Origin of the sequence: Microcoleus sp. ARI1-B5 (genome assembly GCF_036705795.1) — a bacterium.
Taxonomy (GTDB): domain Bacteria; phylum Cyanobacteriota; class Cyanobacteriia; order Cyanobacteriales; family Microcoleaceae; genus Microcoleus.
The window spans coordinates 72,488-187,830 of sequence record NZ_JAUBVK010000003.1; the positions used below are offsets into that span (position 1 = coordinate 72,488).

100 protein-coding genes, 3 tRNA genes and 2 pseudogenes (2 of these 105 running past the window's edge) are annotated in these 115,343 nt (G+C 46.3%); 55 read left to right on the forward strand and 50 right to left on the reverse strand.

Features of this window, described 5'->3' with window-relative positions; all coding sequences use genetic code 11:
• A protein-coding gene (locus QUB63_RS05555) for a class I SAM-dependent methyltransferase (RefSeq protein ID WP_332943812.1) crosses the window boundary here: on the reverse strand, positions 1-596 show its 5' portion. Its footprint begins 76 nt before the window's first position; only the first 596 of its 672 coding nucleotides appear in the window; the start codon lies at positions 594-596; the stop codon falls past the left edge of the window.
• A gap of 49 nt (positions 597-645) precedes the next feature.
• On the opposite strand from QUB63_RS05555, the gene rfbC reads away from it, so the two are divergent.
• The 4 genes from rfbC (at position 646) to QUB63_RS05575 (ending at position 5,091) form a co-directional block, all read left to right on the forward strand.
• Positions 646-1,191, forward strand: coding sequence for a dTDP-4-dehydrorhamnose 3,5-epimerase (gene rfbC, locus QUB63_RS05560; RefSeq protein WP_332943813.1), 546 nt, complete (start codon positions 646-648; stop codon positions 1,189-1,191).
• Between the two features lie 2 nt (positions 1,192-1,193).
• A complete protein-coding gene (gene rfbD, locus QUB63_RS05565; RefSeq protein WP_332943814.1) occupies positions 1,194-2,066 on the forward strand; it encodes a dTDP-4-dehydrorhamnose reductase in 873 nt (290 codons plus the stop codon).
• A 245-nt stretch (positions 2,067-2,311) separates the two neighbouring features.
• The gene (locus QUB63_RS05570) at positions 2,312-4,099 is read left to right on the forward strand and encodes a hypothetical protein (protein WP_332943815.1); all 1,788 of its coding nucleotides are present in this window, start codon (positions 2,312-2,314) and stop codon (positions 4,097-4,099) included.
• A gap of 17 nt (positions 4,100-4,116) precedes the next feature.
• A complete protein-coding gene (locus QUB63_RS05575) occupies positions 4,117-5,091 on the forward strand; it encodes a glycosyltransferase family 2 protein (RefSeq protein ID WP_332943816.1) in 975 nt (324 codons plus the stop codon).
• Between the two features lie 103 nt (positions 5,092-5,194).
• Here QUB63_RS05575 and QUB63_RS05580 read toward each other — a convergent pair whose 3' ends face one another.
• The 5 genes from QUB63_RS05580 to smc all read right to left on the reverse strand — a co-directional run bounded on the left by QUB63_RS05580 (position 5,195) and on the right by smc (position 13,203).
• On the reverse strand, positions 5,195-7,054 hold the full coding sequence (locus QUB63_RS05580) for a DUF6798 domain-containing protein (RefSeq protein ID WP_332943817.1): 1,860 nt from the start codon (positions 7,052-7,054) through the stop codon (positions 5,195-5,197).
• Between the two features lie 237 nt (positions 7,055-7,291).
• Positions 7,292-7,639: a DUF5615 family PIN-like protein gene (locus QUB63_RS05585; RefSeq protein ID WP_332943818.1), complete on the reverse strand. Its 348-nt coding sequence runs from the start codon at positions 7,637-7,639 to the stop codon at positions 7,292-7,294.
• Complete coding sequence (locus tag QUB63_RS05590) at positions 7,636-7,953, reverse strand: DUF433 domain-containing protein (RefSeq protein ID WP_332943819.1); 318 nt, start codon at positions 7,951-7,953, stop codon at positions 7,636-7,638. Before QUB63_RS05590 ends, QUB63_RS05585 begins: the two co-directional genes overlap by 4 nt.
• Positions 7,954-8,173: 220 nt before the next feature.
• Positions 8,174-9,187, reverse strand: a complete 1,014-nt coding sequence (locus QUB63_RS05595) for a PRC-barrel domain-containing protein (RefSeq protein WP_332943820.1) — start codon at positions 9,185-9,187, stop codon at positions 8,174-8,176.
• Positions 9,188-9,393: 206 nt separating this feature from the next.
• A complete protein-coding gene (smc, locus tag QUB63_RS05600) occupies positions 9,394-13,203 on the reverse strand; it encodes a chromosome segregation protein SMC (RefSeq protein ID WP_332943821.1) in 3,810 nt (1,269 codons plus the stop codon).
• Between the two features lie 216 nt (positions 13,204-13,419).
• Between smc and QUB63_RS05605 the strand changes: the two genes are divergently transcribed.
• The 10 genes from QUB63_RS05605 to QUB63_RS05650 all read left to right on the forward strand — a co-directional run bounded on the left by QUB63_RS05605 (position 13,420) and on the right by QUB63_RS05650 (position 22,506).
• Positions 13,420-13,548, forward strand: a complete 129-nt coding sequence (locus QUB63_RS05605; protein ID WP_332943822.1) for a hypothetical protein — start codon at positions 13,420-13,422, stop codon at positions 13,546-13,548.
• Positions 13,549-13,591: 43 nt separating this feature from the next.
• Complete coding sequence (murA, locus tag QUB63_RS05610) at positions 13,592-14,983, forward strand: UDP-N-acetylglucosamine 1-carboxyvinyltransferase (RefSeq protein WP_332943823.1); 1,392 nt, start codon at positions 13,592-13,594, stop codon at positions 14,981-14,983.
• 231 nt (positions 14,984-15,214) lie between these two features.
• Positions 15,215-16,084, forward strand: a complete 870-nt coding sequence (locus tag QUB63_RS05615; RefSeq protein ID WP_332943824.1) for a M48 family metallopeptidase — start codon at positions 15,215-15,217, stop codon at positions 16,082-16,084.
• Positions 16,063-16,144: transfer RNA gene (locus QUB63_RS05620), tRNA-Leu, on the forward strand. Before QUB63_RS05615 ends, QUB63_RS05620 begins: the two co-directional genes overlap by 22 nt.
• 205 nt (positions 16,145-16,349) lie before the next feature.
• The gene (locus QUB63_RS05625) at positions 16,350-16,568 is read left to right on the forward strand and encodes a hypothetical protein (protein WP_332943825.1); all 219 of its coding nucleotides are present in this window, start codon (positions 16,350-16,352) and stop codon (positions 16,566-16,568) included.
• A 274-nt stretch (positions 16,569-16,842) separates the two neighbouring features.
• Positions 16,843-17,025, forward strand: a complete 183-nt coding sequence (locus QUB63_RS05630) for a hypothetical protein (protein WP_332943826.1) — start codon at positions 16,843-16,845, stop codon at positions 17,023-17,025.
• A gap of 17 nt (positions 17,026-17,042) precedes the next feature.
• Positions 17,043-17,124, forward strand: a tRNA-Leu gene (locus QUB63_RS05635).
• A 205-nt stretch (positions 17,125-17,329) separates the two neighbouring features.
• Entirely contained in the window at positions 17,330-20,710 is a 3,381-nt protein-coding gene (locus tag QUB63_RS05640; protein ID WP_332943827.1) for a hypothetical protein, read from the forward strand.
• Between the two features lie 592 nt (positions 20,711-21,302).
• Positions 21,303-22,178 carry a DMT family transporter gene (locus QUB63_RS05645; RefSeq protein ID WP_442922059.1) on the forward strand — a complete coding sequence of 292 codons (876 nt, stop codon included), beginning with the start codon at positions 21,303-21,305 and terminating at the stop codon, positions 22,176-22,178.
• 139 nt (positions 22,179-22,317) lie between these two features.
• Positions 22,318-22,506, forward strand: coding sequence for a hypothetical protein (locus QUB63_RS05650; protein ID WP_332943829.1), 189 nt, complete (start codon positions 22,318-22,320; stop codon positions 22,504-22,506).
• Between the two features lie 34 nt (positions 22,507-22,540).
• Here the strand turns inward: QUB63_RS05650 and QUB63_RS05655 are convergent, their stop codons facing one another.
• The 5 genes from QUB63_RS05655 to QUB63_RS05675 form a co-directional block, all read right to left on the reverse strand.
• Positions 22,541-22,969: a heavy metal-responsive transcriptional regulator gene (locus tag QUB63_RS05655; protein ID WP_332943830.1), complete on the reverse strand. Its 429-nt coding sequence runs from the start codon at positions 22,967-22,969 to the stop codon at positions 22,541-22,543.
• 114 nt (positions 22,970-23,083) lie between these two features.
• Positions 23,084-23,380, reverse strand: a complete 297-nt coding sequence (locus QUB63_RS05660; RefSeq protein ID WP_332943831.1) for a hypothetical protein — start codon at positions 23,378-23,380, stop codon at positions 23,084-23,086.
• Between the two features lie 40 nt (positions 23,381-23,420).
• A complete protein-coding gene (locus QUB63_RS05665) occupies positions 23,421-24,647 on the reverse strand; it encodes an RNA-guided endonuclease InsQ/TnpB family protein (RefSeq protein WP_332943832.1) in 1,227 nt (408 codons plus the stop codon).
• Positions 24,648-24,848: 201 nt separating this feature from the next.
• On the reverse strand, positions 24,849-24,974 hold the full coding sequence (locus QUB63_RS05670; protein WP_332943833.1) for a hypothetical protein: 126 nt from the start codon (positions 24,972-24,974) through the stop codon (positions 24,849-24,851).
• Positions 24,975-25,305: 331 nt separating this feature from the next.
• A complete protein-coding gene (locus tag QUB63_RS05675; RefSeq protein WP_194065476.1) occupies positions 25,306-25,476 on the reverse strand; it encodes a hypothetical protein in 171 nt (56 codons plus the stop codon).
• A 167-nt stretch (positions 25,477-25,643) separates the two neighbouring features.
• On the opposite strand from QUB63_RS05675, the gene QUB63_RS05680 reads away from it, so the two are divergent.
• The 3 genes from QUB63_RS05680 (at position 25,644) to speA (ending at position 30,015) form a co-directional block, all read left to right on the forward strand.
• The gene (locus QUB63_RS05680; RefSeq protein ID WP_332943834.1) at positions 25,644-26,237 is read left to right on the forward strand and encodes a DUF3611 family protein; all 594 of its coding nucleotides are present in this window, start codon (positions 25,644-25,646) and stop codon (positions 26,235-26,237) included.
• A gap of 211 nt (positions 26,238-26,448) precedes the next feature.
• Positions 26,449-27,594: a helix-turn-helix domain-containing protein gene (locus QUB63_RS05685; RefSeq protein ID WP_332943835.1), complete on the forward strand. Its 1,146-nt coding sequence runs from the start codon at positions 26,449-26,451 to the stop codon at positions 27,592-27,594.
• Between the two features lie 411 nt (positions 27,595-28,005).
• The gene (gene speA, locus QUB63_RS05690; protein WP_332943836.1) at positions 28,006-30,015 is read left to right on the forward strand and encodes a biosynthetic arginine decarboxylase; all 2,010 of its coding nucleotides are present in this window, start codon (positions 28,006-28,008) and stop codon (positions 30,013-30,015) included.
• 208 nt (positions 30,016-30,223) lie between these two features.
• Here the strand turns inward: speA and QUB63_RS05695 are convergent, their stop codons facing one another.
• From QUB63_RS05695 to QUB63_RS05715, 5 genes are all read right to left on the reverse strand, one after another.
• On the reverse strand, positions 30,224-31,390 hold the full coding sequence (locus tag QUB63_RS05695) for an NDP-sugar synthase (RefSeq protein WP_332943837.1): 1,167 nt from the start codon (positions 31,388-31,390) through the stop codon (positions 30,224-30,226).
• A gap of 463 nt (positions 31,391-31,853) precedes the next feature.
• Positions 31,854-32,663 carry a segregation/condensation protein A gene (locus QUB63_RS05700; RefSeq protein WP_332943838.1) on the reverse strand — a complete coding sequence of 270 codons (810 nt, stop codon included), beginning with the start codon at positions 32,661-32,663 and terminating at the stop codon, positions 31,854-31,856.
• Positions 32,664-32,856: 193 nt separating this feature from the next.
• A complete protein-coding gene (locus QUB63_RS05705; RefSeq protein WP_332943839.1) occupies positions 32,857-33,246 on the reverse strand; it encodes a LapA family protein in 390 nt (129 codons plus the stop codon).
• Between the two features lie 194 nt (positions 33,247-33,440).
• A complete protein-coding gene (locus QUB63_RS05710; protein WP_332943840.1) occupies positions 33,441-34,268 on the reverse strand; it encodes a DUF3153 domain-containing protein in 828 nt (275 codons plus the stop codon).
• A 305-nt stretch (positions 34,269-34,573) separates the two neighbouring features.
• Positions 34,574-35,878, reverse strand: a complete 1,305-nt coding sequence (locus QUB63_RS05715; protein WP_332943841.1) for a TldD/PmbA family protein — start codon at positions 35,876-35,878, stop codon at positions 34,574-34,576.
• 52 nt (positions 35,879-35,930) lie between these two features.
• Here QUB63_RS05715 and QUB63_RS05720 point away from each other — a divergent pair, with 52 nt between their 5' ends.
• Entirely contained in the window at positions 35,931-37,004 is a 1,074-nt protein-coding gene (locus QUB63_RS05720; protein WP_332943842.1) for a glycosyltransferase, read from the forward strand.
• A gap of 184 nt (positions 37,005-37,188) precedes the next feature.
• Here the strand turns inward: QUB63_RS05720 and QUB63_RS05725 are convergent, their stop codons facing one another.
• The 3 genes from QUB63_RS05725 to QUB63_RS05735 form a co-directional block, all read right to left on the reverse strand.
• Positions 37,189-39,021, reverse strand: a complete 1,833-nt coding sequence (locus QUB63_RS05725; protein WP_332943843.1) for a tail fiber protein — start codon at positions 39,019-39,021, stop codon at positions 37,189-37,191.
• Positions 39,022-39,422: 401 nt separating this feature from the next.
• Positions 39,423-39,944 carry a tetratricopeptide repeat protein gene (locus tag QUB63_RS05730; protein WP_332943844.1) on the reverse strand — a complete coding sequence of 174 codons (522 nt, stop codon included), beginning with the start codon at positions 39,942-39,944 and terminating at the stop codon, positions 39,423-39,425.
• A 47-nt stretch (positions 39,945-39,991) separates the two neighbouring features.
• Positions 39,992-40,351: a single-stranded DNA-binding protein gene (locus tag QUB63_RS05735; RefSeq protein ID WP_332943845.1), complete on the reverse strand. Its 360-nt coding sequence runs from the start codon at positions 40,349-40,351 to the stop codon at positions 39,992-39,994.
• A gap of 331 nt (positions 40,352-40,682) precedes the next feature.
• Between QUB63_RS05735 and QUB63_RS05740 the strand changes: the two genes are divergently transcribed.
• From QUB63_RS05740 to mreD, 3 genes are all read left to right on the forward strand, one after another.
• Positions 40,683-41,690, forward strand: a complete 1,008-nt coding sequence (locus QUB63_RS05740) for a rod shape-determining protein (protein WP_332944219.1) — start codon at positions 40,683-40,685, stop codon at positions 41,688-41,690.
• 87 nt (positions 41,691-41,777) lie between these two features.
• Entirely contained in the window at positions 41,778-42,584 is an 807-nt protein-coding gene (gene mreC / locus QUB63_RS05745) for a rod shape-determining protein MreC (protein WP_332943846.1), read from the forward strand.
• Positions 42,581-43,147, forward strand: a complete 567-nt coding sequence (mreD, locus tag QUB63_RS05750; protein WP_332943847.1) for a rod shape-determining protein MreD — start codon at positions 42,581-42,583, stop codon at positions 43,145-43,147. The genes mreC and mreD overlap by 4 nt, the downstream gene beginning before the upstream one ends.
• A gap of 208 nt (positions 43,148-43,355) precedes the next feature.
• Here mreD and QUB63_RS05755 read toward each other — a convergent pair whose 3' ends face one another.
• On the reverse strand, positions 43,356-44,147 hold the full coding sequence (locus QUB63_RS05755) for an HAD family hydrolase (protein WP_332943848.1): 792 nt from the start codon (positions 44,145-44,147) through the stop codon (positions 43,356-43,358).
• 247 nt (positions 44,148-44,394) lie between these two features.
• Between QUB63_RS05755 and argB the strand changes: the two genes are divergently transcribed.
• The 3 genes from argB to QUB63_RS05770 all read left to right on the forward strand — a co-directional run bounded on the left by argB (position 44,395) and on the right by QUB63_RS05770 (position 46,285).
• Entirely contained in the window at positions 44,395-45,306 is a 912-nt protein-coding gene (gene argB, locus QUB63_RS05760; RefSeq protein ID WP_332943849.1) for an acetylglutamate kinase, read from the forward strand.
• Between the two features lie 344 nt (positions 45,307-45,650).
• Complete coding sequence (locus QUB63_RS05765) at positions 45,651-45,944, forward strand: DUF433 domain-containing protein (protein WP_332943850.1); 294 nt, start codon at positions 45,651-45,653, stop codon at positions 45,942-45,944.
• A complete protein-coding gene (locus QUB63_RS05770; RefSeq protein ID WP_332943851.1) occupies positions 45,941-46,285 on the forward strand; it encodes a DUF5615 family PIN-like protein in 345 nt (114 codons plus the stop codon). The genes QUB63_RS05765 and QUB63_RS05770 overlap by 4 nt, the downstream gene beginning before the upstream one ends.
• Positions 46,286-46,392: 107 nt before the next feature.
• On the opposite strand, the gene QUB63_RS05775 is transcribed toward QUB63_RS05770, so the two are convergent.
• From QUB63_RS05775 to QUB63_RS05790, 4 genes are all read right to left on the reverse strand, one after another.
• Positions 46,393-46,761 carry a DUF5615 family PIN-like protein gene (locus QUB63_RS05775; RefSeq protein ID WP_332943852.1) on the reverse strand — a complete coding sequence of 123 codons (369 nt, stop codon included), beginning with the start codon at positions 46,759-46,761 and terminating at the stop codon, positions 46,393-46,395.
• Complete coding sequence (locus QUB63_RS05780; protein ID WP_332943853.1) at positions 46,761-46,985, reverse strand: DUF433 domain-containing protein; 225 nt, start codon at positions 46,983-46,985, stop codon at positions 46,761-46,763. Before QUB63_RS05780 ends, QUB63_RS05775 begins: the two co-directional genes overlap by 1 nt.
• Before the next feature lie 126 nt (positions 46,986-47,111).
• Entirely contained in the window at positions 47,112-49,466 is a 2,355-nt protein-coding gene (locus QUB63_RS05785; RefSeq protein WP_332943854.1) for a dynamin family protein, read from the reverse strand.
• A gap of 294 nt (positions 49,467-49,760) precedes the next feature.
• On the reverse strand, positions 49,761-49,976 hold the full coding sequence (locus QUB63_RS05790) for a hypothetical protein (protein ID WP_332943855.1): 216 nt from the start codon (positions 49,974-49,976) through the stop codon (positions 49,761-49,763).
• A 227-nt stretch (positions 49,977-50,203) separates the two neighbouring features.
• On the opposite strand from QUB63_RS05790, the gene QUB63_RS05795 reads away from it, so the two are divergent.
• The gene (locus QUB63_RS05795; RefSeq protein ID WP_332943856.1) at positions 50,204-50,707 is read left to right on the forward strand and encodes a helix-turn-helix transcriptional regulator; all 504 of its coding nucleotides are present in this window, start codon (positions 50,204-50,206) and stop codon (positions 50,705-50,707) included.
• Positions 50,708-50,907: 200 nt separating this feature from the next.
• Positions 50,908-52,695 carry a cellulose-binding protein gene (locus QUB63_RS05800; protein ID WP_332943857.1) on the forward strand — a complete coding sequence of 596 codons (1,788 nt, stop codon included), beginning with the start codon at positions 50,908-50,910 and terminating at the stop codon, positions 52,693-52,695.
• Positions 52,696-52,960: 265 nt separating this feature from the next.
• Here the strand turns inward: QUB63_RS05800 and QUB63_RS05805 are convergent, their stop codons facing one another.
• The 4 genes from QUB63_RS05805 to msrA all read right to left on the reverse strand — a co-directional run bounded on the left by QUB63_RS05805 (position 52,961) and on the right by msrA (position 55,063).
• Positions 52,961-53,542, reverse strand: a complete 582-nt coding sequence (locus tag QUB63_RS05805) for a DUF948 domain-containing protein (protein ID WP_332943858.1) — start codon at positions 53,540-53,542, stop codon at positions 52,961-52,963.
• 37 nt (positions 53,543-53,579) lie between these two features.
• Positions 53,580-53,921, reverse strand: coding sequence for a YtxH domain-containing protein (locus tag QUB63_RS05810; protein ID WP_332943859.1), 342 nt, complete (start codon positions 53,919-53,921; stop codon positions 53,580-53,582).
• 35 nt (positions 53,922-53,956) lie between these two features.
• Entirely contained in the window at positions 53,957-54,262 is a 306-nt protein-coding gene (locus QUB63_RS05815) for a hypothetical protein (RefSeq protein ID WP_332943860.1), read from the reverse strand.
• 147 nt (positions 54,263-54,409) lie between these two features.
• Positions 54,410-55,063 (reverse strand): peptide-methionine (S)-S-oxide reductase MsrA, encoded by a 654-nt coding sequence (msrA, locus tag QUB63_RS05820; RefSeq protein WP_332943861.1) that lies wholly within the window; start codon positions 55,061-55,063, stop codon positions 54,410-54,412.
• Positions 55,064-55,381: 318 nt separating this feature from the next.
• Here msrA and QUB63_RS05825 point away from each other — a divergent pair, with 318 nt between their 5' ends.
• Complete coding sequence (locus QUB63_RS05825; protein WP_332943862.1) at positions 55,382-55,555, forward strand: hypothetical protein; 174 nt, start codon at positions 55,382-55,384, stop codon at positions 55,553-55,555.
• A 337-nt stretch (positions 55,556-55,892) separates the two neighbouring features.
• Here QUB63_RS05825 and QUB63_RS05830 read toward each other — a convergent pair whose 3' ends face one another.
• On the reverse strand, positions 55,893-56,822 hold the full coding sequence (locus tag QUB63_RS05830) for a DUF6999 family protein (protein ID WP_332943863.1): 930 nt from the start codon (positions 56,820-56,822) through the stop codon (positions 55,893-55,895).
• Positions 56,822-58,690 carry a 3-oxoacyl-[acyl-carrier-protein] synthase III C-terminal domain-containing protein gene (locus QUB63_RS05835; protein WP_332943864.1) on the reverse strand — a complete coding sequence of 623 codons (1,869 nt, stop codon included), beginning with the start codon at positions 58,688-58,690 and terminating at the stop codon, positions 56,822-56,824. Before QUB63_RS05835 ends, QUB63_RS05830 begins: the two co-directional genes overlap by 1 nt.
• 371 nt (positions 58,691-59,061) lie before the next feature.
• Between QUB63_RS05835 and QUB63_RS05840 the strand changes: the two genes are divergently transcribed.
• The gene (locus QUB63_RS05840) at positions 59,062-60,081 is read left to right on the forward strand and encodes a hypothetical protein (RefSeq protein WP_332943865.1); all 1,020 of its coding nucleotides are present in this window, start codon (positions 59,062-59,064) and stop codon (positions 60,079-60,081) included.
• Between the two features lie 175 nt (positions 60,082-60,256).
• On the opposite strand, the gene serS is transcribed toward QUB63_RS05840, so the two are convergent.
• Positions 60,257-61,537, reverse strand: coding sequence for a serine--tRNA ligase (gene serS, locus QUB63_RS05845; protein ID WP_332943866.1), 1,281 nt, complete (start codon positions 61,535-61,537; stop codon positions 60,257-60,259).
• 602 nt (positions 61,538-62,139) lie between these two features.
• Positions 62,140-67,290 (reverse strand): fibronectin type III domain-containing protein, encoded by a 5,151-nt coding sequence (locus QUB63_RS05850; RefSeq protein WP_332943867.1) that lies wholly within the window; start codon positions 67,288-67,290, stop codon positions 62,140-62,142.
• Positions 67,291-68,034: 744 nt separating this feature from the next.
• Between QUB63_RS05850 and QUB63_RS05855 the strand changes: the two genes are divergently transcribed.
• Together QUB63_RS05855 and QUB63_RS05860 are read left to right on the forward strand one after the other, a co-directional pair.
• Entirely contained in the window at positions 68,035-69,189 is a 1,155-nt protein-coding gene (locus QUB63_RS05855) for a glycosyltransferase family 4 protein (protein WP_332943868.1), read from the forward strand.
• A gap of 118 nt (positions 69,190-69,307) precedes the next feature.
• Entirely contained in the window at positions 69,308-69,688 is a 381-nt protein-coding gene (locus tag QUB63_RS05860) for a DUF2614 family zinc ribbon-containing protein (protein ID WP_332943869.1), read from the forward strand.
• Positions 69,689-69,899: 211 nt separating this feature from the next.
• Here QUB63_RS05860 and QUB63_RS05865 read toward each other — a convergent pair whose 3' ends face one another.
• The gene (locus QUB63_RS05865; RefSeq protein ID WP_332943870.1) at positions 69,900-70,148 is read right to left on the reverse strand and encodes a chlororespiratory reduction protein 7; all 249 of its coding nucleotides are present in this window, start codon (positions 70,146-70,148) and stop codon (positions 69,900-69,902) included.
• Between the two features lie 287 nt (positions 70,149-70,435).
• On the opposite strand from QUB63_RS05865, the gene sir reads away from it, so the two are divergent.
• From sir to QUB63_RS05895, 6 genes are all read left to right on the forward strand, one after another.
• Positions 70,436-72,427, forward strand: coding sequence for a sulfite reductase, ferredoxin dependent (gene sir, locus QUB63_RS05870; RefSeq protein ID WP_332943871.1), 1,992 nt, complete (start codon positions 70,436-70,438; stop codon positions 72,425-72,427).
• Positions 72,428-72,754: 327 nt separating this feature from the next.
• Positions 72,755-73,663: an RsmE family RNA methyltransferase gene (locus tag QUB63_RS05875; RefSeq protein WP_332943872.1), complete on the forward strand. Its 909-nt coding sequence runs from the start codon at positions 72,755-72,757 to the stop codon at positions 73,661-73,663.
• A gap of 81 nt (positions 73,664-73,744) precedes the next feature.
• Complete coding sequence (locus tag QUB63_RS05880; protein WP_332943873.1) at positions 73,745-73,975, forward strand: hypothetical protein; 231 nt, start codon at positions 73,745-73,747, stop codon at positions 73,973-73,975.
• Positions 73,965-74,315 (forward strand): type II toxin-antitoxin system PemK/MazF family toxin, encoded by a 351-nt coding sequence (locus QUB63_RS05885; protein WP_332943874.1) that lies wholly within the window; start codon positions 73,965-73,967, stop codon positions 74,313-74,315. The genes QUB63_RS05880 and QUB63_RS05885 overlap by 11 nt, the downstream gene beginning before the upstream one ends.
• Before the next feature lie 101 nt (positions 74,316-74,416).
• Positions 74,417-74,821, forward strand: a complete 405-nt coding sequence (locus QUB63_RS05890) for a lysozyme inhibitor LprI family protein (RefSeq protein WP_332943875.1) — start codon at positions 74,417-74,419, stop codon at positions 74,819-74,821.
• A gap of 236 nt (positions 74,822-75,057) precedes the next feature.
• A complete protein-coding gene (locus QUB63_RS05895) occupies positions 75,058-75,486 on the forward strand; it encodes a lysozyme inhibitor LprI family protein (protein ID WP_332943876.1) in 429 nt (142 codons plus the stop codon).
• 850 nt (positions 75,487-76,336) lie between these two features.
• On the opposite strand, the gene QUB63_RS05900 is transcribed toward QUB63_RS05895, so the two are convergent.
• Both QUB63_RS05900 and QUB63_RS05905 read right to left on the reverse strand, forming a co-directional pair.
• Entirely contained in the window at positions 76,337-76,579 is a 243-nt protein-coding gene (locus QUB63_RS05900) for a putative toxin-antitoxin system toxin component, PIN family (protein WP_332943877.1), read from the reverse strand.
• An 8-nt stretch (positions 76,580-76,587) separates the two neighbouring features.
• Entirely contained in the window at positions 76,588-76,842 is a 255-nt protein-coding gene (locus QUB63_RS05905) for a hypothetical protein (protein WP_332943878.1), read from the reverse strand.
• Positions 76,843-77,171: 329 nt separating this feature from the next.
• Between QUB63_RS05905 and xth the strand changes: the two genes are divergently transcribed.
• Together xth and QUB63_RS05915 are read left to right on the forward strand one after the other, a co-directional pair.
• A complete protein-coding gene (xth, locus tag QUB63_RS05910) occupies positions 77,172-77,957 on the forward strand; it encodes an exodeoxyribonuclease III (protein ID WP_332943879.1) in 786 nt (261 codons plus the stop codon).
• A 282-nt stretch (positions 77,958-78,239) separates the two neighbouring features.
• Positions 78,240-79,115: an SDR family oxidoreductase gene (locus tag QUB63_RS05915; RefSeq protein WP_332943880.1), complete on the forward strand. Its 876-nt coding sequence runs from the start codon at positions 78,240-78,242 to the stop codon at positions 79,113-79,115.
• 195 nt (positions 79,116-79,310) lie between these two features.
• Here QUB63_RS05915 and QUB63_RS05920 read toward each other — a convergent pair whose 3' ends face one another.
• A complete protein-coding gene (locus QUB63_RS05920) occupies positions 79,311-80,435 on the reverse strand; it encodes an EAL domain-containing protein (RefSeq protein ID WP_332943881.1) in 1,125 nt (374 codons plus the stop codon).
• Between the two features lie 352 nt (positions 80,436-80,787).
• Here QUB63_RS05920 and QUB63_RS05925 point away from each other — a divergent pair, with 352 nt between their 5' ends.
• Complete coding sequence (locus tag QUB63_RS05925) at positions 80,788-80,910, forward strand: hypothetical protein (protein WP_332943882.1); 123 nt, start codon at positions 80,788-80,790, stop codon at positions 80,908-80,910.
• A gap of 3 nt (positions 80,911-80,913) precedes the next feature.
• Here QUB63_RS05925 and QUB63_RS05930 read toward each other — a convergent pair.
• Positions 80,914-80,987 (reverse strand) — tRNA-Pro (locus tag QUB63_RS05930).
• A 75-nt stretch (positions 80,988-81,062) separates the two neighbouring features.
• Here QUB63_RS05930 and lipA point away from each other — a divergent pair.
• The 3 genes from lipA to QUB63_RS05945 all read left to right on the forward strand — a co-directional run bounded on the left by lipA (position 81,063) and on the right by QUB63_RS05945 (position 84,801).
• The gene (gene lipA / locus QUB63_RS05935) at positions 81,063-81,953 is read left to right on the forward strand and encodes a lipoyl synthase (protein WP_332944221.1); all 891 of its coding nucleotides are present in this window, start codon (positions 81,063-81,065) and stop codon (positions 81,951-81,953) included.
• A gap of 781 nt (positions 81,954-82,734) precedes the next feature.
• Complete coding sequence (gene sigC / locus QUB63_RS05940) at positions 82,735-84,003, forward strand: RNA polymerase sigma factor SigC (RefSeq protein WP_332943883.1); 1,269 nt, start codon at positions 82,735-82,737, stop codon at positions 84,001-84,003.
• A 270-nt stretch (positions 84,004-84,273) separates the two neighbouring features.
• Positions 84,274-84,801 (forward strand): transcriptional repressor, encoded by a 528-nt coding sequence (locus QUB63_RS05945; RefSeq protein ID WP_332943884.1) that lies wholly within the window; start codon positions 84,274-84,276, stop codon positions 84,799-84,801.
• Positions 84,802-84,979: 178 nt separating this feature from the next.
• Here the strand turns inward: QUB63_RS05945 and QUB63_RS05950 are convergent, their stop codons facing one another.
• Both QUB63_RS05950 and QUB63_RS05955 read right to left on the reverse strand, forming a co-directional pair.
• Positions 84,980-86,554: a peptidoglycan-binding domain-containing protein gene (locus tag QUB63_RS05950; RefSeq protein WP_332943885.1), complete on the reverse strand. Its 1,575-nt coding sequence runs from the start codon at positions 86,552-86,554 to the stop codon at positions 84,980-84,982.
• Between the two features lie 382 nt (positions 86,555-86,936).
• Positions 86,937-87,113: a hypothetical protein gene (locus tag QUB63_RS05955; protein ID WP_265236614.1), complete on the reverse strand. Its 177-nt coding sequence runs from the start codon at positions 87,111-87,113 to the stop codon at positions 86,937-86,939.
• 620 nt (positions 87,114-87,733) lie between these two features.
• Here QUB63_RS05955 and QUB63_RS05960 point away from each other — a divergent pair.
• Together QUB63_RS05960 and QUB63_RS05965 are read left to right on the forward strand one after the other, a co-directional pair.
• The gene (locus tag QUB63_RS05960) at positions 87,734-87,949 is read left to right on the forward strand and encodes a hypothetical protein (RefSeq protein ID WP_332943886.1); all 216 of its coding nucleotides are present in this window, start codon (positions 87,734-87,736) and stop codon (positions 87,947-87,949) included.
• Between the two features lie 33 nt (positions 87,950-87,982).
• Positions 87,983-88,366 (forward strand): annotated as a pseudogene (locus QUB63_RS05965) (SGNH/GDSL hydrolase family protein); the annotation flags it as partial.
• A gap of 203 nt (positions 88,367-88,569) precedes the next feature.
• Here QUB63_RS05965 and QUB63_RS05970 read toward each other — a convergent pair.
• The 9 genes from QUB63_RS05970 to rpmH all read right to left on the reverse strand — a co-directional run bounded on the left by QUB63_RS05970 (position 88,570) and on the right by rpmH (position 99,590).
• Entirely contained in the window at positions 88,570-92,895 is a 4,326-nt protein-coding gene (locus QUB63_RS05970) for an amino acid adenylation domain-containing protein (protein WP_332943887.1), read from the reverse strand.
• Positions 92,896-93,504: 609 nt separating this feature from the next.
• Positions 93,505-93,981 carry an SH3 domain-containing protein gene (locus tag QUB63_RS05975; RefSeq protein ID WP_332943888.1) on the reverse strand — a complete coding sequence of 159 codons (477 nt, stop codon included), beginning with the start codon at positions 93,979-93,981 and terminating at the stop codon, positions 93,505-93,507.
• A gap of 170 nt (positions 93,982-94,151) precedes the next feature.
• Complete coding sequence (locus QUB63_RS05980) at positions 94,152-95,660, reverse strand: AAA family ATPase (protein ID WP_332943889.1); 1,509 nt, start codon at positions 95,658-95,660, stop codon at positions 94,152-94,154.
• Between the two features lie 233 nt (positions 95,661-95,893).
• Entirely contained in the window at positions 95,894-96,409 is a 516-nt protein-coding gene (locus QUB63_RS05985; protein ID WP_332943890.1) for a YceD family protein, read from the reverse strand.
• A gap of 259 nt (positions 96,410-96,668) precedes the next feature.
• Positions 96,669-97,142, reverse strand: coding sequence for a Jag family protein (locus tag QUB63_RS05990; RefSeq protein WP_332943891.1), 474 nt, complete (start codon positions 97,140-97,142; stop codon positions 96,669-96,671).
• A gap of 8 nt (positions 97,143-97,150) precedes the next feature.
• Positions 97,151-98,299 (reverse strand): membrane protein insertase YidC, encoded by a 1,149-nt coding sequence (yidC, locus tag QUB63_RS05995; RefSeq protein WP_332943892.1) that lies wholly within the window; start codon positions 98,297-98,299, stop codon positions 97,151-97,153.
• Between the two features lie 342 nt (positions 98,300-98,641).
• Positions 98,642-99,034, reverse strand: coding sequence for a PH domain-containing protein (locus QUB63_RS06000; RefSeq protein ID WP_332943893.1), 393 nt, complete (start codon positions 99,032-99,034; stop codon positions 98,642-98,644).
• Entirely contained in the window at positions 99,006-99,410 is a 405-nt protein-coding gene (rnpA, locus tag QUB63_RS06005; protein ID WP_332943894.1) for a ribonuclease P protein component, read from the reverse strand. The genes QUB63_RS06000 and rnpA overlap by 29 nt, the downstream gene beginning before the upstream one ends.
• Before the next feature lie 42 nt (positions 99,411-99,452).
• Positions 99,453-99,590 (reverse strand): 50S ribosomal protein L34, encoded by a 138-nt coding sequence (gene rpmH / locus QUB63_RS06010; RefSeq protein ID WP_332943895.1) that lies wholly within the window; start codon positions 99,588-99,590, stop codon positions 99,453-99,455.
• A gap of 642 nt (positions 99,591-100,232) precedes the next feature.
• Here rpmH and QUB63_RS06015 point away from each other — a divergent pair.
• From QUB63_RS06015 to QUB63_RS06035, 5 genes are all read left to right on the forward strand, one after another.
• Positions 100,233-101,333 (forward strand): saccharopine dehydrogenase family protein, encoded by a 1,101-nt coding sequence (locus QUB63_RS06015; RefSeq protein ID WP_332943896.1) that lies wholly within the window; start codon positions 100,233-100,235, stop codon positions 101,331-101,333.
• Positions 101,334-101,571: 238 nt separating this feature from the next.
• Complete coding sequence (locus tag QUB63_RS06020) at positions 101,572-102,075, forward strand: hypothetical protein (protein WP_332943897.1); 504 nt, start codon at positions 101,572-101,574, stop codon at positions 102,073-102,075.
• A 270-nt stretch (positions 102,076-102,345) separates the two neighbouring features.
• The gene (locus QUB63_RS06025) at positions 102,346-102,867 is read left to right on the forward strand and encodes a hypothetical protein (RefSeq protein WP_332943898.1); all 522 of its coding nucleotides are present in this window, start codon (positions 102,346-102,348) and stop codon (positions 102,865-102,867) included.
• A gap of 605 nt (positions 102,868-103,472) precedes the next feature.
• On the forward strand, positions 103,473-104,798 hold the full coding sequence (locus QUB63_RS06030) for a hypothetical protein (RefSeq protein WP_332944223.1): 1,326 nt from the start codon (positions 103,473-103,475) through the stop codon (positions 104,796-104,798).
• A gap of 399 nt (positions 104,799-105,197) precedes the next feature.
• Complete coding sequence (locus QUB63_RS06035) at positions 105,198-107,474, forward strand: PAS domain-containing protein (RefSeq protein WP_332943899.1); 2,277 nt, start codon at positions 105,198-105,200, stop codon at positions 107,472-107,474.
• A gap of 207 nt (positions 107,475-107,681) precedes the next feature.
• On the opposite strand, the gene QUB63_RS06040 is transcribed toward QUB63_RS06035, so the two are convergent.
• A complete protein-coding gene (locus tag QUB63_RS06040; RefSeq protein ID WP_332943900.1) occupies positions 107,682-108,002 on the reverse strand; it encodes a hypothetical protein in 321 nt (106 codons plus the stop codon).
• 112 nt (positions 108,003-108,114) lie between these two features.
• Here QUB63_RS06040 and QUB63_RS06045 point away from each other — a divergent pair, with 112 nt between their 5' ends.
• The 6 genes and pseudogenes from QUB63_RS06045 to QUB63_RS06070 all read left to right on the forward strand — a co-directional run bounded on the left by QUB63_RS06045 (position 108,115) and on the right by QUB63_RS06070 (position 114,873).
• Positions 108,115-109,008, forward strand: coding sequence for an ion channel (locus QUB63_RS06045; RefSeq protein ID WP_332943901.1), 894 nt, complete (start codon positions 108,115-108,117; stop codon positions 109,006-109,008).
• Positions 109,009-109,289: 281 nt separating this feature from the next.
• Entirely contained in the window at positions 109,290-109,616 is a 327-nt protein-coding gene (locus QUB63_RS06050) for a DUF433 domain-containing protein (protein WP_332944224.1), read from the forward strand.
• A gap of 3 nt (positions 109,617-109,619) precedes the next feature.
• Positions 109,620-109,961, forward strand: coding sequence for a DUF5615 family PIN-like protein (locus QUB63_RS06055; RefSeq protein WP_332943902.1), 342 nt, complete (start codon positions 109,620-109,622; stop codon positions 109,959-109,961).
• A gap of 27 nt (positions 109,962-109,988) precedes the next feature.
• Positions 109,989-110,213 (forward strand): annotated as a pseudogene (locus QUB63_RS06060) (DUF433 domain-containing protein); the annotation flags it as partial.
• A gap of 65 nt (positions 110,214-110,278) precedes the next feature.
• Positions 110,279-111,454 carry a metallophosphoesterase family protein gene (locus tag QUB63_RS06065; protein WP_332943903.1) on the forward strand — a complete coding sequence of 392 codons (1,176 nt, stop codon included), beginning with the start codon at positions 110,279-110,281 and terminating at the stop codon, positions 111,452-111,454.
• Positions 111,455-111,831: 377 nt separating this feature from the next.
• Positions 111,832-114,873, forward strand: coding sequence for an SMC family ATPase (locus QUB63_RS06070; protein ID WP_332943904.1), 3,042 nt, complete (start codon positions 111,832-111,834; stop codon positions 114,871-114,873).
• Positions 114,874-114,905: 32 nt separating this feature from the next.
• Here the strand turns inward: QUB63_RS06070 and QUB63_RS06075 are convergent, their stop codons facing one another.
• Positions 114,906-115,343 carry the 3' portion of a Uma2 family endonuclease gene (locus QUB63_RS06075; RefSeq protein WP_332943905.1) on the reverse strand. It continues 138 nt past the right edge of the window, so the window shows 438 of its 576 coding nt (coding positions 139-576); its start codon lies off the right edge, out of view; the stop codon is at positions 114,906-114,908.

Genomic DNA, 115,343 nt, shown 5'->3' on the forward strand with positions numbered 1-115,343 from the left:
TTTAACAGCAACGGCGAGGCCGGTCGGCCTTTCGTCGAAAACGGTAAAAATCTCGGGATCGTTACGTCAAGTTCAAACCCGACAGTTTGTAAAAGCTCTTGCAGCGATAAATGTGTAATCGGTAATTGATGGTCGATAAAATCGTAGTATTCCTTGTAAGAGTATTTAAAATTAGGCTGAATAACCAAAAGTGAGCCGCTAGGCTTGAGGGCATCAAAGCAAAACGAGATAATTTCTACAAGTTCTTCTTTATTGCGGAGGTGTTCAAAAAAATTAGAGATAAAAATGCGATCGAACTGTTCGGTGAAAGATGTGTGACTCCCCAAATTAAGCACATCAATATTCAGCACCTTGACATCAGCATTAGCAAATAACTTTGAATCGGGATTCAGGTCAATCAAACATTTTTCTTCGGCCCTAATTTGATTGATAAACTCGCAGTAGCCGCCGCCAATATCTAAAACCGCTGATTCGGGAGGAACATAATCTTGTAAAAATTCGTCAATTAAAACTTTCCAGAGAGCAACCTTGGCTTGCATTTGTCGGGAATCAAATCGATTGGCGTACAATTTTTTGAGATATGTGTCAGTTTTCATAGTAAAATAGCCTAGACTGAGTATGAGTCTATCACTGTCACAGCAAACTATGAACGTTATATCTACCGAAATACCGGAAGTTTTGATAATTGAGCCGAAAATTTTCGGAGACGATCGCGGTTTCTTTTTTGAGAGTTTCAATCACCAAGCTTTTGTCGAAAAAACAGGCGTGACGGCAGATTTTGTTCAAGACAATCATTCCAAGTCGTCTCAAAATGTGTTGCGCGGTTTGCACTACCAAATGCAGCAGCCTCAAGGCAAATTGCTGCGGGTAGTTGCTGGCGAAATATTTGACGTAGCGGTGGATATTCGACAAAGTTCGCCGACTTTTGGGCAGTGGGTGGGATGTTTGCTGAGTGCAGAAAATAAGCGGCAATTTTGGGTGCCGGCGGGATTTGCTCACGGTTTTTTAGTAGTATCAGAGATTGCTGAAGTTTTGTACAAAACTACAGACTACTATGCACCGGCACACGAGCGGTGTATCCTGTGGAATGACCCCGATTTGGCGATCGACTGGCCGCTGGATGGTGCCCAACCAATCTTATCAGCTAAAGACCAAGCCGGACAAACGTTGAAAACAGCTCAACTTTTTTGATAATGAAAATTTTACTCGCAGGCGGCAGCGGACAGCTAGCTCAAGAATTGCAGCCGATTTTATTATCTTCGGGAGAGGTTATTGCGGTCGATCGCACTCGCGTCGATTTATCCCAACCCGAAAGCATCCGTCAAGCAATGGCTGAAATTCAACCGGATTTAGTCGTGAATGCCGCTGCTTACACTGCGGTAGACAAAGCAGAAAGCGAACCGGAATTAGCAAACGCAGTCAACGGCATTGCACCCGGAATCCTTGCAGAAGAATGCGAAAAACAGGGAGCAAGTTTAATTCACTTTTCCACTGATTATGTATTTGACGGCAGCAGCGGTTCTGCTTATCTGGAAACAGATGCTACGAACCCGCTGGGAACTTACGGAAAGTCAAAATTAGCAGGCGAAGAAGCAATTCGGAAAGCGGGAAATCGGCACATTATTATTAGAACCGCGTGGGTTTACGGCAACGGCGGCAAAGGTAATTTTGTGAAAACTATGCTGAGGTTGGGAAAGGAAAGGGAAGAAATTCGGGTAGTAGCAGATCAGATCGGAAGTCCTACTTGGACGGGCGATTTAGGTGCCGCAATTTCGCAGATAATTCCTCAACTTCAACCGGAAAATTTCGGGACTTACCAGTATACTAACAGCGGTGTGTGTAGTTGGTACGATTTTGCGATCGCCATTTTTGAGGAAGCAGAAAAACTCGGCTTTCCCCTAAAAATTAAGCGTGTAATTCCCATCACCACCGCCGAATATCCAACACCCGCAAAACGTCCCGCTTTTTCTGTCCTCTCAACCACAAAAATATCAGCACTTCTGGGAACCTATCCTCCCCACTGGCGGCAAGGGCTCAGACAAATGCTGGCAAAAGAAATGAAGTGAAAACTTGAGTAAACCTCAAAACGCGAGGGCGGGTTTTGTTTGGGAATTATCTGTTATAAGCTATACAGCATTTAGTTTGTACCTTTGGGGCGCTGTTTATCCCCCGGAGATCCCCCTCGCATCCCCCTGATTGTTGGGGGGCTTTGAAAGCTTTCTTGTTCCCCCTTTAAGAAGGGGGGTTAGGGGGATCGAGCTTAACTGAACTGTATTGGGCTAAACCCGCCCGATTAATTCAAAATATCCCCATGTCTGAATCAATGAAAGTCAAGCAACAATATATTTTAATTGCCGCATCAGTTATCGGCATTCTCATACCAGCCTCATATATTTTGTACTTGATATCGCAAGCCGGAGACTTGTCTAATTTTGATTATTGGTGGATGACTTGGAATTTTTATTCAGTAGACGGTTTCTCTACAAATCCTTTTAATTGGATCTTTCGGGCGAACGAGCATTTTGTCTTCATTCCCGCAATCATCTATGCCTTAAACATCGTTGTCACCCAAGGCTCAAATATTGGTTTGTGCTTAGTGGCTTGGTTTTTGGCTTGGATTCAGTGTCACGTATTAATTGCTTTGCTGCCGTTAAATTTAAGAGGTTTTCCGCTACAATTTATCTCAGTCATCCTGTGTATTTCTCTTTTTAATTTTACTCCAGCAGCGGCGCATAACTGGATGCGGGGATTCAGCGGCGTTCACTGGATTATTGCTAATTTGTTTGTAATTTGTTCGATATTTTGTTTGCAATCTTATGTGACTGTGTTGTTAGATAAGAGGGAGGCGGAGCCTCGGGATATTCATTCCCAGGCAGAGCCGGGGAACGAGGGATGGACACACAATAAGTGGGTTATTGGTAGTATTGTTTTTGGCATTTTAGGCTGTATTAGTTACAGCACTCCTTTGGCTTTGTGGCCGATATTGTGTGCGGCGGCGGTTGTGCTGCGGTTTCCTCGGCGTATAACTTATTTGTATTTGGCTGCTTCGATTGCGGTGATTGGGATTTATTTTTTAACTTATAAAACTCCGTCCAATCATCCTTCTTTAACTAAAATCAATCCGCTGAAAACTCTCGAATATATTCCCATTTATCTCGGTGGAATATTTAGCGAAAATGTGATTGTTGCTTCAATATTTGGGATAATTGGTTTGATAGCTGTAACGGGTTTTGTGGGTTATTGGCTATTTGTAAAAAAGGTCGATCGCCCAAATTGGCTGCCTTGGCTGTCTATCCAATTGTACACGCTGCAAACGGCTTTAATGGCCGCAGTTAGCCGATCGGGATTTGGAGTCGAACAGGCCACCGCTTCCCGCTACGCCACACTCCCAGCCTTGTTTTGGATGAGTACAATCGTCCTCACAGTGCTTGCTGTGCGCGAGTTGCAGCCCACACCGAGAATCCAAGGACGATGGCTGACACCGGTGTTTGCAGTCGTGACAGCGGCCGTGATTTTAATGTACGGGGTGGGTGGCGAAACTGCAATGGCGATCGCCCGCAGAGCAACCTATCAACCGCTAGTAGCACTCTCACTGCAATTAGGAATCACCGACATCACCCTAATTAAAGACAGAGTAGGCAATAAACCTGCCGCATTTGTCGGGTTAATCGATGCCTTAAAAACTAACAACTTAGTGCCCTTCAATCGAGACATCAAAAAACACAATTTCTGTGCAACATTAGACACAAAAATAGAGCCAAATTTACTCTCAGCACCCAAAGACGGAGTACCCGGATACTTTGATACAGTAACTAAACTCGCACCCAAAGCAGCCAGAGTAATTGGCTGGGTAGGAGACCCCGAAAATAATGTAAAATGTATTGCCATTCTCAACCAAGAAAATGTAGTGCGAGGTTTCGCTATGTCAGGATTTCCCCGCCCCGACTTAGTTAACTTGTTTGGGCCCGCCTACGAATCCGCAGCTTGGAGAGGATACATTCAAACACCGCCAACAGATAAATTATTGACAGCCTATGCCTCATTTACAAACCGCGAAGGTTGGGTAGCTTTGCGAAACTCCCAAGCAATCAATCAATAAAAATTAAAAAATTAGCTATGCCAAAAGACCTCAGTTTCGTAATTCCCGTTCACAACGAAGAAGCAACGCTCAAAATGCTGTTTGAAAAAATCAAAATTGTCATGTCCCAAACAGGAATAGACAATTACGAAGTCATTTTCATAGACGACGGCAGCCGCGATACTTCTTGGCGAGAAATTGCAGATTTAGCCAGCCAATATCCCAAACTAATTAAAGCCCTTAAAATGCGCCGCAACTTTGGCAAATCCGCCGCACTTTCAGCAGGATTTCGCAATGCAGCAGGGAAAATTATCTTTACTCTCGATGCCGATTTGCAGGATGACCCCGCCGAAATTCCCAAATTCTTACATCATTTAGAATCTGGATTTGATTTAGTTTCCGGTTGGCGAAAAAAGCGCAACGACCCGCTTTCTAAAACTTTACCTTCCCGGCTGTTTAATGCCGTTGCGTGTTTGCTGACAGGGGTGGAAATGCACGATATGAATTGCGGTTTTAAAGCTTATCGCCGGGAAGTTTTAGAGTCAATTAAATTGTACGGGGAATTGCACCGCTACATTCCAGCTTTAGCCAATAATTTAGGTTTTAAAATTGGCGAAGTAGTTGTCGAACACCATCCGCGAAAGCACGGCAAATCGAATTATGGCTGGGAACGCTACGCGCGGGGTTTTATTGATTTGTTGACGGTGTTAGCCACGACGCAGTATTTGCACAAACCGGGTCATTTGTTTGGAGGATTGGGGTTGTGTTTTGGCTTGGTTGGGACTGTTTCGCTGAGTTATTTGATTGTGATTTGGTTTCTGAATTTGGCGGGGATGAATTTTGGGCCTATCGGGAATCGACCTTTGTTATTTTTTGGGATTTTGTGTACAATTCTGTCGGTACAGTTGATTTCTTTGGGAATTTTAGCTGAGTTGATTGCGCGGAATGTGGCTGCTGATTATGTGGACAAGCAGATTTGCGAAATTATTGATGATTCGGGTTTTGATATTTAACTTTTGATATATAATCGATGCTTGTAGTGAGGACTTTAGTCCTCTGATTTTGAAGAAGGACTTCAGTCCTCACTACGAACCTGAAGAAGGACTGAAGTCCTTACTACGAACCTGTTTTATTTGTGATTTTAAAGATTATCCATTTGCCTTCTTTATCTACTATTTCTCCGTCAATCTTTGGATGCCAATCGCTGCGAGTCAGGATATAATCGGCATGATATTTTCTGGCTACTTTGACTAAATCTGCACTGCTGCGGCGGCTGAATAAGTCGTTCCCTCCCCAAATCATTTGCGGGTTTAAGGGAATTCCCAAAACAGCTTCCATGCGATTTTGCCACTCTTTGATTCCTTTTTCTGTCAAGGGAAAGTTCTTGAAATTAACTACTATAGATCTCTGAGATAAAAACTGGAAGCTGGTAACTGAAGGTGGAATTAATACCAGTGCATCTTGACCGCTAATTTGCGAAAAGCGTAAAGCTAATCTGTTTAACTCGTCGCTGGGAACTACATTAATATTAACTCTTCTTTGAAATATTTCTAACATTGGTTGGGGTAAAATTTCGGCCACCCCACAAACTAAGATGACGCTAGATGCTAAAGCTAAACAAAGGGTGGCAATGTGTTTGATTGGTGCAGCAATAGATGTTTTTTCTAAAATGAAAGGCAAGGCAAGAATTGAGAATAGGATAGGTATGCTCATTATGCGATCGCCCATTATTTCCCATGAATTAGTCAGCGGATAGATTAAGCTGAAAGTTAGTGTTGTTACTGTTAAAATCCACGGCAAAATATTGTACCGTCTGGGAAGTGTATATTTTGTAGTTTTCCCAATTAATAAAAGTACGGATAATCCTAAAAATGCTATACCTCGCTCAGGTAAAGTTAGGATAATTAGCAGCAGCAAACTAACAGCTATTTGTTGTTGTTTGTAAAGTCGCTCGACTAGCAAACTGACAGCAATAAATATAATTATTTGAGCAAATGGTACGGTTCTAGCCAACTGTAATTTGGCAATCAAAGCCATCGGGTAAACTTCGACAAATATGTAATTTAGCAGCAGCGCAAAAATTGAGGTGCTAATAATTACATAAAATTTAATTTGGTCTTCTTGACGCAGTGAATCGGTATTTTGGATGCACAGTAAGCCACCAATGATGAAACATATAAAGTTGAACCAACTCCAAATATTCCAATTTGACGGGAGGATGTGATGAGGATTGCGTATTTGTGCGTGAATGTATACAAACTCGGCATTGTCAATAGTTTGAGTGCCGGTAGTACCTGTCAGTAACATTGGCAAATAAACGATACTTGCCATTGCTGCTAAAAGTGCGATCGCCAAAATTAATGTTTTGAACTTCCGCTGTCTTACTGATTCCATCGCTAAAACCGGAACCATCATCAATCCCGGCAACAAACCGACTAAAAATTGCAGCAAACAAGCCAGTCCAAAAAAGAAATATCCTGTCAGCCATTTCTGACGCAAACTAAAGTAAATTCCCCAGATGGCGACACCCATTGCGAAGGTACTCGGTACTGATTTTGTAGAAAATATCAGCGTGTTGCCCACATCTGTAAATGAAGCAGCTAAACACAAGAAAGTCATTGCTGCTACTGGCAGTTGTGAATTAGTATATATTCTGATAATTTCCCGACAAGCTAGGATAACTGAACCAAATGCTAGGAATTGATAAATAAAATGTACTAAGGGGATGCTTAACCCTAAGTTTGCTAACAAATAAATGATATGATAATAATAGTATCTTGGATTGAATTTAACCATTTCCTGAACGTGATAGTCATTTTTGTATAGTTCAGGATTGAGCAGGGATTGGATTTGTGGCAATTCGGGAAAGTTGCCTCCAATCGGGAACTTATAGCCTACTGCTATGAATGAACCGATGATGATAACAGTATAGAGAGATAGGTTAAAATACCTGTTGGATTTTTCAGTTTTCTGCATTGACGGTTCAATTTTTTAGAGCTGATATTAAATATATTTGTGAAGGGGCTTTTTTATGAACCGCAGAGGCGCAGAGGGCTCAGAGGAGGAAAAAAGAGCGAAAGCAGGAGCGAATTTATATCTATAATTTTTGTAAGACGGCTTAACGAGTTAATAAGTCTGCCTCGTCTACCATATTGCAAATCAAATCACTGGATATGATATCACGGACTGGGGATATCGCTATTTCTGGTGTTGCTACAAAGGCAGGTACTGAACGCAGTTAGCTAAATCTTCAGGTTCGTTAACCTTAGCAATGATTTCCAAGTCACGAATGCAATCACCAACAGTTACACTTTTTTGCTGAGCGTAGATGACGCCAGCAAAATTTATTCCTTCTTGCTGGCGGCGGTTTGCTATGGCTAAAAAATCCTCATCTTGGGTAAAAACAACGCGCTGAAGCTCGGCAGCGCGATCGAGTATAATAGGGTCGGGCATACCTGTTCTACCGTCGTCTTGAACCGTCAGAACATCTACATCCCGAAACTGCAACCCCACCGTAATTGCCAAGTGGATATGTTCGTCCATATATAGCGCTATGCTCATTTAATTAGTCCTTGGGCACGCAGTTTCTTAGCCAAAGCAGATTCGCCAGCCTCTAAGCGCAACTTTTCGGCATACTCAAACCTGCGCTGCATATCTGCGTCAAGCTCTTGTTTGTGATCCCAATAATAAGCAAAGGCAGAATGAATTTGGCTCATTGTCAAATACCGGTGATTTAGGTGCAACTCGGCTGGACTCCACCCGTAAGCGATATGAGCTTGTACTAATTCAATTACTTTCATTGTGGTTCCGGCGATGATAGGAACATTCTTGTCATCTAATTCCACATATTTGTATTCGGTTGCTGTTAGCGGCATAATTTACCTCGTTAATGAATGCAATTTAATTATACTCAAATGACTTTAGTCCTTTGAGATGAGGACTAAAATCCGAACGATCAAACACGCGCTCGTGAAGAGGCATCAAGTGCACATCACATAATATCAAAACAAAACCCGCTTTTGCGGGTTCTCTAACAGTCCCTCTCAGCTCGGACTTCCTCTGTGAAGCCACCGGTTTCAACCAGTGGATTAATTTCTAATAACCAGGCTCTTCCTCGTATTCAGGAGTCTTAGTCTTCTCTGGGATATTCACGCGAGGAGCCTGGTAAGGCTTCGGCGCCTCATCGTCAGCCCAAGCATCCGCCTCCACATCATCCTCGTACTCGTACTCCACCACGACAGGCTCCTTAGGGCGAGCAACCTGAGGGCTGTACTGCTTCTCTTCGTACTCCTCCTCGTAATCGTCCTCGCCGCCCCAATTATCCTCTTCGTAATCATCATAATCGTCGATCGGCTCCGGCTGCGGCACCGCGCGCATCTGCTGCTGTCGCACCGGCGACCTGTTCCACTGCGAATCCTCATCCCAAGGAACTTCCTCAACCACAGGCGCCGCTACCTTGCTGCGCATTTCCGGTGCAGGTATCCGCACGCCCGGGCCCAATTGATATTCCGTAGCCACCGGTTTCGGATAATAGCCTTGCTCGTCCTCTTCCCGTTCCCAAGGTGCTTGGCCCAAACCGACGCGCTCGAGCAAACCCACGCTAAGCTGCCTCAGCCTTTCTTCGGAACCTTCAAACACAATCAAGCGGTTCGGGCCGCTGCTGACAACTTCCTCAATCCCCAACTCGTAAGTGCTCAGAACTTGGTCGGGGATTTGGGGGATTCCCAGGGAAGCGATGATGATAGAAACTAACTTACCGTCTTCGGGGTCGAACCTAAAGCCCCGCACCCTTCCCAAAAGTTCGCCGGTTTCGGTAATCACTTCGCTGTTAATCAAAATGCTGTAGACTTCAACATCAACATCATCTTCGAGCGCACTTTCATCTTCCACCAACAGCACGTCGCCGATTTCGCTGACATTGCTGAGGAACATAAACTTCGGCATTCCAGCGACCGCGAATATATTATCGCGCAGACCGATCGCCACAACCTCCCGCCGATCGATATCCACCCACAATTGACTGACTACGCCCAAGCGTTTACCTCTGTCGCGGGTGATGACCTGAGTGCCTAGAATGTCGGAGCGTTGGCAAATTTGTTCGGATGTCATTCTAACTTTAATCCTGATTTATTAAGTACATATATCACTCAACACCGTCAGTCGATTTTAGATTTTAGATTGAAGAATTTTAGATTTACTCGCAGCGCCGTGAATCTGGGAGCTTGAGCTAGGGTCTAAAATTTCGATCTTTCGACGACTTAAGTACGTGGGACGGTATCCGTTTTTGGCTGGGGTCATCAACAGAGACTCCGGGACTACAACTTAAGTCCTATGACCTGAGTATAAGCTCCCCGCGCTTGAGTAACGCCAATTGTACGCTGAGCCGATTGAATCATAGGTCGCCGCAAACTCACAACAATAAACTGGGCTTGTTCAGACTGTCGTTTTATCATTCTAGCTAATCGCTCCACATTTGCCCCATCCAAAAACATATCCACTTCATCAAAAGCATAAAACGTAGACGGGCGGTAGCGTTGCAGCGCAAAAATAAAACTCAGCGCCGTCAGCGACTTTTCGCCTCCCGACATAGAAGCCAGCCGCTGAACGGGTTTCCCCTTCGGGTGAGCGACCAAATTCAAGCCGCTGCTGAAGGGGTCTTCCTGGTCATCTAGCTGGAGATAGCCGTCGCCTTCCGAAAGTTCCGCAAAGATAGTCTGGAAGTTCTCGTTAACCGCGTCAAAAGCTTCTTTAAAAGCGCGCCGCCTGAGCGTGGTAAAATTTTCAATTCTCAACAGCAGTTCAGTGCGTTCTCCTGCCAATGTCGTCAACTTTTGACTCAATTCTTGCAGGCGTTCTTGAGTGCGGTTGTACTCGGACAAGGCTAGCATATTCACCGGTTCTAAAGCTTGAATGCGTTTGGCGATCGCCTTTACTTCCTGCTGCAACTCCGTCAAATTGGCTTTCTCGACATTTTCGGGAATCGACGGCACCGGATCGGGCATTTCCGCCCGCTGCGTTTCCATGAGAGTGCGGACGGCGGCTAATTGTTCCCGGCGTTCTTGCTGAGTTTCGTGCAGTTTTTGCAACTGCCACTGTAACTGCTGTTTGGCCAAATGCTGCTCTCGCAGTTGAGATTCCGCGCGATCGCGCGAGCCCTTTTCCACGCCCAACTTTTCCTCAATTTGGGCCAAAGCAGCCGCTTCTGCTGCAATTTGCCGGTCGAGTTCCAACTGCTGCGAAACAATGCGGTTAACAGCATCAATCCCGGCATTTTGCTGAACTTGCCATTCCTGCAATTTCTCGCCACCTTCCTTAATTTTCTCCTCCAAACGCCCGAATTGATTTTGCAAGTCTCCTTGGCGCTGCTGGACGTTTCTCAGGGCCAATTCGCGCTCTTGCAGTTGCGCTTCCAGAGCGCGCAAACCCGACTGCATTTGCTGCCATTCGCTGTGACTGTTCGACTCTTCCAACTGCGCCAAAGTTTGGCGGTACTGCTGCAATTGAGTTTCTTGTGCGGGCAATTCTCTCTCCAGCAACTGCAATCTCGATCGCGAATCAGTCAATTCCTGAGTATTTTTCCTAATTTGCGATCGCACCTGTTCCTGCTGCGCCTGCAAATTCTTAATTTCCGACTCCAACTGTTCCAAGCGCAACTGATGTTCGCGCAAATTCTGCTTCGCCTCCATCAATTCTTGACTGCGAGTTTTGACAGCAACAGAAGCGCGAGCGATCGCAATTTTGCACCGTTCCAAAATCCGCTCAATTTCCTCAAGGCGTTCTTGCAGAGAAGCAATTGTCCGCGCTTCATCCGCAGCATCCACAGCATCAACCGTGCCAAAATGCAAGGTCGATCTGTTAGCAGAACTTCCCCCAGTCATCGCGCCGCTAGTTTCCAAAATTTCCCCATCCAAAGTAACAATCCGGTACTGTCCCAAATAGCGGCGGGCGTCAGTGAGGTTGCTAAACACAACCGTACTGCCAAAAACGTAAGCAAAAATCTCCTGATAGCGCGAATCGCAGTCAATCAAATTAACAGCCGCATCCACAAACCCAGCCGCGCGCCGCAAATTTTCATTCACCGAAAACCTGCCGCCTCTAATCTTATTCAAAGGCAAAAACGTCATCCTTCCCGCCCGTTTTTGCTTCAACAATTCGATCGCAGCAGCCCCCACACTGTCATTTTCCACTACCATATTACCCATGCGGCCGCCCGCCGCAATTTCCAGCGCCAACTGATAGCGCGGTTCCACCCGGCCCAGTTGAGCCACCAAGCCGCAAACTCCGCCAATTCCGCTTTGCGCAATAATTTTTGCCGTAAACGTGCCGCTGGCTTCTTGCTGGGCTTGAAACTGCACTTCTAGCTTATCTAACTTGCGCTGTCTTTCCCGCTGTTCTTCCAGCAAACGAGTTTGAGTTTCCTGTTGCAGTTGCAATTCTTGTTCGGCTTCGACTAAAATCTGATTCAGCGATTCTACTTGCAAAGCAGCAATTCCTTTGGTTTCCACAAGGCTTGATTGCTGAATTTTTTTCGCTGCTATTTCCTGTTCCAATACTTGCAGCGATTGGTTTTGTTCTTGAATTTGACTTTGCAGGCGATCGGCTCTTTCGCCAATAGTAGCTTGTTCTGTGCGCTGCGGCTCCAAAGTTTGCTGAATTGTTTCGATTTGGCGGTGGAGTTCCGTTTGCTGCTGCACCCAAGCTTCTGCTGTCGAGGCGATCGCATTTGCAACTTCCCGACTCTTATCTAAATTTTCCCGCGCTTCATCTCGCTGTTCCTGAAAAGTATCTATTTGAGACTTAACATAAGATATTTCAATCTCAATTTGCTCCAAACTTTGCCGGAATTGCCGAACTTCTTGCTCGGTTTGTGCTATGTTCGCCGCCATTTTTCCAGCAGTGGTTTCCAAATCCTGTTTGCGGTTTTGCAGTTGCCGCCGTTCCGCTTCCTGAGTGGCAATACTTGCTTGCAAAGCCAACAATTCCGACTCGCCCAAAGCTTTAACGCGAGCATTCAGCGCGTCTAATTCGGCGGTTGCTGCTTGAATTTGGGTGCTGATTGTTTGCAGTTGTTCGGTGAGAGATGCCGAAGTGCGATCGCCCGTTTCGATTTGTTCGCGCAGTTTCCATTCTTGCTTTTGCAACTGGCGGAACTTCAGGACAATTTCCCACTGCGATTTTTCTTGGAATTCCGCCCGCAATTTTTGATATTTTTCCGCTTTTGTGCGATCGTTCGCAAGTCTATCGCGCTGAGAAATCAGCTCTTTTTCGACAATGCTGCTGCGTTCTTCCACTTCCTTAACTTCATCCAGCTTTTGCCTTGCGAGAGCGATTTTGCGATCGAATTGAGCCACTCCTGCCAATTCATCAATAATTTCGCGGCGTTCCTTAGCATTCATCGAAATAATGCTAGTAACGTCTCCTTGCAAAACAACGTTATAACCTTCGGGATAAATTCGCAAGCGGTTGAGTTGTTCGTGCAGTTGAGTCAGAGTGCAAGGTGCGCCGTTAATGTAATAATTTGACGTGTAAGTTCCTTGACGAGTTACTCGCAGTTTGCGCGTCACGCTCCACTCGTCCGATTTGGGATTTGGGATTTGAGATTTTCGATTGTTAGCGAGTAGTTGTCCGTTGTTATTTTGAGTTGTGGCGATTTCTATTTCTTCGACTTCTTCAACAGATAAGTCTTCCGATTTTGGATTTGGGATTTGAGATTTTTGATTGGATGATTGTCCGTTGTTGTCTTCAGTTTCTGTAATTTCGATTGCTTCTACGTCTTCTGCTTCAACAGACAAATCATCCGCGGCCTTTTCTTCCTCATCCTCATCCTCATCTTCATCCTGGGCGAACCATTCATCGCCCACATCTTCCAGCGCAAAGGTAGCCGTGACGCTAGCTTCGATCGTACCGCGCTTGTTTTGGGCGCTGTTCACCAAGTCCGGCAAACGTTCAGCCCGCATTCCCTTAGAAGTCGAAAGTCCGAGACAAAACAGCAAAGCGTCGAGGATGTTGGACTTCCCAGAACCGTTGGGCCCGGAAACCACAGTAAAACCGGGCAGCACCGGAATGGACGTTGTGCCGCCAAAAGATTTAAAGTTAGTTAGTTCGATCCGCTTAATGTGAACCATTTGCTACGACTAACTTTGGCTCTAGGGTGTTGTCACAGGGTAGCACAGGCATTGGGGCGATCGACAACGTGTTAACTTTTCGGCATTGTCGATCGAACAGATATATTACACCTTTGTCAAGAGTAAAGTCGGCCTACACTTAAAAAGCTTGTTGACAATCGCGCAGCATCTGGGCCCCGACCGGCAGCCCGAAACAAACAGTAAAATTTGATACAGATGATTAAGTTAGACTACATTGGCATTATTTATGCGATCGTAGCTGAAATCCTCACCCTGAAACAATTTGGCAAAAACCAGGCCAAAAATATTAACATTCCCCCTAGACATATAAAAACTTTCCGGTAAAATCGAAACCAAAATTAATAATGTATAAAGTAACGAAGCGAATATGGAGGCCAAACCGATTACACCAACTCAGAACTCATCTAACCTGTCAGCTTCACCCGAAAGCGAGCCACAAGTATTGCAAATTTGGGGTCGCCAGCCCCTTCAAGGACAGGTCAAAATCAGCGGCGCCAAAAACTCGGCCTTAGTCGTCATGGCAGGATCTCTATTATGCCGAGACGATTGCCACATCCGCAACGTTCCCGCTCTAGTCGATGTCGCCCGCATGGGGCAAATTCTCTCGGCTGTAGGAGTCAAAATACAGCAGAACGGCGACGTTTTAGATATGAACGCCCGCAACCTCACAGACGCTCAAGCCCCCTACGAATTAGTCAGCCAACTGCGGGCGAGCTTCTTCATCATCGGGCCGCTGCTAGCGCGTTTGGGATTTGCCAAAGTGCCATTACCCGGTGGGTGCGCCATCGGTGCCCGGCCCGTTGAACTCCACGTTCGCGGCCTGCAAGCCCTCGGCGCCGAAGTCCACATCGACCACGGTACAGTTCACGCTTACGTCAAAGGGCCGAACCGCCGCCTGCAAGGAGCCAAAATTTATTTGGACTACCCCAGCGTCGGCGCCACTGAAACTTTGATGATGGCGGCGACTCTGGCCGAAGGAGAAACCGTAATTGAAAATGCCGCTCAAGAGCCGGAAGTCGTCGATTTGGCGAATTTCTGCCGCGCTATGGGAGCGAAAATTCAAGGTGCAGGCACGAATACGATCGTCATTACGGGCGTTTCCCAACTGCACGCGGTAGACTATGCAATTATTCCCGATCGCATCGAAGCCGGAACATTTTTATTAGCAGGAGCCATCACTCACTCAGAAATCACTTTGTCGTCGGTAATTCCCGACCACCTGACCGCAGTTATTGCCAAATTGCAGACAATGGGGGCGAAAATTATCGTAGAATCCGACATTGTGCGGATAGTTCCCGGCAAAATTCACTCCGCCACAGACATCGAAACTCTGCCTTACCCCGGTTTCTCCACAGATATGCAAGCTCCGTTTATGGCTTTGCTGACGCTGAGCGAGGGAGACAGCATGATCAAAGAAACCGTATTTGAGAACCGCTTGCGCCACGTAGCAGAGCTCAACCGCATGGGCGCCGACATTCGGGTTAAAGGCAATGTCGCCGTGGTGCGCGGAGTGCCGATGCTGTCGGGCGCGCCCGTGGTAGCAACAGATTTGCGGGCTTCGGCGGCTTTGGTAATCGCGGGACTTGCAGCCGATGGTGTCACCACAATCAGCAGCTTGCAGCATTTAGACCGCGGCTACGAGCAGTTGGAGGTGAAACTCCAAAAATTGGGAGCTAAGTTGCGGCGCGTCAAAGAGGGCACAGACCCCGCTAATGCTGAGTTTCCTGTCAATCCCGCGCGATCGAGCTTAAACTGTTAAGTAGTCAGTAGTCATTAGTCATTAGTCATTAGTCATTAGTCAGCAGTCATTGATCAGTAGTCATTAGTCAGCAGTCATTGGTCAGTAGGAAGAAGAAAAAAATCAATCTTTTTTAATGACCTGTTTGACCTGTTTGACCTGTTTGACCTGTTTGACCAATCACCAATGACCAATGACCAATGCCCAATGCCCAATGCCCAATGACCAACTCCCAACTGACTAATAACTAAAATGTTGAACATACCGCTCCGAGGTTTAAAAGCAGACCAGTTTCGCCACCCGCTAGACTTGGAAGCCACCAACGCGCTCAAACAACTGCCCGGCCTGGATTTGATGGTGCGGCAGTTACTGGGACAACTTGGCGAACAGTTTTTCATGCTCGAAAATCTGGCTTCCAGCGTCCAAGTCGGCGAAAATCAACTGCCCCACCTGCATCAATTGCTGTTGGATGCCTGCAAAACTCTGGACTTAGAGGTGCCGCAGCTTTATGTCCGCCAGCATCCGATGCCGAATGCTTATACCTTTGCGATGCGCGGAAAACAGCCTTTTGTGGTGATGCACACTTCGCTGATTGATTTGCTCACAGACGAGGAAGTTAAAGCCGTAATCGCTCACGAGTTGGGTCATTTGAAGTGCGAGCACGGAGTTTACCTGACTCTGGCTAATTTAATTGTGTTGGCCGCCGGTCAAATTTCGCCTTTGGGAACCGTACTCGCCCAGGGTTTGCAGGCGCAAATGTTGGAATGGTTGCGGTGTGCCGAATTTACGTGCGATCGCGCCGCCTTGCTCGCCACCCAAGACCCAAGAGTGGTAGCATCGGTGTTGATGAAACTGGCCGGAGGTTCGCCGACTTTAGCACCGAAACTGAATGTCGATGCGTTTTTGGCCCAGGCCCGGGCCTACGACGACCTCAGCAGCACTCAACTCGGAGAAATGCTCAAACAAGCTCAGACTTCGCAGTTGTCCCATCCTGTACCAGTATTGCGGGCCCGAGAGATCGATCGCTGGGCAAGTTCAAAAGATTATGAATCTTTGCTTGCCAGAAATCGATCGGTGTGTTATGATGGTGAAACCCAAAAGGGCGGGTGGCGAAATTGGTAGACGCATCAGACTCAAAATCTGACACCGAAAGGTATGAGAGTTCGATTCTCTCCCCGCCCACTGCTAAAAAAGCTAGTGATGTCTTAATAAAGAACTGTGTGCTAGGTAGCCCAGTAGCTCCAAGTGCATATCTCATCACTTGATCTAGCCCTCTCTGGTGGCTGTGGTTGGTAGCCGAGTATTTTCCGAACTTCAGTTGAAATAACTCATGACCAACCGCACTATTACTTTCATCTGCTTTTTTATGTAATAAAAACAGAAAAAGATGAGTAATCAGGCAAGCAATATACCTTCTTTGGATTTAGCTATGGTTCCAGGCACAGTTTATGTCCAAGATTGTGTCTCAAATCAGTTAAGTAAACTGTATACTCTTGATTTAGCCACAGGTAAAGCAACATTCATCGGTGAGATCATTACAGAAGTGTATGATATTGCCTTTGTTGATTCACAACTCTATGGCATCGATCGAGAACGGGCTCGATAAAATGCTCGTTGCTGCTGACTTCGCACCACTGAAAGAAGAGAAAGATGTTACGTTTTATTACGATAATAAAAATTATCTACCCTTCTAGATAGATTAATAGTCATCCCCGGATCTGTCAAACTGGCGACCAATTCTAGCAGATGCTGAGTTATCAGCACTAACGGAAATACCGTCATCAGCAACCTCGAGTATGATTTCTTAACAGTTTTGCCAAACAAGTCTAATAGCATATATCACATTAAGTGATTACCAAAAACTGAATGTAGATGCGTTTTTGGCGCAGGCGCGAGCCTACGACGACCTCAGCACCACTCAACTCGGAGATATGCTCAAACAAGCTCAGACGGCTCAGTTGTCCCATCCTGTACCAGTATTGCGCGCCCGAGAGATCGATCGCTGGGCAAGTTCAAAAAATTATGAATCTTTGCTTGCAAGAAATCGATCGGTGTGTTATTAGGGTGAAACCAACACAAAGGGCGGGTGGCGAAATTGGTAGACGCATCAGACTCAAAATCTGACACCGAAAGGTATGAGAGTTCGATTCTCTCCCCGCCCACTGCGAGGAAAGCTAGTGATGTCTTAATAAAGCGCTCTGTGCTAAATAGCCAAGCAGCTCCAAGTGCATCTCTCATCACTTTATCTCGCACTCGCTGGTGGCTGTCGTTGCTAGCCGAGTATTTTCCCAAAATCAGTTGAAATAACTGATGACCAACCGCACTGTTACTTTCATCTGCTTTTTTATGTAATAAAAACAGAAAAAGATGAGTAATCAGGCAAGCAATATACCTTCTTTGGATTTAGCTATGGTTCCAGGCACAGTTTATATCCAAGATTGTGTCTCAAATCAGTTAAGTAAACTGTATACTCTTGATTTAGCCACAGGTAAAGCAACATTCATCGGTGAGATCATTACAGAAGTGTATGATATTGCCTTTGTTGATTCACAACTCTATGGCATCGATCGAGAAGGCGGCACAACGCAGCTCGTAAAAATTGACATCAAAACGGGCGATACGATTGTCATTGGGGATACGGGCTTTGCTACAGCCGGCTTGGCTTATAATGCCCAACGTCAAACCCTTTATGCCAGCACAGCTAAACAACTGATTGCCCTCGATCTGAAAACAGGAAAAGGTACACCAGTAGCTACCGTAGCTAATAAAGACTACAACTGTGGTGAAGTTGCCTTTGATAGCAATGGCATAGCATATATCACATTAATTGGCTACCAAAAGAAGAAATTACTTGCTAGATGCAATCTCGATACTAGCGAAGTTAAAACTCTTGGTGATACCGGATTTCCTGGTATTGGCAGTATGGACTTTGTTGGCAATGTCCTTTATGGCGTTACCGGCAGATTTTTTAACTTGGGAAAAGACGGTCAATTAATCCGCATTAATACCCAGACAGGTAAAGGCACATTAGTGGCTCAAACCAAGCCTAGCGGTCGTTGGGCAGGAATTGCGGTTTATCAACCAGCAGCAGAAGCGATCGCAACCATCACTCCAAAAGTTAACACTGAAGCTACACAAGCGGCACAAACAACTACTACAACTAGGGAGGCAACTATGAAACTGTTAACAATTGATGCCAAAGCAAACTGTTACGTTATCAATACCGATCAGATGAATAACTTGCAACAAAATGTTGCTAAGTCTCTGACATTAGACAAAGGAACTTTTGACATCCAAATTACCAGTGGTAGCTACAGTTATAGTGCCGACACTACCGTCGGTGAGCCTTTTGTTTTTCTCTGGATTTATGGACTTGATGGCAGTACCTTTATCAACACGAATACAGGTGCCCAGACAGGTGCAACTTGGGCAACTTTAAACGGCTATAACGACAAATTGCAGTTAGATATCAAAGAAAAAGCTGTAGTCTGTGCTTTATTCTTTGATATCTATAGTGGTGATAATCAAGGACAAGTCACTGTTTCAATCACTGGCAATCAACAGAATCCCCAAACTTTAACCGTTGATAGCAAGGCAAACTGCTATCCGCTTGATAGCAATTCTCTCTCAAATCTTAAAAAAGCCAATGCTAATTCAATCGAGTTAGCCCCTGGGAACTATCGCGTCAAGATTCGGGAAAGCAATGCCACTTATGGAGCAGAAGCAAAAAATTTCCAATTAGAACCTTGGGCGTTACTCTTGATTCAAGGGGGAAAATTTATCTCCAAGTTGACAGGAAATGAAGTTAGCGAAAGTTGGTGTTCCTTAAATGGCTTCAAAGATGACGTTATTTTTGAAGTCAAACAAAAAACAACCATCTCCGGCTTCTTTTTTGATACATACATAGAGGATAACCAAGGGCAAGTTGTTTTAGAAATCAACAACATCAGTGATGAAGAAGTAGACCAAGAAAAGGCACAGTCATCATTACAACCTGGTACGGGCAGCAGCGAAAGCAGTGTTAGTGTAGTGGGTGGTGGTAGCACAACTAGCTCTGGTCGTATACCAGTTACCTCTGGTAGCACAACTAGCTCTAGTAGTACAGGAGTTACCTCTGGTAGCACAACTAGCTCTAGTAGTACAGGAGTTACCTCTGGTGGTGGTACAACTAGCTCTGGTGGTATATCAGTTACCACTGGTGGTACAACTAGCTCGGGGACTGAAAATATCAATATTGGCAGTGGATTTAACTTCAGTTTTGACCAAGCTCAGATGGAACAAATGTGGCAGCAAATGGCCTCCCAAATCAATACTTCCATCACAGTAACAGACGACCCGAACGAGAAAAAAGAAGCTTATTGGGATAATTTGGAAAAATGGCTGCTTAAAGGCTATCAAACTCAAGCTAAAGACTTAGGCATGAGGGTAGCACGGCTGGACTTTATGTTTAAGACTCTTACCCAACAAATGGAAGTTAGTTTTAATCAGAATTTCCACAATTGGTCGGCGTACTTCAACAAAACTCTCAACGACTTATTTATTTCCCGAGTTCCCCGCCTTGTTAGTGAGCAGGTGAATTTAAGAATCTCTGAACAAACCCAAGAGATTAAAAACTTAGTGCTGCAACAAATGCAAACCGAACTCAATGAGCGTATTGAGTCCGTCGTTAATCTCAAAGTTTCTAATCAGACTCAAGAAGTTAAGAACCTCGTAGTTCAGCAAATGCAAACTGAACTCGAGCAACGGATTGAGAATGTAGTTAACATCAAAATTGCCAATCAGTCTACAGAGATTAATACCCAGGTAATTAATCAAATGTCGGCTGATATTGATGAGCGCATTAGTAACTCCGTTAATGTCCAAATCGCCAATCAATCTCAAGAGATCACTAATCAGGTAATTCAGCAACTCCAACATAATATTGATCAGCGTGTTGAGAATGTGGTGAGCATCAAGATTTCCGATCAAACCCAGAATGTGAAGAATCTGGTGATTCAGCAGATGCAAACTTACATCGATCAACGCATCGATAATGTCGTGAACCTGAAAGTGTCTAATCTATCTCAAGATATTAACACTCAAATTGTTCAGCAAATTCAACACGACATCGATCAGCGGATTAATGCGGTAGTTAATCTCAAAATTGCTGACCAAAGCCAAAACATTAAAAATCTGGTCATTCAGCAGATTGAATCTAACATTGATGCTCGCATCAATACGGCTGTTAATCAATCTAGCACTAGCAACGTGCAGTTAGTGACTAATAATATTGTCAACGATCTTGACAATCGCATTAATGTTAGCTTGGATAACAAGATTCTCAACTTCCGTAATGATGTCTCTACTATCGTCAAAACTGAGCTGAACCAAAACTTCACGCAGAACCTCAAAAATACGATTTTTTCTGAATTGAGACAGCAACAATTCTACCTGGATATCAACTTGATCAAGTCAGAAGTTGAGAACTTCTACTCTAATCTTGCACAGTTTGAGAATCAGTTCTATTTACGCATTGAACAAGGGGACACTCAACTGTATAACTGGACGCTGGAACAACTTATTGCTCTCCAAGGTTGCTTAACAGATCGTCAGGCTTTAGGGGATATCTTTGAATCTTTTGCCAAGAGACTCAAAGACGAATTAGAGAATGCTGAATGCGTTCGTCCCGATCGTTTTGGTTCTTGGGTAAGAACAGATATGCGGTCACAATTTCAACCTACGCAATCTCCGGAATTACCACAAGGTTAATCAGTAGGTAGACATATATATTGGGTGTCCGAAGAAAGGAACGAAGCAATCCCAAACCGCAAGCGAATTGCTTCGTTCCTCTATTCGGACATGATGGTATTGATTTATGTTCACCTACTTAGCAAAGTGGTAGTTTTTTAGAATTAGGGTCGTGCATTAAAGAACTGTGGGGTAGGTAACCAAGTCGTTGCAAGTCTATCTCTCATCAGTTGATCTCGCCCTCGCTCGCCGGTGTCGTTCCTAGCCGACTATTTTCCCAAATCCAGTTGAAATAATTGATAACCAACCGCACTGTTACTTTCGTCTGCTCCCAAAGCTTAAGTAGGTAGGAGGGATTAAACAGAACTATGTAACAGTATGTAAACAGGGCTGACGAATGCTGCTTTCTTGGCACTTGGATAGTTTACATCGGTGAAATCGCCGCTTTAGGCATAGAGGTTATGCGTCTAGGAGGGTTAGCGCCCAAATTCGACTTAAAAGTCCCAAAACAATCCCAAATCCCCAATCGAAAATCCCCAATCGAAAATCGAAAATCGCACCCAAATCCCCAATCGAAAGTCTAAAATCGAAAATCGAAAATCGCATGACTTTTATCGGTGAACTCGCCGCTTTAGGCGCTGCATTTGTCTGGGCCCTATCTTCCACAATCTGGCAGCGAGTGGGACAGCAAATCCCCGCAGTGGTGCTAAACTTGCTCAAAGGCGCGATCGCCCTTTTCATGCTCCTTGGCACTGTACTAATTTTAGGCAGATCTTTACCATCCGTCAATCCCCATATTTTAGCAATGCTGCTCATCAGCGGCGCCCTAGGAATTGGCATCGGAGACACCGCTTTCTTTATCGTATTAAAATATTTAGGCGCGAGGCGAACGCTGCTTTTAGAAACCCTATCTCCCCCTTTAACAGCTTTATTTGGCTTAATATTTTTGCAAGAAAACTTATCGCCCATTGCTTGTACAGGCATTCTTTTAACAATCTGTGGGGTAGCTTGGGTAATTGCAGAACGAACAGCCGAAACAACCTTACCATCAAAACATCTTTGGCAAGGATTAGCCATTAGTTTATTAGGACAAACAAGCCACGCCGCCGGAGCAGTTTTATCCCGCGCCGCCTTCACTCAAATAGATATTGATCCGCTGTGGACAGCAGCCTTGCGTTTGAGCGGTGGCATCGCAGTCATGCTATGCTTCTTGAACCCAACAAACCTTGACACTTTCCAACAATTAAAAGCGCCTAAAATATTAGGTGCAATAATTCTAGCAGCTTTTTTAGGAACCTATCTCGGAATTTTCCTGCAACAGACTTCGCTGAAATATGCACCCGCAGGAATAGCTCAAGCACTCAGTTCTACCAGTCCCCTATTTATACTGCCTTTAGCGGTGCTGGCGGGCGAAAAAGTGAGCCTTCGGGCTGTTGTGGGCGTAGTGGCTGCGATCGCTGGCATCGCGCTATTATTGGGTTTGAGGTGATGCGATTTGAGACTTCATATCATATCTGAAAAAAACGATCGAACCGTCAATAATTCATACTCAAAAACATCTGCCTAAAAAATACTTGACATTCAAATTGTGGCCGTGTACTATAGAAGTAGTGCACATAAGTAAAAACATGAGACTAAAAAGTTGGGAGTCTCCCCGCAGCGAGGGCAGAAACTCCAAAGGCAAAGGCGGCTCGGCCAGAGCTCGACAGCTCAAAAAGCAACAGCAAACTCTCCGGAAACAGTTAAAAGCTCAGCACGATCGACTTTCGCGATCGACCAAACCACCAGCCAAACCATCAAGGGAAGGAAACCGATAATTCCTTCCCTTTTTTTGTATCTTTCTGTCGCTGCTCAATCCCGCTGAATATTCGGACAAATCGTGCCAGTAATGCGCTCGGGCTCCGGTTGCTCTTGCCAGCGGCTGAGAATGCCTTCCAACTCCTCCTTCAAAGTTTCTAACGCTGCAATTTGCCCGGAAATTGCTTCTACCTTCAAAGTTAGATGCTGCTTCGCTTCAGAGCAAGGCAACTCTCCCCGATCGCGAACTTGTAAAATATCCTTAATCTCCTGAAGGCTCAAACCGAGAGCCTGAGATCGTTTAATAAACGCCAGTCGGTTGAATACCGCGAACCCAAACAACCGATAACCAGCGGGCGAGCGCTCCACCGCAGGAGACAGCAAGCCCATCTCGTCATAGTAGCGAACAGTTTTCACCGACAAACCGCTACAAGCAGCTACGGAGCCAATTTTGTACAGTTTCTCGGCAACAGAAATATTCATAAACCAAGCCTCAAAAATCGAGGATCGAAAGACTTTTCTGGCCCTATTTTTTATTGCCTCAGATGCGGAAAGAGCGCGATCGCCACATCCCCAGAGTGCCATTGTCCGATAAAGTTAATAAGGAGGATTTTTCTTAGACACGTTGTTGAGCACCGGCAACTGAGGGCGAGAAGACACAGGAGGAAGATAATATTCGGGAGCAGGAGCGGGTTGTTCGGCTCCAGAGCGGTAAATTTGCCACCAGCGGAGGGCCAGCGCCACCCCAGCAGTACCCAGCCCAAACGCCAATAAAGAGCCGCTCGCACCGATGCTGCCGATCGCTGCATCGACAACGCCCACTGTCAAAACAAAGCTGGTAACTGGCTCTTTACGGTAAGCTGACTTCAAAAGTCGCGTCCACGAAGCATTCATGTGGTTTTACTCTGTTCTATATTTATCTACAATCTGTGAACTACCCGCCAGCAATCGGAGTACCGATCTGCTGGGGGCTTCCCAATTCAAGGGCAACAGCCGCCACATTAGTAGACTTACGCCCATACTGTTTTGGTCTTACATTGCCTCCAAGGGCAGTAACGCTGGTTCCCAACGTCAGTATCCGTAAGCCTTCATTTTTTACATTTAGGGCTGCATTAATATCTCGGTCATGCCGTTTCCCACAGTGGGGACAATTGAATTCGCGGACAGACAGAGCCATTTTTGGCAATGACAGTAACGTCTCAGAACAAAGATGCGACGACGGGAAAAATTGACCTACTTCTAAGTATAGTTTACCTTCCGCTTCTGCTTTGTACTTGAGCATAGTACAAAACATTCCCCATCCAGCATCGCTGATGGACTTCGCTAGGCAATGATTCTTTACCATGTTCTTTACTGCCAAATTTTCTACGACAATGATTTGGTTTTCATCGACTATCTTACGGGATAGTTTATGTCGGAAATCTTCCCGGACTCTAGCAATCTTGGCGTGGACTTTGGCAACAGCCAGTTTAGCCTTGCGTCGCGCCTTTGTTGTTTTATCTCGCTTGCGAGACAGATTCTTTTGCTTACGTTTTAAGTTGCGTTCATGTTTCTTAGTGTGACGAGGATTGTGGTATTTAGAGCCTTCAGATGTCACAACAAAGTCAAGTAATCCCAGGTCAATACCAATAGCTTTACCATCCTCGTTTACAACTGGTTTATTAACGCCATTATCCATCAAGAATGATGCGTAGTAACGACCATCAGGCATCTTATACACCGTAACAGTTTTCACAATACCCACCAATTCGCGATGAATTTTAGCTTTAACTACTCCAAGAGTACCAGGGAATTTAATCTCATTATCACCCAGAACTTTCACATTCTGCGGAAATTGAATCGATTGTTTGCCGTGACGTTTTTTGAAGGTTGGATATCCAGCGCGACCATCAAAGAAGTTGATAAACGCTTGAGACAGATTCAAGACTGAAGACTGAAGGCACTGAGAGTAACACTCTTTGAGCCATTCAAATTCAGTCTTCCAGACTGGGATCTGTTTCTTCATTGTGAAAGCAGAAATACCTTTTCCAGTCTCTTTGTAAGTCTGGGACATCGTAGCCAATGACTGATTCCATACCCAACGGACACAACCAAAAGCTTGCGCTAGATGGCTTTGTTGTTCCTTGCTGGGATAGATTCTGACTTTGACTGCTTTTAGCACGACTCTATTTATCACGTTGGTGAAACTATGATAGTACAGGCGCAAAGACTAGGCAAGGGCGAAGATTTGTTCGTCTCATCATGCACCCACAAGCCAAAATCTACGATTGTTGGCTTGTGGGTGAGTGGAATTCTCACCTTACACGCTTTTCATCCCACACTAAATCAAAGATTATCGCGCGAGGGATTCCCAGCGATCGAGCTAAAACTTAGAGTTGGCGGTGCGATCGGGATTTCTAGCTTTGAGACTAGCTTCACCTAAATTAATCTTCTCGCCTGTCGGGAATTGTACGGGAGCGAGGTCAAATTGCCAAGCTTGTCCAATCAAAATTTCACCCGAGATACAAATCCTTGCGCCAGCTCTTGCATTCTGTAAACCGATGTTTCTCGATCGACTTGTCGCTGGGCTTGTTTCTAACTAATATTCTAATCAATTCCCAAATTTGTCGCGGTCAGCAGGGTGACACCCGCTGCGGGGAAAGTCAAAACAAAGTGTGAGGCTGACCGCGCCCAAAAACGGATACCGTGCCACGTAAGCGAGCTTGGCTGGTCGATCCGCAAATTTTAGACTCTTGTTCAAGCTCCCAGACTCATCTGTGGACTAAATCTCAAATCTCAAATCTCAAATCTCAAATCGGCTGACCGCGCCATTGCTAAAATTAATTGAGACCTAACCAGGCCAGCAACCCCTGCCCTGTGACATACTCGATAATTAAAGTTAGGGAAAAACCGATCATCGCGGCTCGACCGTTAAGGCGTTCCGCGTAGCTGTTGAAGCCAAACTTTGGTTGTTCCAGTTTGGGAGTGACGGTGGGTTGTAGTTGTGTCATTGCTTTAGATACCTTGCGATCGACGCTATTGAGATGTGAAATCGAATGTTAGTTACAAATCTTAAACATTTCTGCTTCCATTATAAGGAAGGTTAACCGCCGTCAACCGTCCCCGAAGAGAAAAAACTGCGGCCAACTAAAGCCACTCAATTATATCCGCTCAAAATATGACTAATCAGTTAGATACCGATAAGCTTCCCGTGGCCGTACAGCGAGTTGCCTTTGCCCTTCGTACAGCAGGCTGGGTGTGCTTCTGGGTGCAGTCAGTGCTGGCGGTGGTAGCGGCGATCATTTTGCTCTTTGCCATCCCTTTCGCCATCCCCAGTGCTACTGCCGCTGCTGGCTCAACCAGTGCCGGCACCGGAGGCGGCGTATTTTTTGCCATTTGCGGGCTGGCAGTGCTCGGTTACAGCGTATATCGCGCTTGGAGCTTCACGCGCTTGTCTCGACAATTGCGATCGCCCGCAGCCAACGCTGTCCGCCCCAAAAAAGCAGACACTATTAAAGATGTGCAGTTGACACTGATGAGCAACTTATCAGGAATGCTGCTGACGCTGATCGGCGCCGAAGCCATCAGCGGCACGCTTTTAGCCAAATCTCTAGCTCAGCCGCAAGCTTTGTTCGGTGCCGCAGTCGATTTCAGCAGATTTATTCAGCCTTTAGACATATTTGTGGTACTAGCCAATACTCACGCCACTGTTGCCCACTTTGTCGGGATTATCGGTACTCTTTGGTTGCTCGATCGCATCCACAAGCAATAGAAAACTGGAATCGGTAATCGGTAATCGGTAATCGGTAATCATCGGTAATCGCCCACTCTCCCCCTCTCCCCCCTCCCCCACTCTCCCCCTCTCCCCCTCCCCACTCGGACACTCTCCCCCTCCCCCACTCTCCCCCAACCGACATCCGGAATGACTGCCAAGCTTTAGAAGAACGTACTCAGATACCTTCTAGCAAGAAAACATAAACATCATGGCACTGAAACCCGAGGCTTATTTTGGGGTGACAGATCACGCAACTATTGAAATTTCTCAAGAAAGTTTTCGTTCTGTCCTCGGTCAAATAGAAGCTGAACTCCTCTGTAGCGACACATACAGCCAAGCTCTAGCTAGCTTGCAAACGATGTTGGGCGACGCCGCCTCTGCTGCCGAAATTTTAATTAGAGCAGTTAGCAGAGAAGCCGTCAAGCTCGCATTCGATCGGTTTGGCAAACCAAACAAAACGGAAATGCAAGTCGCCCAAGAGACTTTCGCTGCTGCAAATGACGGCGCACCCTCTGTTAGAGAATTAGAGCCGCCAGTACCTGCTCCTGTTTTCTATTGGCGCAGCGCTACTTTAGAAGCGCCTCCCCAAACTGAGTCCGAGACTGAAAATTGCGATCGAGATACTAACACTTCAGAAGAAAGCTTCCCAGCGCCCCAAGACCAAATTCAAGTCGAGTCGGCTGCACCTGCAACTGTCATCGCCCCCGCAAAATCCTTCGCAGGATTCGGTTTTCTCCAGAAGCGTAAAAAACTCACCAAGGAAGAAGCAGCAGCCCTGGCTGTTCAACAGCGAGAAGAGTGTCTGCGGGAGTTGGGTAGAGAATTGCGCAAGGGGCGGCAAATTAGATCGCTATCCCTCCAGCAACTGCACAGTCAAACTCTCGTGCCGCTGCACCACATAGAAGCGATCGAAAATGGGGAAATCGAGAAACTGCCCCAAGACATTTACGTTAGAGGTTTTATCCGCAGGCTCGGCGACGCCTTGGGGCTAGACGGCACCGCGATGGCGAATGCTTTGCCCAAACCTGCTCCGAACCCAATAATTCCCAGCACGTATTTGTCTGTTTCCGACTCCGAGTCAGCCGAAGGCTTTCAAATGAGTCCGGTGCATTTGTACATCGGCTACACCGCTTTGATGGCTGGGGCTATAGGGGGTGTGGGTTGGCTGTCGCAGCAACCCGTGGTGCCCGGAGCAAATGCAGTACCTCAGCCGCAGGTGAAACCGCCTGCTTCGGTTGCACCGGCTCAGAAAAGCCAAGAAAAAGCACCTCAACCTGGTTTGAAGATTTCTAACAGTCACGGGGGCAGGATTGTGGGGGCTGACATGGCACCGCCGGAGGTGATTTTTGGTTAGGGTGCAATCCGCGATTGTTAGCGGTTGTCATTGCCAGGAACCAAGCAATCGCAGTATCTTTTTTTCACAGGGTTTTGCCGATCGGACTTTCTTCTCTGAACTGTATTGGGTTAGAGTGTATCGGGCGATCGATCGTCCGACAGCACTCGTGGCACAGGTAAACTCGGAAACGCAGTTTCCGAGTTCACCTAAATAGGAATACACAGCTTGAAAACATGAGTCGTCGAGAGGAATCGCGGTTTAGATTTTAGTTCAATCCCCCACCTCGATCCATCTGTAGAGTAAAATCTCAAATCGACCATGGAAAATCGCCCAGCCATGCACCCAAACTGCATTTTCAACTGCATCAGGAAACCGGATATCTGCGATAGACTATCTATTTGACCAGTCCTAAAAGAGGTTTCCGATAAGATGAGTTCCCCAGCCACCGCTGCTTTCTCCGATCTCGATCCGCTATCGCCTGTGCCACCAACAGTCACGAGTTTGGCTGCATCGCACAGTGCTTTGGTAGCCACTTCTCAACTGCCACAAAAATCTTGGACAATAGAAGATAGCGAGAAACTGTACCGCATTCAAGGTTGGGGCGAACCCTATTTTTCGATCAATGCCGCCGGCCACGTTACAGTGTCTCCCAAGGGCGATCGCGGCGGTTCCCTCGACTTGTGCGAACTGGTAGAATCCCTCAAACAGCGAAATTTGGCTTTGCCGCTGCTGATTCGATTTTCTGATATTTTGGAAGATCGGATCGATCGCCTAAATTCCTGTTTTGCCAGAGCGATCGCCCGCTACAATTACAAAAATGTCTATCGCGGTGTCTTTCCAGTCAAATGCAACCAGCACCGACAATTAATTCAAGACTTGGTGCGTTTCGGTCAACCCCATCACTTCGGACTGGAAGCCGGCTCGAAACCAGAATTAATGATCGCTTTGGCGACCTTGAAAACCCCAGGCGCGTTGTTAATTTGCAACGGTTACAAAGACCGGGAATACATAGAAACCGCAATTTTGGCGCAGCGGTTAGGGCAAACTTCGGTAATTGTGCTGGAGCAAATTGAGGAAGTAGAACTCGCAATCGCCGCGAGCATTGCATTAGGAATTAAACCGGTTTTGGGAGTGCGAGCCAAACTCACTACCAAAGGCGTTGGCCGCTGGGGAGGTTCCACGGGCGATCGGGCAAAATTTGGCTTGACAATTCCTGAAATTATCCGCGCCGTCGGCGAACTAGAAAAAGCTGGAATGCTCGACTGTTTGCAGTTACTGCACTTCCACATCGGCTCTCAAATTTCCTCAATTAGCGTCATCAAAGACGCCATTCGAGAAGCCAGCCACATTTATGTAGAATTAGCTAAATTGGGAGCTAATATGAACTACTTGGACGTAGGCGGCGGGCTCGGCGTTGACTACGACGGCTCTAAAACCAACTTCCACGCTTCCAAAAACTACAATATGCAAAACTACGCCAACGACGTAGTAGCGGGAGTGAAAGATGCCTGCGACGAGCGGAAAATTCCTGTACCAATTATCATTAGCGAAAGCGGGCGGGCGATCGCCTCTCACCAATCAGTCTTAGTTTTTGACGTACTCGGGACTAGCGATGTCCCCAGAGAAGTACCAGAACCAGTAGACGAAAACGCGCACCAAATTCCGCGCAATCTCTACGAAATTTACCAATCTATCAGTCCCGAAAATTACCAAGAAGTCTATCACGATGCTATCCAATTCAAGGAAGAAGCAGTCAGTTTATTTAACTTAGGCTATTTGGGAATTGCGGAACGAGCGAAAACCGAACAGTTGTACTGGGCTTGCTGCGATAAAATACAGGCGATCGCGCGGGAAAAAGACTACGTGTCGGACGATTTGGAAGACTTAGAAAAAGTGATGGCATCCATTTATTACATCAACTTATCTGTTTTCCAGTCAGTACCCGACAGTTGGGCAATTAACCAATTGTTCCCAATTATGCCAATTAACCGACTCGACGAAGAACCGACTCAGCGCGGTATTTTAGCCGATATCACCTGCGACAGCGATGGCAAAATCGACCAATTTATCGATTTGCGAGATGTCAAGTCGGTTTTGGAACTGCATACGATCGAACCTGGAGAACCTTACTATTTGGCGCTATTTTTGGGAGGTGCTTATCAAGAAATTATGGGCAACCTTCACAACTTATTCGGCGATGCAAATACAGTTCACATCCAGCTAACGCCTTCTGGTTATCATATCGAACACGTTGTGAAGGGAGACACGATGAAAGAAGTTCTCAGCTACGTACAGTACGATGCAGAAAGTTTGGTTGAAAGCATCCGCCGTCAGACAGAAGCAGCTTTGCAGCAAAATAAAATTACTCTTTCCGAGGCTCAACTTTTGCTGCAAAATTACGAGCGGAGTCTGGGCCAATATACTTATCTGCAATCTTAATTAGTCATTGGTCATTAGTCCTGCCGTCATTAGTCATTAGTTGAGAACTGATGACTAATGACTGATTAGGTTTGGTACACGCGGAGAAGCTTACCTTTACCAATTAGCAATTAGCAATTACCAATTAGCAATCACCAATTAGCAATTACCAATTACCGATTACCAATTACCAATTAGCAATTAGCAATCACCAATTAGCAATTACCAGTTATTCAGTAGCAGTGCTGAGAATGTCTGCGATCGCCCGCCGCTCTTCTCCCTGTACAGTTGGTAAAACTTGGCGAGCGTCAGTAATCAGCCAATCGAGAGCCGCCGCTTGCAAATCGATCGCCGCCCCGGTTTTGTCAACGCAGTAGCGCCCGAAGACCAATTTGTCAACTAAGCGCACTTCCGGCCCCAAACGGGAATATTCAAAAATCACGCTATTTTCCACAGTCGCCCCACTGCAAAGCCAACAATTTGGGCCGATCATTGTCGGGCCGACAATTTTTGCTCCGTCTTCAATGATTGTCATCCCGCCAATGTAAACAGGCCCGGTAATATCAACCTTGTCCCAGTTGACAGCTACATTCAAACCAACGTAAACGCCGGGGCGCACTTCAATTCCCGGAATCGAAACATTTTTAATTTCTCCCAACAGCACGCTCTGAATTGCCCGCCAATAGTCAGGAACTTTGCCGATATCCACCCACTCAAAGTCCATGCTAATTCCGTAAAAAGGCGCGCCTGCTTCTACTAACTTCGGGAATAATTGCGAACCGATATCGTACTCCGTATCAGAGGGAATGTAATTAAATATTTCCGGTTCAAAAATGTAAATACCGGTGTTGATGTCGGTACTCAGAGCTTCCTCTACAGAAGGTTTTTCTTGAAATGCTTTAATTCTGCCAGAATCGTCTGTTACCACAACTCCGTAACTGGGAACCTCATCGCGGGGGACAGATTTCATCACAATAGTAGCGATCGCCCCTTTTTCCCGATGCCACTTCACAGCAGCAGTCAAGTCCAAGTCAATCAAAGCGTCCCCGCACAGCACCACAAAAGTATCGTCAAAAAATGGCGAGAAGTCTTGAATTCGCCTCATACCGCCAGCCGAACCCACGGCTTCTCCAATCAGTTCTCCGTCCTCAATTCGCCCTTCAAAAGAATAGCCAATTTGTACCCCAAACTTTTGACCGTCGCGGAAGTAGTTTTCAATCACATCGGCCAGGTGGGAAACATTGACCATAATCTGGTCAAATCCGTGCTGGCGCAGCAATTCTACCAAAAACTCCATCACAGGCTTTTGCAGGATGGGAATCATCGGTTTGGGTATTGTCTGAGTAATGGGACGGACGCGAGTGCCTTTACCGGCCGCCAGAATCATCGCTTTCATTATTAACTTCCTCAACCCTCTGTTAATTGATATCAACTCAACAATTAGATGCTAGCGGTTGCGATCGCATCGATCGCAGCACAATCCTGACCCCGCCCAAAAACGGGTATAAGCCCCCGACGCGAGCATCAGGGTCGATTTCAAAATTTTAGACGCTAGTTCCAGCTCTCAGATTCACTGCGCTGCGAGTAAATCTAAAATCTAAAACTTGTTCGCTCGCGAAGTCGAAGAATCTAAAATCTCAAATCGACTGACTTGTTTATAGGCGACATCGTACCAGGCTATCAATCATTTATTCCCAATTTACCTGGATTTAACTAACCAGGAATCAGAAATCCCAAATAATATCAAGTCCGGGTAAATGCACGTACAATTACCCTGGGGCGAGTTCGCCCGGATACCTGTCAAGAGTTCGAGAGACTGATAAACCCGGCCCTTTACCCGATTTGAAGCCCCTCCAGGCTCAAAGCGCCCGGATTTTGAGGTCTTGGTAAAACTCCTCTTGAAGCAACTCTACTTTAGACTGAGCCGACAGCAGCAGCAATGCCCAAAAAATACCCACGCGGTCATAATTTGGCAAGTGAACTTCCCCAGCCGATACGGGGGACTCAGGGTCAACAGGGGAGTGCAAATCGTTATGATGCCAAAGTTGCAGCAGTTGTTCCAAGTCGAGCCAGCCCTCGTCAATTTCCGAGCCGCGCTCGGCCAGAAACCGATCGAGTTCGCTAGCAGTTTCCACGAGATTTTCTTGGTGAGCCAGTTCAAAGATAGCTTGGGCTGCTTGCGATCGCATTTTTGAGCTCGGGCGGCGCCGGGGCGCAACAGTCTGCTCCATGGCTGCTTTCATAAGCTGCAACTGCTCGATCAATTCTGGGAGAGTCACCGGGCGTTTTTGCGGTAGTTGGGCTACACCGCGACGGCGCAATTGCCGCTCCAGATGCTGTGGCAAATGTCGGCCTCCTGAGTGTTCTGTGTCTTCGAGCGCGGCCTCGTCCAATTCGGGCGCGGGGGGTTCGCAGAGGACAATACTTTCTGCTTTGAGCAGCACCAGCATTGAAGCGTACAAAAACGCTTGGCCCGAGTGGGACAAATCGGAGAAATCCTTGCTCTGATCGGCCTCGGAGGCGTTGGTCAGCTTGCTCAAACATCGATCGAACACTTCAATTACCTTAACGTCCCAAGGGTCAATTTCTCCCCGTTCTGCTAAGTCGATTAAAATTGCGATCCCCTCAGAAATCGTTTCTAAACCATCAGGGTCTCTGGAAACGGCCATTCGATTTTAGATTTTAGATTTTAGATTTTAGATTTAGGACTGATGCACTCGCCCACCCAGAAACCGGGTTTTTTAACCGAGATTGAGGGTTTTCAGCAAGTTTTTGGGTTAAAAAACCCGGTTTCTTGTCACCCGTGCGTCCAGGACTGAGATTTGAGATTTTTGCTCTTTGAGAACGAGAGAGGAACTCAATTTAATTGGCGGTCATTTCAGCAGCTTTGACCTCAGTCGCTGCTGTTTCTAAACTTGTCATTTCTGCACTTTCTAACAAAGGTTGTTTGGCTTCTACTTCTGCTTTATAGCGTTCGATATCTTGTTCTAATTCCTGAATCCGCTGCTCTTTTTCGCGAACTTGGCGGATTTCTTGGCGGGAGGCGAGGGTTCGCTGCATTCTCGACCACAAACTGAACAGCCACGCTAAAATAGCTCCCAATCCTGTCGCTACAATTAGTTCTACGCACAGCGGAGCTTTAACTTGGAAGCCTTTAATAATTTGAACGGTTGTCGGCTCTGTATTTTCGATGCTGAACAATACTAGAGCCAAGCAAATCAGAAAGATGAAGAAGAAATTTAGCGATCGCATTTTCTCTGTTCCTAATTATCACTTCCGGTTAAGCAAATAATTTGCCATTTGTCAACTATTTTTTAGCAGATGCTCCCAGTTTTTTTGATATTAAATCTGGTCAATTAACCATAATATCCGAGGGGCGGGTTTCTGGAAACTGTGAGAGTTTATTGAATATCTTGGTGAAGCCGCCCCTACAAGACATATGTTCTTTAGGTTTGCGCGATTTTCTGAGTTTTCTTGCCGATTAAGAGTGCTGGCAATATTTGATATTTCAAAGCAATGCCCCCCGCCACAAATAAGGCAATAATCAGCGCCCCAATACCTACGGGACTGGGAATCCAGAATGTCGCCTCCAAATAGTTAACTTCCCCGGGTTTCAGCTTCCAAACTAACTGCTTTCCCTGCTGATAGCTTTCTGGAACTAGCGCGCCCGGGACAGTAGTGTCAATATTTTCGGCGCCCCAAGGCGTGTTCAAGCTAAAGTCTAGCTCCAAAAGTCCCCCCGGACTCAGCAGCGGACTGCCGTTGGAGGAAAGCAGAGAAAGCGAGCGCAAATCCAATTCCAAGCTCAACCGATTTCGCAGCACCAATAACAAATTATTCTGCTTGACACTAAGGTGAGATTCAAACTTCGGCAAATCGGTTTCTAGGGGAGTTGCGACCCGAGATTTTGCGGTTTGTGCGATCGGATGGTAAAATTGGTTGAATTTGTCTTCTAACTCGGCGCCATTATTGAAAGGAATCGTCACTCGAACTTCTCTCTCGGAAAGCCGTTTAGTTTTTCCGTCCAGCAATCTCACCCGGCGTTCTACGCTTTTCAACCAATCTGCAACAGTTTCGCTGCTGAAGCTGGTCAACCTTTCCCCCAGTTTAATGTGCTGCACGATTTCACCGCGAGTTTGACTTTCAAAGTTGACTCCGACATCGTACTGAACGCATCCAGTCACTAGAGTTAAAAGGCAAAAAACAAAAGGTAAAAGAAGGAAAAAATGCTTTTTCTTCTTCCCAGTTCCATCCTTGACATTTTGCTCTTTCATGGTACCTTTTTCCCTATTTTTTCCTATTTGCATGAATTAGCAAAGCCGCGTTTGTAGTGAGGACTTCAGTCCTTCTTGACTCAACTAGGATAAGAGAACTAAAGTCCTCACTACAAACCTATTTTATAGCGGTCGATTCGTGACAGAAACAGTTTTTTTGCAAAGCCTGGTTTGTAGTGAGAACTTCAGTCCTTCTTGACTCAACTAGGATAAGAGGACTAAAGTCCTCACTACAAACCAAGAGGTGAGTGCTAACATTTTTATAGCAGCAGTGTCAGCCTCATCTACCATTAACCGCACTGAACTTATTGCCTGGAAGCTACACCCAACTGTTGAAACAGCATACTCGGCAAATATGCGCCACCGCCTACCCATTCGGCTTCGCTGCTTAAATCTGCCAAATTTTTAAAGGCTTCAAAAATGCTGCCTGCCACCATTGTATTCTTGACGCGACCAACTATTTTGCCTTTTTCTACTTTATAGCCTAAGTCCAAGTTGACCGAAAATTCGCCAGCTAACTGATTGGATTGACCGGCACCTAAAACTTGCTCTACTATTAGACCTTCGTCCATGCTAGCAATCAAGTCTTGAGTGCTGGTATTTCCTGGGGAAATGCAAAAGTTAGTCAAATCTGGGCCCGGGCGAGACAATCCGCCACGAAAACCGTTGCCGGTTGATTGTACACCGGCGCGGGCGGCCCACCTGCGATCCCAATAAAATCCGGTGACAGTTCCTTTGTCAATCAAGATTTTGCGGGTGGTGGGCGTACCTTCGTCATCGAAGGGACAAGCCGAAGGGCCTAAGCTGGGGTCTTCAAAAAAGGTAAAGCGTTCGTCAAATAAGGTTTCGCCGATTTTGTCGGCTAGGGGAGAGGCTTTTTGAACTACTGTTTGACCTGAAAGGATGGTATCAAACAGGCTCCCTAATGTGCTGGCGGCGGCTCTGGGGGTAAATAATACTGGGTAGGAACCGCTGGTGATGGTGGCTGGATGTTCGGCGAGGCGGTATTTTTCGAGGAGGGATTGCAGGATGCTGTTGGTGTCGAGGGGGCGATCGCGCGCGACATCGTAACTGTATGCTTGCATAAAGTCTTCTCCTTTTACCAAATTGCCTGCGATCGTCCCGCTGACGATTTGGCTGCACCTTTCGGCGTACAGGTCTCGCGTCGTGGCAATTTTCACGCGGCCGTTGCGGACGTGAAAGCCGACATCTACCATAATATCGGGATTGTAGGCGTGAACTTGCTCGATCAGGTTTTTGCCGTTTTCGACTAATTCTTGGGTTGTGGGCGGAGTGTAGGTGGTTTCCGGGCCTTTGAGGTGGAAGTCGGAGGCGAGTTCAAATTCTGCGGCGTCGCCGATTTCGGCTGTTTGAATCGCTGCATCTACTAAATCGTCTAGCCGCGTTAAGTCTGTGGAACTAGCAAAGCCGATTTTGCCTTGATGAATCAGCCGGAGTGCTACGCCTTGCAGTGCTTTGGTTTGCAGGGATTTGAGGCGATTGTTTTCAAATTCGATCGGCGTGTCTTGACTGGACAGATAGTATACTTCAGCGGCCGAAGCTCGCTGACTTGCCAATTTCAAAATCTGCTCTATGGTTGAATCGCTCACAATAATAATAGCCTTTGAGGTTGGTCTTGTTTAATTTTAGCGATTGTCTTGCATGAAAATTGTCTCTGTTACCCTAACCGGCAATAATGCTGACTTAATAGAAGCTGCTTTAACCAGTGTCGCCGATTGGGTAGATGCTTGTATTGTAATTGATACTGGCGTCTCTGACGAAAGTTTAGCCATTGCCTCAGCCGTTGCTGGAGATAAATACATAGAGCGTAAATTTGAGTGGGTAGCCGACTTTGCTGCTGCTCGAAATTTTAGCTTGGACGCTGCTAAAGAAATCGGTGCAGATTGGGCAATTATCCTCGACACAGACGAGCGAATTCACTCAAAAATAAATTATATTCGAGATGCGATCGCAAGTCTCGCAGGCGATGTTTTTCTAGTTGGCGAAACTAATAAAAGTTACTGCAAAGAGAAATTATTTAGAATTCCCACAGCCGGAAAATATGTCGGTGCGACTCACGAATACTTCGATTGCGACAGCGGAGTTCGGACTTTTATGGAGGCGATCGCATTTTCCGAAGTGCCAAAAACAGCAGCAGCTAGTACAGCTAAATTTAACCGAGATTTAGAAATACTCAGCCGACTTGTAAAGGAAGAACCAACTAATACTCGCTGGTTTTTTTACTTAGGAGAAACCTTAAAAAATTTAGGCGATTTCAAACAAGCAATTATTGCTTATCGAGACTGTGCAAATCTGAACGGCTGGGACGAAGAAGCGGCTTGGGCTTGCTATCGAGAAGCGGAATGCTGGCTGGCTTTAGAAGATTATCGAGAGGCAATCAATGCCTGTGCTCAAGGCTTGACAAAACACGCAGGAATCGCCGAATTAGCTTGGTTGGCTGCCTATGCCTCTTACTATGCAGGTTTGAACTCTCAAGCAATTCATTGGGCTCATTTGTCGATCGCAATGGGCAAACATCAAGGCTATGGCAAAGCCATCGAGCGCATCGGATTTCAATACCCGGAAGCACAATACGAAAAACCTTATGACGTTCTGAAATATGCTTTACTTCGCAAGGGAGATGCAGGGGGAGCCAAGTTAGCCGAACAACTTTATCAAAACGCTTGTGAAATGCGATTGCGCAACTTGGGAAATAATAACATTTTAGGCTATTAAAAAGCAGTAAAAGCGCGTTCGATCGATCGCGGTTTGTAGTGCGGACTTAAGTCCGCCCTACAAACTAAATATTACAATCCAAAATCAAAAATCGCCAATCTAAAATCCCGTGACGCACCCTATGGCGAAACAAAAAGTGCGTCACAGTGAAAATTCCCAGTGAAAATTCTCGCCACGGAAGCAGTTAAGGAAGCTGCTGCCCGAGGTTGACAGTTCCACCTGCACCGACAGGAGTTCTGCCTCGCAAATCGGGCAGGGCAAAATTAGTCTGTCCGTTGCCACCGTAGGTAGTTCCTAGCAAGGAGAACAAAACCGTATTTTGAGCGATTGGCAACAGTTGCCCCGCAGCAAACGCAAACCCTCCGGGGGCAAAGTTGCCAGCAAACAGCTTAACTTCTCCTACAAAAGTGTTGTCAACACTCCCCCCGTCTCGTGGTGGATATGTACCCTGAAGGGCAATGATGTAATTTAGCCCCAAGCCCCCGAAGCCGACGGGTCCGGCCGGACCAGTTGCACCAGTTGCACCAGTTGCACCAGTTGCACCTTGCAGTCCTGCCGGACCTGCTGGGCCCGTTGCGCCTGTAGAACCTGCTGGGCCCGTTGCGCCTGCCGGACCTGCTGGGCCCGTTGCGCCTGTGAGACCTGCTGGACCCGTTGCGCCTGTGAGACCTGCTGGACCCGTTGCGCCTGTAGGACCTGCTGGGCCCGTTGCGCCTGTGAGACCGGCTGGGCCCGTTGCGCCTGTAGGACCTGCTGGGCCCGTTGCGCCTGTAAGACCTGCTGGACCCGTTTCACCACCGCCTGGACCCGTTGGACCTGTCCGGCCCGCCGGACCTGCGGCACCTGTCGGGCCCGCCGGACCTGTGGCACCTGTCGCACCTGCCAGACCGGCTGGACCTGTCGTACCCGGTAATCCCGTTGCACCTGTAGGACCTGTGGCACCTGTGGCACCTGTGGCACCCGTGGCACCCGCTTGGCCTGCTGGGCCTGCTGAGCCTGCTGGACCTGTGGCACCTGTGGCACCCGCCGGGCCTGTGGCACCTGTGGCACCTGCCGGACTGGCTGGACCTGTGGCACCTGCTGGGCCTGTGGCACCTGTGGCACCTGTGGCACCTGCTGGACCTGTGGCACCTGTGGGACCTGCTGGACCTGGGACACCCGGTAATCCCGTTGCACCTGTGGGACCTGCTGGGCCTGTCGCACCTGTCCGACCTGGTTGGCCTGGGACACCCGGTAATCCCGGTGCACCAGGTTGGCCTGGGACACCCGGTAATCCCGTTGCACCTGTGGGACCTACTGGGCCTGTCGCACCTGTCCGACCTGGTTGGCCTGGGATACCCGGTAATCCCGTTGCACCTGTGGGGCCTGCTGGACCTGTCGCACCTGTCGGGCCGGCGGGTCCTGTGGCGCCCGTCGCACTTGGCGAGGGAATGGTGATGAAGCCCTCGGCAACCTGTAATTGGATAAAGTTTGCGCCTGTGAAGTTGACTAAACCAGGTAGCACTACTAAATAATTCCCGCTGGACAGTTCCTTAAGTGCTGTTGCTGTACTGCCGTTCAGGTTAACGGGGACAGCCGCCACATCAAAAGCTGTTTGTCCGTCTACTAAGGCGATTTTATCTTGACCTTGGGTAAAATCTGTGATGAAGTCTGCATCTGCGATGGCAGGGCCTCCTCGCACGTTGAAGCCGTTGCCCCGGCCTACAACAAATATATCGTTGCCAGCGCCACCAGTCAGGGTATCCGCTCCTTCATCGCCCATCAGGAAATCGTTACCTTTATCCCCGAAAATAAGGTCATTACCTCTGCCACCGTAAATAATATCGTCATTGTCGCCGCCGTAGATGCTGTCTGCACCCTCGTTGCCATATATTATGTCGTTTCCGGGCCCTCCGAATATCTGGTCGTTGCCACCAAGTGCCCATATTTTGTCTGGTGCGGCAAGTCCCGAAATCGTGTCAGCATTTGGGGTTCCTACAAGCAGGTCGATGTCTGCTGTGCCTACAATATTTGCCATTTTTGAACACTCCTAATATTTTTAGGTTGGATTCGCACGATCGCCATCTGAATTATTTTCAAAATAGAATTGCCGCATTCTGGCTTCAGAATGCGGTTTTTAGGTGCTAAGTTCCTTATTTGTTGCTACAAATCAGTCGGCGCGCCTATGTTTGGGAAGAGTTAGAGTCTGTTTGTGAAAAAATGTAAGTTACTCGATCGGCTATTTAGGGTAACTATTTTACTGAGAAAGATGCCAACCCGAAATTCTACTTGCTCCCTGGCGGATCGGTCCTAATAGACTTTTCAAGTTTTACCCTAGTTGCTCGATCGCTTTTTTGCTCCAGCATTCTTTGACAGACAAGCTCTTCGATTCCTTTCCATAGTCTTTCTATTATTTAACAATCATAATTTAAATAAAAGCTAACTTAGCCACACTAAGCAACAAAAAGTTATAATTGTGGCAATTAAAGCTGCCCATATAAATTGATTGTCTTTGGTATTAACCTGAGTCAAATCTACAGGTTCTGGTACGGGGGGCTTGGGTTTAGCGTACTTGATATCAGCGTTCGGATTGGCTTGAAAATTAATTGATTTATTTTCATCCAAAGCTGCTAAATCGGGGATTTTTACCGTCCATTCGTCAGGGATACTGAGTTTGGGGGCTTCGAGAATGAACAGCAAGCGCTTTGCTTGTTGGCGGGTTTCTTGGCGGGGATGGCGGGTGAGTTTGCGGCAAAGCTCGATCGCCCTTTCGGTATCCCCAGAGGCTTCGTAGGCTGTCACCAGCCACATCTGCACTTCGCCGCCCAACCGGGAAGCGCGATCGACCAAACCTGTCGCTGTTTCTAAACTTTGGATAGCTTGACCGTAGCGGCCGCTCTCAAAAGCTACTCGACCAGCTTGGTACTCAGTTTCAACTATTTCTAACTTTTCTGAAGTCACCAGCGCTCACCCAATTGACAAATATTAATTCCCAAATTCCCCAAACCCTAGAATTCGCTGTTGTGTGACGACATACCGGACTCGTTGTCGCGCTTGGAACCCAGCAAGTCTAACTGGTCTACTTTGATTACAGGCATCGAGCGATTAGCTCCTGTGCTGCGGTCTTGCCAGCGATCGAACTTCAAAGAGCCTGTTACCCCTATTTGAGCGCCTTTGCGAACGTAGTCCGCAGCGACTTGCGCTGTTTTGCCCCAGATTTCGAGAGTAAACCAGTCTGGTTCGTCGCTCTTGGTCGATCGCCTTCTTACTGCCAGCGTCAACTTGCACTTAACTGTACCCGACTCAAAATATTTTACGTCCGGGTCGCCGCCGACGCGACCTACTAAAGTCACAACATTAAGACTCATAAATTTTTTCGGGAATGTGCTCGATTTGTGATGTAGTTAGACTCTCCCTGATGCGCGAGATCCTCCCAACTTAACTTGGAACAGCGCGAATCAGGGCTTCATCCTGATTTTACCCCCACTTACCAGAACATATTTATTGTGGATGATTGGCGAGGCCAGCGCTCAACTTGTGCTCGACAATGTACAGTTCTGACTAGACTCAGGATGAAAAACGTAATAGAATCCACCTCGGTTACACTTTTGTAACAACATTATTGCACACAATAGTATTTTAGTTTGGGGGGGGTACAAATCAGTGGGTCTTCTCAATCGATTTTCCTTATCTAGAGATATGGGTATCGACCTCGGTACTGCTAACACGCTCGTTTATGTATCCGGCAAAGGTATTGTTCTGCAAGAACCGTCCGTAGTGGCGATCGACCAAGACTTAAAAATACCGCTGGCGGTTGGAGAAGATGCTAAAAAAATGCTCGGGCGCACGCCCGGGAACGTCATAGCACTGCGCCCGCTTCGCGACGGGGTAATCGCCGACTTCGATACTGCCGAACTGATGCTCAAGACTTTTATCCGCAGGGTTCACGAAGGCCGAAGCTTAGTTTCGCCGCGGATAATTATTGGCATCCCCAGCGGTGTCACCGGAGTGGAGAGGCGGGCTGTCATTGAGGCGGCTACTCAGGCGGGTGCTAGAGAAGTGCGGTTAATTGATGAACCTATCGCTGCGGCGATCGGGGCGGGACTGCCTGTTGCTGAGGCGACTGGCAATATGATTATAGATATCGGTGGGGGTACGACGGAAGTTGCGGTTTTGAGTTTGCAAGGTACGGTGATCAGCGAGTCTGTGCGGGTAGCCGGCGACGAACTCAATGAGGCGATCGTCCAATACATGAAAAAAGTTCACAATTTGGTCATCGGCGAACGCACTGCTGAAGAAATTAAGATTCAGGTGGGTTCTGCATATCCAACGACCGAGGATGACGACGCGATCATGGAAGTGCGGGGCTTGCACCTGCTCTCGGGTCTGCCGCGAACTGTTACGATCAAAGGCCCGGAAATTCGCGAAAGTATGTCGGAACCGCTTTCAGTAATTGTGGAAGCTGTCAAGCGTACTTTGGAACGCACTCCCCCGGAATTAGCAGCAGATATTATTGACCGGGGAATTATGCTGGCCGGCGGCGGGGCGCTGATGAAAGGTTTAGATACTCTGATCAGTCACGAAACAGGCATTGTCACTCACGTGGCAGCAGATCCGCTGTGCTGCGTGGTTTTGGGAACTGGTAGGGTATTGGAAAACAAACAGTTGGAACGGGTTTTCAGCGGGCAGTCGTCGCGCAATATGTAGTTAACAAACTTGGGATTTTGGATTTAGAAATAGGGCTGCCATCTAAAATCTAAAATCCTGACATAACAATTTTACATTACTGAGATTATGCTAAAAAACACACTCCGCAGGTGGTGGGATCTGCGACTGCAAATTGCTCTTTTAGGTTTAGCTGTAACAGCCGCTTGGGGAGTTCGACAAACACAAGGTGCTGCACTGTTTGAAGTTTACCATTGGGTGACTCGTCCGTTTCAAGCCAACGGTTCAGGGCAAGAGCAGCTCATCTCGGCGCGCACTCAAGAATTGCAAGCGCAGCTATTAGAATTAGAAACTCAAAATCAGAAGCTAAAAGAGCTTTTAGGTTACGTTTCTGCTAAGAAACCTAAAGGAATTGTAGCTCCTATTGTCGGCCGCAGCGCCGACCACTGGTGGCAGCAAGTAACTTTGGGGCGCGGCAGTAATGATGGCATCAAAACAGATTTTACTGTCATGGGACCCGGGGGTTTGGTAGGTCGGGTTGTCAGCGTTACTCCTAATACTAGCTTGGTGCTGTTAGTCAGCGACCCTACGAGTCAATTGGGTGTGGGAATTACCCGCAGTCGCAATATGGGTTTTATGCACGGGAAAGGCCAAAATCAGGCTGTGATGGAGTTTTTTGATAATGTTCCCAATGTCAAGCCGGGAGATGTGGTTTCAACTTCTTCTTTCAGTCAGTTATTCCCTGCTGGTTTGCCGGTGGGAAGAGTGGTTTCGGTGGATATGAATAAAACTCCGGCTCCCGAAGCTGTTGTTGAGTTCTCTGCACCGATGAATTCTCTGGAGTGGGCGGTGGTTTATCCCCACTCTAAGCAAGCCGAACTCAAGGCTTCGCAGGGTGAATCTCCTGCACCGTCGGGGGGAACAAAGCAGCAATGAAGCGTTTATCTCGGATGTCTTCGCGATCGCGCCAATTTCTCAATTTCAGCGTTACATTTGTTTCTGTGCTGCTGTGCATACTGATATTGCCCACTCGGTTCCCGGGAATGGAATTGCTGGGAATTAGCCCGAACTGGCTGTTAATTTGGTTGGTAGCTTGGAGTATTAAGCGGAAACGTACAGTTTGGGGAGCTGCTAGCATGGGCTTGGTTTTGGGGTTTATTCAAGATGCGATGACGGCTCCTCATCCCACCCACGCTGTGAGTCTAGTTATTGTAGGAGTCTTAACGGTTGTTTTGCTGAAAACCTGGTCGATTCCAGCAGATATTGTTGAGAGAGATCCGATTCCGATCGCGTTAATTGTGTTTGGGATGGCGGTGGTGGCGGAAACGGTGATGGGGCTGCAATTTTTGGCTGTGGGCGATCGGGCTTTACTGGAAATTTGGAGCTATCACCAGCGAGTGGCTTTGTGCTCTGCTATTCTCAGCAGTCTTTGGGCTCCGGTGATTTATTTTCCCCTCAATCGCTTGTGGGAAATGACTCGGAAATTAGAAAAATCTTAGTCAGTTGTCAGTTGACAGTTGACCTGGGACAGTTGGCAGTTGGCAGTTAACAGTTAACAGTTAACAGTTAACTGTTGACTGTATAGAGGTTCTCAAAAAAGTGAGGTATGCGGGCGATGCCCTCTCTGCCCTCTCTGCCCTGTTTGGCCTGTTTGGCCGATGCCCTATACCCGTCACCGTACCGCACTGTTAGTGAGAAAGACTGTAGTCAGTCTACAATCATTTGTTGGGCAGATCCTAATAAGTGATGAACGGCAATAATCAAGTCGCTAAGAATGAAATTCGGCTGGTGCTTTTGCAGTTGATAGCGGCTGCGAATGCCGCAGGTAACGGCAATTGTAGGTATTCCCAATGCTTGTCCTGCTAGGATATCTGCTTCGGTATCTCCGATCATCCAAGCCGAACTCAGGGATGACTCAAATTCTTCTGCAACTTCAGCCAACAATTCGGTTTTTAAGGCTGTATAGTTGTGATAGGCGGCATCGGGGATCTGAGTGCCGCGAATGCTGGTAAACAGTCGGGCTAAACCGTAATTTTGCAACAGTTGAACGGCTTGATTTCTCGGCCGCAGGGTGACTAAAATCAGCCGCACGCCGCGGGAGTGCAGAAGTGCGATCGCCCACTGCACTCCCGGCTGGATGCGATCTAAGTGCAACAAGCCTGGCTGATTGACAATCCGACTCACGCATCCGAGAAAAACGTGAATTTCTTCTCCCGACAAGCCGGAACTTTTCGCTATTTCAGCATCGGGCACTCGGTTTTGTTTCATTTGCCAAAACTGCTGTTTGCTGAGTATGTGGAGGTTGAGGTTGATTCCCTGGGTTCGATAAGCTGCTTGAGTGTCGGCTAATCCCTGTTGGTAGGTGGTGTAGTAGCGATCGGACACATCGACTATGGGCCCGTCTAAATCGCAAAATACCGTCATCCGGGGGGACGAGTCAGCCTCTGATTGTAGGTTGTACTGAAGGTTTTGGGAGTCCGGGGCAACAGCAGTTAACATATAAGGTTAAGTAAATCAAGGATAACGATACATTTCTTGACTTTACCAAGAATTCTATAAGTTATAATACAAAATTTCAAGCTAGATTATTAAAAAAACCTATTATAATTTTGAGGATGGGGCTCAATAAGGGCGATCCGGCTGGCGCGTCCATAAAATCAACGCAAAAAGTGATTTTTGCCGCTGTTGATATGTCGTTTAGCCATTAAAGTTTAGAATTAAGTTTTTAGTCTTTTGTAAATTACCCATGCTCAAACAAAGCGATTTTGTTAGGAATTCGGACACTAATCGAGTAGAGGTGCTTTCCGAAGCACTGCCTTACATTCAACACTTTGCCGGCCGCACAATTGTGGTCAAATATGGCGGTGCGGCGATGAAAGATAGCAATCTCAAAGACAAGGTGGTTCGGGATATTGTGCTGCTAGCTTGCGTGGGGATGCGTCCGGTTGTGGTTCACGGCGGCGGCCCAGAAATTAATATTTGGCTGGAAAAATTGGGAATTGAACCGCAATTTAAGGATGGTTTGCGGGTGACTGATGCGGCGACAATGGAAGTCGTAGAAATGGTTTTGGTGGGGAAAGTAAATAAGGAAATTGTTTCGTTAATTAACCAAGCTGGCGGCAAAGCAGTGGGACTGTGCGGCAAGGATGCCAATCTGATTCAAGCTCGTCCGGACGGCCGGGAGGGAATTGGGTTTGTTGGTGAAGTCAGCGGCGTGAAAATAAATATTTTGGAGTCTTTGGTGAACAGCGGTTATATTCCGGTGGTGTCGAGCGTGGCGGCGGATGAACGCGGTCAATCTTACAACATTAATGCTGACACGGTGGCGGGGGAAATTGCCGCTGGTTTGGGAGCAGAAAAGTTGATTTTGATGACTGATACTGCGGGAATTTTGGAGGATTATCACAAGCCGGAAAGTCTGATTGCTAAGTTGGATATTCAAGAAGCGAGAGAGTTGGTTGAGTCGGGAGTTGTGTCTGGGGGAATGATTCCGAAGGTTAATTGTTGTGTGCGGAGTTTGGCTCAGGGTGTTAAGGGTGCTCACATTATTGACGGGCGAATTCCTCACGCTTTGCTGCAAGAAATATTTACGGATGCGGGGATTGGGTCGATGATTGTGGCTTCTGAGTTTAGCAGCGCGAACTTAAGGCTTAAGTAAAGCGTAAATCCTAGGGTGGGGAGGGCGGGTGCGTGAAATGGGTAAATCCTTGCCTTACCCGTCTCTACAATCCCTGAGAATGTACTATTGTTGAAATTTTAGTCCTAGACGCACGGGTGGCCAGAAACCGGGTTTTTTTGCCCAGAAGACGCGTTAAAGCCCGCCTCAAGGGCAAAAAACCCGGTTTCTTGGGTTTTAATGCGTCCAGGACTAAATTTGTACTCACCTAATCCAAATTTGAAGAATTATTGAAAAGTGAAAATTAGGTTATGTTAAAGTGTAATCAACAAAACCGAGTTTTAGGGTAAGTTATAATCAAGATCGATGTGTCCGGTTAATCTATCATGACTACACAATCTGCTTCGCGTTATGTCGCACGTCACCCTGAAATTTTGCAAGGGGAACCAATTATCGCAGGAACGAGAACTTCCGTTCGTGCGATCGTGGAGTTGTGGCGTTTGGGTGTTACTCCTGAAGAAATCCCGATGCACTTACCTCATCTGAAATTAGCTCAAATTTTTGACGCACTGAGCTTTTATTTGGACAACCAGGAAGAAATAAATACTTATATTGAGCGCAATCGAATTCCTGAAGAATTGATTCATCCGGCTGTGAAAGCTGCAATGAAAAAACCGTGAAACTATTTGCAACTATTCATACAGATGAAGATGTTTCTAGGCTGGTAGCTACTTTGCTTCGGGCTAGGGGTTTTGATGTGACGACAACGAGCGAACAGGGAATTTTGAGTCAATTGGATAGCCAACAATTGGCTTATGCTGCATCTGTCGATCGATGTTTGCTCACTCACAATCGCGTGGATTTTGAGCTATTACATCTAGAATATATGACAGAAGGATGGGAACATTCTGGAATTATTGTGACTCCTCAAAAGAACGCCTATGAAATTGTCCAACGGGTTGCTATTCTCTTAAATACGTTAACGGCTGATGAAATTGCCAATCAGCTTTTATATGTGTAAAGGGATAGCTTATCCAAAAATTAGTGCGATCGCCCTTTGAGATTCGGGATGGGAAAGGCGAGATTCCTTTTGGTTATTTGGGGGAAAAGGGATCTCGCTATCAATTTTTATACTCGAATGCGAATTCTGTAAACTTCTACCAGTAGTAATTTACCTCGATAATGCTCCTCACTATCGTGCAATGATAAGTATTCTGTCAGCCTTGCCATCAACTGAGGAATAATTTCAGGGTGATTTCTCAGTTGAATAGAAATGATTCCTTGATATGAACTTGGCGGATAAGTCACAATATCTGCGAAGTCTCCATTGAGAGAAACAAGTATGGCATTTAATTCCTGAGCTTTGGCAATGACAATAGTATCTGGAGATTCAATTGGGAGGTAATCTCTCAATACAAATACTTCATGCTCGGTATCACGAAGTATTTGAATAATAGACTTAGGAACGCATTGATCGATGAACAATCTTAAACTCATTATGCAACTGTTTCAAAATCCGCCAAATCGCGAGCATAATCAAGACAAGCAGCTATCTGTTCTTTGAGGATATCTGGAAACTCGTCCATGATTTGTTCGACGGTATTATTTGATGCTAAATATCCTAAAATCAGACCAACGGGAATTCTAGTTCCTTTGATTCTTGGTTTACCTCGCAGTACATCGGGGGTACTAACGATATGTTCTCTCCAGTTTACAGGCATAACTTGTCCTTTCTGAATCTGATAAGTTATATTTTAACTTAGGGAAAGGCGATCGCCTTTTGGGATTCGGCATGGGAAAGGCGATCGCACTTTGGGACAAAAAGGGCGATCGTACTTTCTCTAACTTTACTTAACTGGCTTCCAACTATTGAGAGATTCCCGAATCGAACTTAATTGACTGAGGTACTCAATAAGCTTGGCTTTTTGATACTCAAGACGTGCTAGAATTTCCGGCGCTTCTGCTTCTTTCGTTTCCCGTTCCTTCAAAACGCGATCGAAGTCATTTTGAAACCTTTGAATGTAATCATTGATTTGCTTTTCGGCACTTCTGAAATCAGCAGAAACCTGTTTGTTAATAACTCGTTCTAACAAAGCTCTGTTTCTAGAACTTTGCTCATTTATTTTTCGATTTACTGACTCTAATGTCTGTCGTAAATCAACATCAAAAAAATCCCGAGTTTCCGTAACATCGACATCAGCATAATAGACTTCATCAGAGTTACAGCAACGAGTTTTTCTACCTGTTTCTTCCCTTCTATTTCCTACAACCACTGCTAATTGTACATCTTTAATCCGTGCATCAATTCCGGGAAAATCAAAGCTAGGAAACTGAATCGGATTGATGTTCAGTTTAACTTCTAAAGCATCACCAAGATAATTAGATAATTCATCTGATATTTCTTGGATATCTTCTTGAATTATTATTGCCAATTTTTCTCGAATATTCGTCCCCTCTCGAACTAATTCATCCTGAGTATCTATCCACCAACTTTGAATATAGGGCGGGCAAAATTTATTAATTGTTTGAATTATTTTTTCAGCTTCCGCCTTAGTTTTACACCGAATAATGTACGGATCAAACTCTTCACTATCAACAATCTGTTCAGAAACAGAGGTATTGAAAACTTGTGGAATAGACTCACTCAGTCCATCCAACAAAGACGTAGTGACTTTGAATGCTTTTCCTAATACGGGACCGACAGAAGGTATCAATCCTAACAGTCTTTCTCCAATTTCTCCCACTATTTGTCCAAAAACCCCATTGTTAGTCTTAACTTCTACTGGTTTGAGCAATAAGGGATTTTTTTTTGACTTAGGAGATCTAGCGGATTGAGATTCGGCAATCTTATGAATCTCACTGCCTATCTGAGCTTTAGCCTTATCCGCAAATGTGTTAATTCCTTGACTAAATCCTCGGATTAGTATTTGTTTTTCTTGCTCGACAGTTTTTTTGACTAACTCAACTTTGTACCTCGCATTTTCTGAGCGTTTCCTGTACTCTTCTACTTTTTCTTTGAGGGCTTCAATCCCCATTTCCCAACCTTTAATTTCTGTATTCAGAGTATCTTCAATTGCCTTAGCAGCTTTATCGAGTTCGGTCAACACCTCACTCAATAAATTCCAGCCAGAATTTTGCGTAATCCTTTGAATGACTGTTTCTTGAATGTTCAGGATACCGCTATCTTGCAAAGCTCTTGGTGCAATCTCTTCAGGTAAAGGAATTACTCTCCTACCTTTTTCATCTCTCTCAGCATATTTGGCACTAAAGAAATCCTCAAAATCTTTTATCTCCTTTTCAGTTGCTTTTCCTTGCTGAATCAGTTTCGCTAGAAGTCCTTGTCGAGAACTAGCAGGGTAAATAACTGGATTGCAAAAGCCAAAGCCAACTAACTCTCGCTCTAAATCTTTAATGACATCAGCAATTTCTTTGTCTCTCTCTGTTTTTTGGTCAACTTTATTCAAAATAAAGTAAATTTTTCCCGTGTTCTCAGCTATAAAATCCTTACGATTTTCAACAACATCCTTAAACAAATCAGCAACTGCATTATCTTTGTAGGAAGCGTAGTTTAAAATAAACAGAATGGCATTGCAGGTTCGCAGTGCTTCTAGTGCTGTCTGCTTCAGTGCATTAATGTTGAAGTTTGCAGACTCCCACTCATTAGGCCCGGGAGTATCAACTAAGGTAAAGCCTGTGAGAGAAGATAATTGGCTAATTGCTTCAATCGGATGCTCTATCTCAAAGCGTGTAGTGTTATCAGGATTGCCTTTTTCTCGGATTTCACGGGTACGCAGCAGGAATTTTTGCTGAATTTCGCCTGCGTCACCCTCAACAAGAATGACTGGTTTTCTTTCTCCTTCTCGATACTCTAAAAGTTTAGGATTTTCGCCCGGTTTAATGTGTCGGACATCTGTACGGCAGATAGTACAGGCGGCCGTTTCACTCGCCAGCACATCAGCACCGATGATAGAATTTAAGAAGGTGCTTTTGCCAGCTTTCATTGCTGCTATGACAGCTACTTGATATTTCTGATCTTGCAAAGCCTTTAAAGCTTTGTTAATTTCATCTTCAATGCTTTGTAGCCCTTGACTTTCATCTCCCTGAATGCGGAGTCCGTCACGGAATTCTTTGAGATATTGTAAGAGCAAAATGCCTGTACTGTAAATGCTGGTGTATGCTGCTTGAAATTCTTGAGAAGACATAAGTTGACACTTTTTACTTGAGGGACGGGCTAAGTTAGAGCTATAAATTCGCGGTTAAAATTGATATAGATTGTGCGCTTACCAATCTATCCGCCAGGGGTTTAAACCCCTGGCTAACAGCGAAAGTCCTCTAAAGAGGACTGAAAATTTTGTACATTAGGTATTTAGTCCTCTTTAGAGGACTTTCGCTATGAGACGGGGGTTTTTAACCCCCGGCGGACTCGTGGAACAAACGCTAAATATCCACAACCTAGTTATTAGCCAGGGACTTCAGTCCCAGGGGCGAGTCAATGTTTAGTCGTCAGAAAGAGCCTTGCTAATCCCGTAAAATGCCAAACCTGCTAATGCACCTACGGCTATACCAACGGGGCCAGCAGCAGCACCCATACCAGCACCTCCACCAATAGCACCAATTGCCGTAAAACCAGAAGCAGCTACCACACCAGCACCCGCAGCACCACCCACAACAGCGGAACCCGCAGCTTTCGCTATTTCATCACCTTTAGCCATTGAAATACCTCAGTGTAAGGAACAAAAACTAACTGTTTGACTAACGAAAGTTAACTAAACAGGCAAAATTTTCAAGATCGCGATCGCACTTTCCCGCTACTCTAAGTATTTGCACTTAGACGATGAGTGGGTAATTTAATACTAAACTACCGATTGTTAGCACACAACTAACAAACGCTAGCAATTTCGGTTATGCTAACGTTAGCCACATCTCACCGCACCCGAAAATGGCCTCAAAAGAAGACTTATTTGCCGAAGCCGCCAAACACTGGGATTTAGAAAGGCTTTACGAAGCTTTTGCAGAAGCTAAACGGCAAATCTCTCCCCGATCGCGCAGAGGACTCACAGACACTGAAAAGCTTTACCTCCGAGGACTACTTTCCGGTTGCAGTCCCGCCGAAATAGCTAAAAAAATGTTTCAGACTCCGAAAAGTGCAGAGGTTTATCTGTGTAAAACTTTATACCAATATGTTAAAAAACTCGCAGATTTACCGAATGAACCAGTGGGAAATTGGAGAAATGTTTGCGATCGGCTACAGGAAGCAGGATTTAAAGTTCAGTCGTCAGCACAATTTAAAGTTAATAATTCTTTGCCGACAGAAGCATTAGTAAAAATAGTTAATATAGGTTGGCTTGAACAAAGTACAATATCGATGGATATCAACATTCAGTTAACATTTCCGTCAACTTCAGAAACTCCGAAAAAAGAAGACTTGGATAAAAACGGTTAGATAGGCGATTTATGATAAAATATCAGAAATGCACCCACCCTAGCCTCAGAAACCCGGTTTCTTCCTAGATTTCTCGTTACTCTTCGCAAAAACTCGTAGAAACCGGGTTTCTCGCCCACGATGCGTTGTTATAAAATATCAAAATTAAAACAATCTCACCCGCTCCGATTTTACCTGCAAAAATCAAAAGAGTCAAATCTATGTCTAGATTAAATGTACGGTCAAAAAATCAAGCTCTTGGCTTTGTCCTTGGTTTATTAATCTTTGTCATTTTCATTCCCGGATGCTGGGCTTTCACAACTAAGATTTCTCCACCACCTCAGCAAGCAGATAACAAAGTAGCTGTGCGTGCAGATGTAAAAAATGCCTCAAATTCTCACTCTTCTTTAGGGATTGGGCTTAGCGGTATTGCTGACTACTCAACACAATTACCCTTTTTAGATGCTTTCAAATCTTCTAGACAATGGATAACTCAATGCGTCAGCGGACAACTAAACTGCAAGGGTGAATGGGATACAGAAGAATATAATCTTTTAAATCTTGATGAAAATGGGTGGGTGAAATCTCTCCCCTCTCCCGAAGAGGCTCCTAAATATACTAGGGTAAGTACCCTATTACTTAGGGAAATCCCCAATCGCTATCCTTCAGGGCAATATATTGTTACTTATGAGGGTGAGGGTGCGATCGAATATAGCTTTGATGGCAAAAAAGATGAGGCTGCGTCGAAACCCGGGAGGGATATCATTAATGTCGATGCCACACAAGGCGGAGGCATAATGATTATAATTACTGCTACAGATCCCAAGAAAACAGGGAATTATATCCGCAATATTAAAGTTGTTCACTCCCAAGATGAACAGCTTTATCAAAAGGGTGAAATATTTAATCCGCTGTTTATAGACAAGATTAAAAAATTTAGAGTCTTGCGTTTTATGGACTGGATGGGGACAAATGGTTCTGAACAAAAAGACTGGTCAAACCGACCTAAACCAGAGAGTGTATCCTATGCTTATAGAGGAAATGTCCCCATAGAAATTATGGTGAATTTAGCTAATAAAGTCCAAGCCGAACCCTGGGTTAATATGCCGCATCAGGCTACGGATGAATATATGACTAACTTTGCTAAAATAGTCAAAGATAGTTTAGATCCCAAGCTGAAAGTTCATGTAGAATATTCTAATGAGGTTTGGAATTGGTCATTTCCACAATCGCATTATGCTTTGGAACAAGGTAAAGCTAAGTGGGGAGATAAAGGCGATGCTTTTATGCAATGGCACGGAATGCGTACTGCTCAAATGTGCGATATCTGGAAAGGGGTTTTTGGGGAACAAAAGAATCGAGTTGTCTGCGTGTTGGGGACTCAAAGAGCCTGGAGAGAGTTAGGAGATTATGCTTTAGATTGTCCCTATTGGGTAGCTGAGGGCAATAAACCTTGTTATCAACACGGCATTGATGCCCTAGCCGTCGCTGGATATTTTAGTGGTAATTTGGGCGCGAAGGAAAATGTTAGCAAGGTAGAGTCTTGGTTGAAGGATGCCGATGGGGGGTTTGGGAAAGCTTTTAAGCAATTAAGAGAGGGCGGGTTGCTGGGTGGATTTAAAGATAGTTTGCCCGATGTTGATAAGGATTTTAAGTATTATTTAGATGTTGTTAGAAAGAAGGGTTTAAAGTTATTTGCTTACGAGGGCGGTCAACATATTGTAGGGATTGAAGGAGTTGAGAATAACGAAAAGTTGACCAAGTTTTTTATGGAATTAAATAGGCGTCCAGAAATGTACGATCTCTACACTGAATTACTGAATAGTTGGAAACAAGCCGGAGGCAGTCTTTTTATGCACTTTGTTGATGTGGGTGGATTTAGCAAGTGGGGAAGTTGGGGGGCTTTGGAGTATGTGGAGCAAAATGAGTCGCCTAAGTATAATGCTTTGATGGATTTTATGGAGAAGAATCCTTGCTGGTGGGATGGCTGTGCTGTTGAGGGAAGTTGAGAAATTTGGTACTTTGCAAATTGTGGGATGAATCTTGTGGGGCTTTGCTCCGAGCAGCGCCGGAAAAATAAGGGTGTTCAGCTAAGATAAAATTCAAAATCATCCCCCAAATATGTAATATCATGTCCGGTCGATAGACCATAATATTTGGGTAGGGGCGGGTTTACTAAAACTCTGGTTTTGCGGGATGGATTATTGGTGAACCCGCCCCTACAGGAATCATGGTCAATTGACGGGACATGATATAAGGCCGAATTTGGTGCAATTAAGAATCGCCCGATCGCACTTCCTCAAAATCTCCCGCATCCGCCGGCAAACCAGAACTCTCGCCATTCCTCAACCTGGGCGATTCCCCATTACTCCCAGCCGCACCGTAACCCCCAGAATACCTGTCATCCAAACCCGAATCCCTCAGCGAAATCGCACCTCTTTGACTCGGCGACAATCGATCGGTCGATCGGCGATTTGTCGCAGAAATCGGCGGCTTCCGAGTTAAAGTTTTCCAAGCAGCCTTAATCCCAGTCACCACGCTGCGAGTTGTCACCTGCACGTTGTGCGCCTGCTTCTTCGCGCTACCAAGACTGCGATCGACCTGTTTGACAACCTCCCCCGCACTTTGCACCCCATCGCTGACATCATCCGTCAACTCGCTAATTTCCAGCCCCGTCAACCGAATCGCCTCCAAAGTAGGCGGAAACTCGCGAGAAAGCGTGTCAGCGAGCTTTTCCACGCTGCGCGCCGCCCGCGCCAATGCTTGCACCGCAGGTATTAAAGTCACTAAAACAGCAGTCAGGCTAACCGCCACTAGCAAAATCGAAAGTCCTAGCCAGAATATAGGGTCACTCACTGGAATTTGGGATTTAGGGTTGGGGATTTCACGTCATTTAGCGGACGGGAGGGCGCAACGGTGGACTCACTTCGGCTTCAGTTTCCGAGAGTGTTTGACGTTCCCGCTGAGTCGCTTCTAAGCCCGCTGCGATCGCCTCTTTGAGTCTAACCAAAGTTTCGTCCCAATTTCGGATTGCAGTTTCCGAAAGTCGATCGGCCTGCAATTGGACGCTAGTAGATAAATCCTCAGCCAACTCCGGCAAAGCATCAGCCGATTTTTTCAATATCTGCCGCGTCTCCTTGCCCGTTCGCGGTGCCATCAGCAACCCAGTCACGGCCCCGATCGCAGAACCCACCAACAAACCGCCAATAAATAATCCCGAACGTTTAGATGACATTTTTATAACTACTCTCGATACAGTTTTAGGATACCTTACCTCAAACGTCGATCGCGCCTGCGCCAAAGCATCCGCCCCAAACCCAGCAATCCCAAAAGTTGCTGAACCTGTTGCAGTTGCAATTCCAGTTGTTGATAATTCCGCCGTAATTGGTGAGCACCTTGCTGCCTTTTAGCAAAGAAATTGGGCGATTTGCCGAGCACATTGCTGCTACAGCGCTCGATTGCTGCGATCCGAACTTCAAAACGCGCGATCGTCCGCCTGATTTTCCACACCCTCGCAGCGATATAAAAACAGACCAGAGATATCATTAAATTGATAATTACAACACCAGCCAGCATTATTTTACCTGCTTTCAACTAATCCCTTTCACCATCTCAATAACCTTTCAGTCGTCTGAAGACGACTTAAGCTTTGAGGCAGGGGTTTAAACCCCTGCCGGACTGCCGGACTATTGCAACAGCCCCAAAATACCCCTTGTAAAAGTTTTAAGCCTGAGACATAGCAGGCAAACAAACCTTAGTACCGCCCAAGCCGCAATAACCGTTCGGGTTTTTAGCAAGATACTGCTGGTGATAGCTTTCCGCGTAATAAAACTCAGGAGCATCAATAATCTCAGTAGTAATCTTACCGTAACCAGCAGGCGTCAAAGCTTGCTGGTAAGCATCGCGCGAAGCTTCAGCTAGCTGCTTTTGGCTGGGTGAATACGTGTAAATGCCCGATCGGTATTGAGTACCCGAATCATTGCCCTGACGCATACCTTGAGTCGGATTGTGACTTTCCCAAAAAACTTTTAGCAGCGTTTCGTAACTAATTACTTTCGGATCGAACACAACCAAAACCACTTCATTGTGTCCCGTCATCCCGCTGCAAACTTCATTGTAAGTAGGATTCGGAGTAATCCCAGCCGCGTAGCCAACAGCAGTCGAAAAAACACCATTTTGCTGCCAAAATTTGCGTTCCGCGCCCCAAAAACAGCCCAGGCCAAACATCGCAGTCTCCATGCCGTTTGGAAACGGAGGCTTGAGGGGATTGCCGTTAACAAAGTGAGTTGCCGGTACCGACATCGGCTCTGCCCGTCCCGGCAAGGCGTCTTGGGGAGAGGGCAGGCTCGACTTTTTGCCAAATCCAAATAGCACCATAAGTTTGTGAGGGGATCTCTGATAAACGTCTTTACCTTACTTAATAATATCAGATATTCACTGAAAATAGTGGCACTCTTGAAGGTAGACGGTAAAGGGTACAAGGCAGAATTGTTTTTCGGACGGCTTTTGGTGATACTGCTCACTGCCTTGGCAGTTTTCAATCACATTATGCCGCTGCTCCCTGTCACCAATAAATGCCTAAAATATCACCTATTGTTGAGGTAAAAATCACGCGGATTTTAGGCAAAACAGCCGATTATTAAAGGTATGGTGTTGTAGCAGTTATTCAAGACAATTTATTGGGAGTGTGTAGAAATGGCAGTCAAACCTTGCAGTAAACCTTTAAAATCTAATCCGTTTATTACTTACCGCGACCCGATTACAGGCAAGTGGATTGTGCTGAATCATAATTTTCCGAAAGCTCTAATTTCAGATTTCGTAGGGGCGGGTTTTACCAACGATAATCGCCTAAAACAAACAATCTCGTAAACCCGCCCCCACCCAACGAACAACCCGACAACGGGCTCTTGGGGGCGGGTTTTACCAACGATAATCGCCTAAAACAAACAATCTCGTAAACCCGCCCCCACCCAACGAACAACCCGACAACGGGCTCTTGGGGGCGGGTTTTACCAACGATAATCGCCTAAAACAAACAATCTCGTAAACCCGCCCCCACGAACAGGGGAAATCGGAATATACATTTTTTCCATTCTATGACAGAAAGGGTTGATGTAGATTATTAGTTTTGTGGGGGCGGGTTTAGGTAGATTGTTTGCGGCAATTAAATATTATTTGTAAAACCCGCCCCTACGGGTATTTATGGTTATCTAATTAAAGTTGATTTCATCTCTTTTTGTAGTTCCAAGTACCGATAGAGATATTCTGAAATTATGCCGTGCAAAAACAAGTCGCGCGCTGCATTAAACGGACTGTTTGGTGCTAGCGGATGGCGGTTGACAATTACATGATTCCAGTCATGATTTCCGGTAATCTCGCTGACGTACACTCCGAAGTTTTCATCTAACTGAAGCGACATCACTGCTCGCGCAAATTCGTCGCTCGTCAAACACAGAGAATAAAACACTTTAAACAATTCGATCGCAGATTCTAAGTCCAGAATTCTCAGCCACCTGCTTCTTTCAAAATCTATTGCAACTTCCACAGGTTGAATGCTATCATAATTAATCCCCCGTTTTTTGACAAGCTGCAACCAGTTGGGATTTGTCAGCATTGCTTGGTTGTAATCCCAGACAAAGTTATACAGAATTAAGTCGTGTTCGAGAAAGGCATTGTCAGCTAAATCGCTAACTGTGCGCGGATAAAGTTTTGACTTTTCAATCTGGGTGTCCGGGCCGTTGTCAATCAAGAAGTTGATAATGTTCGAGCCGATGCAGATGTGCCGCACAATTAAATAACAAGCTTCAGGCGAGACAAAGTTATTTAGGAAAAATGCAGCCGATTTGTGCATTAAAGTGTAAGCGCGAAATTGAAATGGCAACAAACGCTTTGCTGTCATAATTACCGCCAGCAACAAGTTAGCAATTATTTTGATCGGGATGAGCAAATAACTGCGAGTCCAGTTTTGCAAATCCCGCATCATGTATGCTTTTGCAACTAAATCGACGGGAATCGACCGATCGCAAAACAGGACATCCCAAACATTCGGATCTCGGCGGTTGTAGGGTTTCGTAGCATAGGGGATTTTCCGCTCATCGGGCAGATTTTCGATATCTTGTTTTTGCAGCTTTTGCATTAGCGGATTTCCTCCAATTGCAGCAAATATAAACGAGCAGTAACGCGGGCGGTTTTGACAATGCGGCGGGCGATATCATCCGTCATCCATTCGGCATTAATCAAATTTTCCAGTTTGGCTAAATGCGACTCGTCATTAGCTCCGTGATAAGCTAAAAACGATACTTGTTCGTCTTGCAAACCGAGAGTTTCTTTGATTTCTTTTGCCCACTTTCCCGCCAACCGATTGCCCAATCCTTCGATGATAAACATACTGCCAATTAAATCGACTGGATTTTCCCGCGATGCTTGGTGGAAGATAAAAGCTGATAGCGCTTCGCTGCCAATATTCTTATCATATTCTACAATTTTTGACAACTCGCCGCCGACAGAAACATAATTCCGTTCTAGCATTTGATAGTCGCGGTGTTCGTCTTGGGCGTGACCGATAAAAGTCGATCGCAAACGAAAGTCAGTCATGTTAGAAGCAGCGCGAGCAATCCAGCGCGCTCCCTCCACAACTTGCGGGCGGAGATTGCACAGCAAAGCTTGATAATCTTCTATTGTAAACTCTCCCCGGTACAATTTGCGGACAATGGGCACGGAACGAATTTCGCGATCGAACTTCAGCCAAATCCAGGCTAACTCCCGCAACAAATAAGCTTGCGGAGAGTAAGGTATTTCCGGTTTAACGCTTTTGAGAGGTGAAGATTCGGGACTTTCAATTGAGTTATAACTTTGAGAACTCATAGGTTTATTGGTATTTTCCACAACAGTTAACATTATGTATGCCGTTGTAAAGCGGCCGCTTTCCGGAACAAAACAAAAGATTTTTTGTCCGGGCTGCAACTTTCCTGAATTGAACAATTCCTCTAACATTAAATAAATCGAGGCGCAGCCTGTATTTCCCCGACTGTACAAGTTAGTAAACCATTTTTCTTCGGGAATCATGCAGCCTGCTTGTTCCAAAAGTTCCACAATTTGTCCCCGGAAAAAGTGAGAGGAATAGTGGCACAGCAGCCAGTCGATTTCCTGCGGACAAACTCTCCCTGCTTTAATCAAGCTCAGCCAACCTTCAACGCCTAATTTCATTACATTGTCTAGCAAGCGAATATTTTGCCGCAAGTCAAAAGCTCCGGCTGTGGCTGCATCGAGGTAGGAGGAATAATCTAACCAGCTTTTTGTTGCTGTTTCGTTTGCTAATCCTGAATACATACAAACTGGATAAGCGTTGGCGTGGGAAACGAGTTCGATCCATTCTATCTTTAAACTAATTCCTGCGCTGTTGGGATGGTTTTGCAGCAAAAATGCTCCCGCGCCGTCGGATAGCATCCACCGCAGAAATTCTGTATCGAAAGGTAGGGGTTTTCCGGCTTGTACTGAAGTTTCTGCTTCAAATTTACTATTTTTGAACAGGCGCGAGGGAAATTCGGAGGCGACGGCGATTGCTGTTTGTTTTTTGCCGAGTTCGAGTTGAGATGCGGCGTAATTTAAGGCGGTAACTCCCGCACAGCAAACTCCTTGAGTTGAAACTATTTCTAGGGGAGATAATTCGGAAAGTTCCCCGTGTACTGTGCTGGCAAATCCCGGTACTAATAAGTCTGGTAAAGTGGTGGCGCAGGCTAGTAAGTCGATCGCCCTTGGTTCCAAATTTGCAGAGGCGATCGCGTCCCGGACGGCAAACGCTGCCATTTGGCTGTTAGAATACAGTGTTTGCTGCTGTTTGTCGATCGCATAATATCGCTGTTGAATGCCGTTGCTGTTGAGAATGCGCTGTCTGACTCTCGAAGGGCGCGAGGCAATTTTGCCCAAATAGTCTTCCATCTCATCATTATTAATCGGTTCCCCCGGCAAAAATTTCCCAATCCGATTGATATAAGCGCTGTGCATACCGTCAACCTCTAAAATTGCTAATTTAATCGAGTTCGTTGTTTGTTAAGTAACTAAGTGTAAATAAATTTAACCGTAGCCGTTATTACCAGCAACTCGCTGCAATCTACAGATTCTGCGATTGCTGCGCTACCGCTACGAATGACAGTATAGAAATTTACCGACATACTTAAATCCAGCCCGAAAACATCTAAAATTGATTGTGCTTTGCGGGGCAGCGAACTTGCAAGGAGCAACCCGATATATTGTAGAGTCGGGGGAAAGCAGGCAAATTCAGCAACAGCGGCAACAAGTAACGTGAAGCGGGGTGAAGTTTTTTGTAAAATTAAGCCAATATGTAACTAGAGTTCCTTCGCTGCTTCCCGACTCAAATGGATATTGCTTCACTAGATGCTTGGTATTCTCAATCTCAGCGCCGCACGGCTGTTTCGCTGTTGATGAAACGAGTAGGCGTCACTCGCACTAGGGCTGAATGCTTTGTTAGGCTTTGGATTTACTTATCAGTGAAACAGCTTCAGGAAAGCCAGCCCCGCCTCAAACCGCCGCTGGCGAAACTGGAATTGCTAGCAACAGAAGTGCAGTGCACTCACCGGGAAGCAGCAGAACTATTTTACTCGGATTCCGATCGCGGGAGCGATCGCGCAGCCGGAATGATGTTAGATAAATTAGCAGCACTCGGATTGATCGCAAAACACTTTGACGGAAACGCTACAGCAATTGAAATTAAACCAGTTTCAGAAATTTTAGATACCGCGCAGCCCGAAAATCCGGTCAAACTCAAATTAGATGATTTTAATCCTCGGTGCGACGCCATCCCCGTGGCTAATTTACTAGCAACCAATTACAACTGGATGAACCGCAGCACTAGCGCAGTTCCCTACCAAATTGCTAAAATTATCCGGGTTTTGGCAGGTCAATATTCAAAAGGAATGGGAGTTTTGCGCCGCTGCGACAATCTGAATCCTGTCGGCTTTTACTTACTTTATCCCACCGCAGCCGAATCGGAAGTTAATTTTTTTAACGCACCCAGTAAAAGCCTGCACTTAAGTTCTGTTTCTGCTGATATCGATCCTTTTACAATGGCACTCCCGGGAGATGAAAATTGCCAGTCAGTATTTGTCCGCAGTTGGATGATTGACGCGCAATATTTGGAAGAATACCGCGTTGTTTTCCTGGAACACATACAGCAAGTTTTAGTTGAAATGAAAAAAGATTTTCCCAATCTTTGCGACTTGTACACGCTAATGATTCACCCGATGTACGAAAAAATGAGCTTGGCTTTGGGCTTTCAAAAGACTAATAGTGACGCTCAGCTATCTCTTTATTGGATGTATTTAGCGTTGGATAGATTTTTGGCGCTGGATATCAAGGAAGCGCTGAAAGATTTGTGAGTAAGTCAGAAAGAAACCCCCGTTTGAGTCGGCGGTTGAAACCAGGTCTACACAAACAATGTCCGCCGGACGCCGACTCAAGAAGATCGCGTAATTTCAACCGCCTTTGTCTTCAACCCGCTCCCGTCGGGTTTTGTCTGTATAGACGCGGTTTCAACCGCCGTGTCTTCGTAATTTACAAAACCTCGCGACCGAGATAAGATTGGAGAACTTCCGGCACTTTTACTGTCCCATCCGGCTGCTGGTAATTCTCCAAAATAGCCGCCATTGTCCGGCCCACAGCTAAACCAGAACCGTTGAGGGCGTGCACGAATTGAGTGCCTTTTTTACCCGCTTCTTTAAAGCGAATATTCGCCCGCCGCGCCTGAAAATCTGCGACGTTGGAACAACTCGAAATCTCGCGGTATTTGCCCGCCGAAGGCAGCCAGACCTCTAAATCGTAGGTTTTTGCCGCCGCGAAACCTAAGTCGCCGGTACAAAGCTCGATCGCCCGATAAGGCAATTTCAGCGCCTGCAAAACACCCTCAGCATCCTGCACGAGCTTTTCGTGCTCGGCTTCCGAGGTACTCGGATGCACCAGTTTTACCAATTCCACCTTATTAAATTGGTGCAACCGAATCAATCCCCGCGTATCTTTGCCGTAACTCCCAGCTTCTCGGCGAAAACAAGGAGTGAAAGAACAGTGATAAATTGGCAACTGTTCGGCTGTCAAGATTTCACCTCGATAAAGATTGACAACCGGAACTTCGGAAGTAGGAATTAGCCACAAATCGTCTTGATCGCACTTGAAACTTTCTTCAGCAAATTTCGGCAATTGACCTGTAGCAGTGAGGGATTCGGTGTTAACTAAAAGTGGGGGAATTACTTCTACATAACCTGCTTTTGTATGGCGGTCGAGCATGAATTGAATAATCGCTCTTTCCAGGGCTGCACCAGCACCAACTAACGTGACAAAGCGGGTACTAGCAATTTTTACTGCCCGTTCAAAGTTGAGAATTCCTAATTTTTCGCCGATTTCCCAGTGCGGCAAAATCTCGGGATTTTGGGGAATGTATTCGTCTCCCCAGCGCCGTATTTCGACGTTTTCATCTTCATTTTTGCCTAACGGAGTTGACTTACCGGGCAAGTTCGGCAATGGTAACAATAAGGCTTCTATTTGAGCTTTTAAGTCTTTTTCCTGTGCTTGCAATTCGTTTGACTGAGTGCCGACTTCGTTGCCTTCTGCTTGCAGAGTTTGAATTTCGGGAGATTCGAGGGGTAAACCCGATTTTCTTTTTTGCCCGATGAGTTTGGCTATTTCGTTGCTGCGGGCTTGCAGTTGCGATCGCTTGCCTTCCAACTCGCGCTGCTGTTTGTCTAATTGCACGATCGGCTCGATTTCATAGTTGCCTCCGCGAGTGTTGAGGCTTTCTTGTACGGCTTGCGGATTTTCTCGGATTAATTTGAGGTCTAGCACGGATTTATTCTAAATAATATAGGACTTGCGCTCGGAAACCCGATTTCGGGAAAAATATCGGCTTTCGCGAGCATAAATCTACCAATTTACAGGGTTTTTGAGGATTTTTGCGTCTGTCCTATCTTAGGTTAACAGCGACAATGCGATCGGACATACAAGCTTTGGCAATCATTAAGGGCTTCAATCATAACTTATTCTCATAAAAAATTGGCGTTGGTGTCACCCATGATGGGTGACACCCCACAAATTGATGCTATAGTAAGCACATTAGTAGATGCACCCTGATAATTTTCTACCCCAGCCAGCGATGGCAGGGGTTTTTTTGTGGCATGGCTGGGGGCGTGACAAATATAGTTGAAGGGGCGACAAGCAAGGTGAAAAAAACCAGCAAAAGGGTTTCAGCCATTAGACCCTTTAAAAAAATGCACGAAAAAAAGGAGCTTGTTGACAATACTGACCCATCTTTTTCGATCGTAAACCGCTGTAACCCACGTCGGCTAAGAGGTTTGATGGGATTGTCACCCCGTCAGGTGGGACAGGGGGAGTGGAAACCAGAAATTTCCCTCTGTTCCCTATCCCCCGTTTCCTGTTCCCTTTTACTTTTACACAAAAGTAAAATAAGAGCTGTTAATGCTCAAATTTGACACCCTTTCTACGGTCGCAATTAGGTCGTCATCTTGATTTGGCTTTTTGAGGAAAATGTTAGTAGAATCACCTGAAACGACTAGCAAGTAATTCTCCTTAGCACCCGATAGTTGAATCAGGTTCGAGACTGAACTGAAGTCAGAAATGAAAGCATTGCCATTGCCCTCATAGTAAATTTTGTCGCTATCACCCAACACAAAGCGATCGCGACCGATTCCTCCAAACAGTGTATCGAACTCGTCAACTCCCGGCTTAACAGCAGTCGGATTCACTCCTATTAGCGTGTCATCACCATTATCGCCATTGAGGAAATCATTGCCGCTGCCACCGAGAAGGAAATCATCGTCCAACTGACCAAAAATGCTGTCATTTCCGGCATCGCCACCGAGGGAATCATTATTTGTGCCACCGAAGATGACATCATCGCCATCGCCCCCTAAAACGATATCGTTGTCGCGATCGCCAAACAGCGAATCACTGCCAAAACCTCCCAAAATGCCATCATCACCTTTACCACCAAAAACCGTATCGCTGCCTCCTCCAGCATCCACAAAATCATTATCTTGACCCGCTAGCACCGAGTCATCGCCGGCGCCACCTATCACATTGTCAGCAGCCCCGACACTATAAATAACATCATTGCCTTCCAGACCATCGAGGACATCCGCTCCGTCCGTCCCAAACAGCAAATCGTTCCCAGACCCGCCACTCAAAGTAAAATCAAGGTTGGTATTGGGGTCGGGTATCGGAATAGAGGCCGTTAAAACGCGGGGACCAGTCCGATTTGGAGTCAGAGTTGGAGTTGGAGTCGGAGTTGGAGTCAGAGTCGGAGTTGGAGTCAGAGTCCGAGTTGGGGTTAGAGTCGGAGTTGGAGTTGGAGTCAGAGTCCGAGTTGGAGTCAGAGTCGGAGTTGGAGTTGGAGTTGGAGCCGGAGTTGGAGTTGGAGTCGGAGTTGGAGTCAGAGTCGGTGTAGAATTGCTGTCAAAGGCATCTACCGCTACCGGCTTCGGTGTGCCAGTAAAAACCTCAAACGTCTTGATCTGCTCGTTGCCAAGCACGTCCTTCACCTTGATATTAAACTTCTGCACGCCTGGTTGGGCATTAGCCGGCACCGCCCAAGTCAGTTTCCCCGTTTCCAGATTGAGTTCTGCACCTTCAGGTATGTCGATAGCCTCGACCTCCACTACATCTTTGAGAGGCAAGTCCTCTGTATAATTTGTGCCCGGTTCAGCAAAGACATCCCATTCCTCATCATCCGCCGTATCGCTAGTGAGATCGTCGCCGGTAAACTCGCCCACAGTCGCGAAGGCGGGGTCACTTTCAGGCGAGTAGTCATCATCTGCATCAACTGCCTGAACGGTAAAGTTATAAGTCTCGCCCGGTGTTAAATCTGACAAAATAATCGCGTCCAAACCACCGGCCACCTCGACAGTTTTTTCCTCCAACTCATCGGGGCTGGAAGCATCGCTACTGTAACTGACGAGGTAAGATTTCGCTTCGGGAATCCCATCCCAAGAAACTTCAACTTCATTGCCACCGAACCACGATGCACCGACGTTCTGAACAGCCGGCAATGCGCCAGCTTCCACAATTTCTACCGGCTCGTTCGCGTAGACCACCACGGGAGGGCTGTTGGCATCTTCCACCCGTGCAAAGATGTAATACTCATCGCTGGGCAAGTCGGTAGCGTTCCAAACAAACTGACTGCTACTGCTACCCGATCCGAGAACGATATCATCAGAAATGGGGACGCCATCGCCGTCATCGCCGTCGGAGTCGTAGTAGAACTTCACCGTCATTGACGAGTCAACATTGCTGGCATCGTAGGGAATCGTCACCTGACCCGTCGCTGGGTTGAATTTTGGTTTGCCGATATCCAGGGAAGGTGCAGCGGTTGGTAGGTCGGCGCTGTATTCGGTCATGCCCAGCCCATTCGTATCGAGCATTCTGATCGTCCAGTCGCCAGCTTCCGGCTCCATCACAATGACATCAAGTTGGCGACTGTTAGAGACATCGTCATCAATCAAAACCTTGGCATAGTCAGGATCTGCATCGTTCCCAGAAAAGATTTTCACTTCGCTCGGATCGTTGCTGTTGTATATCGTGCCGTCGGGGGCGACAATTTCAAATTTTGGTCTTTCAACGCTGCTAAACTGCCAGCCCACACGCAACTGGGCGTAACTGGTATTACTTGCCGAAAAGCGGAACGTTGCCTCGCTACCCGCCGAAGCCGGCACTTCAATGGCATTATCTTCATCCCCGCCTGGCCCATCGAAATCGATGCCAACGCCGTCTTCGTCAATGAAGTCGTTTTCGTCGATCGATCCGTCGTTGTTGATGTCTGCCTCGTCCTCAAGTCGATTCTTAACCTCGTCCAGGTTAAACAAATCGCTGGGTGGTTCGCTTTCGATTCCAGCAATCGGTTCAGTGCTGTCCAAGATCGGATCGTCAATAATTACAGCATTCGGGTCGATCGCGGGCAAGAGTTCGTCAGACCCCTCCAATAGAATCTCTTGTGGCTCAACTGCTGGCTCTAAGCTGCCATCTGTCGCGAGCGGTTGTGGCTCAACTGCTGGCTCTAGACTGCCAGTGTCTTCTGTAAGAATATTCAACGCTTTTCGCTGTGGGCCGACAAAGTTGAGCTGTTGCTCGACCTGGTTCGAGATGCTGCCGTTGTTTTGTAAGCTATCCAACTCTCGCGGTAACTTCGACACTGGTTTCGGGGCTTTTCGCTGTGCGCCGACAGAGAGGAGCTGCTGTGGACTGACAGAGAGGAGCTGCTGTGGACCGACCGAGCTGAGCTTTCGAGTAACCTCGTTGCTAATGCTGTTGCTTACCGAGTTAAAGGTATTGTCCAGCGTCCTGACCTTCTCTGGTTTAACCTCACCAGAACTGCTCAAGTTCTGGAAAGTACCGTCAAACTGCACCCGGAACCCCTGTGTCACGAATGTTGGCAGTGCTTTAATGGTTTCTTTCCTAGTGAAGAAGTTAACCACTTTGCGAACCCCATTGCCGATCGTCTTAATCGGTGCGGGTAATTTTCTTTGTCCCCAAATCGCGAAAGAGTCGTTGCTGTTGTTGTTGTCGGCTGAATACTCCAACAGTGCGCTGGTGCTAATATCTCCCACTACATACTTGAGGAGACCCCCTGCCTCGCCGCGCAGACCCACAGAAATGTCTGCTTTCGAGGCGGAATTGGGCGAGAACGACCCACGAAAGAAGCCTTCTCCCCCCATCAACCCAAGAAAATCGATCTTGCCTTTGAGGCCGGCAGTGTTATCCTTGAAATTAACAAAAGCCTGGGATGTGGCAGGCTTGATCAAACCGGCCAGTAGCTTCAGATCCAATTGACCGGCCACACCTTCGCGGTTTATTGCCGCGTCACCATCAAGGCGTGCTAAATACAGCCCACCCGCACCCGCCTTACCCCCCTTATCATCGACATTCTTGAAAATTGACCCAATCGCCTTCTGAATTCCCCCCTTATTCAGAGACTTGAGGGCCAACAAGGGCGAGATGGTTTGACCCAGCGTGGCGCCGACACCACCTTTAAGGGTCAGCGGTCGTTGGGGATCGCGAATGCCAGCAACGCCAGCCTTGAGGCGCTGTAAGTAGAAAAAGCCGTCGATGGGCGAGTTAAGGTTATCAACCTCGACCCCAAGCTTGTCGATCTGTCCGTCAATGAGGCCGATCTCGCCGCTAAGGGACACGCCTTTGAGCGCCTCAAGGGTAACTTTAGCCTTGAGGTCAACGACTTTTTGGCTGGGATCGAAGAGCCCAGAAGCTTCGTCAAGCGAGCCAATCTTAGGAATTATGATGTCCTTGACACCGATGCGAGCGACTTGTTTGACATCGCCAGTTTTGGGGTTAATGGCAATGTAGGCGCGCGGATCGTTAAAATCGTAGGTCAGCGCATAAGCCTTATCAGCTACGCTCCCTATTGAAGAACCCGTGACAAGATTTTTCAAAACACTGTTGAGCAAGCCGGTGCGGGATTCGCCTTTGCCCTTAAAGGTCAAGGTTCCATCTTTGTAAGTGACACCGGCCTCCTTGAGGGTCAAGTCCAAACCGAAGGGTTGGCCGTTATTGCCAAAGGTCATTTCCTTAAGGAAGTTGACCTCACCTTTCAAGGGAAAGTAGTCAGAGGTTTCCAGGCGGGCGGGTGTGCCTGGAGTTAAGGTCAAGTTAGCAGTTGGGTTTGCTGCTTTGGCAAAGGGTCGAAACCCGCCAGACTCTCCGGTGGCATCCAGGGTTGGCAGCGAACGAGAGATTTCATTTAGCTTGGAAATGACAGCTTCATAGCGATTCTTGATACCAGTGAGATACTCTTCTTTAATCTGGTCGTCGCTAAGACCTCTCAATTTACGATTAGCAACATTCGCGCTAATGGTGGATAGAATGGGCAAATCCCGATCGACGTTCAAGCGCTTGCCATAGAAGCTCAGTCGCTCAAGACCATCAACAAATTTGCTAGCATCGGACAGACTAATGCCCGCTGCTATAGCAATTCCCGGTGTGCTAGATACACCTTCCTTTAGGAAATTGATAAAGGATTTAGGCTGAAAGTAGCGTATAACCTCGTCGGTAAAGTTCTCCTTGTAGGTATAGGGCAGCTTGAGGTTGGCTGAGGTAAGCCCCAGTGTGGTGTCTGCTGGATTGAGTTGAAAGGAACTAGGAGATGAGAGTTCCAAGCCCCCAGCCTCAAAGGACGCATTGCCAGTCGGGTTAACTCGCCACGACTTGAAGCTGGTGTCCCCCCTACTAGCAGACGTGGCTGCTGAGCCGTTGAATAGGGAAATGGCGCGGGGATCGTTGGGGTCGAACTTGGACGCGCTGTTGGGCGAAAAAGGCACGAGCTTTAGCGCACCTGATGAGTTTAAATCGACGATCTGGTCAGGTTGTGCTTTGCCATCGGTCAAAACGCTTACCGAAGGAGCATAGAGTGCCACCGATGGCGACGTAGGTCTAAAAGAGTTATCTGTTGTGCGAAAAAGCGCTTGACCACTAGAGTTGAATCGTTTCTGCCCATTGGGGTCATCAATCTGGGTAAAGTTGTTGAGATCGGTCAATGCCAATCCGCTGTAGTCGGGTAGTTGAAAAGTAGCCATAGATCTACAGAAGGTCTCAAAAGTACGAAATATCAGTTTTGGCTCGCGAGGAGCAAAGCAGGTAGATGAAGTCAAACCCGATCGAAGTGATAAAGAAGCCCGCTTAAGCCAGCCCGCGTCAATGTGGCGAAGAACATCCTCAAACGCTCTACATCTCCAAGGCTGGGAGCGTTAAATCTTCTTCTTCTTCTTCTTCTTCTTCTTCTTCTTTGAAGAAAAAATGATTATCAATAAACCAGGCTTACTGCCGATAGCCAACGCCTATGATGACGAAAATTTGTCGATTGCACCTTGAGGCGGACTGCTCCCTGAAGCGCTCAAAATTTCGGAGGAGGGAGTGAGCGCTAAATCTTCTCTTAAATAATACTTGTGATAGATGCAACTTAATTGTTAGTGAGTATAGTATGCTGCACCTAGCCTTGTCAAGGCGATCGTTCATTTAAGCACTTTTTCGTGAATTTTGAACGGCAACCGTCGCTGGCGAAGAGCCTGGAGGCTCAGCCACCAGACTTATTCCAGCGACTGTTGTCGATTATCGTAAACTTTAAAAAAAACTCCAACTCACCCATGCAGCTAGTTAAAAAGCACATCATCGCTCAAAACTAAGGCTGAGAGTAGCCGAGTCAAATATTTGCCTGTAAAACCTGCCACTACAGTCATCATGACATGGTTTAAAAGCTCTGGATAATGGCGATCGCCCTTTGTGGCAAAATCACTATACTGCAATAATTGTTTGGGCTGTCAATGGGTAAATCTGAGATGCGATCGACAAATTATCTATTCTGTTTCCTCGAAATATTTTCCAGCGAAGGCGGCATCCAATCCTACGTTCAAGACATCCTGAAAGCTTACTTGTCACTCACCGCAGCCAACAACTTTCCGCCACAAGCAGAAATTTTGCTGTTGCGAGATGCGCCCGATTGTCAGAATCCCTTCGAGTCCAAAAATCTCAAATTCTCTTACCTAAAAACTCATCCCGCTTGGCTTGGGCGTCTGAAGTTTGCAGCAAAATTGCTAACCAGCTTGCTGAAAACAAGACCGCAACGGGTTTTCTGCGGTCACATCAAACTCGCACCGCTCATTAAAACATTATGCCAGCCGCTGGGAATTCCCTACACGATTTTAACTTACGGCAAGGAAGTTTGGGAAACACTTGGGCCCAAATATCAAATAGCAATGAGACAGGCTGACAGCATTTGGACGATTAGCAGGTACACGCGCGCGCGTACTTGCGAACTCAACAACTTAAATCCCGACAAATTCCAAATAGTGCCTTGTACTGTCAATGAAAAAATATTTACTATCGGCCCCAAACCTGTGCATTTATTAGAAAAGTACGATCTGGTTGGTGCTAAAATATTGATGACTGTAGCCAGATTGCGATCGCACGATACTTATAAAGGCGTCGATGTCACAATTCAAGCTTTGCCGGAAATTGCCAAAAGTTTTCCCAATGTGAAATACTTAGTTATTGGACGCGGAGACGATCGCCCTAGATTAGGAAAACTCGCCCAAGATTTGGGAGTTAGCGACAGAGTGATATTTGCGGGTTTTGTACCGACCCAAAATTTAGCAGAACATTACCAGTTGGCCGATGCTTATGTAATGCCCTCCCAGGAAGGCTTCGGTATAGTTTATTTGGAAGCTCTAGCTTGCGGATTACCCGTGCTGGCGGGGGACGCGGACGGATCGGCAGATCCGCTGCAAGATGGTAAACTGGGATGGCGAGTTCCTCACCGCGATCCGGCAGCAGTAGCGGTTGCTTGTGTGGAAATGCTGCGAGGAAAGGATAAAAGGTGCGATCGCCCTTGGTTGAGGGAACAAACCCTGGCAAGATTTAGTTTTGAATCGCTGTGTGAATCCTTACAAGGGATTTTTCAACCTTCTGAGTCCGATTAACTTGTAACGTATAGAGCGGTTTCTGCGTGTACAATGGAAAGATTAACTCGATCGACCGCCTGAATTTCTGAGTAGGATGGAGTTACGCCTACCTGCAAAGACACCAAAGGAGACCACCGTGAACCAAGGCACCCCCAAAATCTCTTTAAACCTACCCCGTATTAGCAATTGGCTGATACTGTTGGGCATCGCGTGTTTGTTGGTGTCTATTGGTTTGAGTTGGGTACTTAAATTATTTTTGATTGTAGTAGGTTTGTTGCTGCTGACACCTGTGGTCGCATTTTTCGCGCTTCAGTGGTGGTTGAAACGCAATTTAATTGAGGACAAGTGTCCAGTTTGTCAGTACGAATTTCCAGCTTTAAATCAAACTCAGTTTCAGTGTGCCAACTGCGGCGAACCTCTGAAAATAGAGGAAGGTCATTTTAGCCGCTTGACACCGCCCGGTACGATCGATGTTACCGCAGTTGAAGTATCATCAGTCCAACAGTTAGAAGATTAATTATTGGGAATTGGGAATTGGGCATCGGCCAAAGAGGGCATCGGCCAAAGAGGGCATAGGGCATTAGTTGGTTGTTATTGGTTATTTGTTACTTGTTACCTGTTATTTTTTATTTGTTAGAGGTTTGTAGTGAGGACTTTAGTCCTCATCAAGTTTTGAGGACTAAAGTCCTCACTACAAACCAAGTGAATTGGGGTCATTTGAGACAAAATTACTTTTCCAATCGGACTGCATACCACTGCAAAAACTTTCCTGCTCCGACATCTAATTCACAATAAGTATCAATTAAATACTTAGCTTGAGCTTCCACCGAAGGAAATTTCAGCACGTCAGCCGGCAAATCTTCGTGTTGCTGAGCTAAAACCGCTTTCAGCTTTTCTAATAGTTCCGCCGCATTCAAAAACTGCTCCGGCTGGTTTGTTTCTAACACCACAAAGGTGTCTTCGTCATACAGTGACATAGTTTTAAAGGTTGAGGTTAATTATTTCTAAAGTTTCCGGCAGTTAAGCGATCGAAAGTATAAACTCTTAATTACAATTTTCGGGCCCCGGCTCGATCGTGTTAAAATTGAACAATATCAGAATTCCTACCGGATTACCGTTATTAACTTAGTTATGAACCGAGTTGTCAACAAATCCGACACAGCATTTCTGAGGAGATTTGTCAAGTGCAAATTTGTCAAGTGTCAAATTGTCAACAAATATTCGATCGACCTGTATCTAATTATAACTGGCACTACACATTCCCATGATTACATCTACCACTTCAACCCCTGCGGCGCGCAAGCCCTCTAAATCAGAAGGTCTCAAAGAACGCAGCAACTACTTGCGAGAACCCGTTGCGACTGAACTGTTACAAGAAACAACCCACTTCACCGAAGACGGGATTCAGATTCTCAAATTTCACGGCTCGTACCAGCAAGACAACCGCGACAATCGAGTTAAAGGACAAGAAAAAGACTATCAGTTCATGCTCCGCACCCGCAATCCCGGCGGGTTCGTTCCGCCCCAGCTATTCTTAGCCTTAGACAAGCTATCAGAAGAATACGGCAACCACACGCTCCGCGTCACAACGCGCCAAGGTTTCCAAATTCACGGCGTGCTGAAAAAAAATCTTAAAGCAGTGTTTTCCTCAATTATTAAAAATATGGGGTCAACCTTGGGAGCTTGCGGCGACTTGAACCGCAACGTCATGGCACCGCCAGCACCTTACAAAAATCGCCCGGAATACCAGTATGCGCTGCAATACGCCAACAATGTCGCCGATTTGCTGACACCGCAAACCGGTGCTTATTACGAAATTTGGCTCGACGGCGAAAAAGCTGTTTCGGCCCAGGAAGACCCCGCAGTCAAGGCCGCCAGACAGCAAAACGGCAACGGCACAATCTTTAGCGACGACAAGGAAGAGCCGATTTACGGCAGCCATTATATGCCGCGCAAGTTCAAGTGTTCCGTTACCGTGCCGGGAGACAATTCAATTGACATATACTCTCAGGATTTGAGCTTGGTGGTATTTACCGATGAAGCTGGGGAGTTGCAAGGTTTTGACGTGTTTGCCGGCGGCGGTTTGGGCCGCACTCACAATAAAGAAGAGACTTTTGCGCGGGTTGCTGACGAGATTTGCTATGTTGCCAAGGATGATGTTTACGATTTGGTCAAGGCAATTGTAGCAACGCAAAGAGATTTTGGCGATCGCACAGACAGGCGGCACGCGCGGCTCAAGTACCTGATTAACGACAAAGGCGTACAGTGGTTCCGCGAAAAAGTTGCAGAATATTTTGGCAAGCCGCTAGAAGCGTTTAAACCGCTGCCTGATTGGAAGTATTTTGATTTCTTGGGCTGGCACGAACAAGGCGACGGCAAGCTCTTTGTCGGCATTTCCGTAGAAAATGGCCGGATTAAGGATGAAGGCTCGTTTCAGCTAAAAACGGCTTTGCGGGAAATTGTGCAGAAGTACAACTTGCCGCTGCTGGTGACGCCGCACCAAAACGTGATGATTTACGATGTTTCGCCGGATATCAAATCTGAAATTCAGGGAATACTCGATCGCAGCGGCATTCAAGCGGAAACTGCGATCGACCCCTTAGTGCGCTATGCGATGGCGTGTCCGGCAATGCCGACTTGCGGGCTGGCGATTACCGAGTCGGAGCGCGTGATTCCCAGCATTTTAGAGCGGATTCGGGCGCTTTTGACCAAAGTTGGCTTGGAAGACGAGCATTTTGTGGTGCGGATGACTGGTTGCCCCAATGGATGCGCCCGCCCTTATATGGCAGAATTGGGGTTTGTCGGGAGTTCGCCGGAATCCTACCAGATTTGGCTGGGCGGTTCTCCCGAGCAAACGCGGCTGGCAAAACCAATTGAGGAAAAGCTGCACGTCAATGATTTTGAAGCTTTTCTGGAGCCAATTTTTGTTTATTTCAAGCAAAAACGGCAACAAAGCGAGAGTTTTGGCGATTTTTGCGATCGCGTCGGGTTAGAATCTATCCGTCAATTTGTAACCAACTACCAATCTGCTGACTCGATGACAACTGAGATTAATGATTTAGATGTTACGTCTAGTAACGGCGAAGAAAACGAGACTGCCACTGCTGGCGGTGGCAAAGTCCGCCGTCGAATCAGCGTCCGCGATGAAATCTACAACGAGCTCAAGGAAGAAGCGGCCCGTCAGGGCAAGCCAATCACGCAGCTAGCTACAGAGGCAATTTCCACTTATTTGAAGAAGATTAAGGAGGAAGCATAAACCGATTTTCGATTTTCAATTTTCGATCGCATCAGATAGAGTTCAGGCAAAAGTAATATAAGGGCAGAGCATTTGCAGAAAAAACCTTGAATTTGTAAAATAATTCCGGTTGTAAATGCTTTGCCTTTATTGTTTCTGAATTGCTTGCTTTTTAGATAAAAAGGGATCTTGAAATCGCTTCTATACAAACAATGTCCGCCGGACGCCGACTAAGAAATAAATCGGGTAAACAGTCTATCTCTTCTCTTCCTCTCTTGCTCTGCGCTCTCTGCGCCCTCTGCGGTTAAATAAAAAAAATCTAATAGAAAACGAGCAATCTAAAATTCAATGGCTCAATTACAAAGATTAGCAGTTACTGCCGCCCAAATTTGTGCTAACAAAATCGACTTAACGAAAGAACAACAGCATTATTTAAATCGCGTGTTGCGGTTGCAAGCGGGCGATCGATTTATTGCGATGGACGGCCGAGGGCATTGGTGGTCAGCAATTCTAGAAGCTCAGGAAACCGGGTTATTTGCCTCTATAACAGAGGAGATTGCCGTTAACAGGGAGCTACCCGTCGCCCTAACTTTGATCGCCGCTTTGCCCAAGGGAAACGCCTTTGATGAGGTTGTCAGGCAGGCGACAGAGCTGGGAGTGGCTAGTATTGTGCCGGTGACGAGCGATCGCACTTTGCTCAAACCAAGCGCTCAAAAGGTCGATCGCTGGAGAAGGATTGCTGCGGAGGCGGCGGAACAGTCCGAGCGTCAAATTGTGCCGACGGTTTGTGAGCCTGTTTCCTTGGATTTGGCTGTGAAAGATTGCCGTCAAAAACATCGATTTATTTGTCTTGCTCGCGGAGACAATCGCTATTTGTGGGATTGTTTGGCTTGTTTAGAACCCCCCCAGCCCCCCTTGCTAAGGGGGGAGAAAGAACCGGATGAATCGCATTGTTTGAGCGGTTTAGAACCCCCCCAGCCCCCCTTGCTAAGGGGGGAGGAAGAACCGGAGGAATTATCGACTGTAATAGTTGGTTTCGATCCCCCCCAGCCCCCCTTAATAAGGGGGGAGGAAGAACCGGAGGAATTATCGATCGCGATTGCGGTTGGCCCGGAGGGCGGCTGGACTGATGGAGAGGTGCAAAGGGCGATCGAGTTTGGTTTTGAACCTGTTTCTTTGGGTAGTAGAATCTTGAGGGCGGTGACAGCGCCGATGGTGGCTTTATCCTTGGTGGGAGCGGCTTTTGAAAAGTCCTAATCCCCAACAAATATTTTCCTGAGCTGCTAGATATGGGAAAGGAAGCTAAAATGTCAATAAGTCATTAGGAAGAAAAAGCAAATGTTAAAATCAGTAAAAGGTATATATCGAGATGGCAAAATTGAGTTATTGGAAACTCCGGGCGACTTAACAGAAGGGAAAGTTATTGTTACTTTTCTGGCAGAATCAGGTTTATTAGAGCTAAAATTTTGCGGTAGAGATCGGCAACAATCAGCAGATTTACGGGTAAGGTTGAGCAGATTTGCAGAGGATTGGGAACAACCGGAAATGGATGCTTACGATGCTTTATAATCGCGCTGATGTAGTGCTGGTTTTGTTTCCGAATGCTGATTTGCGTACTGCGAAGCGCCGTCCAGTTTTGATAGTTCAAGCTGATAATCTGGGGACTGGTTTAGGGCCAACTATTACGGCAATGATTACCAGCAATTTAGCCCGTGCAGGACACCCAAGCCGGGTTTTTGTTTCTCTAGCAACACCTCCACGGCAGCAAACGGGATTGCTAGCTGATTCGGTAATCATGACAGACAATCTTGTGACGCTTCTAGAAGTTGAAATCGATCGCAAAATTGGTATTTGGTCAAATATGGCGGCAGTAGATGCAGCTATCAAGCATACTTTGGCAATCAGATAAACAGGGCGAGCGAGCGCAAAATATAAAAATAATCTTTAAATTCCTTGAATTAAATCAGTCTTGTGTTAATAAAATTCGTAAAATAGGTGGGTTTAAGGGCAATGAAAATAAATTTACGGAAAAGTCGATCGCACTTTTGGTCGATCGCACTTTTGACAGTGTTAGCTACAACATCAGTTTTCGCGCAATCTGAGCGCTCTGTGATTGCTCAACAGATTAATTGCGATCGCCCGCAGGGAGATGTGGAAGTCAGAGCTTGTATTCGCTTTAGGTATGAAACTTCGGACAAACGGCTGAATGAGGTTTACAAGCAACTGACTGCTAAATTGAGCGGCGAAGAGCGATCGCTCCTTGTGGAAGCACAATTAGGGTGGATTAAGTTGCGCGACAATAACTGCGAATTTGAAACCTATAGAAGTCGTGGCGGTACTGGCCATCAAGGTTTCCTCAATGAATGTTTGGATCGGATGACGAAACAGCGTACTGCGGAATTGGAAAAGTATTGAAATGGGTTTGATTTGCTTTAATGGCGATCGCTCAATCCCCCCCTATTCGTATCCAGCCAGATTTGGCAACTTTATGTAAAGTTTTGTAATAAACTCGATTTTTCCGATAAATAGAGCGGAAAGAGGCTGAAAGAGAGAGATAGATACATATAGGTTTTTGGCGCTGTTGCGGCTCAGCAAGGCAGAGAGAGGCTTCGCAACAGCAAGGAATTTTAGGTAACACAGAGGGAAAATTTATGAAAGGGATCTCGATTTTTAATGTCGTGGTGGGCTTAGTCATTGTGGGATTTAGCACTTCGCCAGTGTTTGCAGAATCAAAAGGGGCGATCGAAGTAACACCAACTCTGATAGCTCAACAACAGTATATTTGCGAAAACGCCACAACTAACATAGAGATTAACAGGTGTCTGCGCTTAAGGTACGAGGCCTCGGACAAACGACTGAACCAGGTTTACAAACAACTGATGTCTAAACTGAGCCGCCAAGAGCGATCGACACTTATAACAATACAGCGACAATGGATTAAGTCACGCGATCGAGACTGCAATTTTGAAGTTTCAATAAATCGAGGTGGTACAGGTTATAGCGGTTTTCTCAATCAATGTTTAGAAAGAAAGACCGCACAACGCACCGCTGAACTACAAAGTCGTTTAGAAAAGAGATAAAATAGAAAGTAGACCGCCCCCAGAGTTGTTAATGCGTGCGATACTTAACTAATAAACTTCTCCCATAATTCTTGTGGGGCAGCCAAGATGCCTGCCCTTGACTTGCTATTCAGTCGATGTCTAATTAGATTCCGCCTAAGTCCTGCCTTAAAAACAGCAAGAAATTAGGCATATAAATATATGCAAAAATCCAACAGTCCCACCAAATTATTTACATTATTAATCAGTACAATAGTCATTCTATTAAAAGCGTTCGTAAGATGCGTTTCCCTGGCCCGCCCCCCCTTGTTACGGGAGTCAAGCTGAATCGTAACCGATGCTGTAGTATCAGATGCCACCTTGTCTAGAATTTTGGCGTTTTTAGGTGCAAAGAAAGATGATGCCAAATCTTGAGACTTACTACACCAGTAAGAACTACCACTATTTCCCTATAATACCCTATTTTTAGGTGATTTATAATCTCTGCTGCACCAGCAGCGCGATCGCCTATTTGACTCAGAAAAACAAGTGATATCTTGGTTAGCTAGTGAAGCCTAACCAGTTGAAATATCAAAAATTTCAGCCAATATCGAATTATCCCCATCAACATTATTACAAGCTGTACAATTTTGGGGACGGCATTTATTAATTGACCAATTGAAACAAGGTGAGCGAACACTTTTCACACTCCAGCCTGTATTGATGGAGTATTTGAAAAACCACCATTAATAACTGACTCATTTGGCGAGCGACTAAATCTATCAATAAACATATCTGGAGTAATAATTTCTACCGTCATCAAAGGATTTAAGGTCAACAAATCCATATCCCCCGTAACAATTATATTGGCATTACCACTAACAGCCCACTCTCAAAAATTATTACCTTTTTTATCTCGACACACTGCGATTCTTTCTGTAATATAGACAGACTGGGATGAACTGATTAATTTAAGCAAAAATAGCTTTCTTTCTTCTAAATAAAGATACTTGTTAAACTTTTGACGATTCAGAACTTGCTCTAATTCTTTTAAAGTCGCTTCACAATATAAAATTATTCCTTGTTTTTCTGCCAATTCGATCGTCCGAAATGGTACTGACGTTTGAAAAAGCAAAGCACTGATTAAAACATCAGTATCGCTCGCAAATCAATCAATTCATCATTATCGGCTAAAATCTCCTGTAAAATTTCAGGTGTCAAGCCTCGCTGTTGTGCTTTATCAGAAATTTCTGCCATTACCTCTGTTAAAGTTTTGTTGTGTAAATTTTCTCTCAAAACAAATTGAATAATCGAGCTTAACTGTTTCTGAGTCTCAGGAGTAGCCCCTTCAAACGCCTTCTTAATATCTTCATCAACTTGAATCGTAATTGTTGTCATAACCCTTAAAAATATCAAAAGTTAATCATAAAACAATTGCTTGCTTAAATTTATTGTATCACAGGGTGTTAAGTTCAATTTCTACGAAGACCCCATATCCCTCAGCTTGCGCCACGCTACGCTATCAGCCAAATCTGCCTCAATGCGCTCACGCCCGATTCCAGCTCGGGATAGCTTCGCCGCGCGTACATCCGAACTCACCAGCCTCAAACTGTACTATACTATAGAGCGTCCCGGTTGCGACCATCACTCACGAGCATCCCGATCGCACTTTGATGAGTAAATCTAAAATCTAAAATCTAAAATCGACTAATCTATTACTTACTATAATGAAAATCGCCACCTGGAACGTCAACTCAATTCGCACCCGCCTCGAACAGGTTACTAACTGGTTGCAAACAAACCAAATAGACGTTATATGCTTGCAAGAAACCAAAGTTACAGACAAAGACTTTCCCCTGCAACCCTTTCTCGACATCGGCTACAACTGTTACATTTCCGGTCAAAAATCCTACAACGGCGTCGCTATTTTTAGCCGATCGCCCATGTCACAAGTCAGCGCCGGATTTTCCCCCCTTCTCGGCACTGCAACCGCCGACAGCTTCGACGAACAAAAACGGCTCATAGCCGGGGTTATAGACGATATTTGCATCATTTCCGTATACGTTCCCAACGGTTCCGAGGTGGGTTCGGAAAAGTATCAATACAAACTACATTGGCTCAAACTGCTGCGAGAATACCTCAAAATAGCACTAGACAAATCGCCCAAGTTGTGCATTTGCGGCGACTTCAATATCGTTCCGGACGATCGGGATATTTACAATCCCAAAGCTGCTGCAAACTCAGTTGGCCTATCACTAGCCGAACGCCAAGCATTAACAGAAATCACCGAATTAGGATTGAGCGACCCCTTTCGCAAATTCACCTCAGAAGGCGGACATTATAGCTGGTGGGACTATCGCGCCGCCGCATTTCCCCGCAACAAGGGTTGGAGAATAGACCATCATTATCTCAGCCCTCCCCTGTACGAAAAAGCAAAAAACTGTATAATAGATATTGCTCCCAGAAAATTAGTCAAACCCAGCGATCACACCCCCGTAATTGTCGAAATTTGAATTGTGAGTTATAAATAAAACGAAGGCAAAAGAAACCCGGTTTCTACCCTAAATCTTAGGTCTAGCAACCATAAATTTAAGAAACCGGGTTTCTAGAACCCTAGGCGATGCTTGGCAAAAGAAACCCGGTTTCTACCCTAAATCTTAGGTTAAGCAACCATAAATTTAAGAAACCGGGTTTCTAAAAGCCCTTGCAGAAAATTGCTTCTTGAATCCGTTAAATCCGTCGAGCGAATCCGTTGCCGAACTTCCTTCGTTTATAACAACCAACCCACAAAAATCATGTTCTTAGTAACTGGAGCAACAGGCCCACTAGGGCGCCGAATAGTACGAGAAATCAGACAGCAAGAAAAACCTGTCCGCGCATTTGTTCGCCTCGCTTCTCGCTACTCAGAATTAGAAAACCGAGGCGCCGAAATTTTTATCGGCGACTTGAAACAAGACAAAGATATTAAAAAAGCTTGTCAAGGAGTGCAATACATCATCAGCACCCACGGCACCGGCGGCGACGTTCAAGCAGTACACTACCGCGCCAACATAGAACTGATCGACTGCGCCAAAGAAGCCGGAGTGCAGCACTTTGTCTTTATTTCGGTACTGGGAGTCGATCGCGGATACGAAGATTCCGCAGTATTTAAAGCCAAGCGAGAAGTAGAAAAATACCTGCAAAACAGCGGATTAAATTATACCATTTTGCGACCGGCCGGTTTCGCTTCGAGTTTGCTGCCGCTAGCAGAAAGATTTCGAGAAACCGGGCTTTACCTGCTGATTGGCGACGGCAAAAACCGCACATCTGTTGTCAGTACCGACGACTTGGCTCATATTGCAGCAGACTCGCCAACAGTCGAAGGCGCGCGCAACCAAATTTTACCAGTCGGCGGCCCGGATGTGCTGACCAGAGACGACATTGCCCGCATTTTTGGACGCTTGTTCAAGCGCGAACCGATGGTAATTAACCCGCCGCTGGTTGTGTTTGACGGGTTGCGAAATGCCGTGGGTTTGTTGAATCCTCAAGCTCAAAAAAGTTTGGGTACTTTGCGGGTATTGCTGGGTAACGAGTTTTTCTGCACTCCCGAAGAAGTGCAAAACTTGGAATCTATTTACGGCATCAGAATGGAATCCCTGGAAAGCTTTTTGCGGCGCAATTTGAGCGTTTAAAATGCTAGTTGTTCTCGTTACCAGTTAAATCAAGTTGTAGGGTGCTCTACTACATTAGACATCGACCATATTTATTGTGGAACAGGCATCCTGCCTGTTCAAAGCTGGCAATTCTTGCGATGTCTATTGATTATTTCGATTTCACCAGGTTTTTCTCCTCCGGCGCACCTTACTTACAGATGTGCTGCAAACCTTTTAAGCAGACATAGGCATTGCTTCAACACCACCAATATAGCTGGTAACTGTTATTGGTGGAGAAGTCGGCTTAGCAATCAAATAACCCTGCACAAAAGTTGCCCCCCGTTCCCGCACCCACTCTAACTCCTCCAAAGTTTCCACACCTTCAGCCACTGTTTTAATCTCTAATTGAGCGGCAACTTCTAACATTTTTTCAGTAATTAGTGCCTTATAATAATCTTGATGGACGTTCCGAATTAATTGCATATCCAACTTAATAAAATCGGGACGCAACTGGTGCATCAAATTTAAATTAGAAGAACCGCTGCCAAAATCATCCATTGCAATCAAAAAGCCCGCTTCTCGGTAAAACCTCAGAATCTTAATCAAGTGATCCATATCCGGAGGGTGTTGAGATTCCGCTACTTCAAAAACAATATTGCTGTGAGGAATTCCCGATTCATCAATAGCCTGCACCGTCATCCGCAGACACGTAGCCGGATCGTAAACAGAAGTCGGAGAAAAATTAATAAAAAGCAGTTCTTTGATATCGTGCACTTGGGCTTCGCGAATAGCCCGAGTCCGGGCTAAAGCATCTAGTTGAAAAATTATACCTGCTGATTCTGCTTGGGCAAAAATCCGACCCGGAGGAATTAAGTTTCCCTGCTCGTCAATTCCTCGGAGCAGCGCTTCGCGGGCAAAAATTTTAGAAGTATCTGATGTATGAACAATCGGCTGAAAATGCGTAGTAATGCGTTCTTCCGACAATAAATCTAACAGCCAATCTGACTGGCTGAAGTTAATAAAAGAGTCTAAGGAAGTGCTGCGATAAAAATCGCTAAGTTTCGGCTGTTCAACGGCGCGCATCCACAAAACTTTTGTCTCTTTCAACTCTTGATTTGTCAGCACCGAGGATGCTAGGGTGCTAAACTTTTCTCTTCCTATTGCCTCAAGGATAACGTATAAACACTTGCTCTCTTCTAAAAGCTGGAATTCAAGTTTAGCCTTGGCCAGTGCAGAAATAACCTTGTTGAGCGTGTGCGATACTGGAAACCACAGGTATAAACCTCCGGTGCCCTCTATTTTTTCGGGTACTGCTTCGCAGCGAGAGCAGGAGCCGAAGGTTTTGCCACTTCTTTGCACTAGAATATTCTCCGATTTTTGGGTGAATTTTAAAACTGCTCGCAATTAATCATTATTATAAGCTAATTCAGCTATTAATACATCTATCTCAAGATGTAAATGTTGAGAAACTTTTATTGAATAATAATTTCTGTATTTTTACTTGCTTCTGGTTTCAAACCAGGGCCAAATTTCTCAGCTCAAGAACAAGTACGTGTAATTAAACACAGTCCCAAATCCCAACAGAGCGAGAAGACAAAGACTTGCTCTCTACTCTCTACTGCTGCTCTGATTCTTTACGCCTTATTCTCTAATTCCCTTTGCGAAAACAGCGGCTACAGTTGATTTTTTGGCAAAGGGGAATTAACAGACCGTGAAGCGCAGCTATCCCGACCGGATTCGCCCGATCGACAATCTGTGCCCCACCACAAATACAGACAGCCGGACGATCGCCCCAAACAAACTCACTTGCTGGGGAATATCCGATTTAATTTAACAATCGGGATGACAGGATTTGAACCTGCGACCCCCTCGTCCCGAACGAGGTGCGCTACCAAGCTGCGCTACATCCCGAATTTAGTCAATATATTTTAGGATATCACATTTAAGTCACAACTTAGCAACCTCGTATATAATGTTTTGTAAAACATTACTCAGGCGGAGGCAGACGTGACAGTTAAGCCCCAGTGGTTGCGAGTTAAAGCCCCCCAGTGGGAGCGCGTCGGCAACGTCAAAGAAATTTTGCGGGATTTATCCCTGAATACGGTTTGCGAAGAAGCTTCGTGTCCGAACATCGGCGAATGCTTCAACGCAGGTACTGCTACATTTTTGATTATGGGCCCGGCTTGTACCCGCGCCTGTCCTTACTGCGATATCGATTTTGAGAAAAAGCCCCAACCTTTAGATCCGACGGAACCAGAAAGATTGGCGCAGGCGGTGCAGCGGCTCAAACTCAACCACGTTGTGATTACCTCTGTCAACCGCGATGATTTGCCGGATGGGGGCGCATCTGTGTTTGTGGAGTGCATTCGATCGGTACGATCGACAATGCCCGATACAACTATAGAAGTTCTGATTCCCGACTTGTGCGGCAACTGGCAAGCTTTAGAAATTATTCTCGCAGCCCGGCCGGAGGTACTCAACCACAATACCGAAACCGTAAAGCGACTTTACCGGAAGGTGCGGCCGCAAGGAAAGTACGATCGCACCCTGGAATTGTTGCAGCGCAGTCGCGAACTTGCACCTGGGGTTTACACAAAATCCGGTATCATGGTGGGACTGGGGGAAACAGATGCCGAAATTCGGGAGGCGATGCAGGACTTGCGGGCTGTCGGCTGCGATATTTTGACCCTGGGACAGTACCTGCAACCGACTCAAAAGCACTTGAATGTAGAAAATTTTGTGCCGCCGGAACAGTTTGATGCTCTCCGAGAGTTTGGCGAATCTTTGGGATTCTTGCAAGTTGTCGCTTCTCCCTTAACTCGCAGTTCGTATCACGCCGAACAAGTGAGGGAATTGATGAAACTTTACCCGCGCTAGCAATTTTAATTTGAGTTGATTGGCCCTCGCGCACCGTTCTCACTAAAACTCGATCGGGTAACAGCGAGGAAAAACCTGTACTTTCCCTGCAAGCGGGAGTGCAACAAACCAGGTTTCTCATCCTGGTGCTCTCTCGCCTCATGCTAACTGGGAAGCCGCAGCCAACAGCAAAAAAATATCGGCTTCTGGCCTGGTCAAACTCCCGACTTACCGAAAAGACATCGAGAAACCCGGTTTCTTCCTCAAATTCTCGGTTTAAATCCAGAATTATTGTCGAGAAACCCGGTTTTTGCCTCAGGCGCTTCCTCTGCGGTAATGCGGACTGTAGAAACTCTGAAGCTCATATTCTGTAAGGGATTAAACTTCCTATGAACTGCGGGTATTTAATCAAGAGCGCCGAGTTATATAAAGTTTTATTAAAAAAGTCGCGAATTTTCCGAAGTGATCGGGAACCAGGTTATTGGTGATGAAGATTAACTTAACTTCTGACGAACGTCACTTGTTTTTAGGCAGTCAGTATCTATACTAGCTATAGAAACAAAGAAGTACAACGCACTTTCCAGGCCTTCAACCTGTTACATCAGAAAGTTCTTAGCGTTTTCCTGAATCTTGGTAAAACAAGTAGGGCAGCCCTAGTTCGATCGCCCAACAGCAGAAAAGTCAGGAAAGTTAGTAAAGAAACAAAAAGCGGTGATGCTTCGTCTTAACAAAGTGGGCATCATAATTATAAATAACCGCTAAGCGTAGCATCTTTTCACCCGGAGCCACTGAGAAAATCACTATGCCAGCCACCTCTTTTTACGCTGAAGCTGAATTCGACGAACAACTGCGAGTCAATCCCTTGCAAGATGTAGATGTGTTGGATGAAGATGCTGAAGAAGCTGGAGACGAACCGATCGACCAAGACCCAGCAGAGACTGAAGATGCAGACCCAGCAGCCAAATTGCAAAAAAATGCCAGCCGCCGCACTACAGATTTAGTGCGCCTTTATCTGCAAGAAATCGGTCGGGTGCGTCTCTTGGGTAGAGACGAAGAAGTCTCGGAAGCTCAAAAAGTTCAGCGCTACATCAAATTGCTGGAATTGCGCAACACCGTCGCATCCCAGGAAGAAGGGCTGATTGGGCGCTTCGTGCATCTAATTGAAGTGCGCGATCGCCTGTGCGCACAATTGGGACACAAACCTTCCCTGGAACGCTGGGCACTAACTGCGGGCGTCGGTGACGTACCAGAACTCAAGCGAATTATGGCAGAAGGCAAGCGCCAGTGGGCAGAATTAGCCCAGATGACGGTGGAGGCGATCGAAAGAATTCAAGCAGAAGGGGTCGAAGCTAAAGACCACATGATTAAGGCGAACCTGCGCCTGGTGGTTTCGGTGGCGAAAAAATATCAAAATCGCGGTTTAGAATTGCTCGATTTAATACAAGAAGGAACTCTAGGACTGGAGCGAGCTGTAGAAAAGTTCGACCCGACTCGCGGGTATCGGTTTAGCACCTACGCCTACTGGTGGATTCGGCAGGGAATTACGCGGGCTATAGCAACTCAAAGCCGCACAATCCGCCTCCCCGTCCACATCACCGAAAAACTTAACAAAATCAAGAAAGCCCAGCGCAAAATTTCTCAAGAAAAAGGTCGGACAGCTACGATCGAAGATATCGCTGTCGAGCTGGACATGACGGCGCCCCAAGTCCGAGAAGTTTTGCTGCGAGTCCCCCGCTCGGTTTCTCTGGAAACTAAAGTGGGCAACGAAAAAGATACAGAGTTGGGCGACTTGCTCGAAACCGACAGCATCTCCCCAGAAGAAATGCTGATGCGAGAAGCTCTGCACCGCGACTTGCAGCAACTGCTGGCAGATTTGACCAGCCGCGAGCGGGATGTAATTCTGATGCGCTTTGGTTTGGGCGACGGACACCCCTACTCGCTGGCAGAAATCGGTCGCGCTCTCGACTTGTCCCGCGAGCGAGTCCGCCAAATTGAAGCCAAAGCTTTGCAAAAACTCCGCCAACCCAAGCGCCGCAACCGCGTGCGCGACTATCTGGAGTCTCTGACTTAAAGTAGCTGGTGTGCATTTACTGTATTGGTAATGTCCGTTTCTGGATCTAGGTAGAAGGCAGAAGGCAGAAAGCAGAAAGCAGAAGTAATAATTTTTACTTCAACACGATTTCTCTGTCCTCTGTCTGGGGCTTTACGGTCAGTTTGCCGTCGAAAATTATTAAAAACTAAATTTTTTCCTCAACCTTTTTTCAATAAGCTCCGATATTTGCAAAATATCTCGATCGTTGTGTATTATTGTCAATAGGCAGACTTTCTTGAGAGGGTCACTATGGCACTTTACACCGCGTCCTCATTCAAATCCGAACTCAATGACAAAGGCTGGCGGATGACTCCCCAACGGGAAACCATCTTGCACGTGTTTCAGAACCTCCCCAAAGGCAACCACCTGAGCGCGGAGGATTTGTACACTTTGTTAAAAAATCGCGGCGAAAACATTAGCTTGTCCACCATTTACCGAACTTTAAAGTTAATGGCAAGGATGAGCTTGCTTCGCGAACTCGAACTAGCCGAAGGTCACAAACACTATGAAATAAACCAGCCTTACCCGCACCACCACCATCACTTAGTCTGCGTTCAGTGCAACCGAACGATCGAATTTAACAACGATTCGATTTTGAAAATTGGCATGAAACAAGCTGAAAAGTCTGGATTGCACCTGCTAGACTGCCAGCTAACGATTCATACGGTGTGCCACGAAGCTTTGCGGATGGGATGGCCGTCTTTAGTTTCCAGCAATTGGTCTTGTCCGAGGTCGATCGCCCAAAATGGCAGCACCGCCCCGGATTCAATCGAGTGAAGATGCACTATTTTCGCATTTCAAGTACGGTTTGTTACAATTATTAACAAAGATCGGCAGGGGTGCGATCGCAATTACGCCGAAACCTGGTTTCTTCAGGAAAATAGATCGTTTCAGGAATCATTCGGGAACCAGAAACCCGATTTATTTATTTGATGTAGCGTCCGCAAGTGGGCTGCTAAAAAGTTTGGCTCAACAAATCGTCGCTGCTCACCCCGTAACTGCGCACAGCTCGATCGAGCGCGTCTTTCGTCGGAGCATCCAAAACTCCGCTGACGGAACCCGTGTAAAAGCCGAGGCCTTGCAGCCGCGTTTGTAATTGCTGAATGCTCGATCGAGAATTGACACTGCTGCTAATCCCAACAGCAGGAACAGCCAAGCGCCCAGCTAATCCGTTTTGGATCTCGGCCAAAGTCGCCGCAGTGGCAATACCCGTCGCCGGCGACAAATTGCGTTCCTGCTGAAACGACAGCACCGCCCGCTCAGTCTCGGCTCCAAATACTCCGTTCACTCTTGCGGGGTTTTTGCCGAGACTTCTGAGCGCAGACTGAAGCTGTCGGACAGCGGGCCCAGTATCGCCCCGCCGCAGACCCGCAGCCACAGGCTGCTGCGCCTTTGCAGCCTGTCTGTTGCCTTGCCGCAAAGCCGATCGAGTGCCCAGATCGACCCTTCCAGTCCCGAACAGCCCGCTATCTCTCTGAAACCGGATCAAAGCCGCTTGAGTTGGTCGATCGAACCAACCGTGAATCTGGCTCCTGTAATAACCCAATTGTTGCAGCCGCCGCTGCAAAAATTCTACTTCAGGGCCTGTGTCGCCCAACTCCAGAAAATCTCCAGCATTACTCTGCTCCTCATTTTCTCCTGGATATACAGTAATTTGAGCTTCCCTCATCTGGGCATCTATCGCCTTCAAAGTAGCAGTGTCAGCGCAGCCGTCAGAAACCAGATTGTAATCTTGCTGAAAACGAGTCACAGCGTAAAGAGTGCGTTCCCGAAACTTGCCGTCAACGCCACCTTCAAAATAGCCCAAAGCTTTTAGCTGCCGCTGGATCAAGTCTACCGTCGCCCCTCTGTCGCCGAACCGCAGCCCCTTGCAACCGCCATTTCCCGAAATATCTCCCGGCGTAACGGGGGGAATTGGTCTGGTGGAGCCAAACAGCAAAGCTAAAGTTTGCCTGTCAGCAACTCCAGTCACCCGCAGTCGATTAATTCGCTGGAAGTATCTCACCGCATTGAGAGTAATTTCGCGAAAACTCCCTGTGGGATGCGTGTTGAAGTAGCCTAGCTGTTGCAACCTGCGCTGGAGATCCGAAACATCTGCACCTGTGTCTCCAAAGCGCAGCTCGCTATAGTTTGTATAAATAGTTTTAAAAGGTCGATCGTCACCGGCAAAACTGTTGAGCGCTATCACAGTAGATCGATCGGGCCTACCAGTCAGCGACAGTTGATAGTCTCGCTGAAAGTTAGTCAGAGCTTGTTTTGTTACCGGGCCGAGCTGACCGGTGGAAGATCTGGGAAAATAACCTAGTTCCCGCAACCTGTCTTGAACAGCTCGCACATTTGGATAAACCGGATCTATTTGAGCAAAAGCCGAACCGGCTGCACTCAAAACCGACAGCATCAAAGCCAGAGACAGCAAACGCACATAAGTCTGACTAGATAGGTTTTGCCACTTGGGTGCATCAAAAATTTTCGACTCTTGTGCGGGTGCTTCGCAAACAAGAGCAAGTTCGAGATAGGCGAGGGATTCCATAAATTTTTACTGTGAAATTGTGGCTGAGGTGTAGGAGCAAACTCAAGCTGAGCTTTAGGCTGCTCTATCAAGGCTAAGTTTTACCTGTTTGCGCGAAGCACCCGTTTCTGAAAAAAAATTGTCTTCAAAAATAATTACAGGTAACAACCAAGATAGCATCGCTGTTTATACAGACGCGAGAGTCAGGAAAATAGTTTGCAGCCACATCTTAGCCTTGATGAGAAAAAAATGACCAGTTTTTGCGTATTATTGGCTGAAAATTAATTTTGTTTTATATAAAAATATTGGTTGTGGACGATCGACTAAAAATCCCCACCCTTGCTAGTTGCAAACAGGGCGGGGACTTTATGGGTTAACTATTGTGTAAAAATGCGACATTAACTTAAATTAAGCCAAACCGATCGCAAATCAAAGCTACTCCCGCTGCAAAAACAGTAATTCCCAAGGCTACCAGCGGGTTTTGCCCTCTGCTCACTGCAAAAGAAGTGACCACGCCAGCTCCTAAAGCCGCAGTTACAGCAGCAGTCGCCAAATCTCGATCGGGACGTTTGTCGTACATATTTTTTATGGTTGATAGCTGTGAAGCTCAAAAGTTACATCTTGGGATCAAAGCTATCATTCTTGCCTCGGCTGCGGTGACCAAAGCCTACGCTTTGCAACTAACCTTAAAATTTTGCTAAGTTTCTTAACATAATATTATTAATAACATAATTTAAACTTATGTATTGTTTTGTTTTTCTGTTGAGTTTTAGCTATTGAAACCTTTTGTCTGTTGCTGACGGGGTGACAAGCAACTTGAAAGCCAAGCTATACAACAATACGGTTCACTTAGCCTTGTCCGAAGAGAGGAACGAAGCAAACTGTGTCTACTTTTCATGGGTTTTATCTGTTGGAATCTCTTAACTGAACCTGATTGAGCTATACAAGGGTTTAAGCCGATTCATCTCAAACAAGATGGAGGACTGCGATCGCTTAATTCGTAATTCGTGATTAGATAAACTGATTATAATTATGAATTACGTTCTGGTAGCATATTGATTGATAAGTTCTGTTAGTTTCCTTGCTCATACCTGTCTGAAAAAACCGAGCGCGATTATTTCACTCCTATTGAATGTCATTGTCTTAACAGGGATTTTAGGATGGGCGATAAAGACGGGGTATTTAGGTAGAATCCTCCTCATGTTTAATGAAAATTATATCGAATTACCGACAGACACCCTCAGTTCTAACCCTTGGTGGGAGGATGAAGTTAAGTATCAACTCGAGCTGACTAAACAAACTAAAATTGCTCCTTGCTTTTTTGGCGATTCTATTACCTATGGGCTGGGGAATACCATAGGTAATGATACTTTTAATTTTGCCTTACCCGGTATGTCAACAATTTCTCAGCTTTAACAGCTAAAACAATTAACTGCCGAGCGAGTTAAATGTAATAAAGCCCTTATTGCCCTCGGTACTAATGATGCGATTTATCGAGCGACGGATGCACAATTTATTAACAATATGCAGCAAATCATCAGCATTATTAGAACAAAAATGAACGCCAAAAAAGTGCTGTTAATCCCTTCATTTTACTCAACGGTTGCAGCCAGCCACGATCTCACACTAGCGGGTCCTTTGGAAAGAGTGGAAAAAATTAGAGCATTCACTCGTCAAGTGGCAGCGACCGAGAAAGTTTTGATAGTAGAAAAAGAACTTCAGCCCCTTTATGAAGGGAGAGTGTTAAAAGAAAATGCAACAAAAGATGGCGTCCATCTTAACTGTGAAGGTAGAAAAATTTATCGAGGAGCCTTATTAAAAATACTGCGGTGACAACCAACTTGAAAGCCTGGCCAGACAAATGAAACCCTTGATACTGCTAGATTATAAGCTTACGTTATCACCACAAGTACGCCAGAGCCGATAATCCTATCCAGCTAAAGATGCGATCGCCACTTTCTCTATTAAGCTGCGCTTAATAGAGAAATGTTATGAGCTGCTGCATACCAGAGGCAGATAGCAGCTCAGATCGCAGCCTAAAGTTTTGCTAAGGCTCGATCGATATGCACTCTCATTTTTTCCGCCAAGAGATGGACATTGGGTTTTTGAAGGATACTTAGATGATTTCCAGGGATATCATATATGTCTAATCCTCCAACCAACAGTTCATTCCAGTTTTCCAAAGTGCTAAAGTGACTTTCATCCATCGCCCGGAACAAAATCGCCCTGCCTGGGTAAGGCTGTGGCCTGTAACTTTTCACAGCGTAATCCCGAAACTCTAATCGAGGATCTACAGGAGCATTATTAATGTTAGAAGTCGATTTAGTCTTCTGAAATTGTTGTATCTTTTGGAAAACATAGGAAAGCCCTTTTTCGCGCAGCTTTTTGGCATGAAAAGCCAGCTTCTGACTCAATGACAGTTGGTCTTGCCCCGGAATCGCACTATCCAAAAGGCCCAGTAAAGCTACCTCCTCACCCTGTAAATGAAGTTGATGTGCCATTTCAAAGGCTACTAAGCCACCTAATGACTCACCCGCTAGGAGGTAAGGCCCTTTAGGCTGATGTTTTTGGATTTCTTTGAGATAGCGAGTTGCCATATCTGCAACACTCACTAAATCCGTTGGTGATTTGTCAAGTTTATCCTTTTGGAACATACTGACTTCCTCGTTGAGATAGACTCCATAACAAGTCTGGTCTTCGCCGAGGTGTCTTGACAAATCATAGTAAAGGAATATGCCGTAAATGAAGAATAAAGGCAGTTTGGAACTGCCTTCCTGAATCGTGACTAAAGCCTGCGCAGAAGACAAGCATCCTTGTTCGCGAAGGGTGTTAGCCAACTGCTGAATCGTTGGCGATTGGAAAAGGATAGGTAAAGATAGCTTTTGCTTGTAGGTTTCCTCTATTTCACGAATTAGCGATATCGCTAATAGGGAATGTCCTCCCAGCTCGAAGAAATTATCTGTCGTACTGATGGGTGAAGTATGCAATACTTTTTCCCAGATCTTGATGAGTTGAACTTCCAAATCATCCTGGGGACTGGCAAATTCTCTTGGCTTTTCTGGCGTTGCTTGAGTTGTAGTGGCTGGCGGATATAGAGGCGTTGGAGTGGCGGGTGTGATTGGTGGTTGGGCAGATTGTTGAGGTGCAGGTAGAGCTTTACGATCGACCTTACCATTAGGTGTTAGAGGTAGAGCTTCCAAGAAAACAAAGATAGACGGCACCATATATTCTGGTACGTACTCCTTGAGCAGACTTCGCAGTTCTTGGATGGTTGGGTTCTGATTGTTGACGGCGACAATATAACCCACTAGACGCTTGTCGCCAGGAAAATCTTCCCTGACGATGACCACCGCCTGCTGCACATTGGGATGTTTGACCAAAACAGACTCGATTTCACCGAGTTCGATGCGAAAACCGCGAATTTTGACTTGAAAATCTAGGCGACCCAAACACTCGATATTTCCATCTGGCAAATAACGTGCTAAGTCCCCCGTCTTGTAGATTCGTTCGGTTTCCCGAAAGGGATTAGGAATAAATCTCTCTGTCGTTAAATCGTCACGCTGCAAATATCCTCGGGCTAATCCTGAACCACCAATATGCAATTCCCCAGCCACCCCAACGGGAACGGGTTGCAGGAGAGAATCTAAGATGTAGATGTCGGTGTTGGCGATGGGTTTACCAATTAAAATTCGCTGTTCAGGGTCTTTGACTTGATAAACAGTTGACCAAACTGTTGTTTCAGTGGGGCCGTACAAATTCCAAAGTTCCGTACCTTTGGTTAACAATTGGGCAGCCAATTCTTTGGGCATTGCTTCCCCACCGGAGAGGATTTTCATCGGGGACTGACCTTCCCAGCCCGATTCCAGCAATAATCGCCAAGTCGCTGGGGTAGCTTGCAGGATCGTAATCCCCAATTGGGCGATCGTCTGTGATAACTTTCTGCCATCCATGGCATCTTCCCGACTCAGGATGACAACCTGTGCTCCCACAGTCAGGGGTAAGTACAGTTCTAAGACGGCAATATCAAAAGAGAGGGTGGTGACAGACAGCAAAATATCCGCCGCACTGATTCCCGGTTGCTCCCGCATCGAACGTAAAAAATTGACTGCCCCGCGGTGGAGAACTTGTACACCTTTGGGCTTACCCGTAGAACCGGATGTGTAAATGACGTAAGCCATATTTTCTGGCGTAACACTTGCGATCGGTGTTTCCTGGCTCTCTTGAGCAATCAGGGACCAATCCGTATCCAAACAGATGACCAATGCTTCTTTGGTAGGCAGGTTCTTGACAAGCCGCTGTTGTGTTAACAATACTTTGGCTTGGGAATTATCGATCATGTATTCCACGCGATCGTCCGGGTAGTTCGGGTCTATGGGAACATAGGCTCCGCCCGCCTTCAGCACACCTAATAATCCCACCAGCATTTCCAGAGAACGCTCAACACAAATGCCGACTAAATCATCCGGTTTTACCCCTCTTTTTTGTAAATAGTGGGCCACTTGATTAGAGCGTTGATGCAGTTCTTGGTAAGTCAATGTTTGACCTTCAAAGGAAACCGCAATTTTCTCGGGAGTTGCTTCTGCTTGCACGGCCACTAACTGGTGGAGGCATCGATCTTGGGGGTCATCTGTTTGGGTTTGATTCCATTCCACAAGCAACAGATGTTTCTCTTTGTCTGGCAACAGCGGCAATGCAGAAATCGGTAGTTCTGGATGAGCCACAATCCCTGCCAACAAAATCTGGAAATGCTCGTTCATTCGTTCAATGGTTTCTGCATCAAACAAATCCGTGCTGTAGGACCAACTCCCCTCCAATCCTTCGCTGGTTGGTTTTAAGAATAAAGTTAAGTCAAACTTCCCTTCGTTATTTTCAATCACCCAAGGACTTGCCGTTAATCTTGACAGATCTATTTTTGGGAAGGGAATATTTTCTTCAAAGACAAAGGTCACTTGAAACAGAGGGGAATAGCTCAAGTCGATCTCGGGACAAAATTCATCGACCAATAAGCAATAGGGCACATCTTGATAGGCTTGCCCTAACAAAGCGACTTTCCGCACTCGTCCCAGAAACTCTGGGAACGTGGGATTGCCGGACATATCTGTACGGAGGGGGACAGCATTCACAAAATTTTCTGAATTCACACGGCCCACAAACGGGGAGCCAACAATCACGTCTTCCGTACCTGTATAGCGATAGAGCAAGATATTAAACGCGGCTAACAGGGTTGTTGATAGGGCGACCCCTTCCTGGCCGCCCAATTGGCCCAGGGCTGTGGTGATTTCCCCAGAAATGCAAAAAGACAGAGAAGCTCCCTGGAGGGATTGCTCTGGGGGGCGCGGCCGGTCAGTGGGTAGGGGTAATAAAGGGGTGGCTCCGGCAAGTTGTTTTTTCCAATAGGCTAAGGAGTCTTGAAGGGGGAGCTTGCGTAGCTCTGACATCAGAGTTTTATAGGATGTTTGGTAGATTTCCTTATCAATACATTGCAATTTGGGATCGTAATACAAGATCAATCTCAGAATACCCAAGGCTGCAACCCATTGTTTAGCTGCTATATATTTCTGGATTTCGTAAGGCAATCGATCGCCAAAAAGCTTAGTCCAGTGGTGTTTGCCCTGCTCATAGGCAACTATATATTCTTCTTTTCCAGTTTTTTGAACGTAACTCCATTGCTGATAATGATCTCGGATTGCATGGATCAGAAAGTAGGTCGATTTACTGGATATGTTATTGCCAGTGTAGCGATATTGAGAAACGACTTGACCGTGGAAATAGATAGGAAAATCACGGGCAACTCGCAGACATAAATTGTAATCTTCGGTCGCTAATACACTTGGGTCAAATGCACCGATAGACTCAATGGCGACAGCCTCCAGCGCAACACGGCGAAACATAATACAACCGCATTGAATCCTATGCCGCATAGCCAAAAGGCTTTCATAATTAGCAACTTCAGGCTGATTCTCATATTTCTCTTCTACTTTGTATGAGCCATCGGGTTGAATGGAATAGAAGAAATAACGACCAAATACCAAGCCCATCTCTGGCCTGGCGTTGAGATGCTTGACTCCAATCTCGATCGCTTCAGGCAAAAGGCAGTCATCACTATCCAGGAAGATAATATACTCTCCTGTACTAACCCGCAGACCTGTATTGCGTGCAGTAGCATGGCCTTGGTTGTTTTGATAGACGTATGTTACTTTCAAGTAGCGATCGCAGACTTCTTTCGTATCATCAGTAGAGCCATCGTCTACTACAATGACCTCAAAAGCAGGGTAACTCTGTTCAAGTATGCTCTCAATTGCTTCCGGTAAAAATTGGGCGCTGTTATGCGAGGGAATTACTACGGATACGTTTTTGGTCATTTTCTATACTCCAAACTTGTGTTAAATGTTGCTCGCTGCACCCAGTATTAACAATCTATCTCTCCAGACATAGATCTGTCCACACATCCATCTCTCACAAGACTTATAGCCAGGGGAAGCGTCCCGATTTTGCGAGGGGGGGAGGGCTGTACTATCCTGCTCTGGCAATTGGGTCGATCGATCTGCACAGGTAAGATAGCGTGTAAGCTAGGGGAAGTTCCAAAACTACCAAACCTATTCTTACCTACACTTAACCTACGGTTTCAATCCCTCACAGACATCTCGGAAAATCCCCAAACCCTTTATTTGAGAAGTTTGTGGCTATTTGGAACAGCGTGTGAAATTGCCACAAACTAACCAAACGATCTGGCGAATGAAGATTAATTGATAAAAATCAGCTTATTCGATCGACGATTTTAATTGGCCTTGACCCCTGATACGTAGTGCGAGATAGAAGCGGAAAGCCCGATCGGTCCTGAATTTCCTAATTTAAATCGGCAAAGGAATAGCTGAGTCCCAAGATGGCGGAATGCTCTGCAAATCCACTACATCATCCCCATACCGTTTGAGTGTTCAGCAGTTAACTCTTTGATATGGACGGCGCTGGTCCTATTCGCCTTCAACTTTTTCGGTATTGCCGCCCTTGACCCAACCTTCGCGGTTGCCATCCTCAACCCGAATCCGCTGCCACTCTTTGTCCGGCGAATCTTCCAACACCACGACTTTTTCCTTGTAACCAACACCGCCAATCCGGTTCGAGTCTCGGTTGCCGCTATCCCGGAGAATTAAGCCGATCGGCTGAGTAACTAGAGCTCGGTAAGCTCCCGGTTCCAGTGGTTTCGGAGACGCGGCATCGCTAGACGTAGCATCACCAGACGTAGAAACTGTGCTGGCCTTGGCTGTTGACTTCGAGCCAGCGCCGGCAATCTGAGCTGCTGTTTTGTCGTTGGGAAAAACAGGTCTTTCCGGCACAGTAGTTAGCTTAGCGGCAAAGTAAAGTGCAGCCGCTACGCTAGCGCCTGCCATTAGGACGATCGCTAGCAGAAAACCTACTAAAAACTTGAAAACGCTATATACACTGTTCATATGAAGGAAGAAGGAAGTTCGGCAACGAGCAAGGTACGGGATGTAACGGATGTAACGGATAAAAGTCAAGCGTGAAGTCGAGAAATGGAAGAAGGAAACTGGGAAATTTCAGGCTTGGTAGGGTGACTCTGGGAGGAAAATTTTATCTTCTGTCGAATGTCTTCGATCGACTAACCCTGAATCCGGCGGCTCAAACTGCCGTATCTAGAAGCAAGGCGAGCTTTCCCAGCAGCAGCCCAATCTTGGAGAAACTGGATTTGTTCGCTCGCCGTTCTGGCTAAGGGCACCATCTGACTAGCTGATTCTAAAATATCATCTGTGGTAAAGTCTCGATTTTGGCTAAACCCAATGTGCATTGCTTCAATCAAAGTTTGCTCGATTTCGGCTCCTGAAAAATCGGGAGTTTCGTAAGCCAAGCGCTCTAGATCGTAGTTTTTGATGCTGTGCGATCGCAACCGCAACAAATGTACCTCAAAAATCGCCCGCCGTTCCTCCTGACTGGGCAAACCCACAAAAAATATTTCGTCAAACCTGCCTTTTCTCAGCATTTCCGGCGGCAAAGACTGGATGTTGTTGGCGGTGGCGACTACAAAAACCGGCGATGTTTTTTCGGCCAGCCAAGTAATAAAAGTTCCGAACACGCGGCTGGTTGTGCCGGAATCGCCTTTACCGTCCAATCCCGCAAAAGCTTTGTCAATCTCGTCTATCCACAGCACGCAGGGCGCTAAAGCTTCCGCTAGCTGAATCATTTGTCTGGTGCGCGATTCCGATTCCCCGACTAATCCGGCAAACAAGCGCCCGACATCCAAGCGCAGTAAGGGCAAATGCCAGTGGTGGGCGATCGCCTTTGCAGTTAAGGATTTTCCGGTTCCTTGAATTCCGACTAATAACAAGCCTCTGGGATGCGGCAAACCGTATTGGCGGGCGCGATCGGAAAAAGCACCGCCGCGCCGCAGCAGCCATTCTTTGAGATTGTCCAAACCGCCGATATCGGAGATATTTTCGCGGGCTGGGTAAAAATCCAGAATTTGAGTTTGGCGGATTGTTTGGCGCTTTTCTTCTAAAATCAGTTCCGCGTCGTCGGGATGCAGTTCGCCTCTGGTGGCGATCGCCTTTGCCAAAACTCGGCGGATTCGTTCGATCGACAGACCTTGACAGGAGCGCACCAATTCGTCCAGCAAACGCCCCTCAATCGCTTTTCCGGTAGCCCCTAACAGTCTTTCCACCTCTATTTTGATTTCCGCCGCCGCAGGCAGGGGAAACTCCAAAACTGTGATTACTTCGCTGAGGTCTTCCGGGATCGAAGTTATCGGAGATACGATCACAATATTTTTGGGCACAGATTTGAGGAGTCTTGCCAAATTCCGCAGCTTGCGGGAAATCGAGACATCTTCTAAAAATCGCTGAAAGTCTCGCAAAATAAAGATTGCTGGCGCGGATGCCGGCAATTTTTCGAGAAATTCTAAAGCTTGCAAGGGGTTGCGCTTGCCAAAACCGGTATCGTTGGGATTGCCTTGGTAGCCGTCAACAAAATCCCAGATGTAGACGGCGCGAGAACCCTGTTTTTTGGCTGATTGGGCGATCGCCACTTCTACGCGCTCTTCTTCCCGTGTGGGAATGTAAATTAAGGGGTAGCGCGATCGCAGCAGCAGTTCAAACTCGTCGCTAAAAATAGTCATTACTCATTAGTTATTAGTCATTAGTCAAGAGTCATTAGTCATTAGTTATTAGTTATTACTCATTAGTTATTGGTTATTAGTTGTTAGTTTTTAGCTGGTGTTATTTTGAAGTCTTCGTTATTCTACAGTTATTAGTTGTTAGCTACTGACTGCTGACTAATGACTTTTGACTGCTGACTAATGACTAATGACTAATGACTCTTGACTAATGACTCTTGACTAATGACTCTTGACTAAGGCAATTGCCGTTTAAGTGCCGCCAGAGACGCCCAGCGACTGTCCGATGCAGCTTCTGAGCTTTCTGTCTCTTCTGCCTCCTCATTTAAATCTATTCCCGGACATTCAGTATCGCATAGCTGTTTGTGCGGCAGTTCCAAACACATTTGCTGGTACACCCAATCGCTGGGAGAGAAATAACCCGCAGGCGACAAATTTTCCACCAAATCTTCTAAATCAACTTCATATTCTCCTGAAGTTGCATCAAGCTGACTCGGCTTTTCTTCCAACCAAATTATTTCCGATGATTGAATTTTCAAACGGTGATTGTATTGTTTCAGACAGCGGTGGCAGGTGAGAGTCACAATTGTTTCTGCTTTCGCCTTCACCTCAAGAAAATTCCCTTGGTGACTAACTTGCAGTCGCCCCCGCACCGGAGTAAGAGTTTCTAAATCGGGGATAATTTCTTCAAAATCAATGACCTCTTTCCGCTCGGTTTTTGTGAGTAGATGAGGGATATAAATTGTCTCCATAATCATCTTTCGCCGTTTTATTATCCTCGTCTCAAGTCAAAAGTCAAAAGGAATAGCTCATTTTTGGCTTTTTCCTTTTTCCTTTTTCCTTTTTCTTTTTTACCGTCAGCGCAGCCGCACTATTAAACGCCGAGTCGATTTTAGATTTTAGATTTCAGATTTTAGATTTGACTCGACAGATGAATCTGGAATCTTGAACAGGAGTCTAAAATTTTAGGATCTGCACGACTTAATTAGGGGCGTCCTTTTTTGGGCTGGCTCAGCGCAGGCGCACTACCAAACGCCGATCGGGTTCTTGTCCTTGACTGTAAGTTTCTATATCCTCACATTCGCTCAAAAAGCTGTGGACTTGACGGCGTTCTGCCGAAGAGAGGGCTTTGAGTTCAACTTCACCTCCCGTCGATCGCGCTTGCTCTGCTGCGTACTGTGCCATCGATCGCAGTTCCTCTTGGCGGCGGATGCGATAGCCGTTCAGTTCGACTGTATAAGCAATGGGTTCATCTGATTCGTGGGCTATGTTCGCAACCGTGTTGCAGAGATACTGAATGGCATCTAGTACATTACCGTTTGGCCCGATTAAGATGGCTACTTGTTCTGGAGTCAGATTGCTTTCATCTATTGTCATCCAATAGCAATCTTCTTGCTGTTGGCTTACCACGTTTGAGGGAATTGCGGACAGTTTTAACAGTTCTTCTAACCATTGCTGTCCGCGCTGCATTTCTGAGTCTTTCATTTTAACAATCAAGCCTTTTTCTTAGAACGCTTTGGCTCAAAGGGAAGTGCATCTAATCCCTGTTCTTTTTGGGTTTTCGCCTCTGCTTCGTCCACAATTTTTTGCAGGTTTTCCGGCAGCGGTTCTCTGGACAAAATAAACGACTGAACTGTCTGGAAGATGTTAGCAATCAGCATATACATCAACACGCCGGCGGGCAGCGGGAAGAACAAAAACATCCCCGAAAATATAACTGGCGTCAGTTTGTTGACTGTAGCCTGTTGGGGGTTGTCGTTTGGCCCTTGTGCTTGTCCCGAAAGAGTTTGGTTGATGTACAAACTGATGCCGAATCCCAGGATCATCACCAAAATATCCCAGTGGATTGTACCGTCTGAGTCGATCGCGCCGACGCGGCCTAAAGCTTCGATAAACAGGAATCCTTTGTTAGTAGCCAATCCCGGGATTGTGCCTTGAACTGTGGCTTCACCGGGCGCTAAAGCCGTGATGTTGCCCTGTTCGTCTACCTTGACAAATTCTTCGCCTTTGATGACTTTCCAGGTAGGCTCAAAGTCGATTTCGCTCTTATTTTCTGCCGCTATAGCTTTGAGAGGTTTGCCATCTGGGGTTTGAAAATCAATCTTGGTTGTATCGCCGACTGCCACTTTGTCGCCGCTTGGAATCACGCCCACAACTGGAGCGTGAAATGTACCCGTCACGTAAATATTTTGTGGCGGCGTAGCAAAGGCTTGCGGTTGAACAGTTTCGATTTGTTCTTTCGGCAAAACTTGGACGTTGACGCTGTAATTTACGTCAGAAAACGGCGAACCCCTGAGCGTTGCAAACAGTGCAAACAGCACCGGCATTTGCAGCACCAACGGGAAGCATCCTGCTAGAGGATTGCCAAATTCTTTGTATACTTTGCTCATTTCCTCCTGCTGTTTTGCAGGATTTTCTTTATACAGTTTTTGAATTTGATCTACTCGCTCTTTCATCAACGGCTGCGCTACTTTCATGCGCCGCATATTGCGAAGAGAGCCTGCATTTAGAGGATAGAGAGCAAAGCGAATCACGAGCGTCAGGGCTACGATCGCTAAACCGTAGCTTGGCACGATCCCGTAGAAAAAATCTAGGATCGGCAGCATTAGGTTGTTGGAGAGAAACGAGATACCAAAATCCATTCGCTTTGAGTTAATTTAGGTGCTCTTTGTTTGCTGTTGAGAACTATTTTTACCCGCTGAATGCGGGCCGCCTCAACTTTTAGGCTTTTGTCTCTATCTTAGGACATTGCCCGTCGATCGACCGCCCGCTAGCGGGTTTTTTGTAATGAGGAAAGCCATTACTCGCACTGACTTCGCCCAAAAAACGGACACCGTCCCACGTACTCTCGTCGTGGAGAGCCAAAAATTTTAGACTCCTGTTCAACCTCCGGTGATTCATCGTAGGGAGTAAATCTAAAATCGAAAAATGGAAAATCTAAAATCGACTGACTTCAGCTTCAAATCAGGGTGAAAGCGGTTCGGTTATTTAGCTTTTGCCGCGTTGGCTTTTTGGGCTGCTGCGGGCAGTTTTTCGTTAATGTAGTCATACATGGCTCGAAATTTTGGAATCGATCGCAGTTCCAAACGGCAGCCATTTTTCATTGTCAGTACCATGTCTCCGTAACTGCCGAAACCGCGAGGTACTGTGACGATTTTGACTATATCTGAGTAGATAACGTCTATGCGATCGCGCCCCATCCAACCGCTAGTTACCGACACTCGGCGGCTGGTGATCCGGTAGCGCAGCCACAGAGCCCGGACAATCGATCCTACTGCGAGGGGGATTCCCACGACTGTCAGCCCCAGGAGTAAGTTGATAATCAAGTCTCCAGGCGCGGGGCCGCCTTCATAATATACTTCCTCTCGAATTCCCATCTAGTACCTCGGCTTCTACCAACAACTGCTCTAATTCTTGCAGAATTTCTGCATAATTGCACTCTTGTGCGATCGGACGCACCACAATTACTAAATCCCAGCCGAATTTTAATCGGGGCAATAGCTGTCGCAAAGCAGCGCGAATTTGGCGCTTGATCCGGTTGCGGACTACGGCGCGCTTGCTAACCTTGAGGCTGATAGAAATGCCTGTGCGAGTGGGCTGCAAGGATTTCTCGGCTGTCGGTTTGCTTACAGCGACGCTTTTGGGTTTGCGCAGAGCTCTTAAGCTCAAATGAGCCGAGTTGCGGCGCATTCCCTTGCGGTAGACGGCGCTGAAGTCTTTTCGGTGCTTGAGTCGGTTTGCAGGAGGCAACATGGCGTAGGGCGATCGTTAAGGCCTCTCAACCTTAATGCAGTGCTAGACTGCGAGGCGGTGACGACCTTTGCTGCGGCGGGACTTGATTACCAATCGACCGGTTGCGGTGCGCATTCTGGCGCGAAAACCGGATGTTCTTTTTCTTTTGCGGCTGGTTCCGTGCAGGGTTTGCTGTGTCATTTTGATTTCTCCCGGCTTGTTACTTTACTTTTGATTAATATTCACAATCTTCTATAATACCATAGAGTTGTTTACTTGGCAAGATTTTTTCAAGGGGCGCTCTCAGGAGATTTTAAGATTGTTAGTTTTAGGGAAGAGCAATAACAACTACTTTGAAGTAAAGCTCTCGCGCTTTAGTGGATCTCAATTAATTGAGATCCGCTAGAGCGAGCAATTACCTTTTTCTTAATTACCTTTTTCCTAATTGCCAACCATCTTGCATGAGTTGCTGAGCTTCTTTTAAAAAGCCTGTGTCGGCGACCTTGCCTTCAGAAGTCATGTTTCTGTTTGGCCGTATTGTTTAAATAGTGAAAATAATTTTAATAAAAATACCGCCCATCAAGGCCTTCTCAAATCTAGTACGAGCGACTAACTTGTAGTCTAGCACAACTGGCACGTTCCTACTCTTTGAAAACTCACTTGGCTAACCTTGTTGAAGCATCCATACAAGAAATCTGAGAATTTCTATGACTGGCGGCAAGGGATAATCGCTGAGGTCGAGCGTCACATTCTCCTAAGCTCTAACAAATTCATCCTTTGTGCAGATGGAAAATATCCCTCCTAAAATGAGAAACTTATATTAGCGTTACCCTTTTTTGAGCGATGACAAACCGAGTTTTGATTGTCGGCGGTCGGGGACGAATTGGCAACAGCGTTGCTCAAGACCTTGTTACCCACACCGACGCAGAAGTTACTATTACCGGACGCGACCCCAATGGCTCTCTTCCACCCGAGTTGCCGCCGGATCGATCGCGCTATCTAGCTTTAGATTTAGCAGAAAGTGCAGCCCTGAGCCAAGCGGTTTCATCCTCTAACCTCGTCGTTCACTGTGCCGGGCCTTTTCACTACCGACACGCCGGCGTGTTGAAAACTTGCATCGAAGCAGGTGTTAATTATACCGATGTCAGCGACAGCCGCAGTTTTACTCGCCGAGCTTTAGAGTGTCGGGAAAATGCTAAAAATGCGGGGGTGACAGCTATTATTAACACGGGAATTTTTCCGGGGGTTTCTAACAGCATGGTACGCCGAGATGTGGAGCAGTTAGATACAGCAGAACACATCCATTTGAGTTACGTGGTCGGCGGTTCGGGCGGTGCTGGTGTCACCGTCATGCGCACTACTTTTTTAGGTTTGCAAACTCCTTTTGATGTTTTGGTTGATGGCAAACTACAGCAAATCAAACCCTACACCGATCGCGAAACGATAGAATTTCCAGCACCCTACGGCAAAACAGGCGTTTACTGGTTCGATATGCCGGAAGCAATTACTTTGCCCGAAACTTTCCCAGTGAAAACAGTTATTACTAAATTCGGCACTTCTCCCGACCTTTACAATCACCTGACTTGGTTTGTGGCAAAATACTGGCCGGATAGCTGGCTGAAAAATCCCTCTGTGATTGAGTTTTTGTCTTATGTCAGCTACGGGATGACCGCTGTTAGCAATAATTTTAGCGGTGTGGGGGTGGCCGTGCGATCGCAAGTGACCGGTCTCAAAAACGGTCAGCCCGCGAAAGTTCGATCGACAGCGGTACACCCAAATGCTGCCGCCGCTACGGGCATCGGTACTGGCAGCATCGCTCAATTGATGTTAGAAGGTAAACTGACAAAACCGGGGGTTTGGTCGGTTGAACAGGCTCTTTCTACTGATCTGTTTGAAGGAGCTATGCAGAGCCGAAACCTCAACATTGAGCAGGTTCTTTTGTAGTTGTCTCGGGTTTTTATGGCAAGTTGAAATGTTTGGTGAACGGGCTTTTTTTGACAGACCGCGAAGACGCGAAAAACGCGAAGGAAGAGGAGAGAAGAGTAAGGGTTTGCAATTGATAGGAAAACCGCTAGATGGGTTTTTTGGCAGGAATTGCGCTCGTCGCTGACACTAGAGGAGTTCTGCTTGTTTAACTAATCTATCTTTTGGTAGAAGTAATCTTAACAAGCAGGGGCTTAATATGTTGCACATCACGATAAATATCCCTGTTCGCTCGCTCTCCGGTAGCTGCGACAAAGATGGCGCTTCAACCCAGGTTCTTGACGTGCGATCGCCCTCCAGGGACAACAAACACGATAATTTTTGCGACAAAATACGAGGAGACGTTGATATGAAGCGGGTTTTAAAAGCTCTCGGGCAAACATTGAGTCAAAGCATTTTGCTGGTATGTACGCTGGCTTTGCTCGTTCTGGCCGGTCTAGCGGTAGCACCCAGTCAGGCTGCTTACGCAGGTCAAGACCGCAGTCAGGCGCCGCAGTCAGCTAAAATTACTGACCCCGCAGAAAGTTTCGAGGATCTCAATCCCCAAGCAGCTTACGAAGATATCGTCAACACCGCTCAAAATCCTGCAAAGGTCGAGCAGGTTTATGACGAAAGCTTAAAGGAGTACAAGGGAGAGCACCCGCAAGAAAGCATAGTTCAAAAAGCTGAAGAGCTGATCGAAAAGGTCACGGGCAACGAATAAATTAACAGATTTCTATCAAACTCAAGTTGCTGGTAAATAAGGAGCTTCGGTGAGGACACAATAGAGCAGAGCTCGGGACTCACTTGAACCTAATTGTGTAGGGTGCGCACGGCGCACCTTACGTCGTTAATGTGGGTGCTTCCGGCGCACCATACCGCTATTTTTCCCTTCTTTTAAAGCTAGCAGATTCATCCTTAAGGAAGATGAATAAATACGAATTGAAAAGGTAAATTTAAGAAGAGTTTCAGTTAGATAAAAGGAAAAAATATCATGAGCGATGATAACAAAACGGTGAAGGCACCTGATGCTAACCTCGACCCAATTTCTGGGGAAACGGGCGCTCATCCAGTGGGAACGGGTATCGGTGCTGCGAGTGCTGGTGCTGCTGGTGCTGCAATCGGCGGTGCGATCGGCGGGCCTGTGGGAGCTGTTGTAGGTGCTGTTGTGGGCGCGTTTAGCGGCGGTTTGGCGGGTAAAGGTGTCGCAGAGGCGATCGACCCCACGGTAGAAGATGCTTACTGGCAAAATAACTACAGTTCCCGTCCTTATGCGGAAACGAGCACAACTTACGAGGACTATCAGCCTGCTTACCGCACCGGTTATGAGGGCTACAGCCGCTATGGCGGTACTGGTAAGAGCTTCAACGAGATCGAAAACGATTTGCAGCGCGATTACGAAACAAATCGCGGTAAGTCGAACGTGACTTGGGAAAAAGCTAAGCACGCCACGCGCGACGCTTGGGATCGGGTGGAACGGGCTGTTCCTGGCGACATTGACAAAGACGGCCGCTAAAGGCGCCAGCAAGTATTTCTCCGTCTTGGACGCACATAAACTCGATCGTTCGGGAGTTTTTTACCAGCGCTGCTGAATGCAGCTAAGTGTTTTGGTAAAAAAAACAGGTTTTTGCGTCTTGGACTGTGCTTGATATCTGATATCCTATCCGATCGATTAACCACCATAAGTAAGGAACGCACGTGCGGACTTAAGTCCGCACTACGAACGGTTTTTTATGGTAATCGAGCGGACATGATATGACACTATTTTCAACGCGAGTGTAGCAAAGTTCTTGGGGATTTTCTGCCCTTCTCTACATCGGGGAGGGGTATTTTTAGTCTGCGTTGAAATCGCGTTTTTCAGCAAGATTTTTCCTGGGCTGGTTTTCCGGCTCGATCGCAAAAAAACTTATTCACAAAGGAGTTTGAGATGGACACTATTTTTTGACTCTTAGCCTTAAAATTAAACTAATTCAGGACTCAGGCATCGATCGCATATTTCTGTCATTGTTCGCAATCCGCCTCATTCTATCGCAGTCGGAGCCCGAAAGCGTCGGTTGCATCAAGTCCGATAATTGTTAATCTAAATCCTTTCATTCAAAATCGGTATAACTTGTGGATGCAATGTTGGAAAGAGCTTGGACACTCAAGCAAAATTTAATTGACTTTGTGCTGGATGCTGAGGGAGAGTTGGCGGTAGCTTTGGAAGCTTTTGCAGCAGCTCGATCGACGGGCGAGCGCTACGATATTGCTCAGCAAAATCAGGTGATTGACAGTTTTACAGTCGAAGGTAAAGTCGGAGACAAAACCCCGATCGACCTTTTTGTCGAAAATCAGCCGGATTTAACCGAGAGCGAGATCGGCTTGCTAGAAAGTTGGCGGCACAGAAGCTTTACCGGCTTGTTTGAAATTACTAAAATTTCCCCCGACAGCTTTGAACTGATGAACTGGCTGACGGCGAAGCACTACAGTGTCAAGCCCAACAGCGCTAATTTCCTGCAAGAAATGTCTCGCTTTAAGCTGGGAGAAATCTTGCGGGCTCGGATTGCGCCTCTCACCGATGACTGGTGGATACTTTCGAGTCCTCCTATCCCCATGGGGAAATTGGGCAAACCGAAGTTGGCGGTGGCGATCGGCAATTTCAAGCAAAATCACAAAAATAACCTGTACAGCGACGCCCCGGAACTGTTAGAGCAAGCTTGGAAGTCGGTAGAACAGTACCACGAAGATTTTACCGAATTTTTTGGCTGCGACGAAGTGACGCTATCGGGATATCACCTGAACAAACAGTTGGCCCAATTTCAGGAAGTAATGACTAAAAAACGCTTAGCTGATATTGGCATCGATCAAACTAAGTCTCTCGCGGATATCGTTGAAGATGCCGGAGTCGATCCCGAAGAAATCAAAGCAGTCGCCATCGCAGCAGCCGGCGCCGATGTTAATGCAGTTGAGGTAGTGAACGACAGCAATCCTAGTTCAAAAATGGTAACGCCGAAAGTCGAATTGCCCGATCGCTTCAAAAAAGCCGAAAAGGTGACAGCGCTTTCTCATCCCCGCTGGGGACAAACCTTTTTGTCTAACTACAGTCAGTTTACCGAAATGCTCGCAGCCGAGGACTTTTCCACCATTCCCGGTTACGAGAAACTCGTTCGCAGCTATCTAGAAGATCCGGCAATTAATGCCTGGATTTGGCGGCGGTTAGCTAAAGTTAATCCAGCGAAATTATCACAAATCTTGCAAACAGTATTGGAACGCACAGACTTTCAGATCGAGAGCGATTTAGATGCCCTGTTGCAAGAGTATAAAAAACTCTTAGAACCCGAACTCCCCGAAATTGCCAGCGTTCCCCTGCACCTGCACAATTTATTTCAGGAAGCTTTAGGCGAAGTTCACAAGTCAAAGTCCAAGCCGCAGGACAAAAAGAAAAGCTCTAAAGGCTTTAAATCCTGATTGTGCGATCGCTTGAGCGGGACGAACTCACGGCATTTGATATGAGAGTCGGTTTTAACCGACTCAAGCTTTGAGGCAGGGGTTTAAACCCCTGCCGGACTTCGGTACAAGCTCAAAGCTCGATCGATCTTTAATTCACAATCCCGCTGCGCCGGGACTCACCAAGCAATCTCAGGATTAAAATTTCAAAACTATTTTCAGTAATATTACTTAGCCCCATATTTTCTCAAACTTTCTAGCATTACAGATCGATTTCGCCACACGGTAATGGGCAAAGCCCTTAAGGCTATACCGCTCTACCTCAAGATTTATTTCTTTTGACACTTGACTTCTCTCAGGTGCTATGCTTATAAAATGAATAAAAAAATTTAATCGTCGCAAGTTTGAGCGCTTACTACAATGACCCAAAAAGTATTTAAGCATTTCGACGAGTTGCAGGGACATATGGAGCAACTACCTCTAGAGCAAAAGGTAATTTTTACCAGCAATATTAAGGATTTATCCGGCTCTTTGGAGGAATTGGTGACCGACTTTCAGTCACTTTTATTAGCAAAAGAAGACCAAGCCAACTTAGAAAAAATCAACCACAATTTAGAACTTAAAGTTTCCCAGCAAGCTGCTAAGATCAGAAATCTAGAGCAGCAGTTAGAGCAAAGCCAGATGCTGTACAGTAGGGTGACTCAGGCACTGACAAAAGGAGAAGCCAGACTGCAAACTCTCCTGGGAAACTCTTCGGATTTAATTACAATTATTGAAGCTGACGGGCGGATACGAGACCAAACTTCCAGCGCAGTAGAGCGGATTTTAGGCTACAAACCGGAACAAAGAATTGGTGAATTCCACAGCGATTTACTGCACCCGGATGATGTACCTGCTTGGCAAGCATATTTGGCCAGATTGCTCAAACACCCAGGGATTGCACCGCCGATAGAATATCGGAAACGCCACGCTAACGGTGACTGGGTGTATTTAGAAGTCATTGCTAACAATTTGCTGCACGATTCCAGCATCAACGGCATAGTCATCAATTCCCGCGATATCACAGAGCGGAAGCTCTCAGCAGCAGCTTTAGAAAAATCGCAACAGCAAATCGTTAATATCTTAGAAAATATCACAGATGGCTTTTATACGCTAGACCGCAATTGGCAGTTTACCTACGTCAACCCGAAAGCAGAGGAGTGCTTGCACAGAAAGCGTCAAGAGCTTTTAGGTAAAAACATTTGGGATCAGTTTCCCGACACCGCGAACACGATTTTTTTCCAGCAATTTTACCGCTCGGTATCTGATAAGGTTAATGTTAAATTTGAAGGATATTACCCGCAGCAAAATATCTGGCTTGAAGTCGAGGCTTATCCGTCGGAAGAAGGTTTATCGGTGTTCTTTCAAGATATCACCGATCGCAAAAATACAGAAAAGGCGCTGCAAAAAATACACTCTCAGCTCAAACAGCAAAGCAAGCTGCTAAATACTGTACTCTCAACTACACCGGAAAGGCTGTTGATGTTCGATCGCTGTGGGCGATTAACTTATATCAACCGCGCCGGATTAGAATTAACTCCGCTGTCAAAAACCTGCATTTTAGGCAAAACATTAGAAGAAATTGGCTTGCCGCCAGAACTGATAAAACTCCACAGCAATTGTTGGAAAGATGTACTAAAAACCGGACAAATTGTTACCGCAGAAACAGAGTTTATCAATCCGCGCACCGGGCGCAAAAAATATTGCAGCTACATCTTTAGCCCGATCGCGAACGCCGAGGGCAGCATCGAGGCAATTCTAGTCACAAATAGAGATATTACTGAACTTAAAGCAGCCGAAGCAGCTTTGCGGGAATCTGAATCCCGCTACCGCATTTTATCGCAAATTACCTCAGATTTTGCCTATTCTTTTAACTTATTGCCCGACCAAACCTGGGCCTGCGAGTGGATGACCGAAGCTTTTACTCGGATTACGGGTTATACTCCTGAAGAAATCGAAACGGACGGCTGGCCAGAATGCAACTGCATTCATCCCGAAGATCGAGAAATGCTGCAGGAACAAATGCAGTCTCGCGACGGCAGCCGCAAGGAAGTTAGCGAGTACCGAATTGTCACAAAATCCGGGGAAATCCGCTGGCTGTGGGATTGCAGGCAAGTTGTGTGGGATGAAGCTCTCAATCGCGCTGTCGGCATTTACGGTGCTTGTCAGGACATCACCGAACACAAGCTGGTAGAGGCTAAATTGTGCGAAACTAATCAAGTTTTAGAAGGGTTAATTAAAGCTTTGCCGGTGGCGGTTGTCGGCATTGATGCGTCGGCTGCGGTGACGCTGTGGAATCCGGCGGCGGAGGATTTTTTTGGCTGGAAAGAGTCTGAGGTTTTGGGCAAGGTTTTGCCGATCGTCCCTAGCGATGAAGTTACCGATTTTTATGCTATGTTTCAGTCAGAATTGGCAGGGAAAGCGCAAGTTGCTAAGGAATGTCGGCGGCGGCGGAAAGGCGGTTCGTTAATTGATGTCCGTATCTCGACTGCACCGCTGCGAAGTGCCGAAGGCCTGATTAGCGGCAGCATGGGGATATTTTCTGAGATTTCCGCAGCCCAAGGAAGGCAGGAGCAGAATGGCAATTTGAAGTGCGAGGGCGATCGATCAAAGCCATTTTGGGCGCCTTACGTCCGCATTCCTCACATCAACAATTAAACAAGCTAGCAGCTAGTAATATAACTCAAATAGGTTTGTAGTCAGGACTTTAGTTTTTCTTAACAGGTTTGTAGTCAGGACTTTAGTCCTTCTTCACCAGGTTTGTAGTGAGCACTTTAGTCCTTCTTAACAGGTTTGTAGTGAGGACTTTAGTTTTTCTTCACCTGGATCGGAAAAACTGAAGTCCTCACTACAAACCCGTTATTTTCACTCTTCAACTCGTCTAACAGCCATGCGTTGCAGCGGCAGGCTGAGTATGCTAGAAGCAGTCAACAAATAAGAAAGAACGGTAGTCAGCTTCAAACTGAGCAACAACCAGCTATCCTCTGGTAAGTGAAGTTTCAGCCCGAAAACAGAGATGCAGTAGACTATCCAGTAAGTAAAGCTCATCTTGATCAGGATTTCTTCGCTCAAAGTACGCTCGTCCGCCGGCTGCGAGTTGCGCTTATCGCCCAGCAGCACTAGACCCGCAATAGAAGCCACAAAAGAAACCATAACCAGATAGTCATGCCAGTTAAGCTCAACCATTTTTAAACTCCGCTGTTATCTTAATTTTTGGAATCAGACATCAGTCTAAAGGATAAGTTTTCCCGCTCCAAGCAATAGTTACAATTTGACACAGCCGCAGTTACAAATCGCAATGAAAATTCACCGCAACCGCCCGCCACTGCCTCGTTTAGTCAGCCGCAAAGGACAATTCGCCTTAAATATTGTCAAATTGGGAGTACCTCGCCTGCATTTTGCCGACCTCTACCACAGGCTGCTAACTCTTTCTTGGCCGCAATTTTTCATTCTGATTTGTCTCTCGTATGTAGTGACGAATTCTTTATTTGCCTTAGCTTACTTGGCCGGAGGAGATTGCATTGCTAATGCACGGCCCGGTTCATTCAAAGATGCCTTTTATTTCAGCGTGCAAACAATGGCGACGATCGGCTACGGCGCCATGTATCCGCGCACGGAGTACGCTAATACTATAGTTGCGATCGAAGCGTTTTTTGGTTTGTGGGGAGTGGCAATGGTGACGGGACTGGCTTTTTCGAGATTTTCTCGACCAACCGCTAGAGTTATCTTCAGCCGCGTAGCTACAATCGCTCCTTTCAACGGCGTTCCGACTCTGATGTACCGCACGGGAAATCAGCGCTTCAACCAAATTTTAGAAGCGCAGCAGCGAGCTACTTTGATCCGCGATGAGGTAACATCGGAAGGAGAATATATGCGGCGTTTTTACGATTTGCAATTAATGCGGAGTCAATCTCCTATTTTTGCCTTAACTTGGACGGTGATGCACGCAATTGATGAGAACAGTCCTTTGTACCAACTTACTGCCAAAGATTTGATCGAGCAGCAAGCAGAAATTGTGATTACGCTAACGGGAATTGACGACACAGTTTCGCAAACTATTCACGCGCGACATTCTTTTGTAGCGTCTGAAATTGTGTGGAATATGCGGTTTGTAGATATTATTTTGAAATCGCCTGATGGCGGGCGGGTGGTTGATTATACTCGGTTTCACGATGTGAAGCCTGTTGAATGAAACAAAACTTACCCAGGAGTGGCCAGAAACCGGGTTTTTTGGGAAAATACTGCACTCCCACCTTGAATTTCAGTAAAAAACCCGGTTTCTTTGGTATTGGTGGAGGAGTGGCAAGAAACCGGGTTTTTTGCGAAAATACTGCACTCCCACCTTGAATTTCAGTAAAAAACCCGGTTTCTTTGGTATTGGTGGAGGAGTGCTATGAAAATTTTGATTTAGTCACTGCTAGAATACCTGTATGCCAAAACAAGCTAATATTTATGAACTCAATAACTGCGAACATGACACTGAAAGAATTGCAACCGCAACTCCTGGCGTTAACTCCTGAAGAAAAGACTCAAGCTATACTATTTTTAGCCCAAAGTTTAACCAACTTTTGGTCTGGAATTCAAAAGACTCCCGGCGTGTGCGGCGGCGATGCTTGCATCAGACAAACTCGCATTCCTGTTTGGGTGCTGGTGAATGCTCGCCGTTTAGGTATTTCTGAATCTGAACTGTTAGAAGATTATCCGACTCTGCGTGCCGCTGACTTGGCAAATGCTTGGGCTTATGCTGAGGCATATCCTGACGAGATTGAAACAGCAATTCAAGAAAATGAGGATGATTGAAAAGTGGCACGTTTTTATGCAGATGAACAATACCCAAGGCGAGTTGTGGAATTTCTGAGGACTTTAGGTCACGATGTTCTGACAGTACAGGAAGCAGGAAATGCTAATCAAAAAATTCCTGATGAAGAAGTATTAGCTTTTGCGTTGAGTATTGACCGCGCTATTTTAACGCTCAATCGCCGTCATTTTATCAAGCTGCATACATTACAACCAGACCATGCTGGTATCATTGTTTGTAAAGATGATTCAAATAGGGAGCGGCTGGCTTTACGCATTAATGAAGCTATTGCTAATGTGGAAACATTGAGAGGTATGCTGATTCGAGTGAACCGTCCTTCGGAGTGAGTATAAGTGATAGAATACCTCGGGTCTGGAATTCAAAAGACTCCCGGTGTCATGGGCGGTAAAGCCTGTATCCGAAAAACGCGGATTCCTGTTTGGCTGTTAATAAGTTATCGCCGTCAAGGTGCTAATGACGATCGCATTTTAGAAGGTCATCCCGATTTGAGTGCAGCAGATTTGGTGAATGCTTTTAGTTATGCTGATGCACACTTTGATGAGATTGAAACAGCAATTAGAGAACAGGAAGAGGCTTAAACTGTGGCGCGTCTTTATGCAGCGATCGCACAAAGTATTAAAATAAACAAAATACTCCTCATACTATGCGAATAATTCATACTGCTGACTGGCATTTGGGGCGGCGTTTTCGCGGAATCGATCGCACTTGGGAAATCGCGATCGCCCTGGAACAGATTTTGAAACAAGCCAAAGACCTCGATGTCGATGCCGTGTTGGTCGCCGGCGACATTTTTGACGTTCCCAACCCTCCAGCGCACGCCGAGCGCATTGCCTATCAATTTTTCTGCGAACTCCAAGCGGCCGGAATTCCCGCAATTGCGATCGCCGGCAATCACGATTCAGCATCCCGCATCGACAGCATCGCCCAATTGCTATCCCTCGCCGGCGTTCGCGCTTTAGGCAAACCCAGGCGTTCCGCAGACGGCGGCACGATTACTCTCAATACAAAAAGCGGTAAACTGTGCGTAGGAGCGATGCCTTTTGCTTCCGAACAAAGACTGTTAGATGCTAATTCTCTCTGGCACTCGGGCGATGCCAACCGCCGCCAAGACTACCGCGAAATTGTAGCAGATTTACTGCAAAATTTAACCGCAGATTTTCGAGACCATACTGTGAATATGCTAATGGCACACATGAGCATAGACGGCGCTCGCTTGGCTAAATCCGAAGTCGCTTATTACACGCGAGAAAAATACCTGCTATCCTCGCAAACTCTGCCGCCGGAAGCTCAATATGTCGCCCTCGGACACATCCACATTCACCAGCGCATTGCTAAGCATTCTCCCGCTTATTATTCCGGTTCTTTAATTCAGTTAGATTTTGGGGAAGCAGAACAGGAAAAAGGATTTTGCTTGATAGAAGTTGAGCCGGGAAGTCAGGCCAAAGTAGAATTTAGACCTGTGGCTTGCCACAAGCCGTTAAAAGTGCTTCAATGTCATAATGACAATCTCGATGCTACTTTAGAAGCTCATCAATATCATCCGGGATTCTTGAAGGTAATTGTCGAATTGGACAGCCCGCAAATCGGATTAGCCGATCGCGTGCGGCAAATCTGTTCTCAAGCGCTGTTAATTGAACCGCGCTATCGGGATGCACCGCTAGAACCAACAGAGAGCACTAATATCGATCCCAACAATTTCGATCCGGCCGCAGAGTTCTGCAACTATTATCAAAACCGCTTGGGAACGACTCCGCAACCCGCTGTATTGGAGGAATTTGAGAATTTGTACAAGAAGTTTAAGGAAACAGTTAATAGTTAGGTAGTCGAGACTCGATCCCCCCTAACCCCCCTTAAGAAGGGGGGGACAAGAGTGTCAAAGTCAACCCCCTACTCCCGTTGAGAATGCTGTATTGGAGGGATTTGAAAATTTGTACAAGAAGTTTAAGGAAACACTTAATAGTTAAGTAATCGAGACTCGCTCCCCACGTAGGTCGATCCCCCCTAACCCCCCTTCTTAAGGGGGGGACAAGAACCTTCTCAAAGTCCCCCTTCTTAAGCTTCTCAAAGTCAACCCCTACTCCCCTTCTTAAGGGGGATTTAGGGGGATCGAGACTCGACTACAAGCGTTACCGTTCGCAATGACATAATCATCAAAATCTCAAATCCCAAATCCAAAATCTCAAATCTAAAATCAGTATGCGTCCACTAGAACTTTTGCTTGAAGGATTTACCAGCTTCCGCCGGGAACAGCGTTTAGATTTTTCTGAACTCGATTTGTTTGCAATTACGGGTGCTACTGGTGCGGGAAAATCTTCGCTGCTAGATGCCATGACTTACGCGCTTTTTGGTACGACAACTCGCAGCGGCAAACAAGTAAGCGATTTGGCAAGTCAAGGCAGCGAAAATTTAAAGGTGCAGTTGCGTTTTGCTGTGGGTTTGGCACAGTATCGGGTGACGCGGAGGTGGCGTTTTCGTCCGAAATCTCCTGAGAATAAGGTGATTTTGGAAAGTTGGCAAAATGGCGAGTGGGAAACTTTGGGGACGAGTATTGTTGCTGTTCAAAATACGATAGAACAGATTTTAGGAATGGATTTTGATACTTTTACTCGCTCAATTATTCTGCCTCAAGGCAAGTTTGATGAGTTTATTAAAGGGGATACTTCTAAACGCCGGGAAATTTTGCGCCAGCTAGCGGGATTTGAGATTTTTGAGCAGATGCGCAAGGAAGCAAGCGAGCTCGCAAAGTTGCTGAAACAAGAACGGGAAATGGTGGAAAGGCAGCTTGCTGAGTTGAATGCGCCGGCGGCGGATGAGGTGGATATAAGACGATCGCAACTTGGGATTTTAGAGCAGCAGTTACCTCAGTTCGATCGCGCCCTTGTGCAAGCTCAGAAGGCGTTAGATGAAGAGGAACAGCTATTTTACCAAATCGCTCGCTCTTTAAAACTGCAACAAGAACTTGCTGAATTAAATGCTAGTTCCGCCTATATGGCAATTTTAGCACAGCGTTTAGAAAAAGCGCAAGCTGCCAATCATTTACAGGGAGATTGGGCTTTAGTGCGATCGGCTCGCAGTCAGCATGAAACTGCCGAAAGTGCAGCTCTATCAGCGCGGGAGCGGTTAATTAAAGCTCGCTCCGAGCTGGCAGCAGAGCAGCAGCAACTTGACGCAGCCAAAGCCAAATCAGAGGCATTAGCTCCGCAAATTAAGGCTCGCGAAGATGCTCTGGCTGCTGCAAAAGTATATGAAGAACAGCGCGCTCAATTAGAAACAGAAGTTGCCCTCGCCCAAAAAAATCAACAGGAAAAACTCCGCTTTTTCCAAGCAGCAGATAAAGAATTGCAAGCTGCTAACACTAAAATTCAGGCGGCAGGTTTTAGAGTTACTAGAGCAGCGGCGTTGCTCGAACAGTATGCGTCTGGAGGAAATCGTTTAGATAAGTTGCAGCAAATTGCGCCCTTATTGATGGAACTTCAGCTCATTGTCAATCAGGGACAAACTCAGCACCAAGAATTGAAAAAAGCTCTCGCATCGAAAGAAATCGCTCAACAGAATTATTTCGAGGTTGCAACTAAATTAGCAGGGGCAGAAATCCGGCTGAAAGAGTGCGAAGCTGAGTTAGAATCTGCCCAAGCTGCTAATGCGGAAGCGGCGCGTTTAGAGAGTGTTGCTGCTGTCAGAATGTCGCTGAATTCTGGCGATACTTGTCCGGTGTGCGGGGGCGTGCATCCTGAGAGCGATCTGCTCCCTGTTTTGCCGAGTTCTAAGATTGTCGATGTTGCTGGTTTGCGGCGGAAAGTGGCGGCTGCAAATCAGGTTTTTCAAGCTGCTCAAATGGCTGCGGTCCAGGGGAAAAGCGCCGTTTCAGCCTGCGAGCAAAAACAGTCAGAAATTGCTCAAACATTGCAAGTGACAGCGAATAAAGTTGCTCAGTTGCAGCAGGAAATTACTCAAGTTCTGGAAAATCCTCAGTGGGAAGTCTTGCAGTTGCAGCAGGAGTTGGTTATACTTGCAGAGAGCGATCGCCAATACCGAGAAACCGAGCAGCAATTCCAACTGGCATCATTGGAATATGAGAATTTTCAACAAAGATTTAATTTTGCAGCGGCGACAAAAGCAGCTAAACAGCAAGAATATCAAGATGCGATCGCCGAATCCGACCGCCGGCAGCAGCAGTTGCAAAGTTGTGTCAATGCGCTTTATCAAATTACCCAATATCAACCTTATGCTAATTTAGCAAAAGCCTTGGCACAAGACAAGCAAGATTTGGAAAATCTGCTGAAAGTTGCCGAAAAATCTTATCAATTAGCTCAAAATACTGCTATTCAAGCAGTAGAGAGAGAGCAACAAGCTGGAGAGGTTTTTGCACGAGCCCAAGCCGACAAACAGCAGCTAAACCTGGATTGGTTGGCAAAATTAACAGCGGCTGATTTCACAGAAGAGACATTTTTAGCTGCGGTTGCGCCAGTTAACGAACAATCGCAGTGGGAAAATGCGATTCGCTCTCACCGCGAGTCAAAAATTAAGTTGGAGACGCGGGCGAAGGATTTGAGCGAGGATCTCGCAGGCAGGACTACTGATGAAAATACTTTAGCACAAGTGCGATCGGCAAAAAACACCGCCCAAGAAAACCTCAAACAAGCCAACAACCACCGCGCCGAACTTTTAGTGTGGATTCAAGTAGCCGCCCAAACCCTCCAACAAGCCGAAAGACTGTCGCAGCAAATCACAAATTTCACAGAACAAGAGCAAACCTATCACACCTTAGCGCAGAATCTCAAATCCAACGAATTTCAATCCTACATTTTAGAACATTTAGAAGCAGAATTAGTCGGCAGCGCCACCTTAATTTTGCAAGAATTAACCGAAAATCGCTACAAGTTAAAAAACCAAGACGGCGAATACTGGGTAACAGATAATTGGAACGGCGGCGAAGCTAGGAGAGTACGCACACTTTCCGGCGGCGAAACCTTTGCGACTTCCTTATCAATGGCTTTAGCTTTGTCAGAAAAACTCTCTCAAGGAACTCAGTTGGGCAGCTTGTTTCTCGATGAAGGATTTGGCACTTTAGATAGCGAAACTCTCGAAAGCGTTACTCAAATATTAGAATCTTTGCGGCAGCGAGAAAGGCTGATTGGAGTGATTACCCACGTTCGAGGATTGGGCGAAAGATTGCCGGCACAAGTTAAAGTGTTTAAGTCGCCGCAAGGCTCTAAAATAGAAGTTGAAAGAGTTTAAGTTTCTTGTTGTTGCGATATATTGTAGTTTTTCTAGAATTGTGTTTCTTCTTCTGTAAAGATAGGAGGCCACAATTGGGAAACGGGCAATTCCCAACCGGGGAAAAGTTCTGGTACTGTTAAGATATCGCCATTTTGTAAAATTTGGGGTTCGCCAGCAGAGCGATAAATCTTCACTGTTTCTGCATCAGGATCGATCGCAATTCCGACAATCGCTCCGAGCTCAACAAACTTCAAAACCTTGGTTTCGATAGGCTGTATGCGATCGCTTTGAGATTTAATCTCTACCACCAAATCGGGGACAAGTTGTCCGAAATAACGCGGACTTTGACGCAATCGTGCGGCGCGAACAAAAGAAACATCGGGTGCTTTGACATTAGTATCTGGCATAATGAAACCACCGGCGGAGTCAAAAACTCGTCCGAGACGGCGCGGGTAAACCCAGTTACCTAGCAAGCGAATCAGGATAGA

Excerpts from the sequence above, each read along its gene's own strand:
- rfbC (WP_332943813.1), top strand. The coding sequence starts at position 646 with ATGAACGTTATATCTACCGAAATACCGGAAGTTTTGATAATTGAGCCG.
- rfbD (WP_332943814.1), top strand. The coding sequence starts at position 1,194 with ATGAAAATTTTACTCGCAGGCGGCAGCGGACAGCTAGCTCAAGAATTG.
- QUB63_RS05570 (WP_332943815.1), top strand. The coding sequence starts at position 2,312 with ATGTCTGAATCAATGAAAGTCAAGCAACAATATATTTTAATTGCCGCA.
- QUB63_RS05575 (WP_332943816.1), top strand. The coding sequence starts at position 4,117 with ATGCCAAAAGACCTCAGTTTCGTAATTCCCGTTCACAACGAAGAAGCA.
- QUB63_RS05580 (WP_332943817.1), bottom strand. The coding sequence starts at position 7,054 with ATGCAGAAAACTGAAAAATCCAACAGGTATTTTAACCTATCTCTCTAT.
- QUB63_RS05585 (WP_332943818.1), bottom strand. The coding sequence starts at position 7,639 with ATGAGCATAGCGCTATATATGGACGAACATATCCACTTGGCAATTACG.
- QUB63_RS05590 (WP_332943819.1), bottom strand. The coding sequence starts at position 7,953 with ATGCCGCTAACAGCAACCGAATACAAATATGTGGAATTAGATGACAAG.
- QUB63_RS05595 (WP_332943820.1), bottom strand. The coding sequence starts at position 9,187 with ATGACATCCGAACAAATTTGCCAACGCTCCGACATTCTAGGCACTCAG.
- smc (WP_332943821.1), bottom strand. The coding sequence starts at position 13,203 with ATGGTTCACATTAAGCGGATCGAACTAACTAACTTTAAATCTTTTGGC.
- QUB63_RS05605 (WP_332943822.1), top strand. The coding sequence starts at position 13,420 with ATGATTAAGTTAGACTACATTGGCATTATTTATGCGATCGTAGCTGAA.
- murA (WP_332943823.1), top strand. The coding sequence starts at position 13,592 with ATGGAGGCCAAACCGATTACACCAACTCAGAACTCATCTAACCTGTCA.
- QUB63_RS05615 (WP_332943824.1), top strand. The coding sequence starts at position 15,215 with ATGTTGAACATACCGCTCCGAGGTTTAAAAGCAGACCAGTTTCGCCAC.
- QUB63_RS05625 (WP_332943825.1), top strand. The coding sequence starts at position 16,350 with ATGAGTAATCAGGCAAGCAATATACCTTCTTTGGATTTAGCTATGGTT.
- QUB63_RS05640 (WP_332943827.1), top strand. The coding sequence starts at position 17,330 with ATGAGTAATCAGGCAAGCAATATACCTTCTTTGGATTTAGCTATGGTT.
- QUB63_RS05650 (WP_332943829.1), top strand. The coding sequence starts at position 22,318 with ATGAGACTAAAAAGTTGGGAGTCTCCCCGCAGCGAGGGCAGAAACTCC.
- QUB63_RS05655 (WP_332943830.1), bottom strand. The coding sequence starts at position 22,969 with ATGAATATTTCTGTTGCCGAGAAACTGTACAAAATTGGCTCCGTAGCT.
- QUB63_RS05660 (WP_332943831.1), bottom strand. The coding sequence starts at position 23,380 with ATGAATGCTTCGTGGACGCGACTTTTGAAGTCAGCTTACCGTAAAGAG.
- QUB63_RS05675 (WP_194065476.1), bottom strand. The coding sequence starts at position 25,476 with ATGACACAACTACAACCCACCGTCACTCCCAAACTGGAACAACCAAAG.
- QUB63_RS05680 (WP_332943834.1), top strand. The coding sequence starts at position 25,644 with ATGACTAATCAGTTAGATACCGATAAGCTTCCCGTGGCCGTACAGCGA.
- QUB63_RS05685 (WP_332943835.1), top strand. The coding sequence starts at position 26,449 with ATGGCACTGAAACCCGAGGCTTATTTTGGGGTGACAGATCACGCAACT.
- speA (WP_332943836.1), top strand. The coding sequence starts at position 28,006 with ATGAGTTCCCCAGCCACCGCTGCTTTCTCCGATCTCGATCCGCTATCG.
- QUB63_RS05695 (WP_332943837.1), bottom strand. The coding sequence starts at position 31,390 with ATGAAAGCGATGATTCTGGCGGCCGGTAAAGGCACTCGCGTCCGTCCC.
- QUB63_RS05700 (WP_332943838.1), bottom strand. The coding sequence starts at position 32,663 with ATGGCCGTTTCCAGAGACCCTGATGGTTTAGAAACGATTTCTGAGGGG.
- QUB63_RS05705 (WP_332943839.1), bottom strand. The coding sequence starts at position 33,246 with ATGCGATCGCTAAATTTCTTCTTCATCTTTCTGATTTGCTTGGCTCTA.
- QUB63_RS05710 (WP_332943840.1), bottom strand. The coding sequence starts at position 34,268 with ATGAAAGAGCAAAATGTCAAGGATGGAACTGGGAAGAAGAAAAAGCAT.
- QUB63_RS05720 (WP_332943842.1), top strand. The coding sequence starts at position 35,931 with ATGAAAATTGTCTCTGTTACCCTAACCGGCAATAATGCTGACTTAATA.
- QUB63_RS05725 (WP_332943843.1), bottom strand. The coding sequence starts at position 39,021 with ATGGCAAATATTGTAGGCACAGCAGACATCGACCTGCTTGTAGGAACC.
- QUB63_RS05735 (WP_332943845.1), bottom strand. The coding sequence starts at position 40,351 with ATGAGTCTTAATGTTGTGACTTTAGTAGGTCGCGTCGGCGGCGACCCG.
- QUB63_RS05740 (WP_332944219.1), top strand. The coding sequence starts at position 40,683 with ATGGGTATCGACCTCGGTACTGCTAACACGCTCGTTTATGTATCCGGC.
- mreC (WP_332943846.1), top strand. The coding sequence starts at position 41,778 with ATGCTAAAAAACACACTCCGCAGGTGGTGGGATCTGCGACTGCAAATT.
- mreD (WP_332943847.1), top strand. The coding sequence starts at position 42,581 with ATGAAGCGTTTATCTCGGATGTCTTCGCGATCGCGCCAATTTCTCAAT.
- QUB63_RS05755 (WP_332943848.1), bottom strand. The coding sequence starts at position 44,147 with ATGTTAACTGCTGTTGCCCCGGACTCCCAAAACCTTCAGTACAACCTA.
- argB (WP_332943849.1), top strand. The coding sequence starts at position 44,395 with ATGCTCAAACAAAGCGATTTTGTTAGGAATTCGGACACTAATCGAGTA.
- QUB63_RS05765 (WP_332943850.1), top strand. The coding sequence starts at position 45,651 with ATGACTACACAATCTGCTTCGCGTTATGTCGCACGTCACCCTGAAATT.
- QUB63_RS05775 (WP_332943852.1), bottom strand. The coding sequence starts at position 46,761 with ATGAGTTTAAGATTGTTCATCGATCAATGCGTTCCTAAGTCTATTATT.
- QUB63_RS05780 (WP_332943853.1), bottom strand. The coding sequence starts at position 46,985 with ATGCCTGTAAACTGGAGAGAACATATCGTTAGTACCCCCGATGTACTG.
- QUB63_RS05785 (WP_332943854.1), bottom strand. The coding sequence starts at position 49,466 with ATGTCTTCTCAAGAATTTCAAGCAGCATACACCAGCATTTACAGTACA.
- QUB63_RS05790 (WP_332943855.1), bottom strand. The coding sequence starts at position 49,976 with ATGGCTAAAGGTGATGAAATAGCGAAAGCTGCGGGTTCCGCTGTTGTG.
- QUB63_RS05795 (WP_332943856.1), top strand. The coding sequence starts at position 50,204 with ATGGCCTCAAAAGAAGACTTATTTGCCGAAGCCGCCAAACACTGGGAT.
- QUB63_RS05800 (WP_332943857.1), top strand. The coding sequence starts at position 50,908 with ATGTCTAGATTAAATGTACGGTCAAAAAATCAAGCTCTTGGCTTTGTC.
- QUB63_RS05810 (WP_332943859.1), bottom strand. The coding sequence starts at position 53,921 with ATGTCATCTAAACGTTCGGGATTATTTATTGGCGGTTTGTTGGTGGGT.
- QUB63_RS05815 (WP_332943860.1), bottom strand. The coding sequence starts at position 54,262 with ATGCTGGCTGGTGTTGTAATTATCAATTTAATGATATCTCTGGTCTGT.
- msrA (WP_332943861.1), bottom strand. The coding sequence starts at position 55,063 with ATGGTGCTATTTGGATTTGGCAAAAAGTCGAGCCTGCCCTCTCCCCAA.
- QUB63_RS05825 (WP_332943862.1), top strand. The coding sequence starts at position 55,382 with ATGGCAGTCAAACCTTGCAGTAAACCTTTAAAATCTAATCCGTTTATT.
- QUB63_RS05830 (WP_332943863.1), bottom strand. The coding sequence starts at position 56,822 with ATGCAAAAGCTGCAAAAACAAGATATCGAAAATCTGCCCGATGAGCGG.
- QUB63_RS05835 (WP_332943864.1), bottom strand. The coding sequence starts at position 58,690 with ATGCACAGCGCTTATATCAATCGGATTGGGAAATTTTTGCCGGGGGAA.
- QUB63_RS05840 (WP_332943865.1), top strand. The coding sequence starts at position 59,062 with ATGGATATTGCTTCACTAGATGCTTGGTATTCTCAATCTCAGCGCCGC.
- QUB63_RS05850 (WP_332943867.1), bottom strand. The coding sequence starts at position 67,290 with ATGGCTACTTTTCAACTACCCGACTACAGCGGATTGGCATTGACCGAT.
- QUB63_RS05855 (WP_332943868.1), top strand. The coding sequence starts at position 68,035 with ATGGGTAAATCTGAGATGCGATCGACAAATTATCTATTCTGTTTCCTC.
- QUB63_RS05865 (WP_332943870.1), bottom strand. The coding sequence starts at position 70,148 with ATGTCACTGTATGACGAAGACACCTTTGTGGTGTTAGAAACAAACCAG.
- sir (WP_332943871.1), top strand. The coding sequence starts at position 70,436 with ATGATTACATCTACCACTTCAACCCCTGCGGCGCGCAAGCCCTCTAAA.
- QUB63_RS05875 (WP_332943872.1), top strand. The coding sequence starts at position 72,755 with ATGGCTCAATTACAAAGATTAGCAGTTACTGCCGCCCAAATTTGTGCT.
- QUB63_RS05880 (WP_332943873.1), top strand. The coding sequence starts at position 73,745 with ATGTTAAAATCAGTAAAAGGTATATATCGAGATGGCAAAATTGAGTTA.
- QUB63_RS05885 (WP_332943874.1), top strand. The coding sequence starts at position 73,965 with ATGCTTTATAATCGCGCTGATGTAGTGCTGGTTTTGTTTCCGAATGCT.
- QUB63_RS05890 (WP_332943875.1), top strand. The coding sequence starts at position 74,417 with ATGAAAATAAATTTACGGAAAAGTCGATCGCACTTTTGGTCGATCGCA.
- QUB63_RS05895 (WP_332943876.1), top strand. The coding sequence starts at position 75,058 with ATGAAAGGGATCTCGATTTTTAATGTCGTGGTGGGCTTAGTCATTGTG.
- QUB63_RS05905 (WP_332943878.1), bottom strand. The coding sequence starts at position 76,842 with ATGACAACAATTACGATTCAAGTTGATGAAGATATTAAGAAGGCGTTT.
- xth (WP_332943879.1), top strand. The coding sequence starts at position 77,172 with ATGAAAATCGCCACCTGGAACGTCAACTCAATTCGCACCCGCCTCGAA.
- QUB63_RS05915 (WP_332943880.1), top strand. The coding sequence starts at position 78,240 with ATGTTCTTAGTAACTGGAGCAACAGGCCCACTAGGGCGCCGAATAGTA.
- sigC (WP_332943883.1), top strand. The coding sequence starts at position 82,735 with ATGCCAGCCACCTCTTTTTACGCTGAAGCTGAATTCGACGAACAACTG.
- QUB63_RS05945 (WP_332943884.1), top strand. The coding sequence starts at position 84,274 with ATGGCACTTTACACCGCGTCCTCATTCAAATCCGAACTCAATGACAAA.
- QUB63_RS05950 (WP_332943885.1), bottom strand. The coding sequence starts at position 86,554 with ATGGAATCCCTCGCCTATCTCGAACTTGCTCTTGTTTGCGAAGCACCC.
- QUB63_RS05955 (WP_265236614.1), bottom strand. The coding sequence starts at position 87,113 with ATGTACGACAAACGTCCCGATCGAGATTTGGCGACTGCTGCTGTAACT.
- QUB63_RS05960 (WP_332943886.1), top strand. The coding sequence starts at position 87,734 with ATGTTTAATGAAAATTATATCGAATTACCGACAGACACCCTCAGTTCT.
- QUB63_RS05970 (WP_332943887.1), bottom strand. The coding sequence starts at position 92,895 with ATGACCAAAAACGTATCCGTAGTAATTCCCTCGCATAACAGCGCCCAA.
- QUB63_RS05975 (WP_332943888.1), bottom strand. The coding sequence starts at position 93,981 with ATGAACAGTGTATATAGCGTTTTCAAGTTTTTAGTAGGTTTTCTGCTA.
- QUB63_RS05980 (WP_332943889.1), bottom strand. The coding sequence starts at position 95,660 with ATGACTATTTTTAGCGACGAGTTTGAACTGCTGCTGCGATCGCGCTAC.
- QUB63_RS05985 (WP_332943890.1), bottom strand. The coding sequence starts at position 96,409 with ATGGAGACAATTTATATCCCTCATCTACTCACAAAAACCGAGCGGAAA.
- QUB63_RS05990 (WP_332943891.1), bottom strand. The coding sequence starts at position 97,142 with ATGAAAGACTCAGAAATGCAGCGCGGACAGCAATGGTTAGAAGAACTG.
- yidC (WP_332943892.1), bottom strand. The coding sequence starts at position 98,299 with ATGGATTTTGGTATCTCGTTTCTCTCCAACAACCTAATGCTGCCGATC.
- QUB63_RS06000 (WP_332943893.1), bottom strand. The coding sequence starts at position 99,034 with ATGGGAATTCGAGAGGAAGTATATTATGAAGGCGGCCCCGCGCCTGGA.
- rnpA (WP_332943894.1), bottom strand. The coding sequence starts at position 99,410 with ATGTTGCCTCCTGCAAACCGACTCAAGCACCGAAAAGACTTCAGCGCC.
- rpmH (WP_332943895.1), bottom strand. The coding sequence starts at position 99,590 with ATGACACAGCAAACCCTGCACGGAACCAGCCGCAAAAGAAAAAGAACA.
- QUB63_RS06015 (WP_332943896.1), top strand. The coding sequence starts at position 100,233 with ATGACAAACCGAGTTTTGATTGTCGGCGGTCGGGGACGAATTGGCAAC.
- QUB63_RS06020 (WP_332943897.1), top strand. The coding sequence starts at position 101,572 with ATGTTGCACATCACGATAAATATCCCTGTTCGCTCGCTCTCCGGTAGC.
- QUB63_RS06025 (WP_332943898.1), top strand. The coding sequence starts at position 102,346 with ATGAGCGATGATAACAAAACGGTGAAGGCACCTGATGCTAACCTCGAC.
- QUB63_RS06030 (WP_332944223.1), top strand. The coding sequence starts at position 103,473 with ATGTTGGAAAGAGCTTGGACACTCAAGCAAAATTTAATTGACTTTGTG.
- QUB63_RS06035 (WP_332943899.1), top strand. The coding sequence starts at position 105,198 with ATGACCCAAAAAGTATTTAAGCATTTCGACGAGTTGCAGGGACATATG.
- QUB63_RS06040 (WP_332943900.1), bottom strand. The coding sequence starts at position 108,002 with ATGGTTGAGCTTAACTGGCATGACTATCTGGTTATGGTTTCTTTTGTG.
- QUB63_RS06045 (WP_332943901.1), top strand. The coding sequence starts at position 108,115 with ATGAAAATTCACCGCAACCGCCCGCCACTGCCTCGTTTAGTCAGCCGC.
- QUB63_RS06050 (WP_332944224.1), top strand. The coding sequence starts at position 109,290 with ATGACACTGAAAGAATTGCAACCGCAACTCCTGGCGTTAACTCCTGAA.
- QUB63_RS06065 (WP_332943903.1), top strand. The coding sequence starts at position 110,279 with ATGCGAATAATTCATACTGCTGACTGGCATTTGGGGCGGCGTTTTCGC.
- QUB63_RS06070 (WP_332943904.1), top strand. The coding sequence starts at position 111,832 with ATGCGTCCACTAGAACTTTTGCTTGAAGGATTTACCAGCTTCCGCCGG.